General features: G+C 65.5%; 100 protein-coding genes and 1 riboswitch (1 of these 101 running past the window's edge). Of the genes, 46 read left to right on the forward strand and 54 right to left on the reverse strand.

The features are described from left to right. A protein-coding gene (locus tag Q0319_RS17355) for a 3-hydroxybenzoate 6-monooxygenase (protein ID WP_299454772.1) crosses the window boundary here: on the reverse strand, positions 1–714 show its 5' portion. 498 nt of this gene lie to the left of the window's left edge; the window shows 714 of its 1,212 coding nt (coding positions 1–714); its start codon is at positions 712–714; its stop codon lies beyond the left edge, outside the window. A 117-nt stretch (positions 715–831) separates the two neighbouring features. On the opposite strand from Q0319_RS17355, the gene Q0319_RS17360 reads away from it, so the two are divergent. Next, complete coding sequence (locus tag Q0319_RS17360; protein ID WP_296468771.1) at positions 832–1,749, forward strand: LysR family transcriptional regulator; 918 nt, start codon at positions 832–834, stop codon at positions 1,747–1,749. On the opposite strand, the gene Q0319_RS17365 is transcribed toward Q0319_RS17360, so the two are convergent. The 4 genes from Q0319_RS17365 to Q0319_RS17380 form a co-directional block, all read right to left on the reverse strand. Then, complete coding sequence (locus Q0319_RS17365) at positions 1,746–2,087, reverse strand: 2Fe-2S iron-sulfur cluster binding domain-containing protein (protein ID WP_299454776.1); 342 nt, start codon at positions 2,085–2,087, stop codon at positions 1,746–1,748. The genes Q0319_RS17360 and Q0319_RS17365 overlap by 4 nt on opposite strands. A gap of 84 nt (positions 2,088–2,171) precedes the next feature. Then, complete coding sequence (locus Q0319_RS17370) at positions 2,172–3,404, reverse strand: cystathionine gamma-synthase family protein (RefSeq protein WP_299454779.1); 1,233 nt, start codon at positions 3,402–3,404, stop codon at positions 2,172–2,174. 77 nt (positions 3,405–3,481) lie between these two features. Then, positions 3,482–4,795 (reverse strand): cyclopropane-fatty-acyl-phospholipid synthase family protein, encoded by a 1,314-nt coding sequence (locus Q0319_RS17375; protein ID WP_299454783.1) that lies wholly within the window; start codon positions 4,793–4,795, stop codon positions 3,482–3,484. A 24-nt stretch (positions 4,796–4,819) separates the two neighbouring features. Further along, complete coding sequence (locus tag Q0319_RS17380; protein WP_299454785.1) at positions 4,820–5,242, reverse strand: RidA family protein; 423 nt, start codon at positions 5,240–5,242, stop codon at positions 4,820–4,822. 170 nt (positions 5,243–5,412) lie between these two features. On the opposite strand from Q0319_RS17380, the gene betT reads away from it, so the two are divergent. After that, positions 5,413–7,374, forward strand: a complete 1,962-nt coding sequence (betT, locus tag Q0319_RS17385) for a choline BCCT transporter BetT (protein ID WP_299454787.1) — start codon at positions 5,413–5,415, stop codon at positions 7,372–7,374. Between the two features lie 10 nt (positions 7,375–7,384). Here the strand turns inward: betT and Q0319_RS17390 are convergent, their stop codons facing one another. The 4 genes from Q0319_RS17390 to Q0319_RS17405 all read right to left on the reverse strand — a co-directional run bounded on the left by Q0319_RS17390 (position 7,385) and on the right by Q0319_RS17405 (position 12,279). Next, entirely contained in the window at positions 7,385–8,026 is a 642-nt protein-coding gene (locus Q0319_RS17390) for a glutathione S-transferase family protein (protein WP_296470096.1), read from the reverse strand. A 12-nt stretch (positions 8,027–8,038) separates the two neighbouring features. Continuing rightward, the gene (locus Q0319_RS17395) at positions 8,039–10,033 is read right to left on the reverse strand and encodes a PAS domain S-box protein (protein WP_299454790.1); all 1,995 of its coding nucleotides are present in this window, start codon (positions 10,031–10,033) and stop codon (positions 8,039–8,041) included. Positions 10,034–10,125: 92 nt separating this feature from the next. Beyond that, positions 10,126–11,331 (reverse strand): MFS transporter, encoded by a 1,206-nt coding sequence (locus Q0319_RS17400; RefSeq protein ID WP_299454793.1) that lies wholly within the window; start codon positions 11,329–11,331, stop codon positions 10,126–10,128. Between the two features lie 108 nt (positions 11,332–11,439). Further along, complete coding sequence (locus tag Q0319_RS17405) at positions 11,440–12,279, reverse strand: hypothetical protein (protein WP_299454796.1); 840 nt, start codon at positions 12,277–12,279, stop codon at positions 11,440–11,442. Positions 12,280–12,833: 554 nt separating this feature from the next. Between Q0319_RS17405 and Q0319_RS17410 the strand changes: the two genes are divergently transcribed. After that, positions 12,834–15,062, forward strand: coding sequence for an NADP-dependent isocitrate dehydrogenase (locus Q0319_RS17410; protein ID WP_296464515.1), 2,229 nt, complete (start codon positions 12,834–12,836; stop codon positions 15,060–15,062). 198 nt (positions 15,063–15,260) lie between these two features. Beyond that, the gene (locus tag Q0319_RS17415; RefSeq protein WP_296464512.1) at positions 15,261–17,027 is read left to right on the forward strand and encodes a PAS domain S-box protein; all 1,767 of its coding nucleotides are present in this window, start codon (positions 15,261–15,263) and stop codon (positions 17,025–17,027) included. Between the two features lie 15 nt (positions 17,028–17,042). Here Q0319_RS17415 and Q0319_RS17420 read toward each other — a convergent pair whose 3' ends face one another. Beyond that, positions 17,043–17,795, reverse strand: a complete 753-nt coding sequence (locus Q0319_RS17420; protein WP_296464507.1) for an IclR family transcriptional regulator — start codon at positions 17,793–17,795, stop codon at positions 17,043–17,045. Positions 17,796–18,007: 212 nt separating this feature from the next. Here Q0319_RS17420 and Q0319_RS17425 point away from each other — a divergent pair, with 212 nt between their 5' ends. Both Q0319_RS17425 and Q0319_RS17430 read left to right on the forward strand, forming a co-directional pair. Next, positions 18,008–18,985 (forward strand): tripartite tricarboxylate transporter substrate binding protein, encoded by a 978-nt coding sequence (locus Q0319_RS17425; RefSeq protein ID WP_296464504.1) that lies wholly within the window; start codon positions 18,008–18,010, stop codon positions 18,983–18,985. Positions 18,986–19,033: 48 nt separating this feature from the next. Then, positions 19,034–19,684 carry a flavin reductase family protein gene (locus Q0319_RS17430; RefSeq protein WP_296464501.1) on the forward strand — a complete coding sequence of 217 codons (651 nt, stop codon included), beginning with the start codon at positions 19,034–19,036 and terminating at the stop codon, positions 19,682–19,684. 76 nt (positions 19,685–19,760) lie between these two features. On the opposite strand, the gene Q0319_RS17435 is transcribed toward Q0319_RS17430, so the two are convergent. Together Q0319_RS17435 and Q0319_RS17440 are read right to left on the reverse strand one after the other, a co-directional pair. After that, the gene (locus Q0319_RS17435; protein ID WP_296464498.1) at positions 19,761–20,390 is read right to left on the reverse strand and encodes a fumarate hydratase C-terminal domain-containing protein; all 630 of its coding nucleotides are present in this window, start codon (positions 20,388–20,390) and stop codon (positions 19,761–19,763) included. Positions 20,391–20,418: 28 nt separating this feature from the next. Next, positions 20,419–21,288: a fumarate hydratase gene (locus Q0319_RS17440; protein ID WP_296464496.1), complete on the reverse strand. Its 870-nt coding sequence runs from the start codon at positions 21,286–21,288 to the stop codon at positions 20,419–20,421. A gap of 174 nt (positions 21,289–21,462) precedes the next feature. Here Q0319_RS17440 and Q0319_RS17445 point away from each other — a divergent pair, with 174 nt between their 5' ends. Beyond that, the gene (locus tag Q0319_RS17445) at positions 21,463–22,098 is read left to right on the forward strand and encodes a glutathione S-transferase N-terminal domain-containing protein (RefSeq protein ID WP_296464493.1); all 636 of its coding nucleotides are present in this window, start codon (positions 21,463–21,465) and stop codon (positions 22,096–22,098) included. Here the strand turns inward: Q0319_RS17445 and Q0319_RS17450 are convergent. From Q0319_RS17450 to Q0319_RS17465, 4 genes are all read right to left on the reverse strand, one after another. Then, positions 22,095–22,640, reverse strand: a complete 546-nt coding sequence (locus Q0319_RS17450) for a hypothetical protein (RefSeq protein WP_296464489.1) — start codon at positions 22,638–22,640, stop codon at positions 22,095–22,097. The genes Q0319_RS17445 and Q0319_RS17450 overlap by 4 nt on opposite strands. A gap of 9 nt (positions 22,641–22,649) precedes the next feature. Then, positions 22,650–23,936: an aconitase family protein gene (locus tag Q0319_RS17455; RefSeq protein ID WP_296464486.1), complete on the reverse strand. Its 1,287-nt coding sequence runs from the start codon at positions 23,934–23,936 to the stop codon at positions 22,650–22,652. Between the two features lie 20 nt (positions 23,937–23,956). Continuing rightward, positions 23,957–24,937, reverse strand: a complete 981-nt coding sequence (locus Q0319_RS17460; RefSeq protein WP_296464483.1) for a tripartite tricarboxylate transporter substrate binding protein — start codon at positions 24,935–24,937, stop codon at positions 23,957–23,959. Positions 24,938–25,057: 120 nt separating this feature from the next. Continuing rightward, complete coding sequence (locus tag Q0319_RS17465) at positions 25,058–26,089, reverse strand: 2-dehydropantoate 2-reductase (RefSeq protein WP_296464479.1); 1,032 nt, start codon at positions 26,087–26,089, stop codon at positions 25,058–25,060. Between the two features lie 280 nt (positions 26,090–26,369). On the opposite strand from Q0319_RS17465, the gene Q0319_RS17470 reads away from it, so the two are divergent. Further along, complete coding sequence (locus tag Q0319_RS17470) at positions 26,370–27,599, forward strand: CaiB/BaiF CoA-transferase family protein (protein WP_299454806.1); 1,230 nt, start codon at positions 26,370–26,372, stop codon at positions 27,597–27,599. Positions 27,600–27,615: 16 nt separating this feature from the next. Then, complete coding sequence (locus Q0319_RS17475; protein ID WP_296464475.1) at positions 27,616–28,230, forward strand: glutathione S-transferase; 615 nt, start codon at positions 27,616–27,618, stop codon at positions 28,228–28,230. A gap of 7 nt (positions 28,231–28,237) precedes the next feature. On the opposite strand, the gene Q0319_RS17480 is transcribed toward Q0319_RS17475, so the two are convergent. Together Q0319_RS17480 and Q0319_RS17485 are read right to left on the reverse strand one after the other, a co-directional pair. Then, entirely contained in the window at positions 28,238–29,071 is an 834-nt protein-coding gene (locus Q0319_RS17480; RefSeq protein ID WP_296464472.1) for an amidohydrolase family protein, read from the reverse strand. A 4-nt stretch (positions 29,072–29,075) separates the two neighbouring features. After that, positions 29,076–29,663: a carboxymuconolactone decarboxylase family protein gene (locus Q0319_RS17485; protein WP_296464468.1), complete on the reverse strand. Its 588-nt coding sequence runs from the start codon at positions 29,661–29,663 to the stop codon at positions 29,076–29,078. A 158-nt stretch (positions 29,664–29,821) separates the two neighbouring features. Here Q0319_RS17485 and Q0319_RS17490 point away from each other — a divergent pair, with 158 nt between their 5' ends. The 3 genes from Q0319_RS17490 (at position 29,822) to Q0319_RS17500 (ending at position 32,454) form a co-directional block, all read left to right on the forward strand. Then, entirely contained in the window at positions 29,822–30,598 is a 777-nt protein-coding gene (locus Q0319_RS17490) for an enoyl-CoA hydratase/isomerase family protein (protein ID WP_296464465.1), read from the forward strand. Positions 30,599–30,677: 79 nt separating this feature from the next. Then, the gene (locus Q0319_RS17495) at positions 30,678–31,640 is read left to right on the forward strand and encodes a LysR substrate-binding domain-containing protein (protein ID WP_296464462.1); all 963 of its coding nucleotides are present in this window, start codon (positions 30,678–30,680) and stop codon (positions 31,638–31,640) included. Positions 31,641–31,683: 43 nt separating this feature from the next. Further along, positions 31,684–32,454 (forward strand): SAM-dependent methyltransferase, encoded by a 771-nt coding sequence (locus Q0319_RS17500; protein WP_299454809.1) that lies wholly within the window; start codon positions 31,684–31,686, stop codon positions 32,452–32,454. A 47-nt stretch (positions 32,455–32,501) separates the two neighbouring features. Here Q0319_RS17500 and Q0319_RS17505 read toward each other — a convergent pair whose 3' ends face one another. From Q0319_RS17505 to Q0319_RS17515, 3 genes are all read right to left on the reverse strand, one after another. Next, positions 32,502–33,686: a Gfo/Idh/MocA family oxidoreductase gene (locus tag Q0319_RS17505; protein WP_296464455.1), complete on the reverse strand. Its 1,185-nt coding sequence runs from the start codon at positions 33,684–33,686 to the stop codon at positions 32,502–32,504. 93 nt (positions 33,687–33,779) lie between these two features. Continuing rightward, positions 33,780–35,093 (reverse strand): Rieske 2Fe-2S domain-containing protein, encoded by a 1,314-nt coding sequence (locus tag Q0319_RS17510; protein ID WP_296464452.1) that lies wholly within the window; start codon positions 35,091–35,093, stop codon positions 33,780–33,782. Between the two features lie 13 nt (positions 35,094–35,106). Beyond that, positions 35,107–36,114 (reverse strand): tripartite tricarboxylate transporter substrate binding protein, encoded by a 1,008-nt coding sequence (locus Q0319_RS17515; protein ID WP_296464449.1) that lies wholly within the window; start codon positions 36,112–36,114, stop codon positions 35,107–35,109. 194 nt (positions 36,115–36,308) lie between these two features. On the opposite strand from Q0319_RS17515, the gene Q0319_RS17520 reads away from it, so the two are divergent. Together Q0319_RS17520 and Q0319_RS17525 are read left to right on the forward strand one after the other, a co-directional pair. Further along, a complete protein-coding gene (locus Q0319_RS17520) occupies positions 36,309–36,947 on the forward strand; it encodes a MarR family transcriptional regulator (protein WP_299454810.1) in 639 nt (212 codons plus the stop codon). 389 nt (positions 36,948–37,336) lie between these two features. Then, positions 37,337–38,713, forward strand: a complete 1,377-nt coding sequence (locus Q0319_RS17525; protein WP_299454813.1) for a GGDEF domain-containing protein — start codon at positions 37,337–37,339, stop codon at positions 38,711–38,713. 108 nt (positions 38,714–38,821) lie between these two features. Here the strand turns inward: Q0319_RS17525 and glmS are convergent, their stop codons facing one another. Continuing rightward, positions 38,822–40,654 (reverse strand): glutamine--fructose-6-phosphate transaminase (isomerizing), encoded by a 1,833-nt coding sequence (glmS, locus tag Q0319_RS17530; protein WP_299454816.1) that lies wholly within the window; start codon positions 40,652–40,654, stop codon positions 38,822–38,824. Between the two features lie 165 nt (positions 40,655–40,819). On the opposite strand from glmS, the gene Q0319_RS17535 reads away from it, so the two are divergent. Next, complete coding sequence (locus tag Q0319_RS17535; RefSeq protein ID WP_299454819.1) at positions 40,820–41,290, forward strand: Lrp/AsnC family transcriptional regulator; 471 nt, start codon at positions 40,820–40,822, stop codon at positions 41,288–41,290. A 47-nt stretch (positions 41,291–41,337) separates the two neighbouring features. Here the strand turns inward: Q0319_RS17535 and glmU are convergent, their stop codons facing one another. Next, on the reverse strand, positions 41,338–42,720 hold the full coding sequence (glmU, locus tag Q0319_RS17540) for a bifunctional UDP-N-acetylglucosamine diphosphorylase/glucosamine-1-phosphate N-acetyltransferase GlmU (protein ID WP_296471135.1): 1,383 nt from the start codon (positions 42,718–42,720) through the stop codon (positions 41,338–41,340). A gap of 69 nt (positions 42,721–42,789) precedes the next feature. On the opposite strand from glmU, the gene Q0319_RS17545 reads away from it, so the two are divergent. Further along, positions 42,790–43,656, forward strand: coding sequence for a DUF6279 family lipoprotein (locus Q0319_RS17545; protein ID WP_299454823.1), 867 nt, complete (start codon positions 42,790–42,792; stop codon positions 43,654–43,656). A 29-nt stretch (positions 43,657–43,685) separates the two neighbouring features. Here the strand turns inward: Q0319_RS17545 and Q0319_RS17550 are convergent, their stop codons facing one another. The 4 genes from Q0319_RS17550 to Q0319_RS17565 are packed head-to-tail and all read right to left on the reverse strand — an operon-like array spanning position 43,686 to position 47,212. Continuing rightward, the gene (locus Q0319_RS17550) at positions 43,686–44,306 is read right to left on the reverse strand and encodes a glutathione peroxidase (RefSeq protein WP_296468728.1); all 621 of its coding nucleotides are present in this window, start codon (positions 44,304–44,306) and stop codon (positions 43,686–43,688) included. Between the two features lie 28 nt (positions 44,307–44,334). Beyond that, entirely contained in the window at positions 44,335–45,525 is a 1,191-nt protein-coding gene (locus tag Q0319_RS17555) for an FIST N-terminal domain-containing protein (protein WP_299454825.1), read from the reverse strand. Between the two features lie 7 nt (positions 45,526–45,532). Then, positions 45,533–46,204 carry a PhaM family polyhydroxyalkanoate granule multifunctional regulatory protein gene (locus Q0319_RS17560; RefSeq protein WP_299454827.1) on the reverse strand — a complete coding sequence of 224 codons (672 nt, stop codon included), beginning with the start codon at positions 46,202–46,204 and terminating at the stop codon, positions 45,533–45,535. Positions 46,205–46,228: 24 nt separating this feature from the next. Next, on the reverse strand, positions 46,229–47,212 hold the full coding sequence (locus Q0319_RS17565) for a fumarylacetoacetate hydrolase family protein (RefSeq protein ID WP_296468735.1): 984 nt from the start codon (positions 47,210–47,212) through the stop codon (positions 46,229–46,231). A gap of 143 nt (positions 47,213–47,355) precedes the next feature. On the opposite strand from Q0319_RS17565, the gene Q0319_RS17570 reads away from it, so the two are divergent. Further along, positions 47,356–48,090: a DUF3108 domain-containing protein gene (locus Q0319_RS17570; protein WP_296468737.1), complete on the forward strand. Its 735-nt coding sequence runs from the start codon at positions 47,356–47,358 to the stop codon at positions 48,088–48,090. Between the two features lie 89 nt (positions 48,091–48,179). Here Q0319_RS17570 and Q0319_RS17575 read toward each other — a convergent pair whose 3' ends face one another. The 6 genes from Q0319_RS17575 to Q0319_RS17600 form a co-directional block, all read right to left on the reverse strand. After that, positions 48,180–49,169, reverse strand: coding sequence for an ABC transporter substrate-binding protein (locus Q0319_RS17575; RefSeq protein ID WP_299454830.1), 990 nt, complete (start codon positions 49,167–49,169; stop codon positions 48,180–48,182). Between the two features lie 114 nt (positions 49,170–49,283). After that, a complete protein-coding gene (locus tag Q0319_RS17580) occupies positions 49,284–50,051 on the reverse strand; it encodes an ABC transporter permease (protein WP_296468741.1) in 768 nt (255 codons plus the stop codon). Between the two features lie 40 nt (positions 50,052–50,091). Continuing rightward, positions 50,092–50,847 carry an ABC transporter ATP-binding protein gene (locus Q0319_RS17585; RefSeq protein WP_296468745.1) on the reverse strand — a complete coding sequence of 252 codons (756 nt, stop codon included), beginning with the start codon at positions 50,845–50,847 and terminating at the stop codon, positions 50,092–50,094. Continuing rightward, positions 50,844–51,815: a tRNA 2-thiocytidine(32) synthetase TtcA gene (gene ttcA / locus Q0319_RS17590; protein ID WP_296468747.1), complete on the reverse strand. Its 972-nt coding sequence runs from the start codon at positions 51,813–51,815 to the stop codon at positions 50,844–50,846. The genes Q0319_RS17585 and ttcA overlap by 4 nt, the downstream gene beginning before the upstream one ends. A gap of 12 nt (positions 51,816–51,827) precedes the next feature. Continuing rightward, positions 51,828–52,193, reverse strand: coding sequence for a dihydroneopterin aldolase (gene folB, locus Q0319_RS17595; RefSeq protein WP_296468749.1), 366 nt, complete (start codon positions 52,191–52,193; stop codon positions 51,828–51,830). 25 nt (positions 52,194–52,218) lie between these two features. Then, on the reverse strand, positions 52,219–53,019 hold the full coding sequence (locus Q0319_RS17600; protein WP_296468751.1) for an SDR family oxidoreductase: 801 nt from the start codon (positions 53,017–53,019) through the stop codon (positions 52,219–52,221). A gap of 105 nt (positions 53,020–53,124) precedes the next feature. Here Q0319_RS17600 and Q0319_RS17605 point away from each other — a divergent pair, with 105 nt between their 5' ends. Beyond that, a complete protein-coding gene (locus tag Q0319_RS17605; protein WP_296469586.1) occupies positions 53,125–54,282 on the forward strand; it encodes an SAM-dependent methyltransferase in 1,158 nt (385 codons plus the stop codon). Between the two features lie 19 nt (positions 54,283–54,301). On the opposite strand, the gene Q0319_RS17610 is transcribed toward Q0319_RS17605, so the two are convergent. The 3 genes from Q0319_RS17610 to Q0319_RS17620 are packed head-to-tail and all read right to left on the reverse strand — an operon-like array spanning position 54,302 to position 58,405. Beyond that, the gene (locus Q0319_RS17610) at positions 54,302–55,459 is read right to left on the reverse strand and encodes a CCA tRNA nucleotidyltransferase (RefSeq protein ID WP_296469588.1); all 1,158 of its coding nucleotides are present in this window, start codon (positions 55,457–55,459) and stop codon (positions 54,302–54,304) included. Continuing rightward, positions 55,446–56,417: a complex I NDUFA9 subunit family protein gene (locus tag Q0319_RS17615; RefSeq protein ID WP_296469597.1), complete on the reverse strand. Its 972-nt coding sequence runs from the start codon at positions 56,415–56,417 to the stop codon at positions 55,446–55,448. The genes Q0319_RS17610 and Q0319_RS17615 overlap by 14 nt, the downstream gene beginning before the upstream one ends. A 20-nt stretch (positions 56,418–56,437) precedes the next feature. Then, positions 56,438–58,405 (reverse strand): lytic transglycosylase domain-containing protein, encoded by a 1,968-nt coding sequence (locus Q0319_RS17620; protein ID WP_299454836.1) that lies wholly within the window; start codon positions 58,403–58,405, stop codon positions 56,438–56,440. On the opposite strand from Q0319_RS17620, the gene Q0319_RS17625 reads away from it, so the two are divergent. Beyond that, positions 58,404–59,069 (forward strand): 5-formyltetrahydrofolate cyclo-ligase, encoded by a 666-nt coding sequence (locus Q0319_RS17625; protein WP_296469593.1) that lies wholly within the window; start codon positions 58,404–58,406, stop codon positions 59,067–59,069. The genes Q0319_RS17620 and Q0319_RS17625 overlap by 2 nt on opposite strands. Before the next feature lie 82 nt (positions 59,070–59,151). Here Q0319_RS17625 and Q0319_RS17630 read toward each other — a convergent pair whose 3' ends face one another. The 8 genes from Q0319_RS17630 to Q0319_RS17665 all read right to left on the reverse strand — a co-directional run bounded on the left by Q0319_RS17630 (position 59,152) and on the right by Q0319_RS17665 (position 66,631). Then, positions 59,152–60,354, reverse strand: a complete 1,203-nt coding sequence (locus tag Q0319_RS17630) for a multidrug effflux MFS transporter (protein ID WP_299454837.1) — start codon at positions 60,352–60,354, stop codon at positions 59,152–59,154. A 133-nt stretch (positions 60,355–60,487) separates the two neighbouring features. Further along, complete coding sequence (gene metF, locus Q0319_RS17635) at positions 60,488–61,351, reverse strand: methylenetetrahydrofolate reductase [NAD(P)H] (protein ID WP_296463396.1); 864 nt, start codon at positions 61,349–61,351, stop codon at positions 60,488–60,490. A gap of 25 nt (positions 61,352–61,376) precedes the next feature. Next, positions 61,377–61,715, reverse strand: coding sequence for a phage holin family protein (locus Q0319_RS17640; RefSeq protein ID WP_296463394.1), 339 nt, complete (start codon positions 61,713–61,715; stop codon positions 61,377–61,379). A 72-nt stretch (positions 61,716–61,787) separates the two neighbouring features. After that, the gene (ahcY, locus tag Q0319_RS17645; RefSeq protein WP_296463391.1) at positions 61,788–63,206 is read right to left on the reverse strand and encodes an adenosylhomocysteinase; all 1,419 of its coding nucleotides are present in this window, start codon (positions 63,204–63,206) and stop codon (positions 61,788–61,790) included. 78 nt (positions 63,207–63,284) lie between these two features. Next, positions 63,285–63,392, reverse strand: a riboswitch (S-adenosyl-L-homocysteine riboswitch). A 116-nt stretch (positions 63,393–63,508) separates the two neighbouring features. Next, positions 63,509–63,727, reverse strand: coding sequence for a DUF1289 domain-containing protein (locus Q0319_RS17650; protein ID WP_296463389.1), 219 nt, complete (start codon positions 63,725–63,727; stop codon positions 63,509–63,511). A 54-nt stretch (positions 63,728–63,781) separates the two neighbouring features. Then, positions 63,782–64,594 (reverse strand): amidohydrolase family protein, encoded by an 813-nt coding sequence (locus Q0319_RS17655; RefSeq protein WP_296463387.1) that lies wholly within the window; start codon positions 64,592–64,594, stop codon positions 63,782–63,784. Positions 64,595–64,606: 12 nt separating this feature from the next. Beyond that, entirely contained in the window at positions 64,607–65,605 is a 999-nt protein-coding gene (locus Q0319_RS17660) for a tripartite tricarboxylate transporter substrate-binding protein (RefSeq protein WP_299454838.1), read from the reverse strand. Positions 65,606–65,716: 111 nt separating this feature from the next. Then, complete coding sequence (locus Q0319_RS17665; protein ID WP_296463384.1) at positions 65,717–66,631, reverse strand: LysR family transcriptional regulator; 915 nt, start codon at positions 66,629–66,631, stop codon at positions 65,717–65,719. 151 nt (positions 66,632–66,782) lie between these two features. Here Q0319_RS17665 and Q0319_RS17670 point away from each other — a divergent pair, with 151 nt between their 5' ends. Then, complete coding sequence (locus tag Q0319_RS17670) at positions 66,783–67,775, forward strand: tripartite tricarboxylate transporter substrate binding protein (protein WP_299454839.1); 993 nt, start codon at positions 66,783–66,785, stop codon at positions 67,773–67,775. 8 nt (positions 67,776–67,783) lie between these two features. Continuing rightward, entirely contained in the window at positions 67,784–68,689 is a 906-nt protein-coding gene (locus Q0319_RS17675) for an amidohydrolase family protein (protein ID WP_296463380.1), read from the forward strand. Positions 68,690–68,800: 111 nt separating this feature from the next. Here Q0319_RS17675 and metK read toward each other — a convergent pair whose 3' ends face one another. After that, on the reverse strand, positions 68,801–69,961 hold the full coding sequence (gene metK / locus Q0319_RS17680) for a methionine adenosyltransferase (RefSeq protein ID WP_296463378.1): 1,161 nt from the start codon (positions 69,959–69,961) through the stop codon (positions 68,801–68,803). 238 nt (positions 69,962–70,199) lie between these two features. On the opposite strand from metK, the gene Q0319_RS17685 reads away from it, so the two are divergent. The 4 genes from Q0319_RS17685 to Q0319_RS17700 all read left to right on the forward strand — a co-directional run bounded on the left by Q0319_RS17685 (position 70,200) and on the right by Q0319_RS17700 (position 73,203). Further along, entirely contained in the window at positions 70,200–71,045 is an 846-nt protein-coding gene (locus Q0319_RS17685) for a lysophospholipid acyltransferase family protein (protein WP_296463375.1), read from the forward strand. Positions 71,046–71,213: 168 nt separating this feature from the next. Further along, positions 71,214–72,416 (forward strand): CoA transferase, encoded by a 1,203-nt coding sequence (locus Q0319_RS17690; RefSeq protein ID WP_296463373.1) that lies wholly within the window; start codon positions 71,214–71,216, stop codon positions 72,414–72,416. Continuing rightward, positions 72,413–72,862 carry a hypothetical protein gene (locus Q0319_RS17695; protein WP_296463371.1) on the forward strand — a complete coding sequence of 150 codons (450 nt, stop codon included), beginning with the start codon at positions 72,413–72,415 and terminating at the stop codon, positions 72,860–72,862. Before Q0319_RS17690 ends, Q0319_RS17695 begins: the two co-directional genes overlap by 4 nt. A gap of 8 nt (positions 72,863–72,870) precedes the next feature. Continuing rightward, positions 72,871–73,203 carry a MaoC family dehydratase gene (locus Q0319_RS17700; RefSeq protein WP_296463368.1) on the forward strand — a complete coding sequence of 111 codons (333 nt, stop codon included), beginning with the start codon at positions 72,871–72,873 and terminating at the stop codon, positions 73,201–73,203. A 39-nt stretch (positions 73,204–73,242) separates the two neighbouring features. On the opposite strand, the gene gcvA is transcribed toward Q0319_RS17700, so the two are convergent. Continuing rightward, positions 73,243–74,187, reverse strand: coding sequence for a transcriptional regulator GcvA (gcvA, locus tag Q0319_RS17705; protein ID WP_299454840.1), 945 nt, complete (start codon positions 74,185–74,187; stop codon positions 73,243–73,245). A gap of 189 nt (positions 74,188–74,376) precedes the next feature. On the opposite strand from gcvA, the gene Q0319_RS17710 reads away from it, so the two are divergent. Continuing rightward, positions 74,377–75,363 carry a tripartite tricarboxylate transporter substrate binding protein gene (locus Q0319_RS17710; RefSeq protein WP_296463365.1) on the forward strand — a complete coding sequence of 329 codons (987 nt, stop codon included), beginning with the start codon at positions 74,377–74,379 and terminating at the stop codon, positions 75,361–75,363. Positions 75,364–75,373: 10 nt separating this feature from the next. On the opposite strand, the gene Q0319_RS17715 is transcribed toward Q0319_RS17710, so the two are convergent. Beyond that, positions 75,374–77,020: an ATP-binding domain-containing protein gene (locus Q0319_RS17715; RefSeq protein WP_296463363.1), complete on the reverse strand. Its 1,647-nt coding sequence runs from the start codon at positions 77,018–77,020 to the stop codon at positions 75,374–75,376. 285 nt (positions 77,021–77,305) lie between these two features. On the opposite strand from Q0319_RS17715, the gene dapF reads away from it, so the two are divergent. The 9 genes from dapF to hslU all read left to right on the forward strand — a co-directional run bounded on the left by dapF (position 77,306) and on the right by hslU (position 85,908). Further along, complete coding sequence (dapF, locus tag Q0319_RS17720; protein WP_299454841.1) at positions 77,306–78,181, forward strand: diaminopimelate epimerase; 876 nt, start codon at positions 77,306–77,308, stop codon at positions 78,179–78,181. 57 nt (positions 78,182–78,238) lie between these two features. Then, on the forward strand, positions 78,239–78,907 hold the full coding sequence (locus Q0319_RS17725) for a DUF484 family protein (protein WP_296463359.1): 669 nt from the start codon (positions 78,239–78,241) through the stop codon (positions 78,905–78,907). A gap of 10 nt (positions 78,908–78,917) precedes the next feature. Continuing rightward, positions 78,918–79,934, forward strand: coding sequence for a tyrosine recombinase XerC (gene xerC / locus Q0319_RS17730; protein ID WP_299454842.1), 1,017 nt, complete (start codon positions 78,918–78,920; stop codon positions 79,932–79,934). A gap of 233 nt (positions 79,935–80,167) precedes the next feature. Further along, positions 80,168–81,361, forward strand: coding sequence for a class I SAM-dependent rRNA methyltransferase (locus Q0319_RS17735; RefSeq protein ID WP_299454843.1), 1,194 nt, complete (start codon positions 80,168–80,170; stop codon positions 81,359–81,361). A gap of 218 nt (positions 81,362–81,579) precedes the next feature. Next, a complete protein-coding gene (locus Q0319_RS17740; protein WP_299454844.1) occupies positions 81,580–82,068 on the forward strand; it encodes a transcriptional repressor in 489 nt (162 codons plus the stop codon). A gap of 37 nt (positions 82,069–82,105) precedes the next feature. Beyond that, positions 82,106–83,242, forward strand: coding sequence for a GTP-binding protein (locus Q0319_RS17745; RefSeq protein ID WP_296463350.1), 1,137 nt, complete (start codon positions 82,106–82,108; stop codon positions 83,240–83,242). A 249-nt stretch (positions 83,243–83,491) separates the two neighbouring features. After that, positions 83,492–83,869: an RNA polymerase-binding protein DksA gene (gene dksA / locus Q0319_RS17750; RefSeq protein WP_296463401.1), complete on the forward strand. Its 378-nt coding sequence runs from the start codon at positions 83,492–83,494 to the stop codon at positions 83,867–83,869. Positions 83,870–84,049: 180 nt separating this feature from the next. Beyond that, the gene (hslV, locus tag Q0319_RS17755; protein ID WP_296463348.1) at positions 84,050–84,586 is read left to right on the forward strand and encodes an ATP-dependent protease subunit HslV; all 537 of its coding nucleotides are present in this window, start codon (positions 84,050–84,052) and stop codon (positions 84,584–84,586) included. A 5-nt stretch (positions 84,587–84,591) separates the two neighbouring features. Next, positions 84,592–85,908, forward strand: a complete 1,317-nt coding sequence (gene hslU / locus Q0319_RS17760; protein ID WP_296463399.1) for an ATP-dependent protease ATPase subunit HslU — start codon at positions 84,592–84,594, stop codon at positions 85,906–85,908. Between the two features lie 49 nt (positions 85,909–85,957). Here the strand turns inward: hslU and Q0319_RS17765 are convergent, their stop codons facing one another. Both Q0319_RS17765 and cueR read right to left on the reverse strand, forming a co-directional pair. Beyond that, positions 85,958–86,251: a copper-binding protein gene (locus Q0319_RS17765; protein ID WP_296463346.1), complete on the reverse strand. Its 294-nt coding sequence runs from the start codon at positions 86,249–86,251 to the stop codon at positions 85,958–85,960. Positions 86,252–86,349: 98 nt separating this feature from the next. Then, positions 86,350–86,790, reverse strand: coding sequence for a Cu(I)-responsive transcriptional regulator (gene cueR, locus Q0319_RS17770; protein ID WP_296463398.1), 441 nt, complete (start codon positions 86,788–86,790; stop codon positions 86,350–86,352). A gap of 429 nt (positions 86,791–87,219) precedes the next feature. Here cueR and argB point away from each other — a divergent pair, with 429 nt between their 5' ends. From argB to Q0319_RS17795, 5 genes are all read left to right on the forward strand, one after another. Then, positions 87,220–88,149 carry an acetylglutamate kinase gene (argB, locus tag Q0319_RS17775; RefSeq protein ID WP_296463343.1) on the forward strand — a complete coding sequence of 310 codons (930 nt, stop codon included), beginning with the start codon at positions 87,220–87,222 and terminating at the stop codon, positions 88,147–88,149. Then, positions 88,149–88,988, forward strand: a complete 840-nt coding sequence (locus Q0319_RS17780) for a pyrimidine 5'-nucleotidase (RefSeq protein ID WP_296463340.1) — start codon at positions 88,149–88,151, stop codon at positions 88,986–88,988. The genes argB and Q0319_RS17780 overlap by 1 nt, the downstream gene beginning before the upstream one ends. Positions 88,989–89,063: 75 nt before the next feature. Continuing rightward, positions 89,064–89,642: a nucleoid occlusion factor SlmA gene (slmA, locus tag Q0319_RS17785; protein ID WP_296463339.1), complete on the forward strand. Its 579-nt coding sequence runs from the start codon at positions 89,064–89,066 to the stop codon at positions 89,640–89,642. 99 nt (positions 89,643–89,741) lie between these two features. After that, the gene (locus Q0319_RS17790) at positions 89,742–90,143 is read left to right on the forward strand and encodes a lysozyme inhibitor LprI family protein (RefSeq protein WP_296463337.1); all 402 of its coding nucleotides are present in this window, start codon (positions 89,742–89,744) and stop codon (positions 90,141–90,143) included. 18 nt (positions 90,144–90,161) lie between these two features. Beyond that, the gene (locus Q0319_RS17795) at positions 90,162–91,139 is read left to right on the forward strand and encodes a DUF4105 domain-containing protein (RefSeq protein WP_296463335.1); all 978 of its coding nucleotides are present in this window, start codon (positions 90,162–90,164) and stop codon (positions 91,137–91,139) included. Between the two features lie 7 nt (positions 91,140–91,146). On the opposite strand, the gene moeB is transcribed toward Q0319_RS17795, so the two are convergent. The 4 genes from moeB to gpmA form a co-directional block, all read right to left on the reverse strand. Continuing rightward, entirely contained in the window at positions 91,147–91,905 is a 759-nt protein-coding gene (gene moeB, locus Q0319_RS17800; protein ID WP_296463333.1) for a molybdopterin-synthase adenylyltransferase MoeB, read from the reverse strand. Further along, positions 91,902–93,404 carry a S41 family peptidase gene (locus Q0319_RS17805; RefSeq protein WP_299454846.1) on the reverse strand — a complete coding sequence of 501 codons (1,503 nt, stop codon included), beginning with the start codon at positions 93,402–93,404 and terminating at the stop codon, positions 91,902–91,904. Before Q0319_RS17805 ends, moeB begins: the two co-directional genes overlap by 4 nt. Positions 93,405–93,533: 129 nt before the next feature. Further along, on the reverse strand, positions 93,534–94,847 hold the full coding sequence (locus tag Q0319_RS17810) for a peptidoglycan DD-metalloendopeptidase family protein (protein WP_299454848.1): 1,314 nt from the start codon (positions 94,845–94,847) through the stop codon (positions 93,534–93,536). After that, positions 94,844–95,596 (reverse strand): 2,3-diphosphoglycerate-dependent phosphoglycerate mutase, encoded by a 753-nt coding sequence (gene gpmA / locus Q0319_RS17815; RefSeq protein WP_299454850.1) that lies wholly within the window; start codon positions 95,594–95,596, stop codon positions 94,844–94,846. Before gpmA ends, Q0319_RS17810 begins: the two co-directional genes overlap by 4 nt. A 262-nt stretch (positions 95,597–95,858) precedes the next feature. Between gpmA and Q0319_RS17820 the strand changes: the two genes are divergently transcribed. The 6 genes from Q0319_RS17820 to Q0319_RS17845 all read left to right on the forward strand — a co-directional run bounded on the left by Q0319_RS17820 (position 95,859) and on the right by Q0319_RS17845 (position 99,946). Beyond that, positions 95,859–96,263, forward strand: a complete 405-nt coding sequence (locus tag Q0319_RS17820; protein WP_299454852.1) for a rhodanese-like domain-containing protein — start codon at positions 95,859–95,861, stop codon at positions 96,261–96,263. A gap of 4 nt (positions 96,264–96,267) precedes the next feature. Then, a complete protein-coding gene (gene grxC, locus Q0319_RS17825) occupies positions 96,268–96,546 on the forward strand; it encodes a glutaredoxin 3 (RefSeq protein WP_296467906.1) in 279 nt (92 codons plus the stop codon). A 118-nt stretch (positions 96,547–96,664) separates the two neighbouring features. Beyond that, positions 96,665–97,177, forward strand: a complete 513-nt coding sequence (gene secB / locus Q0319_RS17830) for a protein-export chaperone SecB (protein WP_296467909.1) — start codon at positions 96,665–96,667, stop codon at positions 97,175–97,177. Between the two features lie 11 nt (positions 97,178–97,188). Then, entirely contained in the window at positions 97,189–98,280 is a 1,092-nt protein-coding gene (locus Q0319_RS17835) for an NAD(P)H-dependent glycerol-3-phosphate dehydrogenase (protein WP_299454854.1), read from the forward strand. 26 nt (positions 98,281–98,306) lie between these two features. Next, positions 98,307–98,891, forward strand: coding sequence for a TIGR00730 family Rossman fold protein (locus tag Q0319_RS17840; RefSeq protein ID WP_296467930.1), 585 nt, complete (start codon positions 98,307–98,309; stop codon positions 98,889–98,891). Positions 98,892–98,935: 44 nt separating this feature from the next. Beyond that, positions 98,936–99,946, forward strand: a complete 1,011-nt coding sequence (locus Q0319_RS17845; protein ID WP_296467913.1) for a tripartite tricarboxylate transporter substrate binding protein — start codon at positions 98,936–98,938, stop codon at positions 99,944–99,946. Between the two features lie 107 nt (positions 99,947–100,053). Here the strand turns inward: Q0319_RS17845 and Q0319_RS17850 are convergent, their stop codons facing one another. Next, a complete protein-coding gene (locus Q0319_RS17850; RefSeq protein WP_296467915.1) occupies positions 100,054–101,184 on the reverse strand; it encodes a cobalamin-independent methionine synthase II family protein in 1,131 nt (376 codons plus the stop codon). Between the last annotated feature and the right edge of the window lie 181 nt (positions 101,185–101,365).

The following is a 101,365-nucleotide window of genomic DNA, read 5'->3' on the forward strand; positions in this document are numbered from 1 at the left end:
TTCCGGCTCGCGACTGTGGAAGGTGACGACGAGGTTGTACTGCGCGCCCGCGCGCAGCGGGTAATGCACCAGGTGGCAGTTCGGGCCTGCCCAGAGGACGGGCGCATTGATCTTGAGGTCTGCAGGCATGTCCGCTTCGTCCACCACCGCGCGGTAGACGACGTGGCCGGTGACCTTGGCCTCATCGCCGATCAGGATTTCGCGGATGACCGATTTGACGCCGTCCGCGCCCACGACCGCGTCGGCCGTATGGCGTTCCCCGCGCTGGTCAATGACGGTGGCCTGGCCGTCGCCGAGTTCCAGTGCCTGCACCCGGGTCGAGGTCTTGAACCGGATGAGCGGATGGACTTGCACGGCTTCCAGGATAGAGAGGTGGATGTCGGCCCGGTGGATGACGGCGTAAGGATTGCCGAAGCGCTTGCGGAACGCGTCGCCGACTTCGAAGCTGCCGACTTCCGTGGCGTCTACGGCGTCCATCATGATCAACCGTTCGGTGAAGACTGCGCGCCGGCGGGCCGCTTCGCCGACGCCGAGCGCGTCCAGCGCTGCGAATGCGTTGGGGCCGAGTTGGATGCCGGCCCCGATTTCACCGATGGTCGGGGCCTGCTCCAGCAGCTCCACCGCGACGCCTTCCTTGGCAAGCGCCAATGCCGCGGCCAGGCCGCCGATGCCCCCGCCCACCACGATGGCGGTAGCTTTGGGTTGAGTCGTCATTCTCTGTCTCCCTCGTGCCTCATGAATGGCGGCCATCTTAGTGAGCGTGCTCGCTTGACTCCATGGAAGCCTATCGATAGTCTCCATCGAAAAAATCGATTTGAATGGTGGTCATAGTTGGAGAATATCGATATCAAGCTGCTCCGGGTGTTCGATGAAATCCGGCGCACGGGAAGCGTTTCGCGGGCGGCCGAACGCATGGGCATGAGCCAGTCCACCATGAGTTTTTTCCTGGCCAGGCTGCGGGAGCTGTTCGATGATCCGCTTTTCGTGCGCACGCCTGGGGGCATGGAACCCACGCCGCGCGCCCTCGAACTGGAGGACCGCATCAGCGCCGCGCTGGCCGCCATGCAGGCCTTGCTGGAGCCGCCTGTCTTCCGGCCCGAGGCCTCGGAGCGCGTTTTCCGGCTTAGCATGACCGACATCAGCCACATCGTGCTGCTGCCGCGCATCGTCACTCACCTGCGCAAGGTGGCCCCGGCCGTGCGCATCGAGGTCCAGCGCATCAATGCCGAGACGCCGGCGCGAATGACGAGGGGCGAGGCGGATCTTTCGATCGGATTCATGCCGCAGTTGGATGCCGGTTTCTATCGCCAACGACTGTTCGAACAGGATTTCGTCTGCGTCGCCAGTCCGCGGCACCCGCGTGTCGGCAAGCGCCTTGCGCGTGCCGACTTCGCGCGCGAGGACCACGTCGACGTTTCCCCATCCACCACCAGTCAATTGATCGTCGAGCAGGCGATACGGCGCGCCGGGCTGTCCCGCCGGGTGGTGCTGCATTTGCCGAGTTATCTCGGCTTGGCAGCGGTGATCTCCCAGACTGACCTGATCGCCACCGTGCCGCGGCTGCTGGGAGAGATCGTCGCGCGCCAGGAAGGGCTGCGCATGTATCCGCCGCCGCTACCGATCGAACGTTATGGGGTCAACCAGTACTGGCACGCCCGGTACCACCGTGATCCCGGGCATGTTTGGCTGCGGCAAACGCTGGCCGATCTATTCCTGGAGAGCGGCGCGTTGCGCGCCAGGCGCGCTTAGCGTGGCGCTTGCTCGATCTTCTCGGCGTAAGGGTTCAGCATGACCACGGGCGACGTCGCCACTGCCACGCAGGGCAGGATGAATCCTTCTCGTTTTTCGTCGGCGCTCAGCCCGGGCCATTCGACGAGATAGCGCACGCTGCCGCTTTCCATTCGGGAGAAGCACGTGCGGCAGGTGCCATTGCGGCATAGCGTGGGTAGCCGAATCCCGGCGCGGCGCGCGGCCTGGAACAAGGATTCGTCATGCCTGGCGGTGAACGTCCAATGCTGCGGAACCAGCGTGACCAGGTAGCACGGCGGTTCGAAGTCGGGCGAAGCGGGACGGGGTGTGACGGACACGGTCTGGACGGGGAAGGGCGCCTGGGGGAGGTCGATGCGAGGGCGTTGCGATGACGCCGCCCCGGCGGGCGGCGCCGAGCGGCGTTAAACGGCGTCGCAGGCCTGGGCGAAGTCGCCCAGCAGGTCTTCCGGATCTTCGATGCCCACCGATACGCGGATGAGCGAATCGGCGATGTCCATTTCACGGCGCCGCTCCGGACCCATCTCCCAATAAATCGTATGCGCGACCGGAATGGCCAGCGTGCGGTTGTCACCCAGGTGCGTAGCGGAAATGACGACGCGCAGTTGGTTCTGGAAGTGCACCGGGTCCAGGCCGTCTTGCAGTTCGAAGCTGAGCAGCGCTCCTGCCCGCTTGAACAGCGCCCGCGCACGCTCGTGCTGGGGATGATCCGGGAGGCTGGGGTGGTAGACGCGCTTGACTTTCGGGTGCGCCGCCAATTGCGCGGCCAGGGCGGCCGCCGTCGAGCAGGCGCGCTCCATGCGCAGGCTGAGCGTCTCGGCGCCCGCGGCGATGCGGTGGGCCGCCTCGGAACCGAGCGTCGCGCCCATGTCGCGCAATCCCTTCTTTTTGATCTGTTGCAAGCCCTGCATGGCAGGCTTGACGCTGCGGTACGCGGGGTTGATGTTGGGATAGGCCGTCCAGTCGAACAGCCCCGTATCGGTCACTGCGCCACCGAGCGCGTTGCCGTGGCCACAGATGTATTTGGTCAGCGAGTTGATGCTCAAGTGCGCCTGGACCGACTTGGGGCGGAACAGGTAGGGCGACGTCATGGTGTTGTCCACCACGTAGAGGATGCCCTTGGCCTGGCATAGCGCGCCGATCTCGGCCAGGGCCGCGACCTGGGTGCGCGGGTTGGCGATGGTTTCCACGAAGACGAGCCGCGTGTTGGGCCGCAGCGCGCGTTCGACATTGGCGACCTCCGTCGCATCGACGAAGTCCACGTCGACGCCCAGCCCTTTCATGGTGGCGAATAGGCTGTTGGTGTTGCCGAACAGAAAGCCGCTGGAAACGACGTGATCGCCTTCGCGCAGGAGGGTAGTCAGCACCGCGGTGATGGCGGCCATCCCGGTAGAGAAGGTGACGGTGCCGATGCCGTCTTCCATGTCCGTGATCTTGGCTTCGAGCGCGGCGGTGGTGGGGTTGCCCTGCCGGCCGTACGAATATCCGGGGTTGCGCCCCTGGAATACGTCCACCAATGTCTGCGCGTCTTCGTAGCCGAAGGCGGAAGCAGTGTGCATGGGCTTGTGCAGTGCGCCGTGTTCGACGGAGCCGCGACGATCGCTGTGCAGGATACGGGTAGTGAAGCCTTCGGACATGGTAGGGGAGGAGCTATCGAGAAAGTGTGGATCCCATTTTAATCCTCGCCCGTGCGGCAGTGGCCTGGTTGCCTCGCTCATGCGCCGTTTGGGAGACAGGTTGGCGGCGATGCCGGGATGCCCGCCTCGTCGAGGCTAGGAAGCTGCGCGCCCGCTTCGGCGCGCCGCAGCCGGGCCTTGCGTTCGGCGATGTAATCCCGCGTCAGGGGTACGCTCTCCTGGCGTCGGGCGAGTTGTACCTGGAAGACGGCAATGTCTTGATAGCGGAACGCGGTCTCGGCCATCGAGAGGTAATACTCCCACATGCGCGCAAAACGCTCGTCGTACAGCGCCACGGCCTCGCTGCGCCTGGCGAGGAAGCGTTCCCGCCATAGCCGCAGCGTGCGCGCGTAGTGCAGGCGCAGCACCTCGATGTCCGTGATGACCAGCCCGGAGCGTTCGATGGCCGGGGTGAACTCCGACATGGACGGAATATGGCCGCCGGGGAAGATGTACTTCTCTATCCACGGATTGTTGAAATCCGGCACGTCCGAATTGCCGATGAAGTGCAGCAGCATGACGCCGTCGTCGGCCAGCAGTTCGCGGCACTTGCGGAAGAAGGTGTCGTGGAAACCCACGCCGACGTGCTCGAACATGCCGACCGACACGATACGGTCGAACTTACCCGTGGTCGCGCGGTAGTCTTCGAGGCGATATGCGTAGGCGTCGGGGTGGGCGGTGCGAGCCGCCAGTGCCTGGGCACCTTTCAGTTGTTCTTCGGAAAGGGTGATCCCGGTGGCGTGGCCGGCGCCGGCCACCTCGACCAGGTAGCGGGTCAGGCCGCCCCAGCCGCAACCGATGTCGAGCACGCGCTGACCGGGTTCGACCAGCAGTTTGGCCGCGATGTGGCGCTGCTTGGCCAGCTGCGCCATGTCCAGGTCTTGTTCCGGGTGCTCGAAGTAGGCGCAGGAATACTGGCGTTGACGGTCCAGGAACAGCGCGTACAGCCTGTCGTCCAGGTCGTAGTGGTGGGCGACATTGGCGCGGGCGCGGCCGGGGCGATTGTTCTGCAGGAAGCGCCGCATCGACATGCGCACTGCGTCCAGGAACCGGACGGCGGCATTGGGCGGCGCGGCGTCTGCGTCGCGCAGCAGGAGCTCGAGCACGTCGTAGATCGTGCCTTCTTCGACCACCAACCGTTCGTCCATGAACAGCTCGCCCAGGCGAAGGTCTGGGTCCAGCAACAGCGCCAGCACGGCCCGTGCATCGGTAAAGCGGATGGACGCACGCGGGGCGGTTCCGTCTCCGAAGTTCAGCCGGCGGCCGCCCGGCAGGGCCACGTCCAGCGTGCCGCGCCGCACCAAATCTTTCAGGGTCGTTGCAAGTAGGCGTTCCGAGTACGCTTGAAGCATCGTGGTTGACGCGATGATCTGACTTTACTCATACGAAGGCTGGGGAGGAACCAGCGCCAGGCATTCGATCTCCACCAACAGCTCGGGTTGGGCGAGGGCGGCCACGCCCACCAGCGTGCTGGCCGGCGGGAAGTCTGCGTTGAGATACCGTGACCGCACCTGCCGGATGGTGGCAGAGGCATCCTCGGTCAGATCGCGGACGAAATAGGTGAGCTTGACGGCGTGCGCGAGGGAAGATCCAGCCGCTTCGAGCGCGATCGAGAGATTCTCGAACACCTGGCGCGTCTGGGCAGCCAGGTCGCCTTTGCCGACGATGCGGCCGTCAGGCGCGCGGGCCACCTGGCCCGAGACGAGGATCAACCGGTCGGCCGGGGCGACGGCGACGTGGGTGTAACCGTCGGGGCGCGCCAGGCCTTGGGGGTTGATGAAGGACACGTAGGGGTGCATGAGGTCCGCTCCATGGGGTCCGGGCGAGTCCGATGATACGGCGAGATGGCCCGCAATGGGTGCCGCCGGCGCCCGGACTCGAACGGAATATTTGCCTCGAGGCTGCAGCGGATGAAAAAATGCAGGCTGGCGATGCCCGCCCGCGCGCTTCCGGCGCGCATGCATCTTCAATGGGAGTGACAATGAAAACAACGATCGATCGCCCAGTGTTCTTTACGTCTGCCGTGTTCATCCTGGCGCTCGTGACATGCGCGGCAGCGGCGCCGCAAGCGGTCGGCCAGGTTTTCGACGCGGTGCAGGGCTGGATACTGGCCAACGTCAGCTGGTTCTATATCCTGACGGTGGCCATCATCCTGCTGTCCGTCGTGTTCGCCGCAGTCAGCCGCTACGGGAACATCAAGCTGGGGCCGGACCACAGCGAACCCGATTACCGCAATTTCACCTGGTTCGCGATGTTGTTTTCTGCCGGCATGGGCATCGGGCTGATGTTCTTCGGCGTGGCCGAACCCGTCATGCACCTGATCGCGCCCCCCATGGGCGAGGCGGGCACGGTCGCGGCCGCCCGCGAGGCGATGAAGATTACCTTTTTCCACTGGGGGCTGCATGCCTGGGCGATTTATGCCGTGGTAGCGATGATGCTCGCTTACTTCAGCTATCGCCACGGCCTGCCGCTTACCTTGCGTTCGGCGTTGTATCCGTTCATCGGCGAGCGCATCCACGGCCCGTTGGGCCACGCGGTAGACGTCTTTGCCATCATCAGCACGGTGTTCGGCGTGGCGACTTCACTCGGCCTGGGCGTGGTGCAGATCAACAGCGGACTCAATCACCTGTTCGGTACGCCGGTCAGTACGTTTACCCAGATCATCCTGATCGCCGTCGCGTGCGGCCTAGCGACGCTGTCGGTGGCGAGCGGATTGGATCGCGGCATACGCATCCTGTCCGAGACCAATCTTTACTTGGCAGTGATCCTGCTGGTCTTCGTCCTGGCCGTCGGCCCGACCATTTTCCTGCTGCAGAGCTTCTTGCAGAACATCGGTGCTTATTTGTCGGACATCGTCGCCAAGACCTTCAATCTCTATGCCTATCAGCCCACCGACTGGATAGGCGGCTGGACCTTATTCTATTGGGGGTGGTGGATCGCGTGGTCTCCTTTCGTGGGCTTGTTCATCGCCCGCATTTCGCGCGGGCGGACCATCCGTGAGTTCGTCCTCGGGGTCTTGCTCGTGCCGACGGGGTTCACTTTCTTGTGGATGACGGTTTTCGGCGGCTCCGCCATTCATCTCGTGTTGTTCGAGCACCTCGGTACCCTCGCGGATACGGTCAAGGCTGACAGCTCGCTGGCGCTGTTCGCTTTCCTCGAGCATTACCCGTGGGGTCATGCGCTCTCCATGGTGGCCATCGCCATGGTCGTGGTGTTTTTCGTCACCTCCGCCGACTCGGGCGCGCTGGTCGTGGACCTGCTCGCTTCGGGAGGCGCGGAGCGGACGCCGGTATGGCAGCGTATTTTCTGGTCCGTGCTCATGGGTGTCGTGGCAGTGGCGCTTTTGCTCGCCGACGGGCTCCAGGCGCTGCAGACGGCCACGATTGCCAGCGCGCTGCCCTTCTCCATCGTGCTGCTCATTGCCTTGTGGGGATTGTTCAAGGCCCTCAAGCTCGACGCCACCAAACGCCGCATCCATTATCAATCGCTGGCGCTGTCTCGGGGCGCGGGCGGCGACGAATCCTGGGAGTCGAGGCTACGGAACATGGTGATGATGCCCAGGCGCGCCCATGTGATGCGGTACATCGCCGACGTCGTGCGCCCCTCCATGGAAGCGGTCGTGGAAGAACTGCAGAAGCTGGGTTATGAGGCGCGCGTCACCGAGGGCGAAGAGGGTGAGGTCACCTTGGAAGTCGTCCACTTGGGCGCGCTGGATTTTTTCTATTCCGTGCGACCCCGGGCTTTCGTACGGCCCAGCCTGACCGCGGCGGAGGCCGAGAACGAGGAGCAGCGCAAATATTTCCGGGCCGAAGTCCACCTGCGCGAAGGCGGGCAGGACTATGACATCATGGGATGGAAGCGCGACGCCGTGATCGGGGACATCCTCGACCAATACGAGCGGCATCGCCACTTCCTGCACGTGGCGGGATAGCGGGCAGCCGTCAGCCGCCTTCGTGCTTTTGGAGTGCCGCCGCCAATTCGTCGTCGATCTGCGCCGCGCGGGCCGCGGCCGGACGGCGAGTGACGCGCTCGACGTAGCGCTCGAAGGCCGGTCTTTTCTCGATCGTGCCGAACATCATGCCCCATGCCAGGTGGGAGCCGACGTAGATGTCGGCTGCGGTAAAACGGTCTCCCGCCACATAGGCATCGCCGGCTACTGCCGTTTCCAGCGCGTCCAGGGCGGTGGCCAGCGTGCCGTAGCCCACCATGCGTTGCTTGTCGTCTGGAACGGTCACGCCTAGCGCCCGGTTCGTCACCGCTGCCTCCACCGGCCCGGCGCAGAAGAACATCCAACGGTAGTACGGGCCGCGCAGCGGGCTCGTGGGGGGCGGCGCAAGCCCTGCCTGCGGGAAGGCGTCGGCCAGGTAGGCGCAGATCGCCGCCGCCTCGGTGACGACGGTGTCCCCGTGGCGGATGGCGGGAACCTTGCCCATGGGGTTGATCGCCAGGTACTCCGGGCTTTTCATTGAAGTCCCGTACTCCAGCACCTCGGTGCGGTACGGTTGGCCGATTTCTTCCAGCAGCCATCGGACGATGCGGCCGCGTGACATGGGATGGGTGTAGAAGATGATTTCGGCGTGCATGATGCCTCCCTGTTAATGGCCTGTGGTGCGCTCCTTGGATGGGAAGGATATGTTCGGGGTTGAATCGACGATATAGCCCAACTGGGTAATGTCTACCGGCTTGACCAAGTGCAGGTCAAACCCCGCCTCGGCAGTGCGCTGCCGGTCTTGCTCTTGCCCATAGCCCGTCATCGCAATGAAGGTCGTTTCAGCTGCCAGCTGCGGCAGGGCCTTGAGCGCTGCCAGCGCTTCGAAGCCGTCCATCCCGGGCATGGAAAGATCCATGAATACCACGTGTGGCTGAAAACTCGGTGCGAGCCGCAACGCGGCTTCTGCAGAGTAGAGGGCCTTGGCCTGGTGGCCCTTGAGCTCGAGCAGCATGGCTAGGCTGTCGGCCGAGTCCCGATTGTCGTCGAGGACGAGAATGCGCTTGCTGTCGGCAGCGCGCAAGGTCGAGCCGGAGGCCGGCCGGCGCCGGGGAGCGGGCTCGGCCAGGGGCAGCTGGACCGTGAACGTGCTGCCTTGGTGAAGGCCGCCGCTCGCCGCCGAGATGGCGCCGCCGTGCAGTTGCACCAGTGAGCGGCACAGCGTCAGGCCGATGCCGAGGCCGCTCTCGGTGGGGTTGGTGGTCCGGCCTTCCTGGACAAACAGTTGAAAGATGGCGTCGAGCGCGTGCTCGGGAATGCCTTGGCCGGGGTCGCACACCATGATCGTGGCTGATTTGGCGTCTTTGGTTGCGGCGACTTCTATGGTGCAGCCTGGGGGAGAAAACTTGGATGCGTTGTGCAGCAGGTTGTGCACGACCTGTACCAGGCGGGTCATGTCGCCCTTGACGACCAGTGGCTCGGCGGGCAGTTCGCAGGCGATGCGCTGCCGGCGCGCATCGAAGTGAAAGCGCGACGATTCGATACTGCGTTCGATGACGGTGCGCAGGTCGATCTCGGCCAGCCGCAGATCAATCTTGCCGGACGTGATGCGGCCAATGTCCAGCAAGTCGTCGACCAGGCGCGACAAATGGGAAATCTGGCGATCGATCATGTCGCGACACCGGGCCACGGTCGGACTGATGTCTTCGTCCATCTGCAGAATCCCGATCGCATTGCGCACGGGGGCGAGGGGATTGCGCAATTCATGTCCCAGCGTTGCCAGGAACTCGCTCATGCGCCGGTTGGCGAGCTCCAGCTCTTCCAGCCGCTTGCGCTCGCTCATGTCGCGCGTGATCGAGACATAACCCCGGAGTTTGCCGTCGTCGGCATAGACTGCCGTGACGGTCACGTGGGCCCAGAATAGGGTGCCATCCCGCCGTTGGCTCCAGCCTTCCTCTTCGGACCGTCCGCCCTGCCGCGCGCGCTGCAAGATATGGTCTGCGTTACTGCGCGCTAGGTCGCTGGCCGGGTAGAGCAGCGAGACGTGGGAGCCGACCGCCTCGTCGCGGCGGTAGCCGGTGATCTGGGAAGCACCGGTGTTCCAGCCCGTGATGACGCCATTGGCGTCGAGCATGCAGATGGCGTAACCCTCGACACCCTCGAGCAGGAGGCGGAAACGTTCTTCGCTTTGCCTGAGCGCTTCGGATTGTCGCCTGCGCTCGGACAAGTCCCGCGTGATCTTTGCATAACCCTTGAGCTGGCCGGAGGCGTCGCGCAGGGCAGTGATGACCACATTGGCCCAGAAGACGCTGCCGTCCTGGCGCACGCGCCAGCCGTCGTCCTCGAAACGGCCATGCGCGGCGGCTTCTTCGAGCTCGTAGGCGGGCCAGCCGCGCGCGACGGCCTCGTCCGTATAAAAGACCGAAAAGTGGGAGCCGACGATCTCATGCGCGGCATAGCCCTTGATCTTCGCTGCCCCGGTATTCCAGGTCACCACGTGACCGTTCGGGTCGAGCATGAAAATGGCGTAGTTGTCGATGCCGTCGACCAGCATCCGGAAGTTGGCGTCGGCAGCCTGCGGCGCGAGCTCCTCCGGGGGGCGGACTCCGGCTGAGTCGGCCTCGGGCCGGAGCCGGGGAGGGTCCGTGGTAGAGGAGGTCAAGGGGTTCACCTTGGTAGTACTTAGACGTCGAGTCTATACCGCCGCCGTTGGGCGCTTGTAACAAGGTGAATCGAGGCCGTCCGGGCTGGGAATCAATGGGAGGCCGTAGGCTTTCTGGGTACCCATTTCCAGAAGACGGCAGCCGCGCCCAGCCCGAGCGTGCCGATTGCCGATACGCCGACCGCAAGTGAGGCGATGGCCGTAATCCCCGCCAAGATGACCGGACCGACGCTGTTGCCGATGTCGGCGATGAGCCGCCAGATGCCGAGGAATTCGGTGCGGCCTTGGGCCGGCGCGGCATCTGCGCCCAGGGTCATGACGATGCCCGAGCTAATGCCGTTGCCGAAGCCCAGGATGAGCGAAAACAGCAGAAAGGTCGTCACGCCCGTGCTGAGCGGCGTGAGCATGAGCGACAGCCCCATGAGCAGCGCGGACGGGAGTGCGACCCATATGCGCCCGAAACGGTCCATGACCGTGCCGGCCGGGTAGAACACGGACATATCGACCGCCGCGACGAGGCCGTAAATGACCGAGGCCGCCGTTGCGCCTAGGCCGAGATGGTCGGCCCAGAGCGGGACCACCACCTGTCGCGACGAGCGCAAGGCGCTGACGAGCAGGATGCCCAGTCCAAGCGTGAGGAAGGTCTTGGCGTGGTCACGGGCGATATCTTGGACCCTGGGCTTGGCGTGGCGGTCGCTGCGGCGTTGGGGTGGCGCCATTTCGGGCGCCAGGAGGGCGATCAAGCCCGCGCCGGCCATTGCCGCCAGGCCGATCCAGTACCCACCTTGCAATCCGAGGAAATGGATGAGCGCCGCCCCGGCGAACGGGCCGACGAACACGCCTATGCGGTTGGTGCCTCCGAGCGTGGAGAGCGCCCGTGCCCGCATGTATGCCGGCACGGCGTCCATCAGATAGGTCTGGCGCGCGAGCAGGAACACCGACGCCGCCACGCCCACCAGGAATACGCCGGTGGCCAGCATCCACACGTGGACCGCGAAGATGCAGAGCACTAGCGACACGACGCTGAGGGCGGCGGCGCCCACCATGGAGCGCTTTTCGCCGTAGCGCGAGGTGATCAATGCGGCCGGAATGTTACTGACCAGGGAACCGATGCCGATGAGGGAGACGATGAGTCCGGACAGCGCCACCGAAGCGTCGAGTTCGCGCGCGCTCAGGGCGATGACGGGCAGAATGGCGCCGTTTCCGATGCCATAGAGGATCGAGGGGCCGAAGGCCGGGACGGCAATTTTTCGGAGGCTAAAGGGGGTGGGGCTGCGTTCGCTGCTCGGCGTGGTCATTGCTGGGGAAAGGCGGGCGGCGCCGGCCGGCGCCGCGGTAGACAATTTTTCTATTGTCGCGCAAAACGCATGGGCCGGCAGCGGCCCCCCGGCCGCGCGGTCTGGCGGCTAGGCGATCGCGTCCCGGCTCCGGCCCCCTATGGTCGCCATCCAACTCGCGACGAACGCGCCGATCAGCATCGAGGCAAAAGCCCACAACGCGAACGCTGCGGCGGCTTTGCGCGCCGCGTCGGCCGCTTCGCGGGCACGTTGCTCGGCTTGCTGGGCAGCCTCGCGCGCCCGGTTGACGACATCTTCGACCCGCCTTTCCGCCGTGGGGGGATCGATGCCCGTTTGTGCCGCGATGACGCGTGCCGCGTATGTTCGGTCGTCGACGCTCACCTCGCCCTTGGCCAGGCTGGCCGCGATGATGCGTCCGAGTTCGGCCCGCGCGGCCTGCGGCTCGCCCGCCGGATTGGGCTGTTCCGAGCGCAGGAGCAGGTCGGCGAGGTACTCAGTCGCCATGCCCGCCCGGTTTCCTTCGCCCGAGGCGGCCTGGCCCGCCGCGGCGGCCGCGGCCGTCCCCGCGCCGGCGACGAGCGAAGCCCCGGCGCGCGCGGTGCCGGCGGCTGCCGACACGAGCGCCGAGCCGATCAACAGGCCGCTGATCGCCGCGCTCAGTGCCCAGACCAGGAAACCGTGGGCGGTGTCGCGGAAGTAAGTCTCGTCGGTATGGACGCCCACCCATTTGGTGCGCAGCCGGCCGGCGACGTAGCCGCCGACTCCGAACGAGATGATGTGGGTCACGATCATCCAGATGACGGCGCCGGTGCCCAGCGCCATCGCGGATGCGCCTTCCCCGGACCAGGGGGAGCTCGCTACGAATCCGAGCCCGGCTCCGCCGGATAGCAGCATGAAGGAGAGGGCGGAGGCGATGACGGCGCCGGCGATGACGGCGGCCCATGACACGGCGGACCCTAAAGATTCCTGGGTCCGCGCTGCGGCTGGGGTCGATACGTAAGAATTACCAACGGGCGTGGCGTTTTCCATGGCGTGGCCTTTTTTCGGATGGAAGGGCGGAGTGGCTAGTGCCAGAAGAGGGCGAGCAAGATGATGATGGGAATGGGAACGCCCAGAAGCCAGAGCAGGATGGCGCGCATAGAGGTCTCCTCGAGTCAGGAGGGCGTGGCCGCCCTCATCGGTGCGGTCGAGTGCGCAAGCCGCGTGCCCGGCCGAGCCGAAGACGTCGGGCCGCTCTCCACGGCCCGGGACGGCGCGGACGGCGCGCGACCGCGCGGTGCCGGGGCCGCGGGAGGTTTTCGCGGGGACAGGGGGTGCTAAAATCCCAACCCACATTGTGAAAGCCAAGGGCCGGGCCGTCTTGCGCGGCTACGTCACCCGGCATTCGCGAGGACGCGATCTTCCAGCGCAGCCATGCCCGTCATCCCGGGCCGCCGGCCCGAGGGCCGGGGTGCGCCGGAAAATCTCCGCTACTTCCGTAATCGAGTGGGATTCAATAAAGAATGTCTACATCGTCGAAGATCATCTACACCCTCACTGACGAAGCGCCAGCATTGGCGACGTACTCGCTGCTGCCCATCGTCCAGGCTTTCACCCGTCCCGCCGGCGTCGAAGTCGAGACGCGGGACATTTCGCTTTCCGGCCGCATCATCGCGGTGTTCCCCGAGTACCTGACCGAGGAACAGCGGATTTCGGACGACCTGGCCTACCTGGGCCAACTGGCGACCAAGCCCGAGGCCAACATCATCAAGCTGCCCAACATCAGCGCGTCGATCCCGCAGCTCAAGGCCGCGATCAAGGAACTGCAGCAAAAGGGCTACAAGCTCCCCGACTATCCGGACGAGGTCAAGAACGACACCGACAAGGAAGTCAAAGCCCGCTATGACAAGGTCAAGGGCAGTGCGGTGAACCCGGTCCTGCGCGAAGGCAACTCCGATCGCCGCGCGCCGCTGTCGGTGAAGAACTACGCCCGCAAGCATCCGCACCGCATGGGTCCGTGGAGCGCCGATTCGAAGTCGCACGTGGCCCACATGGAAAGCGGCGATTTCTACGGCAGCGAGAAATCCACCGTGATCGAGAACGCCGGCAACGTGCGCATCGAGCTGGTCGGCAAGGATGGCTCGGTCAAGGTGCTGAAAGAGAAGACGGCGGTCAAGGCGGGCGAGATCATCGACGCCGCCGTCATGAGCAAGAAAGCGCTGCGCAGCTTCCTGGAAGCGCAGGTGGAAGACGCCAAGAAACAGGACGTCCTGTTCTCGGTGCACCTGAAGGCCACCATGATGAAGGTCTCCGACCCCATCCTGTTCGGCCAGGTCGTCTCGGTCTTCTTCAAAGACGCGCTGGCCAAGCATGCCGACGTCCTCAAGCAGGTCGGATTCGATCCGAACAACGGCCTGGGCGACCTGTATGCCAAGATCAAGGAGCTGCCGGCCGAGAAGCAGGCCGAGATCGAAGCCGATATCCAAGCTGAATACGCCAAGCGCCCGCGCCTGGCCATGGTGAACTCCGACAAGGGCATCACCAACCTGCACGTGCCGAGCGACGTCATCATCGACGCCTCCATGCCGGCCATGATCCGCGAGTCGGGCAAGATGTGGGGCCCGGACGGCCAGCTGTACGATACCAAGGCCGTGATCCCCGACCGCAGCTATGCCGGCGTCTACCAGACCGTCATCGAAGACTGCAAGAAGAACGGCCCGTTCGACCCGGTCACCATGGGTTCCGTGCCCAACGTCGGGCTGATGGCCCAAGCTGCCGAGGAATACGGCTCGCACGACAAGACCTTCCAATTGCCCGAAGATGGCACGGTGCGGGTGGTCGACGAGGCCGGCAAGGTCCTGCTGGAGCAGCCGGTCGAAGCCGGCGACATCTTCCGCATGTGCCAGACCAAGGACGCCCCGATCCAGGACTGGGTCAAGCTGGCCGTGACGCGGGCCCGTGCCACCGGGGCTCCGGCCGTCTTTTGGCTGGACAAGAACCGCGCCCACGATGCGCAGCTGATCGCCAAGGTCGAGAAGTACCTGAAGGACCACGACACCAGCGGCCTGGACATCCGGATCCTCTCGCCCATCGAGGCCACCAAGCTGTCGGTCGAGCGCATCCGCAAGGGGCTGGACACCATTTCGGTCACCGGCAACGTGCTGCGCGACTACCTCACCGACCTCTTCCCCATCATGGAGCTGGGTACCAGCGCCAAGATGCTGTCCATCGTTCCGCTGATGGCGGGCGGCGGTTTGTTCGAAACCGGCGCGGGCGGTTCGGCGCCCAAGCACGTCCAGCAGTTCCTGGAGGAAGGCTTCCTGCGCTGGGATTCGCTCGGCGAGTTCCTGGCCCTGGCCGCTTCGCTGGAGCACCTGGCCGACGCGTACAAGAATCCCAAGGCCAAGGTGCTGGCCACCACGCTCGACCAAGCGACCGGCAAGTTCCTCGACGAAGACAAGTCGCCCGCCCGCAAGGTCGGCGGCCTGGACAACCGCGGCAGCCACTTCTACCTGGCCATGTACTGGGCCCAGGCGCTGGCCGCCCAGACCGAGGACAAGGAACTGCAGGCTGTGTTCGCCCCGATCGCCAAGGAGCTGACCGAAAACGAAGCCAAGATCGTGGCCGAACTGAGCGCGGTGCAGGGCAAGCCGAGCGACATCGGCGGCTACTATCGCCCCAGCCCCGAGTTGGTCAGCAAGGCCATGCGTCCCAGCGCGACGTTCAACGCCATCCTGGCCAAGCTCGCCTAAAGCCCCTTCGTGTCGCGGCGTAGGCCCGTCCTACGTCGTCGCCCGGCCTTGAGACGCCCGCCTCGCGCGGGCGTTTTCATTTCTGCGGCGCACTGCGGGAAACGCGAACTGGCACGTAATTTGGCGTCTTATTCCGGCGTATCCCGCCACCGGATTCTTGACAATGAACGCTCCGATACTGCAAACGAAGGAAACGACATGTTGAAGTCGGGGCGTGGATGGAGACGCTGGTCGGGATGGCGTTCGGATCGTTCGACGCGCGTGCTCGAACAGGCGGTGGACGCAGTCATTACCCTTGATGGGCGCGGCCAGGTCGTTTTTTTTAACGCGGCGGCGGAGCGGCTGTGGGGATACGACCGCGCGGAGGTGCTCGGCCGTGATGCCGGGATGCTGTGGCCTGCGCAGGAGGGGCGCGTGGATCCGGTCCGGGATGCGGCCTCCGGCAAACATCGCAAGCTGCAAATCGTTCGCAAAGACGGTGGCAAGGTCTGGATCCTCCTTGCGTGGACCTCGTTGCAAGAGAAGGACGGGGCATGTCACACAGCTTTCGTGCGCGACGTCACGCAGCGCCACGAGGAGCAAGAGATCCTCAATCAGACGCTCGAACAGGCGCAGGATGCCGTGGTCTGCATCGACGAACGCAACTGCATCACGTTCTTCAATGCAGCGGCGGAGCGTCTGTGGGGATACGATCGGCAGGAGGTGCTCGGGCGCAATGTGAACGTGCTCGTGCCGGATGAAATCCGCGCCGAACACGACGGGTACGTGGAGGCCAACCGCCGGACGGGCCAGGACAAGATCGTCGGCACGACGCGCGAGGTCCATACCGTGCGCAAGGATGGCTCGCCGGTCTGGGGCGCGTTGTCGCTTTCCAAGATACGGGTCGGGGATCGCATCCTCTATACCGCGTTCGTTCGCGACGTCACGCATGAGCGCGACGTCAGGGAAGTCATCAACCAGACGCTGGAGCAGGCCCTGGACGCGGTGGTGACCATCGACGGCGAAAATCGCGTGACCTTCTTCAATGCCGCTGCCGAACGCCTCTGGGGGTGCCGCCGCGAGGAGGTGCTCGGCCGCAACGTGCACATGCTGGTGCCCAGTGCCATCCGGGCGCAGCACGATGCCTACGTGAACGCCAACCGTCATACTGGGGTGGACAAGATCGTCGGGACGAGCCGGGACGTGCTGATCGAGCGCAAGGACGGTTCCACGGTCTGGGGGAACCTCTCCCTGTCGCGCATCCGGGTGGGCGACACGGTCACCTATACCGCTTTCGTCAAGGACATCACCCGCGAGCGTGAGGCGAGGGAAATGATGAACCAGACGCTGGAACAGGCGCTCGATGCGGTGGTGATCATCGACGAGAACAACAACGTGACCTTTTTCAACGCTGCGGCCGAGCGGCTGTGGGGCTATGCCCGGGGCGAAGTCCTCGGCCGCAACGTCAAGATGCTCGTGCCGGAGGCGATCCGGAACGACCACGACCGCTTCATCCATGCCAACCGCACCGCAGGCGTGGACAAGATCGTGGGCACGAGCAGGGAGGTCGCCATCGAGCGCAAGGACGGCACCTGCATCTGGGGGCTGCTTTCGCTCTCCAAAGTCCGCCTTGACGGGAAGATCGCGTATACCGCCTTCGTCAAGAACGTGCAGGACGAGCATGAAGCCCGCCATACCACGCGCCGCGCGATGAGCTCGGTCCTGGGCTCGAGCGAGCAGATCGGCAAGATCGTCGCCGTCATCAACGAGATCGCCGATCAGACCAATCTGTTGTCGCTCAACGCCGCCATCGAAGCCGCGCGCGCGGGCGAGGCCGGCAGGGGGTTCGCCGTCGTCGCCGACGAAGTGCGCAAGCTGGCGGTGCGATCTTCCAAGTCGGCGGGCGAGATCGACGAACTGGTCGAAGAAACCAAGGCCCGGATCAACGAGCTGGCCGACTCGCTGCAGCTGCGCGAGCAGGCCTGATCGACGCCCTGGGACTCAAGGCTGGGCGGCGTTTTCTCCGCCGCCCAATTCGCGCGCAGCCTCGCGCAGCAATTTGCCGATCTCCTCCACCTGCGGCTTGGCCCTTTCCAGCGGGGCGCCTACCGCCAGCGCATAGGGAGTGTCGAACAGTACGACCGGGACGGCCACCGATAGAGTGTCGGGCTGGTGTTCGCCGAAGTTGACGTGATAGCCGCGCGCGATGCCGTCCTGCAGCGCCTTGCGCAATTGTTCGCGCGTGGCGGGCGTCCGTTCGGTGTAGCGCACCAGGCGCAGGCGCTCGATCAGGGCTTCGCGCTCCGCCGGCGCCATGGCGTGCAGCAGGGCGCGCCCCGAAGCGGCGGCGTGCAGGGGCTTGCGCTCGCCCGGCCGGGCGGTGAACCGCACGATGCGCTCGGGCTCCGCGACCTGCAGGTAAACCACTTGGTCACCCGAACGTTGAGCCAAGATCAGCGTTTCCCTAAGGTTTTCCCGTAGGGTGTCGAGGACGGGGCGGACCCGCTCGGTCAATTGGTCGTGTTCGGCAATGGCGCTGGCTTCGTCGAACCATCGCCGCGTCAGGTAGTAACGGCCGCCGGACTGATGGGCGTAGCCCTCTTCTTCGAGGGCGTCGAACAGCGCCATGCAGTCGGACTTGGGGATGTCCAGCGCCGTCGAAACCTGCGACAGCGAGGCGGGGGTCCGCGTCTGCGCGAAATACTGCAGGATGGTCAACAAGCGCCTGGCGCTCCGCACATCGTTCGTATTCATGGCCTAGAGTCTATATGCACCGATGGGGTGGCGCCAGGCCTTGGAGCGCCGCGGGCACGACGCGACGGGCGACGCTCGCCGATTGCGCTGCCATACATATCAGCTTTGCTTTTCCAAGAACTGGGAAGCCTAGGTTCGTCTCACTATAGTGGCTCCAGCGCTGCGGCCGAATCGGCCGGCCGGCCGAGAACCATAAATCGACGGAGACGACCTTGAAACGCCCCATTGCCGCTTTGATGGGCTGCTTGACGGCCACGCTGATGCTCTTGCCCGCCGTCCACGCGCAGTCGGATTACCCCAACCGCCCGATCACCCTCGTCAATCCGTATGCCCCCGGCGGACCTGCCGATACCCTGGCACGGGAGTTGGCTTCCAAACTGAAAGAACGACTCGGCCAGCCGGTGGTCGTGGAGAACAAGCCAGGCAGCGGTGCGGTGGTCGGCACCGGTTACGTCGCCCGCGCCAAGCCTGACGGCTATACGCTGCTCATGGGGACTTCGCCGGGCATGATCGTCGGCCCCCTGATCGAGCGGACCACCTACGACGGCCTGAAGGATTTCGACCTGATCGGGCTGATCGCGAACCAGCCCGTGGTGCTGGTGGCCAACGCGAAACTGGGCATCGACTCCTTGCAGGATTTGATCGAGCGCGCGCGCAAGAACCCCGGCCAGTTCAACTTCGCTTCGGCGGGCACCGGCGGGCCCACGCATTTGGCCGGCGAAATGTTGCGCCGCCGCGCGAATATCCAGATCGTCCACGTGCCGTACAAGGGCGCCGCGCCCGCCTTGCAGGACCTGATCGGCGGCCAGGTGCAGCTTGGCATGTTGAGCGCTTCACCCGTGCTGCCCTTTGTCAAGGACGGGCGATTGAAGGCCCTGGCCTATACCGGCTCCAGGCGTTCCTCGCTCCTGCCCGATGTGCCTACCATGGCGGAAGCGGGGGTGCAGAACTGGAGCGAGGTCTCGACCTGGTACGCCCTGGCCGCGCCGCGCGGCACGCCGCAGGCTATCATCACGAAACTGAGCGAGGCGTTGACGGCGATCAACGCCGATCCCCAACACCGCAAGTTCCTTTCCGAGCAGGACGGCCTCATCGACAACATGACGCCGGCCGAGGTCACTAGCTTCGCCGAAAAAGACCTGGCGGCGATGAAGGAGCTGCTCGGCGCGTTGGACATGCTAGCGAAATGAACAATTCCGGCGCGGCGCCCGTCTCGCGCCGCACTGGAAGCAGGACACATGAAAGAATTCATTCGAGTCGACGGCCAAGGCCTCGATCCAGCAGATGCCTATCGCCTGGTCGTCGGATGTGTGGTGCCGCGCCCCATTGCGTGGATCACGACGCAAAGCCGCGAGGGCCGCGTCAATGCCGCCCCGTTCAGCTCCTACAACTATGTCGCCACCCGGCCGCCCATGTTGGCGGTGAATATTTCCACCCTGGATGGCGAACTCAAGGATACGGCCCGCAACATCCTGGACACCCGCGAATTCGTGGTCAATGTCTCGACCGAGGCGGACCTCGAGGTCATGCATGCGAGCGCGGCCGAGTATCCGCCCGAAGTGAGCGAACCCGAGGAGTTGGGCATCGAGCTCTTGCCCAGCCATCACGTGCGGGCACCCCGGATCGCCTCTACTCCCGTGCAAATGGAGTGCCGCCTGGACCAGGTCGTCAAGCTGGGCGAAGGCTACAACACGCTCTACATCGGCGAAGTCGTCGCCTTTCATCTTTCGCCGGACATTTACGACGGACGCCGCGTCAACAGCGCGGCGATGCGGCCCATCGCCCGCCTTGGCGGGCCGTTCTACGCCGCGCTGGGGGAAATCTTTCACCGGCCCATGCTGCAGCGCCAGCCCGGCGCCGAACCGCCTGAGCCGCCCGGCCGGTCGTAACGGGGCAGGTACCGCACTGGGCATTCCCGTGCGGCGATGTGGCACCCCATTTCAGTTCACCGTATCGGCGGCCGGATCATTCCTGCCCGGCCGATGTGCGCCGCTCCGCCATCTTGGCGAGGATGTCGGGCAGGCGGCTACGCGCCGTTTCCGCGAGGTCGCCATATAGGCTGTTGCCGTGCGCGTCGATGCCCACGGTGGCGGGCCCCAGCCCTTCTACCTTGAGCTTGACCAGGCGGTAGTGGTGCACCAGGTCATTCCAGTGGACGTCGACCACTTCCCGTATCGCTTCGGACAGCAGCGTGCAGCCGCCACCGAGGAAAGACAGATAGACGCATCCCGCCTCGCGCATGGCCTGGACGCTCGCCGCGTCGAGGCCACCCTTGCCACCGGTGATCCGCAGCCCGAGCTCGCGGATCAGCCGCGGCATGAAGGCATTGAAGCGCGTGCTGGTGGTAGGGTTCAGATAGAGCACTTCGAAGCGTCCATCGTTTTCCTGGCTGTAGCTGCCCAAATGGAGCAGTGCCCCGCCGTGCAGGTTCGTCGGCATGGCTTGGCCACGGTCGAGCAGCGCCGCCAGGCGCTCGTGGGTGGTCATGCCCGCGCACAGGACGACTTCGCCGTAAAGCCGGACCTGGTCGCCCACGCGCAGGCTCCGGGCCTGTGCTTCCGTCAAGGGGAGCTCGAGATGATGCAAGGTGGTCACGGTCGCTATTCCTCGGCCAGGCCGGCCTTCATTCGATGATCTCGACCCGCCCGGAGTCGTAGAGGCGGGCGCGGGTGCGGCGGTTGATCCAGCAGTTGAAGCACACCGCCACGGGCGTGAAGCCGTGCCCCGACGCGTAGTCCACGTGCACGGCCATGGCCGTGCTGTCGCCGCCCGTGCCCATGGGCCCGAAACCCGTCGCATTGGCCGCTTCTTTCAAGCGGCTTTCCATCGCGGCCAGCACGGGTTCCGGGTTGACCGAGCCGATGGGGCGCAGGGTGGCCTGCTTGGCGAGCTTGGCGGCGTAATCGAAGGTCCCGCCTATGCCTACGCCTATTACCACAGGCGGGCAATGTTGCGAACCCGCCTTCAGGATGACCTCCAGGACGTAGCGTTCGATGGTCTCCAGCGTAGGGAAGGTGAAAATCTCCAGCGCGGCCCAGCGCCCGGAGCCGAGCGCCTTGGGCGAACAGGTAATCTCGACGTAGTCTGCCCCGTCGATCAGGTCGAAGGTGACGATGGGCATGTCCTTGCCCTTGTAGCCGCGCTCGTTGGTGAGCGGATTGGTCACGTGGGCGAGCAGGGGCGGCTGGATGCTTGCCACCAGGTCGTCGAAGCCGTCGGAGAACGCGCGCTTGATGTCGCCCTCCAGGCGGGCGCGCGTGCCCAGGCCGACGAAGTAGACGGGCACCCCGGAATCGGAGCACACGAAATGCGCGCGCGCCTCCGCCGCGTCTGCGCTTTGGAGCATGATGCGCAGCGTGCCCCGCGCGACCTCGTTGCGCTCCGTTTGCTCGGCCGCCCGCAGCGCTGCCTTGGTGTCTTCGGGAATTTTCTTCAGCGCGCGTTCATAGAGCTGGGCGCTGACCGACCGTACGAGGTCGTAGGTGATGGCCATCTCTCCCCCTGTGGCGCGTCACTCGCGCGTGGTGCATGGGCTCGTATTCCGACTATAGCGACCAGCCGGGGCGGCCGCTATCACCGGCGCGACACACCTGCTTTGCCGCCGGCACGCGGGGTATCGTGCTGGCTATACTGGCCGCCACGCAACGTGTTTCGACGGGAATTTCGCATGAAGCTGCATTGGTCCACTCGATCCCCATACGTACGCAAGGTAATGGCCGCCGCCATCGAGACCGGCCTGGACGGCGAGATCCAGCCCCAGCTGTCCATCGTCTCGCTGTCTACCGTCAATCGCGACGTGGAGCGCGACAATCCGCTGGGCAAGATTCCCACCCTGGTGACTGACGACGGCAGGGCGTTGTACGACTCGCTGGTCATTTGCGAATACCTGGACCACCATAGCCGCAAGAACCGGCTCTTTCCCCGCGACTTCGAACAACGCCTGGAAGCGCTGCGCTGGCATGCGCTGGGCAACGGGCTGACGGACATCCTCATTCTCTGGAACAACGAGCGGGGGCGCGATCCGTCGCTGCAATCCCAGGCGCACCTGGCCGCCTTCCGCGCCAAGGCGCAGGCCACGCTGGATGCGCTGGAAGCGACCATCGACCAGCTCGACCGCCGGGAATTCGACATCGGCCATCTGGGCGTTGCCGTCGGGCTGGGGCATGCGGACTTCCGTTTTGCCGACTTGCAGTGGCGCGCGACGCGCCCGCGCCTTGCCGCCTGGGCAGACCGCATGGGCGAGCGCGAATCGCTGCGCCGAACGGTGCAATACGATCCGCGGCAGCAGCAGCCCCAGGCTTAACTTCGTGAGGCGGCGAATTCGGCCGCGAGCGCGTTGACCAGTCCTCCGGCTTCCCAGATTTGCACCATCTGGGGCGAGAACGGCGGCGAATCGATGACGCGGCCGTCGGCCAGCTCGATCTTCCCGGTGGCCGGCGTGACGCTGATCACGTCGCCGTCTTCCACGACGCGGGTGATGCCGGGCACCAGCAGTACTGGCAGCCCCTGGCTCATGGCGCGCCGGATGAACCCCGACTCGCAGGATTCCACCAGCACGGCCGAAATGCCCGAGGCCTTGAGGGCCACGCTGACTTCCACATGGTTGTGGTGCGCGAAGTTCGCGCCTCCCACCACAATGTCCCCGGGCCTGACTTCAGACGGAAACTCGGGCCGTAGCTTGCGGAAACACATCTGCCGCAGCGATTCGACGTCGAAGGGCTTGCCGAAGCCGTCCCGCACTGCGGCGAATTCGATGATGCCGTCGTCGCCGCAGACCTGGTCACCGAATTTCCAGACCCGGCCCCGGAGGGTGCGGGCGGCGGATGAGGTGGATGCCTGGTTCATTGGTGTTCCTCAGATCCTGCCCGCCAGCAGCGGACGGGGATCGGTGATTTCTCCTGCGACGGCCGAGGCGGCGACGGTATAGGGAGATGCCAAGTGGACGGCGGCCTCGGTGCTGCCGTTGCGGCCTTGGTAATTGAATTGGTGGGTGGTGATGGAGACATCGTCGCCGCTCAGCACCCCCAGGTAGCCCCAGCAGGTATTGCAGCCCGGCGACAGTACCGTGGCTCCCGCCTCGGCGAAGACCTCGAGCAGGCCCTCGCGGGCCGCCGCCGCATAGACGTTCTGGCTGCCCGGCGAGATGTACATCGTCACGTGGGGGGCAATCCGGCGCCCGCGCAAGATGGCGGCCGCGGCGCGTAGGTCTTCCAGCCGGTTGTTGGCACAAGAGCCGATGGCTGCGTGATCGATGCGGCGGCCGGCCACTTGCGCGACGTCGACGGCGCCACTTTGCGTGGGAGGCACCGTCACCATGGGGGTGAGTTGCGACAGGTCGTAAGTCAGCACGGCCGCATAGTCGGCGTCGGGATCGCTGCGCACCACCTCGTAAGGGCGGCCGTTCGCCCGTTCCTCGACATATTCGAGCGCACGCTGGTCGACGTCCATGATGGCGGTGTCCGAGCCCGTGTGGAAGGTCGAGGCCAGGATTGCCTGCCTGTCGTCCAGGCTCAGGCCGGCCAGCGCGGGGCCGCCATATTCGACGCAGCACTGTAGGAAGGTGCCGGCTTGTTCGTGGTCCCGGATGATGGCCTGGACCAGGTCTCGCCCGGTCACGCCGAAGGGCAGGCTGCCGACCAGTTCGATGCGCACGGTCTTGGGGACGCAGACCCAGTGCTGGTCTTTGAGCAGCGGCGCCAGCACGTCGGTGGACATGGGTATGTTCAGCGCGCCCACGGCGCCTATCGACGCGATATTGCCTTCATCGGAAAAAATCAGCGACCCGGGCCGAGCAAAGCCGCGTTCGACCAGGACCAAGTGGCGCAACCCGGTGTTGGGGCCGTAGAAGTTCTCCACGCCGAACTCCCGCGTCAACTTGCGCAGCATGTGGTGCGTTGCAGCATGCGGGGAACCGGTCGCCGCCGCCGGCGTATGGTCGATGACGATGATGGCTTTTTCGGGGCGCGCGAACTTGGTCGCCCCGATTTTCTCAAGGTTGCGCTTGTGCACGGGCCAGACCATCTCCTGCGTGACCACGTGGTCCGGCACGCAGTTGACGTACTCGCCTGGCGCCACCGTGTCGCGTCCCGCCGCGCGCGCCAGGATTTTCTGTGCGATGGTTTGACCGGAAGAAGCTGCCATGGTTGGGTCCCGTTGAGCGCTCACTTGAGCGAAATACCCGTTTCCTTGATGAATTGCCCCCAGAACTCGTAGCTGTTGAGGACATTCTTGCGGTACTGCTCCGGCGTGCTGGAAACGGCCACCGCGCCCACTTTTTCATAGGTGCTGCGCACGTCGGGGCGTGCCATGACCTTTGCGATCTCGCGCTGCAGGCGCTCGACGATGGGCGCGGGCGTGCCGGCCGGCATGATGACGCCGTATTCGGTTGCCTGCACGACCGAGGGGTAGCCGAGCTCGACCATCGTGGGCGTGTCGGGCAGCATGCTCGTTCTTTTCTCGGTCGTCACGACAAGCACGCGCACGTTGCCGGATTGGACGTGCGGCAGGATGGGGGTGAGGTCTGCGACCACGGACTCGACTTGGTTGCCGAGCAGGTCGGTGATCGCCGGCGCGGCACCCGCATAGGGGACGTGCACGATGTCCATGCCGGTGGCGCGCTTGATGCGCTCGCCGGCCAGGTGCACCATGGTGCCGTTGCCGGCACTGCCATAGTTCAGCTTGCCGGGATTGCGCTTGGCGCGCTCCATGAAATCGGCCATGCTCGTGATGCCGGACTTGACGTTCACGGCAAGGACGGCCGGCACCTGTGCCAGGCTCGAGACGAAGACGAAGTCGTCCTTGACGGAATAGGGGACGCTCATCAGGTGGGGAATCACCATGAGCGAACCGCCTGAGCCGAAGCCCATCGTGTAACCGTCGGGCGCTGCCTTGGCGACGGCTGCCGTGCCTATGGTGCCGCCGGCACCGCCGCGGTTTTCGACGACGACGCTCTGGTTTAGTGCTTCGCCCAGCGGCCCGGCGATGGCCCGGGCATAGGTGTCAGTGGGGCCACCCGGAGGGAAGGGCACGATGAACCGGATGGGACGGTTCGGCCAATCGCCGCTCTGCGCCACGGCGGCCGTCGAGAATGTTCCCAGGGCGCAGCTTGCCATCAGGCATGTCGCAAGCAGTCTCGCAAACATGGCAGTCTCCTCTCAGGCGGTCGGGCCGCCGTCTGGTTGTTGGAAATATGTGCGGGCATGGTATCGGTCAGGGGGCGAGGCCGGTAGGCATCGTCGCGCAAAGCTGCTATGGCGTGCGCGTTATCGGCTCGAGCGGGCGTAGAGGCCCAGCTTCTCGGCACGTATCCGCGCGAGCGCGTAAACGGTTTCCAGCAGCGGCGCGGGCTTGCCGAGCTCCTCGGCGATCTCGACCGCGGCGCCGAGAATGCTGTCCAGCTCGACCGCGCGGCCGGCTTCCACGTCTTGCAGCATGGAGGTCTTGACGTTCCCCAGCTTGCGGGTGATGGCCAGGCGCTCGGGAGGAGAAATGGACAAGGGCAGGCCGATTGCCTCGCCCATTGCGAGGAGTTCGCGCATCATGGCCTGGAACATACGGTTGACGCGCGCATCGTCGATCAGGATGTCGGTGGCCGACCCCGTCAGCAGGCTGACGGGATTGAAGCAGGCATTGCCAAGCAATTTTTCCCAGACGACACTGCGTATGTTCGCATGGGCGGAGGCGTCGAACCCGGCTTGCGCGAGCGCGCGGGCAGCGATTTGTGCGCGCGGGCTGTCGCCGCCTCCCGGTTCGCCCACCACGAGGCGCGATCCCGAGGCATGCACCACGACGCCCGGCTCCGGGCAAGAGCATGAGGGGAAAACGACGAACCCCAAGAGCTTTTCTGCCGGAATGGCGCGCTCGAGTTTTCCGTCTGGGTCGACCGTACGCAGCCGGTGGCCGGCCAGTGGGCCGCTACCGGCTTGGAAGAACCACCACGGCACGCCGTTGAGCGCCGGCAGCACGACCGTGCCGGGCCCCATCATCGGGCCGAGTCGGTCGGAGAGCTCCGGCAGGGAGGGAGACTTCACCGCGAGGATGAGGATGTCTTGCGGCCCGAGTTGCGAGGGATCGTCGCTGGCCCGCACTTTGGCGCAGGACTGCTTGCCCCCGCTGTGCAAGACAATGCCTCGCTCGTTGATCGCCCGCAAGGTAGCGCCACGGGCCAGCACGCTGACCTCGTTGCCTGCCAGGGCCAGCCGGGCAGCCAGAAGCCCGCCGATCGCCCCCGCGCCGGCGACGCCTATCTTGAGCGGGCGAGTGGCGGGAGCGCCTTGTTCCAGGCTGTTTTCCATCCCCATACGTCTCCTTTGTGGCGACGGTGTCTTGGACCGTCATGGATATCCGATTCATTATTCCGGCTAGGCCTCGCCGCGTGATGCGCCCGCAGGCATTTCTGCTTGTGCCGGGCAGATATAGCCTCCACGCCTCCAGCGGTATGCGTATGGGCGCATTCCAGTCTTGCCGGCCCAGGTAGTAGGCAAGCGCGCGCCCTGCCCCTAGAGTCCGCACTGCGGCGACGGGCGCGGGCGGATCGGACGCCTCCGCGCGGTCGACGCACACGTGGAGGAATGTATGCATCGAAGGACGGGCCCGCTGTCGCACGTCAAAGTCCTGGACCTGAGCCGCATCTTGGCGGCGCCTTGGGCCAGCCAGATCCTGGCCGATCTCGGCGCCGACGTCATCAAGGTGGAGCGGCCGGGCAGCGGCGACGATACCCGCACCTGGGGGCCGCCCTTCCTGAAGGACGCCGAAGGCCGGGATACCAAGGAAGCGGGGTATTACCTTGCAGTGAATCGTGGCAAGCGCTCGATCACGATCGCGCTCGACAAGCCCGAAGGGCAGCGCATCGTCAGGGAGCTGGCCATGTGCGCCGACATCGTGCTGGAAAACTACAAGGTCGGCACGCTCGCCCGCTATGGCTTGGACCAGGCTTCGCTGCGGGCGCTGAATCCGCGGCTCATTTATTGTTCCGTCACCGGCTTCGGGCAAACCGGTCCGCGTCGCGATCAGCCTGCCTACGATTTCCTGATCCAGGCCATGGGCGGCTTGATGAGCGTGACCGGCGAGCGCGACGACAGGCCAGGCGGCGGCCCGCAGAAGGTGGGCGTGCCCATCGTGGATTTGATGACAGGCATGTACGCCGCGGTGGCAGTGCTCGCCGCGCTGGCCCGCCGCAACGAGACGGGCCGGGGAGAGTACATCGACATCGGCATGTTCGACGTGCAGGTCGCGACCCTGGCGAACCAGGCGATGAATTATCTGGTGTCCGGGAAGTTGCCCAAGCGCAACGGGAACGCCCATCCCAACATCCAGCCGCAGGATGTTTATCGGTGCGCCGACGGCGACATCATTCTCGTGGTCGGCAACGACGGCCAGTTCCGCAAGCTGTGCGAAGCACTGGGCCATCCGGAGTGGGCGAATGACGAGCGCTTCGCCACGAACGCGCAGCGCGTGCGCAACGTCGAGACGTTGTCGGCCATGCTGCGCGAGGACTTCGCGCGCCGCGACCGCGCGACGCTGCTGGAGCAGTTGGACCGCGCAGGCGTGCCGTGCGGGCCCATCAACAACGTGGCAGAGGTGTTCGAAGAGCCGCAGACCCTTGCGCGCGACATGCTGCGCTATGTCGATCATCCCTGCGGGGCGCGCGTGCCGCAGGTGGCGAGCCCCATGCGATTTACCGAGGGCGAGCTGCCGGAGATGGTGGCGCCGCCGCTGTTGGGGCAGCACAGCGACGAGATCCTGGAGGAGCTGGGCTATGACTCCGCCGCCGTCCAGGCCTTGCGCGCGGCGGGCGTGATCTGAAAGCGGGGGCCGACGCATGAAACTCCATTGGTCCCCCAAGTCGCCCTACGTGCGCAAGGTCATGGTGTGCCTCCATGAGCTCGGCATGGACGAGCGCGTGGAGCGCGTGCGCTCGGTAGCGGCCATGCTCAAGCCCAATCCGCAGATCATGCGTGACAACCCGCTGAGCAAGATTCCGACGTTGGTCTTGGACGACGGGACGGCGCTTTTCGATTCGGCAGTCATATGCGAATACCTCGATGCGCAGGCCCGGGGCGGGCTTTTCCCGGCCGAGGGCGACCAGAGGTGGCATGCCCTGCGGTGGCACGCGTTCGGCGACGGCCTGCTGGACGTGCTGATCCTGTGGCGCAATGAGACTGAGCGCCCCGCGGCCCAGCAGTCGGATGCGCTCATCGAAGCCTTCCGGGTCAAGACCGACGCATCGCTGCGCCAGCTGGAAAGCGAAGTGCCCGCACTGTCGGCCGCGCCTTTCGGCATCGGGCACATTGCGATCGGGTGTGCGCTCGGCTACATCGACTTCCGCTTTGCGGCGCTGCCGTGGCGAGAGCAGGCCCCGCGGCTGGCGGAGTGGTACGCCCGGATCGCGGATCGCCCGTCGTTCCGCCGGACTGAGCCGGTGCTCGAAGGGTGAGCCCAGCCTAGGCGTAGAGGCGGGTGGCGTTGTCGACCAGTATCCGGCGTGCCAGGGATGCGTCGTCCGTCCAGGCGAGGAAAGTATCGAACAGCTTGCGCGTGTCCGGCCATGGGTCGATGCGGATGTGGGGCCAGTCGCTGCCCCAGACGAGCTGCTCGGGGTTCGCCGCGAGCAAGGCACGATGGAAGGGGCGCCCCGCCTCCATGTCCGTCTTTAGCAAGCTGCGGTAAGCCGAGAGCTTGACCCAGGCCTTGCCCTCGCCGAGCAGGCGCACGAGCTGTTGAAAGCCCGGGTCGTTGGGGCCCGCGGCCACGTCGAAGCTGCCCATGTGGTCGATCACCACGGGACAAGGAAGGCTGCGCAGCAGCGGCGCGATGCCCGGCAGGGCCTGGCAGTCTGTCCAGAGTTCGACGTGCAGGCCGGCATCGGCCACGGCACGCGCCATCTGGGAGAGATCGTCGATGGAGGCGCTGCCGGCGAAGTTTCCGCCTGCGCCGCTGCGATGGCTGTAACGCAGCGCCCGTACGCCGCGTTCGCGCAAGGTCGTGAGATCGAGCGTGGTTCCCGGCCGGGCGACGATCACGCCGCGCAGGTGCGCGTAGCTCGCGAGCGCATCGAACAGCAGGGAGTAGTTTTCCCCGTAGGCGCTCGGATGCACCAGCACCGCATGGGATAGCCCCTGGCGGGCCAACATGGCCGAGTGGTCTTCGACCAGCGCCTCGGGTGGCGTGTAACTGCGTTCGGCCGCCAGCGGATAGCGGTCGTATGGGCCGAGCAGATGGGTGTGGCAGTCCCACCCCTTGATGGCGGTGGAATCACGTTGCGCCTGCGTGCTCATGCCGTCACCCCTTCTTTCCCCAGACCGCCGGGTCGTCCTGGGGCAGCGGGAAGGCCGCGACGACGCCTGGCTCCAGCGGTATTTCGTGCGCGTTCAGGGTCATCGCGACCAAGGTGTAGTAACCGACCAGCGCGGTCAGTTCGACCACCGTACGCGGGCCGAATCGCGCCAGCGCGGCGGCGTAAGTGGCGTCGGACACGGACCTGTGGGCGTTCAATTCGCTGGCGAAGCGTACCACCAGCGCGTCGTCCGGCGGCAATTCGTCGGGAATGCGCTGTTCGCGCAGCGCTTCGATGATCCATTCTTCGACGCCGGCTTTTTCGGCCTCCGTCCGGTGCGCGGCCCATTCGAAGGGAGAGCTGCAGGCCCTGGCCGTGACCAGGATGGCCAGCTCCGACAGGCGAGGAGGAAGCGAAGTGTCGTAGCGCAGCAGCTCGCCGAGCGCCGACCAGCGGTCGGCTAGCTCGGGGTTGTACAGGGCCGCGCGCAGGGGGCCCCTCAACCGGCCGCGCTTGCCGGCAATGACTTTGTCGTGCACCCGGCGCTGTTCCGGGGTCATGGTTTCGGGCGTGGGCAAATCGATTCTAGGCATGGTCTCCTCGCTTTTGGCCGCATTATCCGACGCCGGGATGAGAGGCGCTATGGCGCGAGGCGCATAGCAGCCTTGACCTCGTCTGCCTTTGCGCACGGCTTGGGGGCGCCTAGACTCGCTCCAGTCATATTGCCTCTCGCATTTCGCTTATTTCCCACATGAACGAATTCAAGCAGCTGCAGCTCCGCCTGGACGGCCACGTCGCGGTGGTGACTTTGGATAACCCGCCGGTCAATGCGCTGACCCGCGTGTTGAACGACGAATTGATCGCGGCGATGGACTGGATATCCGAGACGCCGGAGGTTCGCGTGGTGGTGCTCACGGGCGCGGGCAAGGTTTTCTGCGCGGGGGCCGACCTCAAAGGCCGTGCGGACGTCATCAAGGGGCCGGGCGACCTGCCTGCCCACCTGCGGCGAACCCGCGAGTGTTTCCACGCCATTCGCGAGTGCGCCAAGCCGGTGGTGGCGGCGATCAATGGCCCGGCGCTGGGATCCGGGCTCGCCATGGTGGCCTCGGCCGACGTGCTCCTGGCGTCCGAACGCGCGACGCTTGGCCTGCCGGAGGTGGACGTCGGGTTGATGGGGGGATGTAGGCATGCGATGCGCCTCTTCCCTCATTCCCTGTTGCGCCGCATGATGCTGACCGGCCACCGGGTGCCGGCTTCCGAGCTTTATCGGCTGGGCATCGTCGAGGCCTGCACCGCACCCGAGGAGCTGATGCCCGCTGCCATGGAGGTGGCAGGAATCATTGCTTCCAAGAGCCCGGTGTCTACCCGTCTTGGCAAGCATACGCTCAACACCATCGAGGACATGAGCCTGCGCGACGGATACCGCTACGAGCAGGACATGACCGCCTTCCTCTCTACTACCGAGGATGCCGCCGAAGCCCAGGCCGCGTTCCGCGAAAAACGCGCGCCAGTATTCAAGGGACGCTAGCGCTCGCCCGGCTCGCGCCCCCGGCAGGGGGCGTGTGGGTATAAACTCGTCTTCTTCTCCTGGACGAGCGCTGTTTGCAATGCAGCATCCGAAAGCCACCAGCATCCAGCTGGATGTGACCGCCAGCTTGCACAAATGGCGGGCGTTTCTCGCGATCGGCGAATTGGGTAGCCTGACCCGGGCTGCCCTGTTCCTCAACAGCAACCAATCCTTATTGAGTCGCCAGCTCAATGCGCTCGAACGCGAATGCGGGACGAGGTTGTTCGTGCGCACCGGGCGGGGCGTGGAGCTCTCTGACGTAGGGCAGCGCATTTTTCCGCAAGTGCGAGCCTTGCTCGCCGAGGCTGAGCAGCTCGAAAGAGAGATCCGTGAACAAGCGCGGGATGCGAGCGGGCGCGTCACGCTCGGCACGCTACCCTCCATTGGCCATCACCTGGTGGGGCAGCTGTTCACCGCCGTGCGCGCACGCTATCCCGGAGTCAGCCTCAAAGTGCTCGAGGGGTCGAGCGGGCAAGTCGAGGAATGGCTTGCCGATGCGCGCGTCGACATCGGCATTTTGTATCGGTATGGCGGCTCCTTGCCGGAGCACGAGCAATGCCTGGCGACCGTCGACAGTTACCTGATTGGCCCCGTCGGCGATCGCCTCACCGCGCAGGAGGAGGTGCCTTTCCGCAGCCTGCATGAGTTGCCCTTCATCCTGCCGAGCGCGCCCAACGGCCTGCGAACTGCGCTCGACTCCATGGCGCGCCAGGAACGCATTACGCTCGCACCAGTGATCGAAGCAGACTCCTTGCCGTTGCAGGCCTCCCTGGTTGCGCGCGAAGGCCTTTATACCGTGCTGCCTTTGCACGCCGTCTGGACCGAGGTGGCAAACGGCCAGGTACAGGCGGCCCGCATCGTGGACCCTCCATTCCAGCGGACGGTCGCCTTGACCTTCGCCAAGAACAAGGGCCCCGGCAAGGCGGTGTCCGCAATCGCGGCGCTGATCGGCGAGATCGTCGAAAAAATGGCGCGCGACGGCATGTGGTGGTCCAGCCGCTGAGCCAGGCGTCCGTAATTTTTCATCGATCATGCAGGAGGCGCCTGTGCCGATACAGGACGGAAAGTTTTATCTCGTGAGCCTGGGGACGGGGGATCCCGATCACCTGACGCTACGGGCAGACCGCATCATCCGCGCTGCCGACCTGGTGCTCGGGCCGGCCGATGCGCCGGTGCGCTATGCGGAGCTGCTTGCCGGCAAACCGTTCATGGAGGCCGGGCACGGCCTGTTTACGCCCATGGCCCGTCGCCGGGCTCCGGCCGAGACGGTGGAGGCCGAAGAGGCCGCCCGCCGCAATGCCATCCTGGACTGTGTTTCCGCGGGCGGCACGGCGGTCGTGCTGACATATGGCGATCCTACCCTGTACGGGCCGCAAGTTGGATACCTACAGGCCTTTCGCGACTTGAACCCGCAGGTCGTGCCAGGGATATCCAGCTTCGCCGCGGCCAATGCGGCGCTGGCCTGCGCCGTGACGGGAGGGCGCACCAGCCAGTCCGTCATCCTGAGCCTGGGAAAAAACGCCAATGAAGGCTATGCGGGAAGTGACCGGCTTTCCGTGCTCGCCCAGAGTCGCAGCGCGTTGGTGCTGTTCACCATGAAGACGGACCTATCACGGGTGGTCGAAGAATTGCGCAGCGCCTATCCCGGCGACACGCCGGTCGCCGTCGTGTGCCATGCCGGCCGGGCGGAAAAACAAGAAATCTTGCGCGCCACGCTCGATACCCTAGTGGATGTAGCCGGCCGCCGCGAATTGCCTTTCGAGCACTTGATCTACGTCGGCGATTTCCTGGACCAGCCGGCGGGGGATTATCCATGACGCCCGCGGAAAGGCGATGCGACGGGGGCAGGCACGTTCCGCTCCCGTCAGGCGACCTGGTGCTTGAGGGCAATGTCGCGTTGCGACGCCGATGACTCCAGAATTGCCAGGCAGATCTCCAGCGTAGCCTTGGCCCAACGGCCGTCGTGGCGAGGGGGGACGTTTTGCTGGACGGCTGCCGTCAATTCATCGATCACTTCATGGCGGGGCACGGCCGGTTTGTCGAGCGGGATCCAACGCTTGGCGTCGTCGCCATAAATGGCGATGCCATCGGGCATCGGCCTCAGGTCTGCCTGCTCGCAGGAAACGATGATGGGCCCGAAATGTTGGTAGGCGTGCTCTTCTGGCGCTTTGCCCGGTGGCCGGTAAGCTGTGCCCCCGTATGTGGCGTCGGCCTTGGCCTTGGCTTCGTCCTCGGGCGAGGCGATGGCGGCCAGCTTCCTGCGCGCGGTGCCGTAGTCGTCGGGCGACTTGCGGTTGCCCATTTCTCCTATCCAGTTCGTCCACTCGTCCGAATCGAAGTGGGCATAGCCGTTGTAAGACATGGATGCATAGGCGCCGGATTCGAACCAGAGCATGGCGGAGTAGGCGCCCTCGGTGGGGCGGCGCGGATCCCAGTTTCCCACCGCTGCGCGCAGGTGCGTGGGACGGGCGCCGGCGAGCAGCCGGACGATGTCCACCTGGTGCGCGGCTTGGCTGAAAACCGCCCCGCCGCCTTCGGCCGTGACCAGCTCTTCGGGGCGGCGGGGACGGTACAGGTAATCGGTGTAGTTCAGCGCATGGATCATGCGCACCGCGCCAAACTCGCCGCTGGCGATCAGTTCACGCGTCTTGAGGTAGGGCATGTCGAAACTATGGCAATGCCCCACGATGAGATGCACGCCTGCGCGCGCGCAGGCGTCGATCATGCGGTCGCATTCATCCATCGCCAGCGCCATCGGCTTTTCCACCAGCACGTGCTTGCCGCGGGCGGCGGCGATCTCGGCATGGCGTGCGTGGAACTGGTGCGGGCTGGCGATGTAGATGGCGTCTAGCGATGCATCGTCCGCTAGTGCTTCGATGTCATCGTATACCCGCGCGTTGAAGTCTCGGGCGAACTGCTCCCGTGCCGCGGCGCGTGGATCGCAAGCCGCCGCCAGGACGATGCGCGGGTCGCGCAGGAAGGTAGGCAGCATCAGGGAGAACGCCCGGCCAAGGCCGGCGACGCCCAGCCGCAGCGGAGACAACGACATCGGAACTCCTTGGGTTAGTCTGGTCTGGCAGCGCGAACCGGCGAGGCCGGCGCGCGCGTGCGCCTGGCGGGAATCTCAGCCCGCCGCGCTCGTTTACACCTGATAGTTGGACTCGAGCTGTTTGTTCGCCGGGACGTCGTCCCATACATAGCTGGCCTTGAATTGACGCCAGTCTATGGACTTGGGCACGATGGCCTGGAAGGAACAGACGTCCTTGGGAATGGCGTTCGAGCCGAGCCCCACGGGTTCCGCACCGGCGGCGAACTCGTCCAGCGCGGACAACATCCGGCGCCGGAATTCGACGATGGCGAGGTCGCTGGTGCCCAGGCGCTCTTCCGAGCGATCCGCGAGGGGGCCCATGGTGACCCACATGGCGATGTCCTGGTTCGGGAAGCCGGTGATACCCGTGAAGTTGCCCGCCTTCATGGCCTGGCGATCCTGCCAGAAGCGGTTCTCGTGGTTGCGGTAGGGACGGTAGCGTTCATCGAGGTCCGGCCCGATCTGCGCACGCAGGAACTTGCGCCAGGTTTCCGTATCCGGAGTCTTGTTGGGGTGGCCCCAGGCCAGGAAATAGAACGCCGTGTTCGTGTCGTCCATGGGGACATTGACGTTGGCGACGTTGTACAGGTTGTTGGGCGGGACCAGGACGGTGAACGGGGCGACGAACACGGTGGACCGGATGTAGTCGTGCGTTTCCGCATCGAAGATGGGCGTGCGGATGGCGGCGTAGCGGAAGCCGTAGGGCGTGCGCTCGACCTGCATGCGTGGCGATTTGTCGGTGGACGGGCGCAGCCAGTTCTTGTCGGTGGCCTCCGCCCCCTTGACCTTCGCGGGCACGAAGTCGGACGAGTGCAGGCTGGAGCTGTGCGCTGAGTCGATCGCGCCTTCCAGGATTTGCGCCCAGTTGCAGGGCAGCAGAATCTTGGCGATGGAGACTTTCGCTTCCTTGACGGGCGCCCAGGGCGGTGGAACGAATTCGGGCGCATCCTCTTCCTTGCCCAGGAACACCCAGACCATGCCGCCCCATTCGCGGGTGGGATAGGCCCTGGTCCGGATCTTCGAGGCGATGGGGCTGGTTTGCGGCTCCGAGGCCATGTCCACTACCTGCCCGGTGACGTCGATCTTCCAGCCATGGTAGAGGCAGCGCAGCCCGCCTTCCTCATTGCGGCCGTAGACCAGCGATACGCGGCGGTGCGGGCATTTTTCGTCCAATGCGCCAATGCGGCCTTCGCTGTCCCGGAACACGACCAGGTCTTGGCCCAGCACGCGCGCGTGGACGGGCGGCCCGTCCGGCTCGGATACCTCCTCGATCAGGCACAAGGGCACCCAGAAGCGGCGCATCAGCGCACCCATGGGCGCATCACCCTCGACCCGGCATAGCCGCTCGTTTTTTTCACGCGTCAACATCCTACTTTCTCCTTCAATTTTCGGGCTTGATCCCCGCGGCCTTGATGGGGCCGGCATAACGCGCGGCCTCGTCATCGATGGCCTTTGCGTATTCCTCGGGGGAACCGCCCACGGGTTCTATGCCCAGGCCTTGCATTTGCTTGATGACCTCGGGCTGCTTGACGACCTTGGCGATTTCGGCGCTGAGCTTCTTCATGAACTCAGGCGGCGTTCCCGCGGGGGCGAGCAGCCCCACCGTCACGGCGAAGTTGAAGCCGGGAACGATTTCCGAAACGGCCGGGATGTCCGGCGCCAGCGACGAACGCTTGAGCGAGTTCGTCGCGAGAATCTTGGCCTGCCCCTTCTGGGCGAAGCCCGCCAGCGACGGCAACGCTGCGACCACGATATCGACCTGCTTGCCCACGAGCGCGGGAACGGCCTGGCCCGATCCACGGAAGGGGACGTGGTCCAGCTTGAGGTTCAGTGCGCTTTTCAAGGCTTCCATGGTGAGGTGGTGGCTGCTTCCGATGCCCGAGGAGCCATAGGTGATGCCTTTCGGGCTGGTCTTGGCGAGTTCCACGAAATCTTTCAGGGTGTCGGCAGGAAAGTCCGGCCTGGCCGCAATGAAAAGCGGCGACGTGGCGATCAGCGACACCGGCATGAAATCGCGCTTCGGCTCATAGGCAAGGTCTTTGTAGAGCGACGGGTTGATGGACATCATCGAGCCGTCGGTAAGCAGCAGGGTATAGCCGTCTCGTGGGCTACCCATCAGCGTTTGCGCGGCCACGACGCCGTTGGCACCCGGCTTGTTCTCGACCACGAAGGACTTGCCCAGGTTTTCGGTCAGGCGTTGGCCGACGATGCGCGCGACGGTATCGGGCAGGCCGCCGGTGGCGTACGGCACGATGAAGCGCACGGGGCGCGACGGATATTCGGAGACGTCTTCCGCGTAGGACAGCATCGGCGCACAGGTCAGGAGGGCGGCCAGTCCGATCCGGGCTAGGCGTTTGGGCAAGCTGCGCAGGGGTTGGCGAGTATTCATGGAGTCTCCTTTATGGCTTTGCAGGTCGCGCTGTTCTTCCGAGCGCTTCTTCAATGCCGTGCCGGGCCATCCCGGACATGCGGCTTTTTATTAGATCTCTAAGGTAATAATATTAAAGGGCTAAGTATTTTTCAACCCCCGGGTTCGTAGGCGGGGCGGCGAGTATCATTGGCAAACCATAGGTCCACCAGAAAATGAGTTCCGCAGAAGACACTCGAAAAATCCTCGAGCACTGGCGCAGCGCCGTTCCCAACGATCGCCTGGCGCACCTGGTCAAGGACGCCACCCGCGCCTTCATCCGGGCGCTGCAGATGCGCCTGAACCAGCATCACGTTTCCTTCGGGCATTGGGCCTTCCTGCGCATACTGTGGCAGCAGGATGGGTTGACCCAGCGTGAGCTCAGCGCCGAGGCCGGAGTCATGGAGCCGACCACATTCAGCGCGCTGAAGGCGATGGAGGCGCTGGGCTACGTCGAACGCCGGCGTCTGCCCGGCAACAAGAAAAACGTGCACGTGTACCTGACTGAGAAAGGACGCGAGCTCGAAAGCGTCCTCATCCCCCTGGCCGAGGAGGTGAACCGGATAGGCATCCAAGGCCTGACGGAGGAGGAGGTGGGCGTCGCCCGCAAGGTGTTGCTGGGCATCATTTCCAACTTGGCCGAGGACGAGGCCCGCGCCGAGGAGCGCAGCCTGCGCATTCCCTCTACGCGCGAGCTGTCGCGGCGCGTTTCCGAGCGGGCCGCGCGCCAGTCCGGCAAGGCTGCCAGGCGGGCCGAACCGCAGCCGGCAAGCACGCAGGTGCGCCGTCTCCCGGGAAGAAAGGTCGCCGGCTAGGATGACTGACGGTCCCGGACGAGGTAGAAGTGCCGGCCAAGCCCATACACATACAATATGGCCACTAACTCCTTCGACCGCCTGATTGCTCCGGCATCGTGACGACACCCTAAGGAATGCTTGAACGCCTATGGCTGCCAGTCGGGCAGCACCGAACACGTCCAGGCGGTCCAAGACCGGACACCAGTTCCGCCCTCCACTGCTTGCGTCCAGCCTTCGCAGCGACATGGGTCGCGGTCTCCACGCTGTGCGGTGCTTGCGCACACGGCGCCCAGTCGCCGACTTATGGGGGTGCGACCTGCGAAGGTAGTCAGAATGTCCGGCTCAAGCGGCCCGTGAACATTCGAGATTCGCTCCGCGCCAAACTGCGGGCTTCGGCTCCCCTGCGAGTGGCGGCGGTGGACGCTCCACCCCTGGTTAGGTATGACGCCAAGCGCGGAACCTACGAGGGGATCGCGATTGACGTCCTCTGCCTGATCGCCGCGGAGCTGGGCATCTCTTTCGAGATCGCGCCCGGCCGGGATCAAACCGTATACGACAAACTGCGACAGGTGCAGACTGGGCAGGCGGACCTTTTCATTCCGCTGAGTCATTCAGCAGAACGGGCAGAAGCCGGACTTTTCACGAACACGTTCTACAACAGCTATTACGCCGTCATCGCCCGGCAGGGCTCCGGAGTGGTATTGCGCGGTATCAACGACCTGTCGAATTATCGGGTCGGTTATCTGCCAGGTGCTGCGCTCGAGCCCTTGCTCAAGGCCACCGTCCCGCCTGATCGACTCTTCACGTTCAACGAAAGAAGCAGCAATGGGCTGTTCGATGTGGTGCGCAAGGGCACGGTGGATGTCGCCGTGTTCAACAAAGATGTGTTTCAGGAGAAGCGCTACCACAACGAGTACTTCGATCTTGAGGTGATTTACACCGTATACGAGTCCCCTCGCGCCTACCGCTTCTATTTCAGCAAGGCCCCGGACCATGCCTTGCTCGTGGACGCATTCAACCGCTATCTCGCAGCCGTCGATATTTCCGCCTCGGTTGATGCGCACCAGGACGGTGAGCGAGTCCTGTTGGAACGCTACGTCAAGCAACGCAATCAACGCAGCTTGTTGCTATACGCCTGCATCACAGGCGTGGCCTTGCTCGCGGTCGTGTCTGTCGCCCTGCAGCGACATCGCCGCCTGACGCGGCTGTTGAATGAAAAGAATCGATATATCGAGCGACAGCGAAGCGCGCTGCACGAAGCCAACCAGAAACTGGAGCGGCTTACGCGGACGGACTCCTTGACCGAGCTTCCGAATCGCCGGTCTTTCGACGAAGGGCTCGCCGCGGCCTATGCCCGCTATCGGGCGACAGGCACGCCATTGAGCTTACTTGCCATCGATGTCGATAGGTTCAAGCGCATCAATGACGAGTACGGGCATCTCACTGGCGATTCCTATCTTCGGTCCGTCGCCAGGTCGCTTGAACGCAGTGTCGACCGGCAGGGAGCCCACCTGGCTCGCTATGGCGGAGAAGAGTTCGTATGCCTGTTGCCTGCCACCCCCGCGCAGAGCGCCTGCCAGTTGGCGGAGCAGATTCGTCGCGACATCGAGCAGCTCCGCCTGCCGAACGCCGCCGCTACTCCTCCGTGGGTGACGGTAAGCGTCGGGGTCGCGACGGTGGAGGCGGGCGACCCCGGCGCGGAGACACTGGTCGAGGTCGCCGATGCGCAACTCTATCTCGCCAAGGAACGTGGCCGCAATCAGGTGCGTGCCGCGATCGTGTAAGGGGCGGCGATCGCCGCGGTCGCGGATCCAACGGCATCGCGACGCACTAGCCCGGAGTGGCCTCCGGGCTAGTGCCCAGGTTCGCTGGCGTCTAGCGTCGAATCTACGTCACTCCACCGTCACGCTCTTGGCCAGGTTGCGCGGCTTGTCGACGTCGGTGCCGCGCGCGCAAGCCGTGTGATAGGCCAGCAGCTGCATGGGCACGACGTGCAGGATGGGCGAGAGCCACCCGTAGTGCTCGGGCATGCGGATCACGTGGACGCCCGGTTCGGTGCGGATGTTGCTGCCGGCGTCTGCGAATACGTACAGGTGGCCGCCGCGTGCGCGGACTTCCTGCATGTTGGATTGCAGCTTCTTGAGCAGGGCGTCCTGCGGGGCGACCGTGATGACGGGCATCTGGTCGGTCACGAGCGCGAGCGGGCCGTGCTTGAGCTCGCCTGCTGGATAGGCCTCGGCATGGATGTAACTGATTTCCTTGAGCTTGAGCGCGCCTTCGAGCGCGATCGGATAGTGCATGCCGCGCCCGAGGAACAAGGCGTTTTCCTTGCGCACGAACTCTTCCGCCCAGGAGATGATCTGGGGCTCGAGCGCCAGCACGGCCTGGATGGCAACGGGCAAGTGGCGCAGCGTGCGGATGTGGTCTGCCTCCTGTTCGTCGGTCAGGCGGCCCTTGATCTTGGCCAGGGTGAGCGTCAGCAGGAACAGGCCGACGAGCTGCGTCGTGAAAGCCTTGGTCGACGCGACGCCGATTTCCACGCCGGCGCGGGTGAGGAAGTTGAGCTTGCACTCGCGCACCATGGCGCTGGTGGCGACGTTGCAGATCGTGAGCGTATTGGCCATGCCCTGCTGCTGCGCGTGCTTCAGGGCGGCCAGCGTGTCGGCAGTCTCGCCTGATTGCGAGATGGTCACGACCAAGGCCCGCGGGTTGGGCACGCTCGTGCGATAGCGGTATTCACTGGCGATTTCGACGGCGACCGGCACCTGCGCGATGGCTTCGATCCAGTACTTGGCAGTCAGGCCGGCGTAGTAGCTCGTGCCGCAAGCCAGGATGAGCACCGAATCGACTTCGCGGAAGATTTCGTCCGCAGATTCGCCGAACAGTTCGGGGGTAACGGTTTCGATGTCTTGGAGAGTGTCTCCGATGGCGCGCGGCTGCTCGAAGATTTCCTTCTGCATGTAGTGCCGGTAGGGGCCCAGGTCTGCCGCCGCCGTATGGGCGACGACCGTGCGCACCGGGCGCTCCACTTGGTTGCCGTCGGCGTCCACGATCCAGACGCGTCCCAACTGGAGGTCGACCACATCGCCGTCTTCCAGATAGATGATGTCGTTGGAGGTGCCGGTCAGCGCCAGCGCATCGGAAGCGAGGAAGTTTTCGCCCTCACCGACGCCTACCACGAGTGGGGAACCGTGGCGGGCGCCCACGACGCGATGGGGTTCATCGCGGCAGAATGCCGCGATGGCGTAGGCACCCTGCAGGCGCTTGACGGTTTGTTGCACCGCAGAGAAGAGATCGCCGTCGTACAGGTGATTGAGCAGGTGGGCGATGACTTCCGTGTCTGTCTGGCTTTCGAATTCGTAGCCATAGCCCTGCAGTTCGGACCGCAGGTCTTCGTAGTTCTCGATGATGCCGTTATGCACCAGCGCCACGCGATTGCGGCCGTTGCGGTCGGCCGAGAAATGGGGGTGGGCGTTATTGGTGGCCGGCGCGCCATGGGTGGCCCAGCGCGTGTGGGCGATGCCTGTGAATCCGGTCAGCTGTTCTTCGCCGACCAGGGATTCCAATTGCGCCACCCGCGAGGTGCTGCGGGTGCGGCGCAATTCTCCGTCTAGGTGGACGGCAACGCCGCAGGAGTCATAGCCGCGGTATTCGAGCCGCTTCAGCCCTTCGATCAGGACGGGAACGATGTCGCGTTGGGCGACGGCGCCGACGATGCCACACATGGTGCTTTTCCTTGGGATACGGTGCAGTGCGGCAAATTCTGGTACTTTTGGGATGAAATGTAATTGCTAAATTTGCTTGAATTCTTATAAAAATTTCACATTCACCTGATGATGAAATATTCTTTCATAAAGACGCCGACAATGTATTTTTGCTTCTAGCGTTCCATGACCGCACCGTTTCCGCTTGACGACCTGGACCGTCGGATCTTGTCCATCCTCCAGAACGACGCCACCCTGACCAACCAGGACCTTGCCGCGCGCGTCCATGTCTCGGCGCCGACTTGCCTGCGGCGCGTGCGGCGGCTGGTGGATGCGGGCGTCATTGAAAAACACGTAGCCATCGTGTCGCCGGAAAAGGTCGGCGCCGGATTGACCGGCATCGTGGAGATCACCCTGGATACGCAGGCGGCCGAGCGATTGGCCGAGTTCGAGGCGGCCATGGCGGCCGAGGCGGCAGTGACGCAGTGCTACCGGGTTTCCACCGGCCCCGATTTCGTGCTGGTGGTCCAGGTGCCTGACATGGCGGCATATCACGCCCTGGTGCACCGGGCATTTACGGCGCGGAACAATGTGCGCAACGTTCGCACTTTTTTTTCCGTCCACCGGAGCAAGTTCGATACGCGCGTGGCGCTGTGAGCGCCCGCCGCGGGCAGGCGCGCCCGCGGGGCCGGGGGGCAAGCGCTTTATGGCTTTTTGGTGGGCCGCTGCCAGCCGGGGATGGTGGTTTGCCGGACCCGGGAGATCGTGAGCTGGCCGGCCGGCGCATCGTGGGTCAAGGTGGTGCCGGCGCCCAGTGTCGCCCCCTTGCCTACCGTCACCGGCGCGACGAGCTGGGTGTCAGAGCCGATGAACGCGTCGTCCTCGATCACTGTCCGCAGTTTGTTGGCGCCGTCGTAATTGCAAGTGATGGTGCCTGCGCCGATGTTCACTCGCGCGCCTACGGTGGCATCGCCCACGTAGCTGAGATGGTTGGCCTTGGAGCCGGTATCGAAGCTGCTGTTCTTGACCTCGACGAAGTTGCCGATGTGGGTCTGGTCGCCGAGCGCAGTGCCGGGTCGCAGCCGGGCGTAGGGGCCGATCCGGGCGTTGGCGCCGATGCTTGCGCCGTCGAGGTGGCTGAAAGCCTCCACGCGCGTGCCCGGGCCGATGCGCACGTCACGCAGCACGCAGTGCGGGCCCACCTGCACGCCGTCGGCCAGTTCCACGGCGCCCTCGAACACGCAGCCTACGTCGATGAAGACGTCCCGGCCGCAAGCCAGGGTTCCGCGCAGGTCGAAGCGCGCCGGGTCGGCCAGCGTGACGCCCGCCTCCAACTGGCGTTCGGCCTGGATGCGCTGGTAAATGCGCTCCAGCTCGGCCTGCTGGACGCGGCTGTTCACGCCCAAGGTCTCCCACTCGTGGTCTGGCGCCGACGCCAGCACTGGCACCCCTTCGGAGACGGCCATGGCGATGATGTCCGTCAGGTAGTACTCGCCTTGGGCGTTGTCGTTCTTGAGCGCGCCCAGCCAACGCTTGAGCGCGCCGGTCGGAACGGCGACGATGCCGGTATTGACCTCGCGGATGGCGAGTTCTTCGCGGGAGGCATCTTTGTGCTCCACGATGCGGGCGATGGCGCCGTCGGCGCCGCGCACGATGCGCCCGTACCCGGTCGCGTCGGCCAATTCAACGGTCAGCACGGCGACCGAGCGCGGCCGCGAGGCCTGGGTGTCGAGCAGGCGCTTCAAGGTCGCGCTGCCGACCAGGGGGACGTCGCCGTAGAGGACCAGCGTGACGTCCTCGTCCGCCTCGCCTCCGGCCAGTTCGGGAACGGCTTGCTGGACGGCGTGCCCGGTGCCGAGCTGAGGTTGCTGTAATACGAAGCGAAGGTCCGCATCGCGCTCATAATGGCGCCTGACCGTTTCGGCGCCGTGCCCGACCACCAGCACGATGCGGGCAGGGTTCAACGCGCGCGCAGCGCTCAGGACGTGGGTCAGCATGGGGCGGCCCGCCAATCCGTGGAGGACTTTGGGCAAATCGGATTTCATGCGTTTGCCCATGCCGGCGGCCAGGATCACGATGTTGAGCATTTTTGCGGCACTACTCCGAGTGGCGATTAGTCAAAGCGTGGCAGTTTAAGACAGCTTCGAGACAAACTGATGATTCGAAGTGTATTGATCGTTGTCATCCTCGCGCTGCTTGCAGGCTGCAGTGCCGTCAAGCTGGGCTACAACAGCGCGGAGAAGCTGCTGGCGTATCGGCTGGATGATTGGTTCGACCTGCCGGACGCCATGCGGGAGCCGGCGCGGGAGCGCCTGCATCGCGTGCTCGCATGGCACCGCAGGGAAGAGCTGCCGCGTTATGCGCAACTTCTCCGGGAAGCAGAGCGGCGGCTGGAAGAACCCCGGCCGCTGCAGGCGTCGGAACTGCTCTCCCTGCAAGAGCGGGTGATGGCCCATCTGCTCGAACTCGGCAAGCGTGCGGCCGACGAGTTCGCGGACGTGCTGGTGCAGTTTGGACCGGCGCAAAGACGGCGTCTATTGGCCCGGTTGGATGAGCTGGACGAGGAGTTCCGCGAAGAGTATGTCGAGGCGCCCGCCGCCGAGGTGCGCCGGCGGCGCATCGAGCTCATGATCGATCGCTATGAGTTTTGGCTGGGCCGGTTGTCGCGGGGCCAGCGCGCCCTCGTCGAGCAATGGGTGGACGCGCATCCGTCGGATGCCGCTTGGCGATTGCAACTGCGGCAAGCCCGGCAGCGTGCCTTCCTCGGAATCCTAGAGGACGCAGCGCAGCGGCAGTCCCCGGAGCAGTTGGCGGCCCGGCTGCGGGCGTTTCTTGCGGACGTGCACACGCCGGGGGAGGCGCAGGCGCGCGCCCGCCAGGAAAAGTGGGAGCACGCGCGGGCGCAATTGACGGCCGAGCTATTCAATGCTGCCACGCTCGCCCAGCGCGAGCGGGCGAGGGAGCGCTTGCGCAGGCTGGCCGAAGACTTCCTGGACTTGTCCCGGCAGCGGGGTGCGCGCTGACGGGTAGCTGCACAAGGCGACGGCGGGTTTCAGCCGGCCAGCAGTTTCTCGATTTCCCGGATCACGCGCGCGTCGGTCGGCTCGACGGCACTCGGGAAGGACGCGACCGGCTTGCCATCGCGGGCGACCAGATACTTGTGGAAGTTCCACTTGGGCGGCTGCCCCGTGGCTTGGGCAAGCGCCGCGAATAGCGGATTGGCGCCCTCTCCCTTGACCACCGATTTGGAGAAGATGGGAAACTTCACCCCATAGGTGTTGAAGCACAGGTCGGCGATCTGTTCTTTGGTGCCGGGCTCCTGTTGCCCGAAGTCGTTGGAAGGAAAAGCAAGCACCACCAGCCCGCGCTCGCGATACCTGGCGTAGAGCCGCTCCAGGCCCTCGTACTGGCGCGTGTAGCCGCAATAGCTCGCCGTGTTGACCACCAGCAGGACCTTGCCCCGGTACTGGCAAAGATGCTGCGGTGCTTCGTCCTGCAGGCGCGGAAAACTCACGTCGAGCAGGGCGGGGCAGGCAGAAGGACCGGCGGCATCGGCCGAGCGGGCGGTGGGTGGGGCCAAGGAAAGTACCGCGGCGGCGAGCAGAAGCGCACTCAGCCAGGCCAGGCGCCGGCGGTCGGGACGGGCGGCGCTTACGGAGTGGAACGGTTTCATGTACGGCTCCTCCGGCAGGCGCGCACCGTCAAAGGAAAACGGCGAGCACGCCTGCGTACCAATATAGCCGGTCTTTGAAGATTTCGCCGTTGGCGTAGAGGCCGATCAGGGGCAAATCGCCCAGCTGCTCGTGGACCAGCTGCATTTCTGCAGAAGGGCCGCCAAAGAGCGTGCCGGTGCGGCCAAGGCAGGAGATGTAGAGCGCACCGCGCACCCGGTGCATGCCGCCGTATTCGGATTCGATCTGCGCACGCAGCGCGGTACACGCGCGGACCAAGTCGGCCTGCGCTGCGCCCCGGTCCCGGCGGCAGAAGACCACGTGGTCGGCCGCCTCCAATTCCGTGCCGATGGCCAGTGCGCCTTCGTGCGGGTCGACGCCGATCAACGGCCGCACCTGGTAGTCGCCATGCATGAAGGCGTCGCCCGTGCCCATGCCGACGAAAGTACCCTGCAGCATTTGCACCGCCGTCGGGATTTGGCCGCCTGGCGCGTAGGCGCCGCGGTGGGGGCCGGCCTTGAGGGGCAGGCCCATGTCGCGCATGAGCACCTCGAGCGCCGGTGCGCCATCTAGCCGGCTGAGCCGGTGCCCGGTTGATTCGGTGATGCGGTGCACGGGGCCGATGGGTTGGCAGCTTTGGCTGACCCGGCTGACCACGGTGACGTTCTCGGATAGCACGACGCCAGACAGTCCGCCTGACAGGACGCGGTTGGCGATGGTGGTCTGGGGGTGGCGGCTGCTGGAGACTCCGCCGAAGACGGCGGCACCGGCCAGCTTGCCCAGCATGTCCTGGATCAGGTCCGGCAGGTCAGGGGTCGCGGCATCGGCGTGGACGAGGGCCGTCCATGCGGCGCGGCGGCCGTCCGGCGTCCGGGCTTCCCGCCCGGGCGGCCGCGCGGCCCCGGAGAAAATGCGAAAGTCGTCGGGAGCGAAATCGGCCAGCATCAGCGCCATAGCCGGTTCGTCGATGTATTCGGCCATGCCGGCGGCGATGCCCACGCCAATGGCGCCTGTCCAGTGCGTCACACCGGTGCGTTCGCGCAGGAAAGCGAGAATCTCGGCCGCTTCGGCGGCGTGGTGGTCCGTCAAGTACAGAAAGCCCAACGTAGCGCCTGCACCTGCGCCGGACCGGCTGGCCCGCTCGATCTGGGCAAGGCACAGCGAGGCCGACATGCGCCAGTCGGGGTGCGTGGCATGGGCCCAGGGGAACTGCCCGCTCATGGCTCGACTAGGCCTTCGGAGGCCGCGCGCGGCGTGGCGCGGGGCCGCCGGGCTTGGCAGCCGGCTTGCGCGCGCCAGACGGCTTGGCGACGCTGGTTTTCGACTTGGACGCGGGGGCGGGCGACGGCGTGCCAGGCCCAGCCGTGGCGACGGCAGCGATGCGGTCGAACTGTTCCTTCAGCATGTTCCACCAGGCGCCCGCTCCCGGCGCTTCGGCGGCAGCGTTGGGCTGGGAAGCCGATGAGGCGTTGCCGGCGGCACCGGGCTGCGGTTCGGCCGGCTTGCGCAGTCCGAGCGCGACTTCCAGCGGCGAGGGGGGCGCCTCTTGGCTGCCGCAGGCCTGGGCCGCACCGGCTGCCTGGGCGAAGGAGCGCAGCGTCGAGATGGTGGCGCGCTGCACTTCCAGGCCTTGGATGGTTCCGCGCAGCATGGTGAGGTTCAGGTTCAGCCAGTTTTCCACGGCCCGCAAATCTGCGAGGCGCCGGTCGAGTTCGTCCAGCCCCGTCGTGGGCGAAACCGGCGCCTGCGACAGGGCGCCGAGCGAGGCCCAGACTTGCCGCATCATCTCCAAGCTTTGCAGCACCGGGTTGGCGACGTTGGAATCGCCTCCCGGCAACTGCAGGCCCGGGATGCCGAACGGATGGGCAGTGCCGGAAGCGTCGGAGGATGGAGGTGCCATGGCAATTCCCTTGGTCGCAGGGCGCTACTCGGGCGCCGCGACAACCTGATCGATGGCGCCGAACAGGCTGGCGCCGTTTTCGTCGAACATTTCGATGCGGATAGTGTCGCCGAATTTCATGAACTCGGTGGTGGCGACCCCATCGGCGATGATTTCCCGGCACCGCTTCTCGGCGATGCAGGCATAGCCCACCTGGGGATCCTTATTGGAAATAGTACCCGAGCCGACGATGCTGCCCGCTCGGCAGTTGCGGGTCTTGCAGATGTGCGCGATCAGCCGCGGGAAATTGAAGACCATGTCCGTTCCCGCATGCGGCCGGCCGACCACCTTGCCATTCCACGTGACGACCAGCGGCAGGTGCACCATGCCGTCGCGCCAGGCATCGCCGAGCTCGTCGGGCGTGATGGCGACTGGCGAGAACGCCGTGGCGGGCTTGCTCTGGAAGAATCCGAAGCCTTTGGCCAATTCGTTCGGGATCAGGTTGCGCAGCGAAACGTCATTGGCCAGCATGATGAGACGGATGGCGTCGGCTGCTTCGGCTGGCGTGGCGCCCATGGCGACGTCCCCGGTGATGACCGCTACTTCTCCCTCGAAGTCGATGCCGAAGGCCTCCGAGGGGCAGACAATGTCGTCGGTGGGGCCGAGGAAATCGTCGCTCCCGCCCTGGTACATGAGCGGATCGGTCCAGAAGGTTTCGGGCATCTCGGCGTTGCGGGCCTTGCGGACCAGTTCCACGTGGTTGACGTAGGCTGAACCGTCCGCCCACTGGTAGGCGCGCGGCAGGGGCGCGGCGCATTTTTCCGGCTCGAATTCGAACGCACGCGGGGCCCGCCCCGCGTTGAGGGCGTCGTAGAGGTCCTGCAACTGCGGCGCCATGAAATTCCAGTCGTCCAGCGCCCGTTGCAGCGTGGGCGCGATCTCAGTGGCGAAATGGGCAGTTCGCAGGTCGCGCGAGACGACCATCAATTGGCCGTCGCGCGAACCGTCGCGGTAAGAAGCGAGTTTCATGGCTGCGTGATAGCGATGGAGAACGAGAAGCGAACAGTAACATGACACGGAAAGGCGTTCCGTAGCAGTCGCTAACAGCCTGCGGACGAGCGTCCGGTACGATAGAGGCGTTTCCCCCAGGCCGTGATCGACATCCGCCCGCCATGCATTCCATCTTCCGCTCTTCCCGTCGAGATCTCTTGCGCGCTGGTGCGGCGTTCGCCCTGGCTGCCGTCGCCCCACGCGGCATTGGCGCCGAACGCCGCTTGCCTCCGCCGTCTGCCGTATTGACTTACCAGCTCAGCGCGTCGGCCAAGGGCTTCAAGATCAACGCCGACAGCACCCTCGAATGGCGTCTTGGCGGCAGCGAGTATCGGATCGTCAACCGCGGCAGTTTCCTCTTCTTCAGCTTCGAATGGGAGAGCACGGGCAACATCGGCGAGGCCGGCCTCGCGCCGAGCCGCTATCGCGAAATGCGCAACAAGCGGGTCAAGATCACGGAGTTCGACTCGGCCTCGGGTCGGCTGAAGCTGCCCAGCGGAAACGAAGAGGCGCTGCAGCCCGGCACGCAGGACCGCCTGTCCGTGCTGCTGCAGCTTGCCGCCATCGGCCGCGCGGAAGGCGGGGCCTTCGCGAACGGCAAGGTCGTGTCTTTCCGCGTCGCCGGTTCCAGTCGTTCGGACAACTGGCACTTCCGGGCCGCGTCGCGCGACCAACTCTCCACGCCCATGGGCGACGTCGAGGCCGTGCACCTGATTCGCGAGCGCGACCACGACGACGGCCAGAAAATCGAGGTGTGGCTGGCCCCGGCGCACGACTGGTTGCCTGTGCGTGTGCTGTCGAACGAAGCGGACGGGGATTTTCTCGACCAGGTCGTGCGCAGGATAGAGCGGCCGTAGCGCGCGGCCGCTCTGTGGGGCCCACGGCCGCGCGCCGACCAGCGGCCCGCGAACCGATGGGCATGGCGGGCTGCCGCGGCCGCCGCCGCTCAGGGCAGTACGCGGACCTGGTCCACGATCTCGGTCGTGAACGCCGAGCGGTAGTCGACTTTCGGGCTCAGCAGTTTCTCTTGCACCATGAAGTCGTAGGTTTTCTTCCAGCGTTCGTCGGTCATGGTCAGGAGCCCGCGGGCGCGGGCGTCCCCGCCGTCGACCAGGCCGGATTGGCGCAGGGCATTGACGCCATAGTCGAGCAGCGCCTGCGTCATCTGCGGGTTGTCTTTCAGGATGAGGGCGTTGCCGGGCGCTGGGTTGCGCAGGTAACTCTTCCAGCCTTCGGCGCTCGCCTCGACGAAGCGCCGGATGGCGTCCTTCTTGGCCGCCAGGCCGGACCGGGTGGCGACGATGGTCTGCGCGTAGGGCGGGTAGCCATAGTCGCCCAGGAGGAAGACGGTAGGCTTGAAGCCGCCTTGGGTCTCTATCGTGAACGGTTCGGAGGCAAGGTAGCCCTGGACGGCGGAGTTCTTGTCTACCAGGAAGGGCTGTACCGAGAAGGTATACGGCTTCTTCTGGGCGTCGGTGAAGCCGTACTTGGTCTTGAGCCAGGGCCAGTAGGTGGTTTCGCTGGCTTGGCCGATGTAGAGCGTCTTGTCCTTGAGGTCGGCCAAGGTCTTGGGGCCGGGATGCGAAACCAGCACCGTGGGCGATTGCTGGAAGGTGGTCGCCACCGTCACCAGGGGCAGGCCTTGCTCGACGCCCTTGTAGGTTTGCAGGTCGTCTCCCATGGCAACGTCGTATTGGCCTGCCAGCAGCAGTTGCAGGACGTTGACCTGGGGGCCGCCCATCTTGATGGTGACGTCTAGGCCGTGTTTCTTGTAAATGCCTTCGGCAACGGCTTGGTAGAAGCCGCCGTGTTCGGCCTGGGCGTACCAGTTGGATCCGAATATGAGCTTGACGGGAGCCTCGGCGTGGGCGAGGTTCGCTAAAGCCAGCGCCGCGGCGGCGCACACTGTGCGGACGATCGGGAAGGCTATGCGCATCGTGCGTGTTCCGTAAGAAATAATCCTAGGGCGTGCAGCATAGTACCGATGTAGGCGGCATCTTGCCATCCGGCGTGCCGAGATGGCCGGCAGGGGTCGTCCGTTCCGCGGTGCTCAGTTCGTTTCGTGCCAGCGCGCGAGCGCGACGCGGGAAAGCAGCGTCATGGCAGCAAAGAGCGCAACCCCTGCAAGAGTGATCAACAAGAGCGCGGCGAACAGGCGAGGGATGTTGATCTGGTATCCGGCCTGCAGGATTTGGTAGGCCAGGCCGGTCTGCGAGCCGCCCGTGCCGGCCACGAATTCGGCCACCACCGCGCCGATCAGGGCCAGTCCGCAGGCGATCCGGAGGCCTCCGAAGAACGCAGGCAGCGCCGAGGGGATGCGCAGGCGCCACAGGATTTGCCAACGGCTGGCACGCTTGAGGCGGAAGAAATCCATGAGCCCCGGGTCGACGCTGCGCAGGCCCAGCACGGTATTGCTGATGATGGGGAAGATGGCGACGATGGTGGCGCAGAGCGTCAGGGCCGCGAGCGTATTCTTGACCCAGATGATGATGAGCGGTGCGATGGCGACGATGGGCGTGACCTGCAGCAGCACAGCATAGGGGAACAGGCTGGCCTCGATGACCCGGCTCTGCACGAACAGGAACGCCAGCAACACACCCAGCACCGTGGCCGCGAGCAGGGCAAGGCCGGTGATTTCCAACGTGATCCAGAGCGACCTGCTGAGCAGCTCCCAGTCCTGGATCAGGGCATGGACCACGTCCACCGGCGAGGGCACCAGATAAACCGGGACGTCGAAGGCGCGGACGGCGCCGTGCCAGAGCGCGATCACGATGAGTGCGACCAGTACCGGCGCACCCAGCCTCAGGCCGGTGTTCATGCCCATCCTCCAGCGAGCGCGGGGCGCCGAAGCCGCGTGGTCATTGCTGCCCCTCGAGCAGGGCGGCTTGCAGGCGCGCCGCTTGCATGGCAAAGCCCGGCGAGACGCGGAACGCCGCATCTCGGCTAGGCGCGTCGATCGCAATGTCGGCAATGATGCGTCCCGGACGCCGCGACATCACGATGACGCGGTCCGACAGGTAAACGGCTTCGAAAATGCTGTGGGTCACGAAGACCACGGTCAATCCCTGGTTGGCCGCCAGCCCCAGCAATTCGTCGTCGAGGTGCTGCCGGGTGATGTCGTCGAGCGCGCCGAACGGTTCGTCCATCAGTAGCAGCTTGGGTTCGGTCACGAGGGCGCGCGCGATGGACACGCGCATGCGCATGCCCCCTGAAAGTTCGCGGGGCAGGGCATCGGCGAAATCAGCCAGGCCGACCCGCTCGAGTGCATGGCGCACCCGCTCATCCCGCGCCTGCTTGCCCGCCCGGCGCCCACCGCGCTCGAGGTCCAGGGGCAGCCGCACGTTCTTGGCAACCGAGGCCCAGGGCATCAGCGTCGGGTCTTGGAAAACGTAGGAGAGCTGGCTTCCGTCCGCCCGCCGGAGCAGGGAGCCGGACGTGGGCGCGTCCAACCCGGCAAAGATGCGCAGCAACGTGGTCTTGCCGCAGCCCGACGGGCCCAGCAGGGTGACGAACTCCCCCGCCCGCACGGTCAAATCCAGGGGCGCCAGGGCTTCCACGCCGTTGGCGAAGCGGCGTGCGACCCCCCGCGCTTCGAGGACGGGGGGCGCGTTCAACCCGCTTGGCCGGTGCGGAAGAATCGCACCGTTCGTTCCGTGAGGCCGGCTGCCTCGTCATCGCCGCAGCCCGGGGGCGCAGGCTGCGGATCCACCTGGTCGAAGGCCACGTCCCCGTTCGGGTCGGGCACGCCGGTAGGCCGGAGATTGACGAAGTCGAACAGATTGCGATCGAGCAGGTGCGAGGGCGTGACGCGAGAGAGGGCATTGAAAATGTTTTCCACGCGTCCGGGGAAGGCGCGCTCCCATTCGTCGATCAGCCGTCCGGCTTCTTTGCGTTTGAGATTCTCCTGCGATCCGCACAGGTTGCAGGGGATGATGGGGAAGGCCTTCCATTGCGCATAGGCGATGAGGTCGTCTTCCTTGATGTAGGCGAGCGGCCGGATGACGGTATGCCGGCCGTCGTCGGAGACCAGCTTGGGCGGCATGCTCTTGAGCTGTCCGCCGTAGAACATGTTCAGGAAGAACGTCGCCAGGATGTCGTCGCGATGATGGCCGAGCGCGATCTTGGTTGCCTTGAGCTCATCGGCGACCCGGTACAAGATCCCCCGCCGCAGCCGCGAACAGAGCGAGCACATCGTCTTGCCTTCCGGAATGAGGCGCGTGACGATCGAGTAGGTGTCCTGCGTCTCGATGTGGAATGGCACGCCTTTTTCGGTCAGGTAGCGCGGCAGGACGTCGGCCGGAAAGCCCGGCTGCTTTTGATCGAGGTTGACCGCGACGATGTCGAAGTCGATGGGCGCGCGTTCGCGCAGCTTGAGCAGGATCTCCAGCATGCCGTAGGAGTCCTTGCCGCCGGACAGGCAGACCATCACGCGGTCGCCGGCCTCGATCATGTTGAAGTCGGTGATTGCCCGGCCAGCCTCGCGCAACAGGCGCTTTTCGAGCTTGATGCGTTCGCGCTCGAGCTTGAGCCGCGCCCGGCCGGCGTCCGGGGCGTTGGCGACGGCGGAGTCGATGGCGTTCATCTCATGCTTCCATCAGTTGTCGCGGTTCGCCGTGACTTCGATGCCTACGGCGGCGCAGTCGGCGAAGGCCTGGGGCTTGGAGACGCGCAGGCGCACTTCGCGGATTTCGGAGAACTGCGCCAGCAGCCGGGAGGCCAGCCGGTCGCAGAGGGTTTCGAGCAGGTTGACGTGGGTGCGGGTGCATTCGTCGACGATGCATTCGCGCAGCCGCCGATAGTCGAGCACCTCCTGGATGCCGTCGTGACGCGGCTTGTCCACCCCTTCCAGGTCGATTTCCGCGTCGACATGCAGGGGCTGCGTGGCGCCGCGCTCGTGATCCAATATGCCGATCTGCGCGTCCACGGCGAGGCGGTTGAAGAAAATGCGGCGTGTGCCCATGGTTGTACTCAAGGATGGCCGAGGGTCAAGTGTCCGCCGGCGGGTTCATCATGCTGAAATCGCGCTGGAAGCCCACCAGGTGCTGGCCGCCGTCGACCAGCAGCGTGGTGCCGGTGATCGAGCGGTTTTGCACTGCGAACAGGACCGCATGCGCAACGTCTTCCGGATGGCTGGCATGACCTAGCGGCGCCATGGCGTGGGTCTGGGCGAACTGCTGGGGCGTTTGCAGGTGGCTGATCATGGTCAGGCCGGGCGCCACGCCTACCACTCGCACGGCCGGCGCCAACGCTTGGGCCAGCATGGTCGTCGCCGCCTCGAGCGCGGCCTTGCTCAGCGTGTAGGAGAAGAAGTCGGGATTGTAGTTCCAGAGCTTCTGGTCCAGGAGATTGACCACCACGCCGCGCGCATCCGCCCCCCTGTCTGCCAGGGCTGCGGCGAGGTCGCGCGCCAGCGCCACGGGCGCGACGAGGTTGGGCAGCATGTGGGCCTGCAGCATGTCGAGGCTGAACGAATGTACGTCGTCGTACTCGAATGTCGAGGCGTTGTTCACCACCGCGTCGATGCGCCCGAAGCAAGCCTTTACCGACGGGACCAGGGAAGCCAGCGCGGCCTGGTCGGCGAGGTCGCAGGCGAAGCCCTCGGCCTCGACCCCTAGCGCGCGCAGCATGGCGCATGTTTGTTGCGCGTCGTCGTGCGAGGTGGCGTAGTGCACGGCGACATTCCAGCCGGCGCGTCCCAGGGTGAGCGCGATCTCGCGGCCGATGCGCCGGGCGGAACCGGTGACCAGCACAACGGGACGGGAGGAGACGGGGCTCGTTTCGCTCATGGCGGCACGGAATCCGGGACGGGGGCGGCAAAGGCCCCAAGTTTAGCAAGGCGCGGCCCCGCGCATGCGCGGGGCGGTTGCCTGGAACGTGGGACAATCCGGTGCATGAAAAAACTTCCCGACCTGGATCCCGTATCGGCCGCACATTCCCGGCGCGCGGCCCGTTTCATCGCCGACGAAATCCGCAAGGCGGGCGGCTGGCTGCCGTTCGATCGCTGGATGGCGCTAGCCTTGTACGCGCCGGGATTGGGCTATTACGCGGCCGGCAGCCAGAAACTCGCCACGGGCGGAGGTGTGCCTGCCGGCGACTTCGTCACCGCCCCCGAGCTCACCCCCTTGTTCGCGCGTACCTTGGCCAGGCAGGTTGCGCAGGTGCTGGAGGCTTGCGGCGGGGGCGAAATCCTCGAGTTCGGCGCGGGGACGGGCGCGCTGGCCGATGGGCTGCTGGCAGCGCTCGACGAAGCGGGCGTGCGGGCCTCCTATCGCATCCTCGAGGTATCGGCGGACCTGCGCGAGCGCCAGCGCGAGCGCCTCGCCGCTTATGGCGAGCGGGTGCGCTGGCTCGATGCCTTGCCGGAGTCGTTCACCGGTTGCGTGGTCGCCAACGAAGTGCTCGACGCAATGCCCGTGCGACTGTTCCGCTGGAGTGACGCGGGCCTGTTGGAACGTGGCGTCGCGCTCCACGGCGAAGACGGCTTTGCCTGGGAGGACCGGCCCGCGCCACCCGACTTGGCCGAAGCCGTGTCGGCCCGGATGCCGGCCCTGCCCGGTTACGTTTCGGAAATCAATCTCCAGGCCGAAGCCTTCGTGCGCGGCATGGGGCAATGGTTGCAGCGCGGCGCGGCCCTGCTCATCGACTACGGCTTCGCGCAACGCGAGTACTACCATCCGCAGCGCCTGGAGGGCACGCTGATGTGCCATTTCCGGCACGTTGCCCATGCTGACCCGCTGGTTGCCGTGGGGGTGCAGGACATTACCGCCCACGTCGATTTCACGGCCATGGCCGAAGCGGCGGTCGACGGTGGCCTCGAGCTGCTGGGGTATATCTCCCAGGCCGGATTCTTGATGAATGCCGGCCTGATGGACCTGCTCGGCGCGCTTGATCCGGCCGACGCCCAAGCCTACGCCCGGGCCGTCGCGCCGGTGCAGAAACTGCTCTCGCCGGCGGAAATGGGCGAGCTCTTCAAGGTGCTGGCCGTGGGGCGGGGCGTGGCGGCGCCGCTGATCGGCTTCGGCCGCGGCGACCGCAGCCATGCGCTGTAGCGACGATCGCCGGCCCTGTTCAATCTGCTTCTTCCATGCGCGCCTGTAGGGCCGCGATCCGCGCTGCGCGCACGGCATCGCGGATGCCGGCGGGCTGGGAGGCATGGCGGGCGGCGATGGCCCCGGCATCGACCGCCGCGACGGTGTTGCGCCAGGCCATCCAGCGTTCCGTGTCCAGCGGTGTCAGCAAGTTCGCCGTGCGCAGGAGCGCCTCGAAGCGCTCGGGCTTGCGCAGGGCATCGCTGCGTTCGAGCAGCGTCAACGCGCGATCCGCATCGCGGTCGACGCGAGGCAAGTCCTGGAGCGCCAACTGCAGCAGGCGCGCCATGTCATTGCAGTCGTTCGAGGCGCGCAGCCGCCGCCCCAGCGCCTGCACGTCGGGGCTGCGAACGCACAGCAGCGCGTAGCGCGACGCCAGCGGCAGGCCGCGGCGTGCCGCCTCATCCAGCGTGCCCGGTAGTCCATCGTCCATCACCAATTCGGGGGCGATGCGCGGCAGTGCGCCCGTGTCGGCCAGCACTTGCAGCATGCGCGAAGGCTTTTCTTGCATGAGCCCGCGCGACAACTCGCGCCAGACCCGTTCCGGTACGAGGGCGTCCACTTCGCCTTCGTCTGCCATTCGGCGACACAGCGCCAGCGTCTCGGGCGAAACCGTGAAGTCGGCGAACCGGGCGGCGAAGCGCGCCAGCCGCAGGATGCGCACCGGATCTTCGGCAAAGGCTGGCCCGATGTGGCGAAAGCGCCGTGCACGCAGGTCAGCCTCGCCTCCGTACGGGTCGATCAACCGTCCGTCGGGTGCCTGCGCGATGGCATTGATGGTCAGGTCGCGGCGCCCGAGGTCGTCTTCGAGCGTCACGTCCGGGCCGGTGTAGAAGGTGAACCCTTTGTACCCTCGCCCGGATTTGCGTTCGGTCCGGGCCAGGGCGTATTCCTCGCGGGTGACCGGATGCAGGAACACAGGAAAGTCGCCTCCCACGGGCACGAAGCCGCGGGCCGACATTTGCTCGGGCGTGGCGCCGACCACCACCCAGTCCCGATCGCCCGCGGGCAATCCGAGCAGTGCATCGCGTACCGCACCTCCTACGACGAATACGGACAGGCCGTCGGTGGCCGGATCGCTTCCGGTCGTGCGCTCCCGGTTGCCGGCGAGCCCGGCCGGGCGGTCAGTGCCGGCCATGGCGGGCGCGGAAAAGGTCGAAGCGGGTGATTTCCTTGCGCCCCAGGTAGCTGGGCGCCAGTGCTTCGAGCGATGCGGGATGGATGTTGAGTTCAGGGGCGATGGGCGCCTCCAGTACGTTGTCCCGTTGCAGCGAGTCGAGGTTGTCGCGCGACAGGAGAGGCCTGCCCGGCATCCATTCCATGCAGGCGGCCTGTAGCTTGCCCAGGGCCATGGGAAGCGGCAGCACTCGGCGCGGGTGGCCGCTCCAGGCGGCGGCCTTCTCGATCAGCTCCTTGAGCGTATAGGCCTGGGGTCCGGCCAGCGGATAGGTCTTGCCGTAGGTGCGATGGTCGTCGAGCGCGTTGATGATGGCCTGGGTGACATCGCCGACATAGATGGGTTGCAGGCGCGCCGAACAGCCCGCCACCGGGAGCACCGGGAAAAAGCGCGCGAGCGAGGCGAACGTGTTGAGGAAGCGATCGTTCGGGCCGAACACCACCGACGGCCGGAAAATCGTCAATGCGCCGTCCGGCCAGGCGTCGAACACCCGCCGCACTGCCGCTTCGCCGTCGCCCTTGGAGCGTTGGTACATGCTGGGGCCCTGCGAGTCGGCTCCGAGCGCGCTGACATGGATGAAACGCTTCACGCCCTGGGCGACGCAGGCCCGCGCCACGCGCTCGGGCAGTTCCACGTGCAGCCTGCGGAACGCTTTTCCGTAGGGTGTTCCGCGATCCCCGTGCAATATGCCGACGAGGTTGATGACGGCGTCCTGGCCTTCCACCAAGCGGGCGAGCTCGGCGTCGTCCAGCAAGTTGGCCTCGACGACGTCCACAGTCGGCAGCGGCAGCAGATGGCGGGCATTCATGTAGCGGCGGGTGGGGACCTGTAGCCTGCGGCCCTGGGCGGCGAGGCGCGTCACCAGGAGGCTGCCTATGAAACCCGAACCGCCCAGCACGAGTATGCGAGGGTAGATCATAGTCATCGCGTGGTACTTCCTCAGGGAATGGCGGTTGTCTCCACCGCCTGCGGCTCGACCGTTCCCAACCAAGCCTTGAGCGACTGGGGCTGCCCGGTAAACAACGCCGCGTAATAGGTGGCGTTGGACAGCACCTTCTTGACGTAGTCGCGGGTCTCGGTGAAAGGAATGGTCTCGGCAAAAATGGCGCCTTCCACCGGGCCGGGCAGGGTCGAGCGCCAGGCGTGCGGACGGCGCGGGCCGGCGTTGTAGCCGGCCGAAGCCAACAGCGGCGAACCGTCCAAGTCATCCAGGACGATGCGCAGATAGCTCGTTCCGAGCGTGAGGTTGGTGTCCATGTCGTTGACGCGGTGCGGCGCGAAATCCGACATGCCGATGCGGCGCGCCACCCATTTGGCCGTGGCCGGCATCAACTGCATGAGCCCGGAGGCCCCGGCGGTGGAACGTGCATCCATCACGAACCGCGACTCCTGGCGGATGAGCCCGTAGACCCAGGTTGGATCGACGCCGATCTCGCGCGCCTTGTCCACCAGTTGGTTGCGAAATGGCGTGATGAAGCGGAGGTTGAAATCGTGCTGCTCGCGTGTGAGCTCGGCCGTGTTGACGACCCGGTCGTACAGGTTTTCGCGGTGGGCGAGCCGGGCGGCGGCCAGCAGTTGCCTGTCGTTCATGCCGCGCAGCGCGTAGTTCCATTCCCGGACCGCCTCGGTGCGCCAGCCCAGGCGGAACAGGGCGATGGCCCGCTGCAGGCCTGGGTTGTACTGCGCTTGGGCTAGTTCTTCGGCCGTGACGGGTGCAGCCGAGGTTGGGATGGTGGTGGCAATGCCGAGCTCTTCAGCAGCCAGTTGCCCGTAGAAATGGAATTGGCCCGCGATGCGGCGGAATCCCGCCTGGCCTTCTTCCACCGCGCCCAGCGCGACGAGCCCGCGCGAGTGCCAGTACACCCACGTGGGGTCTTCGCGCAGGGAGGCGGGCATGTGTTCGATGTAGCGGATCAGCGTCCGCCAGTCCACGGGCTGTTGGCGCAGCACCATGCGCGCGCGCCAGGCCTGGTTGTACTCCGTGAGCTTGCCGCCTTCGCCCGCCCGGTACCACTCCACCGCGACGGGGTCGAGCTTGAAGGCGGCCTGCAGGGCGAACTGATTGCGCACCCAGTTTGCGTCGGCGGCGGGAAGCCGCCGCGCCCAATTGCGCTCGAAGTAGTCATAGCCGACCCGCATGTCCTGGCGGGCGAGCCGGCCCAGGGCGATGACGATCAATTCCCGCAGGGGGCGGTCTTGCGCGGCCGCGTTTTGCCGCACCAGCCACTTCATGGGTTGATCGAGCACGGCGTTGAAGGTCTTGAGCTGGGTGGCGTCGAAGACGTAGCGCGCCATGCGCCGGGCGTTGGCCAATGCGTTGACCTCCAGCAGGTCGCGCAGCTGGGTGGAAAAGTGTTCCCAGTGCATGACGCCGTCGGCCTGCAGCCGGTCATAGAGCATCCAGCAGCCATCGCCCGCCTGGAACTTGCTCATGGCTTGCTGGGCCGTGACCCGCTCGCCGCGCGCATGCCTGGCGAGCAGCACGGCACAATCGGTTTGCGGCGTATTGACGGTGGTGTCCGCCAGGGAGAGCACGGTTGCGTAATCCCCCTGCTTGGCCGCCGCCAAGAGCCACTCGCCGCGCAGCCGCTCGGCAAGGTATGTGCCGCGGTGCACGCTGACGAACTCCTGCAACTCGGCTTCTGGAAGCGGCTTGCGCGGGTCGTTCAGCTGCTGGCGCAGCCACCAGTACTGGGGATAGGCGCCCAGCATGTGGCCTTGTAGGCGCGGGATGAGCGAGCGAAGTATGTCCCAATTGCCCGTTTGTACCGCAGTCCGCGCGGCCAGCAGCGCGTCATCCAGCCCGGATGAGCCGGTTTGCGCACAGGCGCCGCCCGCGACCGCGCTTGCCACGACGATGGCAAGTGCTGTAATGCGGATTCTGTTCAGGAAAGCGGTATAGGCCATGGCAGCAAGGATAGCATCGGGAAAACCCAGGGAAGACCATCAGCCCGACCGGGCCGGCGGCGCGCCGACTGCAGCGGCACTGCGCCCCCGGCTGCGCGCGCTGCGGGCGGCCATGACAGCGGCGGATCGTGCCGCGGCGGACGCCCGCATCATCGCTTTCCTGCAAGGCAGGATACACGACTACCTGTCCGCTAGCCGTTGGGGGAACCGGCCCGTCGTGCTCTCCGCCTTTTGGCCCATCGGCGACGAACCAGACCTGCGGCCGGCGCTCCATGCGTGGGCGGGCGACTCGCGGCTCGAGCTGGCGCTGCCGGTAATCCAGACTCGTGCCGCTCCCCTGGAGTTCCGGGCTTGGACGCCCGGGGCCGCGATGGCGCCCGGCGCCTATCGGATACCGGAGCCCCAAGGCACCCACGCCTGCGTGCCGGACATCGTCCTGGTGCCGACCCTCGGGTATACGGCGGACGGCGACCGAATCGGCTATGGCGGCGGCTATTACGACCGCACGCTCGCAGCGCTCCGGTCGCGCGGCGAACCCTTTGTGGCCATCGGTGTCGCTTATGCCTGCGGACTGCTTCCGCCGGACGTCCATTTGCCCGAGCCGCATGACATGCGTTTGGACGAGATCGTGACGGAGGAAGCGGTCCTGGCCGTGCCGCGATAGCGGCGCTGCGCGCCGCGCAGGCGGTTCTTCGGGCTGGACTGACGGTGCCGGCAAGAGCCGCCGCGCGAGCGTCCGCGGCGGGTCAGCGGTTTCCGTGACGGGACCCGAGGAACCACAGGATATTCGCGGCGAGCGCCGCCGTCACGATGGCGATGGCCATCGGGTAGGGCGTGCCATTGGGCGCCGCGGCGATCAGGCCGCTGACGGCGAAGGCGCAGCCGAACTGCAGGACGCCGATCATTGCCGAGCCGGTGCCGGCGTACGGGCCCGTCTTGGACATGGCGATGGCCGCCGCGTTGCTGCCTATGAAACCCAGCGAAGCGATGATCAGCCACAGGGGCGGGATCAGCACGAAGACGTGGGTCGTCCCCGCGCATGCCAGCAACACGATGCCGGCGCCGAGCTGGAACCAGAGCGCGGCCCGGAGTAGCGTGCGGACGCTGAAACGGCGCAAGGCCGCGCGGTTGAGCTGGGCGCCTACGGCGATGCCCAGGGCCGTCAGCCCAAAGACGAGCCCATACTGTTGCTCGCTCAGGCCGAAATACTCCATGAACACAAAGGGCGAGCCGGTGATGAAGGCGAAGATGGACACTTGGGCCAGCCCGCCGACCAGCGCCGGGACGAGGAACCCCGGCTGGCGGACTAAGGTGCGGTAGGCGCGCAGCAGCGAAGAGACGTTCAGCGGCTGGCGCCGGTCGCGAGGCAGGGTTTCCGGAATGTAGCGCCAGGTCAAGGCGCCGCACAGCGCAGCGAACGCGAGCAGGAGGATGAAGATGGCCTGCCATCCGGCCGTGACCAATATCCACCCGCCCAGCAGCGGCGCAAAAACGGGCGCCACGATCATCAGCGTAATGATGAGCGACAGGGCGCGCGCGCTTTCCGCCGGCTCGTAGAGATCATTGAGGATGGCCCGGCCCACGATCATGCCGGCGCAGCCACCCATGGCTTGCATGAATCGCAGCCCGGTGAAGACGTCGATGTCGCGGGTCAGCAAGCAGCCCAGGGTGGCCAGGGCGAATAAGGCGATACCGACCAGCAGCGGGGCCTTGCGCCCGAAACGATCGATGATGGGGCCGTAGATCGCCTGTCCCAGCGCGAGGCCAAGGAAAAACGTGGATAACGTCGCTTCGATGCGGCCGGGGTCGGTGTTGTAGGCCGCCGCCATCTGGGCGAAGCCGGGCAGGTACATGTCCGTCGCAAGGGGCGCGAAGGCGGCCAGCATGGCCAGGACCAGGATCAGCCGGCCCGGGTTTTCGGCTGGGAGGGAGGAGGGATGGTTTTTCATACTGCTTCGGACGCCCGGTTCGGGAGCGGACGTCCGTCCTTCTGCGTGAGGCAAAGGGAGTTTTCTGGCAGCCGTCGACCGCGTGGTCGGTCGGCTGCCGCAGGGGAGTGCACCGCATCGGGTGCGGGCGCATCTAGCGCTCGAGCGCGTTCCAGATGGCCTGCGTGGCGTCGGCCTGGTTCATCGTGTAGAAATGCAGGCCAGGCGCGCCTCCGTCGAGCAGCGTCTGGCACAGCTGGGTCACCACGTCGTGCCCGAAGGCCCGGATCGAGGCCTTGTCGTCGCCGTAGGAAGCCAGGCGCAGGCGGATCCAGCGCGGGATTTCCGCTCCGCACATGTCTGAAAAGCGGGCGAGCTGCGTGTAATTCGTGATCGGCATGATGCCCGGCACGATGGGCGCCAGGACGCCCTTGGCCGTTGCGCGGTCCACGAAATCGAAATAGGCGTCTGCGTTGAAGAAGTACTGCGTGATGGCGCTATCGGCGCCTGCGCGCATCTTCTCGACGAAATGGTCCAGATCGGATTCCGGGTCGGGCGCCTGGGGATGCATCTCGGGGTAGGCTGCCACTTCGATGTGGAACCAGTCACCGGTTTCCTCGCGGATGAAGCGCACCAAGTCCCGCGCATATCGCAATTCGCCCATGTCGCCCATGCCCGAAGGCAGGTCTCCGCGCAGGGCGACCAGCCGCTTGATGCCAGCCGCGCGGTAGGCGTCCAGGATTTCGCGCAGGCTTTCCCTGGTCGAACCGATGCACGAAAGATGCGGCGCGACTTCATAGCCGAGCTTTTGCAGCATGGAAACGGCCCGCATCGTGCCGTCGCGCGTCGAGCCGCCGGCGCCGAACGTCACGCTGGCGAAATGGGGGTTGAGGCCTTGCAGCTGCTTGGCCGTACGGATCAACCTTTCCTGCGCGGCGATGTCGCGCGGCGGGAAAAACTCAAGGCTGAAAACCGGCGCGGCGTCCGGCGCCGCACCGGGAGAAATGGACGAACTCACTTGGGAGCAACCTGTAAGTGGCGGGTCAGTTCGGCACGATGGACGAAAGCAGACCCGAAATCAGACTGTAGAGCAGCGCCCCGATGACGGCCCACCAGAAACCGCTGACCTGGAATCCTTTGAGGATGGACCCGGCGAACCAGAACAGCAGCGCGTTCAGCACGAGCAAGAACAGCCCCAGCGTGACGATGGTGATGGGTAGCGTCAGGATGACCAGGACGGGTTTGACCAGCGAGTTGAGCAGGCCCAGTACCAATGCCGCGATCAATGCCGACCCAAAGCTCGCCACCGTGATGCCGGGCAACAGGTAGGCGACGACGAGAAGCGCTACGGCGTTGAGCAGCCAGACGAGTAACAAGGTCATCGCGAACTCCTTGCAAAGTTGGAGTCAGGGGAAGGCCGGGGCGCAAGGCCCCGGGGGACGCTGCAAGAACGATCAATAGCGGTAGTGGTCAGGCTTGTACGGACCTTCCACCGGCACGTTGATGTAGGCGGCCTGGTCCGGGCGAAGCTGCGTGAGCTGCGCACCGAGCTTCTTCAGGTGCAGGCGCGCCACTTTTTCGTCGAGGTGCTTGGGCAGTACGTAGACACGACCCTTTTCGTATTTTTCGTTCTGCGTCCAGAGCTCGATCTGCGCGATGGTTTGGTTGGTGAACGAGGACGACATCACGAACGAGGGGTGGCCGGTGGCGCAGCCCAGGTTCACCAGCCGGCCCTGGGCCAGCAGGATGATGCGGTTGCCAGAGGGCAGGATGACGTGGTCGACCTGGGGCTTGATCTCTTCCCACTGGTATTGGCGCAGCGAAGCGACGTCGATCTCGTTGTCGAAGTGGCCGATGTTGCAGACGATGGCCTGGTCCTTCATGGCGAGCAGGTGCTCGTGGGTGATCACGTGATAGTTGCCGGTCGCCGTCACGAAAATGTCGGCCTTGTCGGCGGCATAGTCCATCGTCACCACCTTATAGCCTTCCATGGCGGCCTGCAGTGCGCAGATGGGGTCGATCTCGGTGACCCAGACCTGTGCGCGCAGCGAGGCGAGCGCCTGGGCGCAACCTTTCCCGACGTCGCCATAGCCGCAGACCACGGCGATCTTGCCGGCGAGCATCACGTCGGTGGCACGCTTGATGCCGTCCACCAGCGATTCGCGGCAGCCGTACAGGTTGTCGAACTTGGACTTGGTGACCGAGTCGTTGACGTTGATGGCGGCGAAAGCGAGTTCGCCCTTCTTGGACATCTGGTACAGGCGGTGCACGCCAGTGGTGGTTTCCTCGGTCACGCCCTTGATTTGGGCAATGCGGGTGGAATACCACTTCGGATCGCGCTTGAGCGTTGCGCGGATGGACTCGAAAAGCGCCACTTCTTCTTCGCTCGTCGGGTTTTCGATGACGCTCGGGTCCTGCTCGGCTTTGGTGCCCAGGTGCAGCAGCAGCGTGGCGTCGCCGCCGTCGTCGAGAATCATGTTGGCGTAGGTGCCGGCCGGCCAGTCGAAGATGCGATGGGTGTATTCCCAGTAGTCGGCCAGCGACTCGCCCTTGATCGCGAACACGGGCGTGCCCGAGGCCGCGATGGCCGCGGCAGCGTGGTCCTGGGTCGAGAAAATGTTGCACGAAGCCCAGCGCACTTCGGCGCCGAGCGCCTTGAGCGTCTCGATCAGGACCGCGGTCTGGATGGTCATGTGCAGGCTGCCGGCGATGCGGGCGCCCTTCAAGGGTTGGGCGGCGGCAAATTCTTCGCGAATCGCCATCAAGCCCGGCATCTCGGTTTCGGCAATGCGGATTTCGCGGCGGCCCCAGTCGGCCAAGGAGAGGTCGGCGATGCGGTAATCGGGGGTGTTGGCGTTGAGTACAGCGTTCATGGGGACTCCAAATTGCTTGCCCTTGACGCCGCGGCTGAAACCGGGATGGCTCGCCGCACGGCCTGCAAAGGGCAGGATAGGGGGCGAGCGCCGTTGCCGGGGACCGGCGCCGCCGTGGCGGCTGCGGCCAGTCCGTAACCTGAGCCTGGCGACCGGCATCCGGTCGTCGCAACGCTCCTCAGGTGGCGACATTGTAGCGGGTTCCCGCCGCCGGCTGCGGGGAAAACCCCAGTGGTGACGGGTTTATGTAACAAACGAACAGAAATGAATAGGCGGAGCGTCCCCTCGGGGGAGCCTCGGGCTCAGCCCTTGCGCCGCGGATAGCCGGCGGCGAGGATGCGCTTCCAAATCGCCTGCTTCTCCTCGTCGCTGAGCATGACCCAGTTGGCCACTTCCATGGCCGTGCGGCCGCAGCCGCGGCAGATTTCGTCGAACAGGGTCGAACACACCGCTACGCAGGGCGAGTCGGCGTTGGCGGGCGGGCAGGCGGGAAACTCGGAGGCGGGACGCTTGGCAGTCATATGGGGGGAGTTTAGCGCCATCCGCGGACGAGTCCCCGCCCGGCAGCGAGGGCGTCAGGAGAAGTAAAAGCGCAACGCGTTCGCGCCGAAGATCCTACGGCGATCGGCCGGGTCGGCAATGGTTTCTTCCAACCAAGTGATGGCGGCCTCGTACGTCATGCTCGACTCCGCGCCGACGAAGGGACAGTCGCTGGCCCACATCAGCCGGTCCACGTCCACTTCTCGGTAGAGCGCCTGGGCGCAGTCGCGGGCATTCGCGCCAAGCCGGTAGGCGCCCGACATCTTGACCCAGGTGCGGCCTTTGCGCACGGATTGCAGCATGGCTTGGAAACCTTCGCAGCGGGTGCCGGCGACCGGGTCCGGGCGTCCGATGTGGTCGATCACGATTTTCACGCCTGATCGCTCCAGCGCGGGCAATACGGCAGGCAGGCGGGGCCCTTCGATGTGGACGTGCACGTGCCAATCCAAATCGACCAGCCGGCGCAGGAACTTGCGATAATCCCAGGAATCGAGGTCGGGCAGGTCTTTCATGCCGATGAAGGGCAGCCGTACGCCGCGGATGCCGGCCGCATGCATGTGGTCCAGCACCACCCGCTCCACCGAGGGGGCCGTGATGACGGTGCCGCGCAGCCGCGGCGACTTGCCCAGGGATTCGATGACGTAGTCGTTGTAGTCGCCCCATGGGCTGGCCGCGGCGATGACGGCGTAGTGCACGCCGTGCCGGTCCATGGTGTCTAGCAATTGTTCGACCGTGAAACTGTAGTCGGGGCTGTGCCGCGGATTGGGCACGAGCGGCATGTCGCGCTTGAATACGTGGACGTGGGCGTCGACCAGAACGGCGTCGGTCGCGTGAGTGGCGAAAGTCACGGAGGGCTCCTGCTAGTTTTGTTGAGTCGGGATGCCAGCCTTGCGGATGACGTCGGCCCATTTGGCGATGTCGCGCTTGAAGATGGCGGCCAGTTCGTCGCGCGTGCTGCCCTTGGCTTCGGTGCCGAGCTCTTCCAGCCGCTTGCGGATCGCGGGCTCGCCCAATACCTCGTTGATGGCCGCGTTGAGGCGGTCCAGGCGGCTCGGCGGAGTGCCCGCCGCCGCAAACAAGGCGTTCCAGCCGGCGACTTCATAGCCGGGCACGCCGCTTTCGGCCACCGTGGGCGCGTCAGGGAGCCAGGCCGAGCGGCTCGTGCCCGTGGCCGCCAGCACCCGGGCCTGTCCAGAAGTGATGGCGCCCTTGAGTGCGGCATAGGATTCGAACATGACGTCGATGTCGCCGCGCAGCAGCGCGGTCAGCACTTCGGGTGTGCTCTTGAACGGCACGACCATGGCGTTGAGCCCGGCCATGGATTTGAACAGCTCGGCCGAGAGGTTCTGCGTGCTGCCGGGGTTGATGGTGCCGAGCACTACTTGGCGCTTCTTGCCTTCTGCCAGCAGGTCGGACAGCGATCGCAGCGGGCCCTTGGCATTGGCCAGCAGCACCAGGTCGAAGTAGGCCACGGTCGAGATCGGCTCGAAATCCGTGACCGGGTCGTACGGCAGCTTGAACAAGGTCTTGCTGATGGCGGTGCCGTTGGCAAACACCGCCAGCGTATAACCGTCGCGGGGCGCGGCCAGTACGGCGTTTGCCGCGACCACGCCGCCGGCGCCGGGCTTGTTTTCGACGACGATCTGCTGCCCGAGCCGTTCCGAGAGCTTCTGGGTGACGAGCCGGAGCGAGATGTCGGCCAATCCTCCGACGCCGAACGGCACGATGACTTTGATGGGTTGGTCGGGATATTTGTCTTCCTGGGCCTGAAGCGGGGCCATGGCGAAAGACAGCATGGCGGCGAACGCCGCGCGCCGCCACCGCCGGGCGGTCCGCGGCCTGCTGACGCAGTCGAGCATAGGGGTCTCCTCTTGTTGTGGCCCGCTGCGCCGGTCGCAGCGCGCAGGGCCGTCGCTGCGCAGCAGTCTATGCAGGCGGCGGACTACCGACAAATGAATTGTTTGACGGATTTATTCATGCCGTTCATCGATGGCGGCGAGTCTTTGCCGGATCTCGTCGACCAGGAGCTCGCGCATGGCCTGTGCCGGCGGGGGCAGTATGGCGCCATGGCGAGTAATGACTGCCAAATGGCGCGTCACCCGGGGGCCGGTGAGACGGCGCACCACCACGCCCGGCGCCTTGATGGCCGACAAGGCGGGCACGACCGTAACTCCCAGGCCGCTTGCCACCAGGTCCAGCGCGATTGCAGTGTGTTGCGCCTCGTACACCCAGCGGAATTGAAGGCGGCGGTCGCCGAGCGCATCGTCGATGGTCGCGGCATTGCCCGCGGGCAAGCTGATGCGGATCAGCGGTTCGCCGCGCAGTTTCTCCCAGTCCAGGGACTGGGCGCGCGCCAGCCGGTGCCGGGGCGGGCAAACGAGGGCGAACGGTTCCTCGGCAAAGACTTCCATGTCGAGTCCGAACCGGTTCGAACTGGCGAGCGAGACGCCGAAGGTCGCGGTCCCGTTGTGGACGTGTTCGGCGATTTCGCCGATGGAGTCATCCAGCACGCGCACGGCGACGTCCGGGTATTGCGCGGTAAAGCGTTGCAGCGCGGGGGCGAGCTGGGTCGCGGCGAGGGTGGGTAGGCAGCCGAACACCAGCCAGCGCGGCGCGGACCGGGCGTGCTGCCGCACCGTGTCGTACGACAGTTCCAGTTCCCGCATGGCCTTGCGTACCCGGGGCAAGAGGGCGCGGCCGGCGTCGGTCAGCGTGATGGCGCGCGTGGTGCGGGTCAGCAGTTTCATGCCCAGGCTGTCTTCCAACTTGCGCAATCGGTGGCTGATTGCAGTTTGCGAAAGATTCAGGTGGGCGGCGGCCGGAAGAAAGCCGCCTTGCTCGACGATGCAGAGAAAAGCCTGCATACCGAGGAAGTCGATTTGCATGGGAATGCCTCGTCTGGATGCCGGACAGCCGTCCACATTATCGCCGCGCCCGACTATGCACGAAATTCATGAAGTGGTGCAAAACAATCATTTGAGCCTCGCGCAGCCCTTATCTAAGCTCTGCGTCCCGCAAGCGTGGAGGATGGATACGATGCTGTTGCGTGTTGCTGGCGGGGCGCTGCAAAGCTGCGCCGCGTTCATGGTCGCTGCCGGAATGGCTTGGGCCGCTCCGGTCGGTGCGGCCGATTATCCGGCCAATAAGCCCATCACGATGGTATTGCCGTTCCCGGCGGGCGGGTCCGTGGATGCCGTCGCACGGATGCTGGCGGCGCAGATGGGCAAGCGGCTGCAGACGCAGGTCGTGGTCGAGAATGTGCCCGGTGCCGGCGGCGTGATCTCCACCCAACGCGTCGTCCGCGCCGCACCGGACGGGCATACGCTCTTGTTCACCACGCCGAACCACACCATCAACCCGGCCGTGATACGGAACCTGGCTTTCGACACGGAAAAAGACCTTGCGCCCGTGGGGCTCGTGGCGCAAATCCCGGAGTTGCTGGTGGCGAGCGGCAAGCAGCCCTTCGATGACTTCAAAGGCTTCGTGGATTACGCCCGAAAGAATCCGGGCAAGCTGACCTACGGTTCGGCCGGCAACGGGACGCTGCCCCACGTGACGATGGAGCTCTTGCTGCTCAAGCTCGGCCTGAGCGTGGTTCACGTGCCCTACAAGGGGGCGGCACCGGCGCTCAATGATTTGTTGGGCGGCCAGATTGCCCTCAAGATGGATACCGTCACCACGTCCCAGCCGCATTTCGCGAGTGGAAGGATCAAGCCGCTCGCCATCGCCAGCGCGTCGCGTTCCAAGTTGCTTCCCGACGTGCCGACCATCGCAGAGTCGGGCGTGCCGGGTTACGAGGGCATATTGTGGCTGGGCGTGCTCGCGCCGTCCGCCACGCCGCGTGCGGTGATCGATGTGCTGCACCGGACCATGGCCGAGATCGGGCGCGACCCGTCATGGGCCGCCCAGTTGGAAGCGGCGGGCGTGGAGCCGCGTACCACGACGCCCAAGGAATTTGCGAAGATGATTTCCGCAGAGATTGCGCAATGGAAAGACGTGGTGCGGCGTTCCCGCATCACGATTAATTGATCGCCGAGATGACCGAAGCTACGCTACCGCCCCTGACCCCTCCGCCCGATCCGCATCCGCGCAAGCCCCAGTTGGTGGCGCCGGCAGGCGCCATCGACTGCCACGTCCACTTGTTCGGCCCGGCCAGCCGCTATCCCTTTCATCCCGACAGCAAATACCGGTCGGCCGACGCGTTGCCCGAAACGAATATTGCCCTGCAAGACACCTTGGGGTTGAGCGGGGCCGTGGTCGTCAGCGGCGCGGGATACGGTCCGAACACCGCCCATCTCGAAGAGGTGTTGACGCGGTTTCCGCATCGCTTCCGCGGCGTCGCGCTGTTGCCGGACGACGTGGACCGGGCGACGGTCGCGCGGCTGGACGCGCTGGGCGTGCGCGGTGCCAGGTTCGTCAGCCCAGGGCATCGCGGCGCGCTGCCGCGCTTGTCCTCCCCGCGCATCCCTGAGCTGGTGGCCGAGTTCGGCTGGCACGTCCAGTTTTACCCCCACGGCACCGACCTCCTCGAGCATGCCGATACCCTGCTGGGCCTGCCCAATCGCATCGTGCTGGATCACTTCGCCTGCATTCCGGCGGCCGGCGGCGTGGACCAGCCCGCGTTCCGGCGGCTGCTGGACATGCTCGATACCGGCAAAGTGTGGGTGAAGATCTCGGGTCCCATGCGGTGCACGACGCAAGACTACCCTTATTCGGAGGTCACGCCCCTGGCGCGGGCGCTGGTGCGGCACGCACCGGAACGCCTGCTATGGGGCAGCGATTGGCCGCACACCAACATGCACGGCCGGAGCATGCCGAACGACGGCGACTTGTTCGACTTGCTGGCGGCATGGGTGGACGATGCTGCGGTGCTCGAACGGATCCTCGTGCACAACCCCCGCGAGGTGTACGGGCCCTTCGGCAAGGAAACGGCACAGGGCTAGCGCCCCCCTCGGGCGCCGGCGGCCCTGTCTTTCATCAAGAGAAAAAGGCGAAGCGGCATGCACTGCTTCGCCTCATCTTTCGGCCCGCATGGGCCACGCCAAACGGCAGCTTCAGCGCGCTGCCCGCAGCGCCGCGGCCTTGTCGGTCGCTTCCCAGGTGAACTCGGGCTCCGAGCGTCCGAAATGCCCGTAGGCTGCCGATTTTTGGTAGATCGGGCGCAGCAGGTCCAACATGTTGATGATGCCCTTCGGACGCAGGTCGAAGTGCTCGCGCACGAGCTTGGCGATCTGGTCATCGGGCAGCACACCGGTGCCGAACGTATGCACGGTGATGTTGATCGGTTCGGCCACGCCAATGGCGTAGCTGACCTGGATCTGCGCACGCGTGGCCAGGCCGGCGGCGACGATGTTCTTGGCCACGTACCGGGCCGCATAGGCGGCTGACCGGTCCACCTTGGACGGATCTTTGCCCGAGAAGGCGCCACCGCCGTGCGGGCAGGCGCCGCCATAGGTGTCGACGATGATCTTGCGGCCGGTCAGGCCGCAATCGCCTTGCGGACCACCGATGACGAAGCGGCCCGTGGGATTGACCAAGTAACGGGTCTTGTCGGTCAGCAGGCCTTCGGGGAAGGTCTTCTTGATGATCTCTTCGATGACCGCTTCGCGAATCGTTTCCTGCGAGACGTCGGGAGCGTGCTGGGTGGAAAGCACGACGGTGTCCACCTCGACCGGCTTGCCGTCCACGTAGCGGAAGGTGACCTGCGATTTGGCGTCGGGCCGCAGCCAGGGCAGGCGGCCGTCTTTGCGCAGCTCGCTTTGGCGCTGGACGAGGCGGTGCGAATACCAGATCGGCGCGGGCATGAGGTCGGGCGTTTCGTCGCAGGCATAGCCGAACATCAGGCCTTGGTCGCCCGCGCCTTGGTTCAGGTAGTCGTCCGAGGCGCGGTCCACGCCCTGGGCGATGTCGGGTGATTGTTTGTCGTAGGCGACCAGTACCGCGCAGCCTTTGTAGTCGATGCCGTAGTCGGTGTTGTCGTAACCGATGCGCTTGATGGTTTCGCGGGCGATCTGGATGTAATCGACGTTGGCGCGCGTGGTGATTTCCCCCGCCAGGACGACCAGCCCGGTGTTGCACAGCGTCTCCGCGGCGACGCGGGACGTCGGGTCTTGCGCGAGGAGGGCGTCCAGGATGGCGTCGGAAATTTGATCGGCGACTTTATCGGGGTGTCCTTCGGAGACGGATTCCGAAGTGAAAAGGTAGGAATTGGCCACTCGATAGTCCTTTAAAAGCTGACCGGCGTGCGAAGGGCGAGCCGGCTATCGGTTCCGCGGCGTGTTGCACGTCGGTCTGGGACCGGTTTCGAGCAGCGACGCTTTAGCGGCATTTATGCGCGCGCCGGGAGCCGGCGCCGCGATCGCCCCGCAAGTTGTCTGTTAACTCGGCGATCTCCGTTATTTTAGGGGAAAATCCCTGGGTGGCCCATCCCTGTCGTTTTCGAATCCCCGATCGATGTTTCTGACTCTTTATCGTTTACTCGCCCGGCTGCCCCTGCGGTGGTTGCATCGCCTTGGACGCTGGCTGGGGCTCTTGGTCTACCGGAGTTCCTCCGACTACGCCGCGCGCCTTCGCGCCAACGCCGCCCTTGCCGGCTATGCAGGCGAGGCTTTCGTCCGCCGGTCGGCTGCGGCTGCCGGGGAAGGGGCGCTGGAGATCCCGCGTGTCTGGTTCCGGCCCGACCAGGCCTTGGCCGAGTGCCATACCGATGACTGGGACGTCGTGCAGGCTGCGCTTGACGAGGGCAAGGGCATCGTCTTCCTGACGCCGCACCTGGGGTGCTTCGAGGTTGCCGCCCGCTATTACGCCCATCGGGGCGGTCCGATCACGGTGCTGTACCGGCCGCCGCGCAAGGCCTGGGTAGCGCAGCTGGTCGAAGGCGGGCGGCGCGGCCCCAACCTCGATACGGCGCCGGCCAATCTGCAGGGCGTGCGCCAGCTGGTGCGCGCCTTGCGCAAGGGCGAGGCGGTCGGCATCTTGCCGGACCAGGTGCCGGGCAACGGCGAGGGCGTTTGGGCGCCGTTTTTCGGCCGGCCCGCGTTCTCCATGGTGTTGCCGGGACGGCTGGCTTCCCAGACCGGGGCAGCGGTGGTGCTCGCAGCGGGCGAGCGCCTGCCCGGCGCCCAGGGATGGAAGATTCATTTCGTGCGGTGGCCCGGGCCGGTGCCCGAGACGCCCGAGGCCCAGGCTGCGTGGGTCAATGCCGGCATGGAGTCGATGATACGGCGTTGCCCTGAGCAATATCTCTGGGGCTACAACCGGTACAAGGCGCCTCGCGGCGAAGCCCCGCCGGCGGCGTAGCTGCCGCGCCCGCATGCCCGTCGCGCCGCCCCCGCGGCGCCGATGTGAGTTTCGCTCACGACCCTCCCTCACTATTTCGATTGAGCGCACCCTGCGCGCTACGCATGATTCGTCTGGCCGGCGCCGGCATCGGGCCGGCCGTGAGAATCACGCAAGCGCGAGGAGACCATGCTTTCATCGTTCACCGTCCTGGATCTCACCTGGGTGCTGGGGGGGCCTTTCGCGGGCCAGTTGTTGGCGCAACTGGGCGCGGAGGTCGTCAAAGTCGAGCCGCTGGAAGGCGACTTGGCGCGGCAGGTGTCCCGGCACGCCATGGAGTTCGAGGGCGACCCGGGATTTTTCCTGTCAGTCAATCGCGGCAAGAAAAGCATTGCGCTGGATCTCAAGCACCCCCGCGGACGCGAAGTCCTGTACGACCTCGTCCGGCGCAGCCATGCCATGCTCTACGGCTTCGCGCCGGACGTTCCCCAGCGCCTCGGCTTGGACAAAGACTCCCTGCTGGCGGTGAACCCCCGGCTGTGCATCGCCCAGCTAATCGGCCTGCACGACCAGCCCCCGTTTTCCAACGCCCCCGCGTTTGACTTGATCGTGCAAGCGTTGGGAGGCGTGATGAGCATCACGGGAGAGCGCGATGGCAAGCCAGTAAGAGTGGGCTACCAGATCGCCGACTTGGCCGGAGGCCTGTATCTCGCGCTGGCCTGCGTCGGCGGCATGCTGAAGGCCCTGCGCGAAGGCCGTGGGGAGCTGGTGCAGGTATCACTGCTCGACTGCCAATTGGCGCTGTTGACTTGGCAAGCGCAGAACTATTTTCTTTCTGGCGAGGTACCTGCCGCGAACGGTGCGCGCCACCCCGTCATCGCGCCCAGCGACATCTATCGCTGCCTGGACGGGCGCTACATCGCCATTTCGCCCACGGGGCAGCAGTTCTGGCGGACGTTCTGCGCGGCGATCGGGCGCGAGGACCTCGCCAGCGATCCCCGGTTCAAGGAAGCCAAGGACCGCATCGAGAACGTGGATGCGCTCACGGAGATCCTGAACGAGGTGTTCGCCGCCAAGAGTTCGGCGCAATGGGGCGAGGAGCTGTTCGCCAAGCGCGTGCCGGCCGCACCGGTCAATGACGTCGCGCAGGCCGTCGCCCAGCCGCTGGCCAAGATGCGCGCCATGGTGGAGGAGCTGCCCCATCCCCGGTCCGGCCGACCCATGCGCTTCCTCGGCAACCCGTTCAAGTACGAAGGGGGCCAGCCTCTTTCCTATCCGCCCGCCTTGGGCGGGGACACCCGCGATCTATTGCGGCGACTGTGCGGTTACGACGATGCCGCGATCGACACCTTGGTTCAACAACGAGTGATTTCCGAAGGAGGAAGAGCATGACGCGACCTAGCGAAATCAAGCCCCGGGAAGGCGACTTGCCTGCAGCGCTGTACAAGGATTGGCAAGTGGGCGCGGAGTTTCCCGAGTTGCGCTTCACGATCACGCCGGACGTCATCGACGAGTACATGTCTGTCGTGAACGCGACGCCCGAGGCCTATGTGATCGATGGGCGCCGCGCTGCGCCGCCCAATGTCGTGGCCGTCTACCTGATGGCCGTGATGTATCGCAAATATCCGCCCCAGCAGGGCGGCATCATGATCGGCAACACCTTCACCTTCTACCATCCCATCTGGGCCGATGAAGACACGGTCGTGGTCGGCACGGGCAAGGTCGAGGACAAGTACGAGAAGAAAGGCCGGAAATACATATGCTACTCGGTCGACTTCACGCGGGACGACGGCCAGAAGCTGACCCGCATCCTGCACACCTCCGCTTTTCCGGAATGAGGACAACCATGGAACGGATCATTCCCCAGACCCAGGACATGTTCGACGCCTATGGACGGCTCAACGGCGACAACGACATCCTGCACTACGACCCGGAATACGCCCGCAAGCGCGGCTTTCGCGGAACCCTGGGCCACGGCCTGATGTACCTGGCATACGTTGCCGATTTGGCGGCCCGCAAGTACGGCAAGGACTGGCACTACCGCGGTGAGATTTCGGTCAAGTTCATCGCACCGGTGTGTCCCGGCGATGAGTTGAAAGTGTCGCTCGACGACGAGGGCCAGGCGCAGTGTGAGTCCCAGTTCGGCAAGACCCTGGTCGGGTATGCGCGCTTGATCTGAGCCCGGCGTTTCTATAGCGGAGCGGCTGCGGCGGGCACGTCACGCCGTGCTTGCAGCGCCGCTTCGCACCGCGCCCAGCACTTCCTCGCAAAGTTTGTCCGACTCGATCCCTTGTTCCTGCAGCCACGCGAGGAAGTCGTCCAGCAGGTCGCGATGGCGGGCATGCGGCGACACAATGAGGAAATAACTCGGGTCGTAGACCTTGGGCGCGCCCAGCGGCGCCGCGAGACGGCCGGCGGCAAGGTCGTCGATGGCCAGCGGTTCGGGCACCAAGGCGATGCCGAGTCCGTCCACGGCGGCTTGGTGCGCAAAGTACATCTCTTCGAACATCAAGGTGCCACCCGGGGCGACTGTTTCCAGGCCGGCGGCGGCGAACCATTGCTCCCAGGCGTGCGGGTGCGTCGATGCGTACAGCAGCGTGTGGTGCCGTAAGTCCCGCGCTTCCCTTATTGGCGCCGTTTCCAGGATTTCCGGCGCGCAAACGGCCACGAGGTTGGTGCGCAGGAATTCGTGGCAGGAGAACCGGGGCAGGGGGCCGCTTAGTCGGCGAATGACCGCATCAAGTTCGGGCAGCGCCATCGTTTCGACCGCGGCGATGCCCGTCGTCAGGCGTAATTCGACTTCAGGATGCTTCCGCTGAAAGCCCGACAGCCGCGGGATGAGCCATTTCATCGTAAAGGTGGGCGGCGCGTTCACGGCCAGCACGACGCGCCCCGCCTTGCGTGTCAACGCATACGTAGAGAGCGCGATGCGATCCAGCGCCGGGCCGACCTCCGAGAGCAGGGCGCGGCCTTCTTCGGTGAGTTGTATTTGGTGGTTGGACCGGTGGAAGAGCGCGAGGCCGAGATGGCTTTCCAGCGCGGCCACCTGGCGGCTCACCGCGCCGTGCGTGACGCAGAGTTCGTTGGCGGCCTTGGTAAAGCTCAGGTGGCGCGCAGCTGCTTCGAAGGCGCGGATGGCGTTCAGAGGGGGAAGCCGTCGCATCGTATGAAGAAAACTCACAACCTCATGAGATTAAATGGATTGTGCGCGAGCTGCTTCTTTTACACAGTAAGCCCTGCCGTCTAGGCGTTGCGCCGTTTGTCGACGGCAGCGCGGGGCGGCGACTGGCTGAACTGTCCCGGCCTCGTGCCGGACGGTCCGACTATAACAGCAACGACCGGAGACATGATCATGAAGGGCCGCAATTCTCGCGTATTGCATTTTCTCCCGTGGTCGATCTGTCTGGCTCTCGCGGGACTGGGCGCCGCCAGGGCGGAGTATCCGGACAAGCCGGTACGCATCGTCTGCGCCCATGCGCCGGGGGGTGCGGCCGACCAGTTGTCGCGCATTGTCGCCGACAAGCTCGCCCATGAATTGAACCAGGCCGTCATCGTCGAGAACCGTCCGGGCGCCAGCACGATGCTCGCTGCCGAGCAGGTCGCCCGCGCGCCGGGCGACGGGTATACCCTCTTGATGGCGACCGTCACCACGCTGTCGATCAATCCTGCCCTCTACGGGCAATTGCGCTATGACCCGGTGAATGACTTCACGCCGATTACGGTCGTGGCCTCCACGCCGTTTTTCCTTGCCGTCAACGCCTCGGTGCCGGCCCGAACCGTCCAGGAGCTGATCGCCCTGGCCAAGGAGCGGCCGCGGGCGCTGAACGTCGGTTCATCCGGCACCGGTACGTCGTCGCACTTGGCGGCGGAATTATTCAACGACATGGCGGGCGTGCAGACGGTGCACGTTCCCTACAAGGCCACCGCCACGCGCAACAATGAGCTGGCGGCGGGCGTGATACAGATGATTTTCGGCAATGACGTGATGCCCATCGCCAACAGCGGCAAGGCGCGCGTGCTGGGCGTGACGTCTTTGACGCGTCTCTCCGGTTATCCCTCGATCCCGACGGTGGCCGAAAGCGGCGTGCCGGGCTTCGAAGCCAGTGTCTGGTACGGACTGGTCGCTCCTCGAGGGACCCCCGACGAGGCCGTGCGCATCTTGCACGCCGCGCTCGTCCGCATCCTTGGCCAGCCGGAAGTGAAAAAACAGATCATGACCGCCGTCGGTGGCGAGGTCGTGGCCAATGCCCCCCGGGACTTCGGCGCCCTCATCGTGAGCGACGCCGCGAAATGGGGCAAGGTGATCCAGCGCGCCGGCGTGAAGGTCTCGGCCGAGTAACTAGGGCCGGTTACCGGACGTCGGCCAATATGGGCTGGAGCCCGTGCTCCATGGCATGGCGCGATACCACCAGTTCCAGCCGGAGCAAGGCACGGGTTGCGCCGACGAACAGCTTGCGCGCAGCCCTTTCGTCAAGCTGGTCGAAGTCGATTTCCGTAAAAACCACAGCGGGCGCGGCCTGGCCTTTGAAACGGTAAACCGACTCCATCAACACTTCGCCCGCCGAAAACTCCGGTTTGCCGAACAGATCGTACCGGCCGGTGAAGGTTCGCATGGAGTGGGGGCCGAGCTGGGATTGGCCCAGCAAGGCGGAACTGTCTCGACCGCGGAAACAGACCACGGCGATGTCGGCACGCTTGAAGCCTGCCGCCAAGCATTGCGAGATCGCCTTCTTGGTGTGGGCCAGCAGTTCCGCTTCGTTTTCGTAGACTTGCACGTGGAGGCCGCCGACGGCGATGGGGCCGCGGGGCTCGATGTACAGGCCGTCGGGCAGCAAGCGGTCGAGCATCTTGACGATGCTGCGCGGGCTCCGGTAGTTGCTCTGCGCCCGCATCGTCACCCAGCCGGGCAGCTGCACGGCGGGTTTGCCATACAGGTTCTGCATCGGGTCTTCGAGCCAGACCATGCGCGCGTCCTCCCGCGCGTGGCGCAGGACCTGATCCCGCCATTCGTTCGAAAAGTCCTGGCCTTCGTCGACGATGATGGTGTCAAAGCGCAGGTGGTCCGGCACGGCCTCGCGCGCCGCCCGTTCGACCAGGTCGTCGAAGGCATGGGGGCCGGAGAAGTCGACCGGTTGGCCCGCAGCATGAAGCACCTTGTCGCACAGGGTGTGGAAGGTGCATGCCAAGCCGCCTTCGGGTGCAATGCTGTTGAAATGGTCTGCCAGTGGCCGGTTGAAGCAAACGTAAAGGGGGCGCCGGCCCGCCTCGAGCGCGGCGCGGTACTCGGCGTGGGCGAGCTGGGTCTTGCCCGAGCCAGCCGTGCCGATGACCCGCAGCCGGAACGGTTCGAATTCCAGCCGCCGCGCCCAGTGTGCCAGGCCACCCGAGATACGGGTGACGAGCGCCCGGGCCTGGCCCACCAGCGCGTTCGCGTCGGGCTCGAGCTGGATCACGTCTTCCAGGAAGCGCCGTACCGCCGCCGCGGCCGGGGAGGACGGTGCCTGGGGCAGCGCCAGCTGGATGACCGAGCACAGGCGGTCCCGTTCTGTCGCGTCGACGATGCGCTCGGACGAAATGCCGGCCGTCTCCGGATGGCGCACGGTGTAATCCGGGCAGTAGAGCAAATACTCGATGCGGACGGCATCCAAGTGCGGCCGTCGCGCCATCCGGGAGCGCAGCACGGCGAGCTGGCGGGCGATTTGCACGGACACGTTGGTGCTATGCCCGGGGTACTTCTTGCACAGCCCGTCGGGCGTTTCTTCCAGAAAGCCGCTCAATTGCTCGATGAGCAGGAGGTCTCCCGCGGCATTGACGATCGCGAAGTCGATGTCGCCGTACACGGAAAAGCCTTGTTCCACGTTCGTCCAATGCACGGCGTGGTAGACCGTGTAGGAATCAGGCAGGCCTTTCTCTAGCGTGGCCAAGGTCTCGAGCTGGCGGCGGGCGGCGCCCATGGCGCTGATTTCCCGCCATCCGTCTGGGACGATGCGTGCCATCCTCCGCTCCTATGCGTGCGGCACGCCCGGGACGGGGCGCCTGCGGGCCCGGCGCGCACTGCACCCGGGGTGCGTGGCTGCGCCCGGTGCATGAAGGCTCCGGGCGGGCGGGAATGCGGGAGCCGCCGCGGTGCGCAGGCGGCTCGCGCGGGCATGGGTCATTTCTTCGACGGCCAAGGCGATGGGCGATCTCGTGAGCATGACCGTTAGGATACAGGCAAGCCTGCGCGCCCCGGCCCGGCGCCGCGCGGCCGCGGGTGGTGGGCCCGCCTATATAATCCCTTGATGACCTGGCACTTCACCAAAATGCATGGCGCAGGCAACGATTTCGTCGTCCTGGACGGCGTGCGCCAAGAGATCCGCCTGACCCCCGAGCGGGCCCGCAAACTCGCCCATCGCCAGTTCGGCGTGGGGGCCGACCAGATTTTGCTGGTCGAGCGGCCGACCCGGGCCGATGCCGATTTCCGCTATCGCATATTCAACGCCGACGGCGGGGAAGTCGAACATTGCGGCAACGGCGCCCGCTGTTTCGTTCGCTTCGTGCGCGAGAAGGGCCTCACGGATCGCAATCCCGTGCGCGCCGAAATCTGCACCGGCATCATCGTCCTCTCCGAACAGGACGACGGTGAGGTCAGCGTCGACATGGGCCGCACCAGCTTCGATCCCGCCGCCGTGCCTTTCGATGCGGCTGGCCTCACGCCGAAGCAGCAGGGCGAGGATTTGCTGTGGCCGCTCGACATCTCGGCGCCCGGTGAGCCCGAGCGCATCGTCTGGGTGTCCGCGGTGGGCATTTCCAATCCGCACGCGGTGCAGGTCGTCGACGACGTCGATACGGCGCCCGTCGCAAGCTACGGCCCGCGCATCGAAAGCCATCCGCGCTTCCCGCACCGGGTCAATGCCGGGTTCATGCAGGTCGTCGATCGCCATAACGTCCGGTTGCGTGTTTACGAGCGCGGCGCGGGCGAAACCTTGGCTTGCGGCACGGGGGCATGCGCTGCCGTCGCGACCGGGATACGCCGCGGCCTGCTGGATTCGCCGGTGCGGGTCCAGACGCGTGGGGGCGTCCTCACCATCGCGTGGGACGGCGAGCAGTTGCTGATGACCGGTCCGGCCGTCACTGTGTTCGAAGGCACCGTGGACGTCGACCGGCTGCTGGGCTGAGGCGGCAAGCGCGCGAAGCGCAAGCCCCTTCTATCAATGAGTCAAACCGGGAAACACATGGACGCCAACGAAGTCGCGCAATTCCTGAAGGACAACCCCGATTTTTTCGAGCGGCACGCTGAGCTGTTCGTTTCCATGAAGGTGCCGCATCCGCACGAGGGCAAGGCCGTCTCGTTGGCCGAGCGCCAGGTGCTGACCTTGCGCGAGCGGGTGCGGAGCATGGAGCTCAGGGTCGCGGAGCTGGTGCGTGCGGCGTCCGAGAACGAGCACATATCCGACCGGCTGCTGCTTTGGAGCCGCAGCCTCCTCAAAGAGCGCGACCCGCTGGCCCTGCCAGAAGTGGTGACGCGCGGCCTGGCCGAAATTTTCAGCGTGCCCCAGGTGGCATTGCGCATTTGGACCGATACCGTCGAGGGCAAGGCCGAGGGTGCCTGGCGCAGCGAGGTCTCGGCCGATGCCCGCGCCTTCGCCAATGGCTTGATGTCTCCCTATTGCGGTCCCAATTCGGGTTTCGAGGCCGCCAACTGGCTCGAGGGCGAGGCCCGCTCACTGGCCCTGATTCCGTTGCGCGTGGGCATTGCCCCGGAAGCCTTTGGCCTGCTCGTGCTGGCTTCTCCCGACGCCGAGCGTTTCACCCCCACCATGGGGACGGCCTTCCTGACGCGCATCGGGGAGCTGGCCAGCGCTTCGCTGTCGCGGTTGCTGGCCGAGGGGCCGGCCGCCTGACGGGCCGGACATGGCCGCCGCCACACCCGGGGCCGACCATGCCGAGGCTGCGCTCGGCCAGCCCATGCGCGAATGGCTCGAGCACCTGAACTCAGGCCGTCGCTATTCTTTACATACGTTGGCGGCATACCGCCGCGACCTCGCCCGCCTCGTCGAACTGGCTGGTGGGCTGCCGCTGGAACGAATCTCCCAAGGCCACATCCGGCGCTATCTGGGGCAGCTGCATGCGCAGGGCATGAGCCCGCACAGCCTCGCGCGGTTATTGGCCAGCTGGCGCGGGTTTTACCAATGGTGGGCGCCCCGCGCTGGCATGCCCGGGAATCCCGCCGCCGGAGTGAGGGGGCCGAAAGCGCCGCGCGGTTTGCCCAAGGCCCTGTCGGTGGACCAGGCGCAGGCCCTGCTCGATCATGCGGCCGCGTCGGCGCAGACCGCCGGTGGCGACGACGCGCGGCAGCAGGCCGTCGCCCTGCGCGACCTTGCCATGTTCGAGCTGTTCTATTCCAGCGGCTTGCGCCTTTCTGAATTGGTGGACTTGGACGTGGCCTATGTGCGCGAGCCGGGCTACGAGTCGTCGAGCTGGCTGGAGCTGGCCGAGGCGCAGGTCAGCGTGCTCGGCAAGGGTAGCAAGCGGCGTGTCGTGCCGGTAGGCAGCAAAGCGTGCGAGGCATTGCGCGCCTGGCTCGAGGTGCGGCCCCTGCTCGCCGTGGGCGCCCGGGGCGGCGATGCGCATGCATTGTTCGTGGGCCTGCGCGGCAAGCGCATTTCGGCGCGCGTGGTGCAGGCGCAGCTCGCCAAGCGCGGTCAGGCCGCCGGCGTGCCGACCCACGTGCATCCCCACGTGCTGCGCCATAGTTTCGCCAGCCACGTCTTGCAGTCGGCCGAGGACTTGCGCGCCGTGCAGGAAATGCTCGGCCACGCCAGCATTTCCACCACCCAGATTTATACCCGCTTGGATTTCCAGCACCTGGCCAAGGTGTACGACAAGGCCCATCCCCGGGCGGGGCGGGCGCGCAAGGGCGACGAATAGCCGCAAGGCGTCGTCGCGCCGCGGTGCCGTGCACGTTGTGCGCGGGCCGGGCCGGGGCCGCCCTGCGGCATACCGTCATTTGCACCCCCTGTTTTTTCTTTCTAGACTGACGGGTTCGCAGAAATGCCCGGATACCGGAAGCGCGCCACCGGCGCGGGTTCCGACTGCGGCATCGGCTCATGGCATTCCGCTCTTGCGCCGGTTGATCGTCGCGCGCCCGGGCCGAGGAAGTCATGAATGATGTAGTGCTCAAGCCCGGCAAGGAAAAATCCCTGCTGCGGCGTCATCCCTGGGTTTACGCCACGGCCGTGGCGCAGGTCGTTGGCAGGCCCCAGCCGGGCGACACCGTCCGCGTCGTCGACTGCCGCGGCGATTTTCTCGCCTGGGGCGCCTATAGCCCGGAATCCCAGATCCGAGTGCGTTGCTGGAGCTTCCGCGAGGAAGAGGGCATCGACGCAGCCTGGATGGCGGCGCGCGTGACCGAGGCGGTGGCCCGGCGCGCGAGCCTGGCAGGCCGGACCGACGCCGTCCGCCTGGTGTTCGGGGAGGGCGACTCCCTGCCCGGCTTCGTGGCCGACCGCTACGCCGATCAACTGGTGGTGCAATTCCTCGCCGCCGGGGTCGAGCGCTGGCGCGAGCCCTTGGTAGACGCCCTAGTCGCGGCCACGGGCTGCTTGAATGTCTATGAACGGTCCGATGCCGCGGCGCGCGAGCGCGACGGGCTGGCGGCGCGCACGGGCGTGCTGCGGGGCCGGCAGCCTCCGGCCGAGGTGGAAATCGTCGAGGACGGGGTGCGCTATGGCGTGGATGTGGTCAACGGCCACAAGACAGGCTTCTACCTGGACCAGCGCGAAAGCCGCCGGCTCGTGGCCGAGCTCGCGGCGCGGGTGGGGCCGTCGGCCACGGTGCTGAACTGTTTTTCCTATACCGGCGGGTTTTCGCTGGCCGCCTTGCGCGCTGGCGCAGCCCACGCCATTTCGGTGGACTCGTCGGCGGACGCCCTGGCCATGGCCGCACGCAATGCCGCCCGCAACGGGCTGCCTGAAGCGGCGTTCGAGTGCCGGGTCTCCAAGGTGGCCGATGCACAAAAGGCCCTGGCGGCCGAGGGACGGCAGTTCGACATCGTGGTGCTCGACCCGCCCAAGTTCGCGCCGTCGGTCCATCACGTGGACAAGGCCGCCCGTGCCTACAAGGACGTGAACCTGAAAGGCATGAAGCTCGTCAAGCCGGGCGGCTATCTCCTGACGTTTTCGTGCTCGGGGGCGGTCAGCGTAGACCTGTTCCAGAAAATCGTCGCGGGCGCCGTCATCGACTCCCGGGAGGACTTCGTCCTCCTGGAGCGGCTGGCAGCGGGCATGGACCACCCCATGCGCATGACGCACCCGGAGGGTGAGTACTTGAAAGGGCTGCTGCTGCAGCGGGTCTAAACAGCCATGGTCGCAATCGGTTACCAAAGGCGGGGGCCGAGCTTGAAATCCCCCACATCGGCCCCATTTCTTCGGCTTGCCGAAGGCATTTCGTGTTACACCGTCCGGTGTTTTGCCGATTTTGCGGCAACCGGGGGTTTGTCCGGGTTTGCCCGAGGCAAATGGCTTGTGCTGTAATCCGGCCCCGCTCGTTGGCCGGACGCAACAAGGAGTGATGCGTGGAGAATTTGGCCCGCGAGGCGATACGTGCCCAAGGGGCGCGAGTCACCGCGACCCGGGTGCACGTCTTGGCGACCCTGATGGAGGCGGCCAGCGCCCTGTCGCATCAGGAGCTGTTCGACCGCATTGGATCATCGGTTTCCGTCGACCGGGTCACGGTGTACCGGGTGCTGGAATGGCTGGTGCAGACCGGCCTGGCGCATCGCATTGCCGGAGAAGACCGTGTCTGGCGATTCAGCGTTGCGCGGCCGGGCGACGAAACGGGGCCGGACCATGCGCACCATCACCACGGCGAGCCGCATGGGCATTTCCAGTGCGACGTTTGCCGCCGCATGTATTGCATCGATGCGCCCGTGGGCATCCAGCAGAATCTCGACCGTTTGCCCGAGGGGTTCGAAGGCCGCGATGTGGAAATAGTAGTGCGCGGGCGGTGCCCGGCTTGTGTGCGCGCCGGCCGCAAGGCGGGCAACGGGCGCAACGCGCATTGAGGCGTCCATGGGGACGCATGTGCAAGGAGTTGTATAGATGAAGGCTGCGGACACTACACCGAAGCAGATTCCGGTAACTGTCCTGACGGGATTCCTGGGAGCAGGCAAGACGACGCTGCTCAATCGCATTCTCACCGAGCAGCACGGCCGCCGGATCGCGGTGATCGAGAACGAGTTCGGGCCTGAAGGCATCGACAATGATTTGTTGATCCAGGAGCGCGGCGAGCAGATCGTCGAGATGAACAACGGCTGCGTGTGCTGCACGGTGCGCGGCGACCTCGTGCGCATCCTGATCGACCTGAAGGACAAGCGCCGCCTCGGCGCGATCGACTTCGAACGGGTCATCATCGAGACCACCGGCATGGCCAATCCGGGGCCTGTTTGCCAGACCTTCTTCATGGAAGACGAGGTGGCCAGCCACTTCAGGCTGGACGCCGTGATCACGGTGGTGGATGCCAAGCACGGCATGCAGACCCTGGACGAGCAGCCCGAGGCGCTCAATCAGGTGGGGTTCGCCGATCGCCTGCTGGTTTCCAAGGTGGACCTGGTGAGCGATGCCGAGTACCAGGCGCTGCGCTCGCGCCTGGTGCGCATCAATCCGCGTGCGCCGATCACGCCGGTCAACTTCGGGCAGGTCGATCTCAAGGAAATCCTGGACATCAATGGCTTCAACCTGAACGCCATCCTGGACATCGATCCTGAGTTCTTGTCCGAAGAACATCCGGACGCCGCCGAGCATGGCCACGATCACGATCATGACCATGATCACGACCACGGTCATGGCCACGGTCATGGGCATGGCGAGCACTGCGCGGTGGAGGGTTGCAATGATCCCAGTCACCACCATGGCCATCATCACCATCACCACCACGACGACGCCATCGGGGCCTTCGTCTTCAAGTCGGACAAGCCGTTCGACCCGATGCTGCTGGAGGAATTCCTGGGCGGCGTGGTGCAGGTGTACGGAACGGATTTATTGCGGTACAAGGGTATCTTGTACATGAAGGGCGTGAACCGCCGCATGTTGTTCCAGGGCGTGCATATGCTCATGGGCGCCGACGCCGGGCGGCCGTGGGCGCCGGGCGAGAAACGCGGCAGCAAGATGGTGTTCATTGGCCGCAACCTGCCCCGCGACATATTCATGCACGGCCTGGAGCAATGCTTGGTGAATTAGCCCCCTCTAGGCGCTGACGCGCGCCCCCCAAGGGGGCGATGCGGACGGGGCCGGCGAAGCCGGATCCGCTGCATCCTGGACGGGGTGGGTGACTGTGCTGTGGGAATTGGACGGCTTTATCGATAGCGGAGCATTTTCATGGCAACAAAAGCGTCAAGCAAAACTTTGAGCGTTACTCAGGAGGACGCGTTGGAAAACGTGGTGACCAAGCCGGCTGGAGCCGTGCTCTCTGAAAAAGAGTTGTTGGCCATGCCCGAAGCCGACTACATGAACGAAGCCCAGCTCGCCTTCTTCAAGCACAGGCTGCAGGAAATCGAACGCGAACTGCTGCAGAACGCGGGCGAAACCACCGAGCACCTGCGGGAAACACCTTTCGTTCCCGATCCCGCGGACCGAGCCACGATCGAGGAAGAGCATGCGCTGGAGCTGCGCACCCGCGATCGTGAGCGCAAGCTGCTCAAGAAAGTGCAGCAGGCCCTGGCCCGCATCGAGTCGGGCGAATATGGTTGGTGCGAGGAAACCGGCGAGCCCATCGGCATTGCCCGCCTGCTGGCGCGGCCGACGGCCACCCTCTCGCTGGAGGCGCAGCAGCGCCGCGAGTTGCGGCAAAAGCTGTACGGCGACTGATCCGGGCGAGATGCAAGCCGGCGGCGCCCCTCGGGGGCGCCGTTTTTTTTGGGCCCTTGAAGAATCGCAGGTCCGGCCTCACTATCGTTAGAATCGCACGCGCCCCGCCGCGGGGCGCCGGCAATCGGCCCGGCGGGCCGCTCGTGCCGCCTTCTCCGGGCGGCTCACCAGGAACAGCATATGGAACAATTCCACGGCACGACCATCGTCAGCGTGCGTCGGGGCAACCGGGTTGCCCTCGGGGGAGACGGGCAAGTCACCCTGGGAAATATCGTCATGAAGGGCAGCGCCCGAAAAGTCCGGCGCCTGTACAAGGATTCGGTGCTGGCGGGCTTTGCCGGCGCCACGGCCGACGCGTTCACGTTGATTGAGCGCTTCGAAGGCAAGCTCGAGAAGCACCAGGGCCACCTGCTGCGGGCGGCGGTAGACCTGACGCGTGATTGGCGCACCGATCGGGTATTGCGCAGATTGGAGGCCATGCTGATCGTGGCCGACCGCGAGACGACGCTCGTGCTGACCGGAAACGGCGACGTGCTCGAGCCCGAGCACGGGCTGGCCGCGATCGGCTCGGGCGGTGCGTACGCCCAGGCGGCGGGGCTCGCCCTGTTGCAGAACACCGAGCTTGCGCCCGAGGAAATCGTCAGGAAGTCGCTGGCCATCGCAGGCGATCTTTGCATCTACACCAATCAGCATCACACCGTCGAGGTGTTGGAATGAACATGATGACGCCCGCTGAAATCGTCTCGGAACTGGACAAATACATCGTCGGCCAGGACCGCGCGAAGCGTTCGGTGGCGATCGCGTTGCGCAACCGGTGGCGGCGCCAGCAGGTGCCCGAACCGCTGCGGCATGAGATCCACCCCAAGAACATCTTGATGATCGGGCCCACGGGCGTGGGCAAGACCGAGATCGCGCGCAGGCTGGCCAAGCTGGCCGATGCGCCCTTCGTCAAGATCGAAGCCACCAAGTTCACGGAAGTGGGCTATGTCGGGCGCGATGTGGATACCATCATCCGCGACTTGGTCGAGGTCGCGGTCAAGCAGGTGCGGGAGGCTGAAATGCGGCGGGTGCGCACCCAGGCAGAGGATGCCGCCGAAGACCGCATTCTCGACGTGCTGGTGCCGCCTGCGCGCGACGCCTACGGCAACCCCCAGCGCGAGGAGAACTCCGCGCGACAGGTTTTCCGCAAGCGGTTGCGCGAGGGGCAGCTCGACGACAAGGAAATCGAAATCGAGGTTGCCCAGCCGGTGCCCCAGATGGAGATCATGTCTCCCCCGGGCATGGAAGAGATGACGGAACAAATCCGCAATATGTTCGCGGGGCTGGCGCAGGGCAAGAAGAAGGTGCGCAAGCTGCGCGTGAAGGAAGCCTTCAAGATGCTGGTCGAAGAGGAGGCCGGCCGGCGCGTGAACGAGGAAGACTTGCGCGCGAAGGCATTGGCCGCCGTGGAGCAGAACGGCATCGTGTTCCTCGACGAGATCGACAAGATCGCGACGCGTCAGGACGTGGCGGGTTCGGACGTCTCGCGCCAGGGCGTGCAGCGGGACCTGCTGCCGCTGGTGGAAGGTACCACCGTCAACACCAAGTACGGCATGGTTCGCACCGACCACATCCTGTTCATCGCGTCCGGCGCCTTCCATTTGTCGCGTCCGTCCGATTTGATCCCGGAGCTGCAGGGCCGCTTCCCGATACGGGTCGAGCTCGAGTCGCTCACGGCCAAGGATTTCGTCCGCATCCTGTCAGAAACGGATGCCTCGCTGGTCAAGCAATACACGGCGCTGCTGGCCACCGAAGGGGTGAAGCTCGAGTTCACCGAGGACGGCATCGAGCGGCTGGCCGAGCTGGCCTATGCCGTGAACGAGAAGACGGAAAACATCGGCGCACGCCGCCTCTACACGGTCATGGAAAAGCTGCTGGAGGATTTGTCGTTCGACGCGACCCGCCGCAGCGGCGAGGTGGTGCGTATCGACGCCGAATACGTGAACAAGCAGCTGGAAGAAACGGCCGCGCACCAGGACTTGGCGCGCTACGTGCTGTAGACAGTCCTGCACGCGGCCGGTGGGACGGCGCGCTGCTGCGCGCCGTTTTTTATTTCGGCTGGATGGCCGTGATGGTGTACTGGCCCTGGATCTTTTCCGCCGCGAACCGCACGGAGTCGCCGGGCTTGACCCGATTCAGCATGGCGGGGTCGGCGACTTTGAACACCAGGGTCATGGCGGGCAGCTGCAGGTTCGGGATGGGCCCGTGTTTGAGGGTGATCTTGCCTTGCGCGGCGTCAATGCGGCGTACCTCGCCTTCTGCGTTGAGCGCTTGCGCGAGCGCCGCGCCCGCGGCTAGCGCGAGTGCGCCGACCGTGGCAATGCGGGCGAGTAAACGTTTCACGGCATTCTCCTTTCTGCGATGAGCGGGACAAACGCTCGCTGATACGGCCAATGCTAACAGGGTTCCACCGCGGTGCCGGGCGTAGGCGGGCACGGGTTTCATGATCCGTGACAAACATCGACGCCTTCGGCCACGCGGCGACTGCCTATTCCGGGCGTGGCCAGCCCCTCCAGGATGGGGCAGTCCGGCCGGTCGTCGCCGTGGCAGTGCGAGGCCAGCTGTTCGAGCGTGGCTTTCATGGCCTGCAGGCCCTGGATTTTTTCTTCCAGTTCGGCGATGTGGTCGCAGGCCAAGCGCTTGACTTCCGCGCTTGGGCGCTCGCGGTCGTTCCACAAGGCAAGCAGCTTGGCGATCTGCGGGATGGAAAAGCCCAGATCGCGCGCGTTGCGTATGAACTGCAGCGTGTGCACGTCGCTCTGCCGGTAGAGGCGGTATCCGGCCTCGGTGCGGCGCGCCGGCGGGATCAGGCCGATGGCTTCGTAGTGACGGATCATTTTGGCCGATACGCCGGAGGCCGCAGCGGCCTGCCCGATATTCAGCATTTGCATGGACAGTCCTCCGTGTCGCTGGTTCGCCCGCGCGAAGCCCGTTCGTCGCCGGGCGGCGAATAGGCCAGGCCTCGCGCGAGGGACTCCCTGTCATCCTAAACCTTAACATCGTGGCAAGGTAAACGGCTGCCTTGCACCTGTCCTGCTCGGGCAAGGGATGTGGGAAAGCCTGTTGAAACCCTGTGGAAATGCAGGGGATATCCATGTGGAAAAGTTGTGGAGAAGGGTGTGGATGGGCTGTGGGCAAGCTGTGCGTTACCTGGGGAAAAGCGGTGGGTAAGCCGCGCGCACTTGTGGAGAAGCTGTGTAGAACGCTGTGGGCAAGCCTGGGGATAGCGACGGGATATCCTGTGGACGGATGCCCGGCCGTGCAGTGGCTACAATTGAAGATGTTTGTCCATTTTTCCCGGGCGCGCTGCCATGACCGACACCAACCAAGCCGATTCCACGTCTTCAGAACAGGGGCCGCTGGCCACGCTTACGCCGCAGGTCAAGGCCAGTGTGCTGGCCGAGGCCCTGCCCTACATCCGCCGCTTCCACGGCAAGACCATCGTCATCAAGTACGGCGGCAACGCCATGACGGAAGAGCGTCTCCAGCGCAGCTTCGCGCACGACGTGGTCCTGCTCAAGTTGGTGGGGCTGAATCCCATCGTGGTGCACGGCGGCGGCCCGCAGATCGACGATGCACTGCGGCGCGTGGGCAAGCAAGGCACCTTCGTGCAAGGCATGCGGGTGACCGACGCCGAGACCATGGAGGTGGTGGAGTGGGTACTGGGCGGACAGGTCCAGCAGGACATCGTGATGATGATCAATGAGTACGGCGGCAAGGCAGTCGGCCTGACCGGCAAGGACGGCGGCCTGATCCGCGCCCGCAAGATGCTCATGCCGGATAAAAACAACCCGGGCGCCCAGCTCGACCTGGGCTTCGTGGGCGAGATTGCGTCGATCGACCCATCCGTGGTCAAAGCCTTGCAGGACGACCAATTCATTCCCGTCATCTCGCCCATCGCCTACGGCGAAGACGGCATGGCGTACAACATCAACGCCGACCTGGTGGCCGGCAAGATCGCTGAAGTCATGCAGGCGGAAAAGCTGATCATGATGACCAACACGCCGGGCGTGCTGGACAAGAACGGCAATCTGCTGACCGGCCTGACGGCAGCCCAGATCGACGAGCTGTTCGCAGACGGCACGATTTCCGGCGGCATGCTGCCCAAGATCTCGTCGGCGCTCGAGGCGGCCAAGAGCGGCGTTCATTCGGTGCACATCGTCGATGGACGCGTCGAACACTGCCTGCTGCTGGAAATCCTGACCGCGCAAGGCGTGGGCACGATGATCCGCTCGCATTGATGGGCGGCCCTCACGCGCCTGCGCGCGCGAAGACGCTTTACGTCAGCGAGGTAGCCGCTGCGGTGACTGGCGTGCCGTCGGTCGCCTCGCCGCAGCGCAGGCAGGTTCGCAAGCCGCTCGGGCGGGTGCGGCTGGCGCGTCGCCCGGCCCGTTCGGAAAAGAACGGGCTGGTGTGGTTCTTCGACCTGGATAACACCCTGCACGATGCGTCCCACGCGATCTTCTCGCACATCGACCTCTCCATGACCGAGGCGGTCATGGAAACTTTGGATGTTTCGCGCGAGGAGGCCGATGCGCTGCGCAGGCGGTACTGGCAGCGGTATGGCGCGACACTGATCGGCATGGTCAAGCATCACGGCGTGTCGGCGGCGGAGTTTCTGCACCGCAGCCACAACTTTGACGTACGTCCGCTGGTGCGCACGGACAAAGACCTGCGTAACCGTTTGTCACGCCTACCGGGCCGCAAGGTGCTGCTGACCAATGCGCCGCACAACTACGCCCGCACGATCCTCAGCCATCTCGGCATCTTGCATTGCTTCGATGCGCTGTGGGCAGTCGAGGACATGTACTTCCATGGCGAGTTTCGGGTCAAACCGTCCACCGCCATGCTGCGCCACGTCATGGCCATGACCGGAGTAAGTCCTCACAATGCAGTCTTGGTGGAAGATACTTCCGCCAACCTGCGGGCGGCCCGGAAAGTCGGGATGCGGACCGTGCTCGTGCGCCATCCCGGCACGCCTTTTGCCAAGTCGCACCGAGGGCGTCCGCTTTTCATCGACCTTCAAGTAAACTCGGTCAGTCACTTGTTGTTACAGCGTCGCGCCCTGCGGCGCAGTTGACCGCGCCGGCCACGGTTGCGGACCTGCAAAGCGGGCGAACTCGTTTCTCTCCTTTGCACGGAAACCTATCGCGACATGGCCTCTAGCAAGTCAGGCGAGCGCAAGGCCCAGATCCTCCAGATGCTGGCCGAGATGCTCGAACATCCCAAAGGCGAACGAATCACCACCGCAGCCCTGGCAGCACGCTTGCAGGTTTCCGAGGCGGCCTTGTACCGGCATTTCGCGAGCAAAGCCCAGATGTTCGAGGGGCTCATCGAGTTCATCGAGAACTCGGTGTTCGGCCTGTTCAACGCCATTTCCGGTTCCGAGACCAGTGGCCTCATCCAGGCACGCAAGGCCATCCTGATGCTGCTCACCTTTGCCGAGCGCAACAAGGGCATGACCCGCGTGCTGATCGGCGATGCCTTGGTATCCGAGGACGAGCGGCTCCAAGAGCGCATGAACCAGTTCCTCGACCGCGTCGAGGCGTCGCTGCGGCAATGCCTGCGCAATGCGCTCGCCTTGAACGAGCTGCCGCCTACCGACGATATCCACGCACGTGCCAGCCTGATTCTGCACTTCATCCTGGGGCGGTGGCAACGGTACGCCAAGAGCGGCTGGAAAAAATCCCCCACCGAATTCATCGACGTGCAGATCCAGGTCATGTTGAGCTGAGCATCGCCGACGCCGCCTGTGCGTCTGCACGGGCGGACGCGGTACCATGCGCGTGCAGCGACGCGATGTCGAACTCAGGCCATGTAAAGGAAGGTATCGATGCGGAGATGGACTTTATTCGCGCTGTCGATGGCGCTCGCCGCGCCGGCTGGCGCGCAATCTGATTGCAGCAACCAGGCCAGCCAGGCCGGAATGAATGCTTGCGCCGAGCAGGCGCTCAAGCAGTCCGACGCTGAATTGAACAAGACCTACCGGGCCATCCTGGCCCGGCTGAAGGACGATAAGCCGCTCGCGCAGCGGCTCGTCTCCGCGCAGCGGGCATGGATTGCCTATCGCGATGCCGAGTGCCAGTTCTCGAGTTCGCTGGCCGAGGGCGGTTCGTCCTATTCCATGGTCCGGGCCATGTGCCTTGCGCAGCAAACCCGGGCCCGCACCGAGGCGTTGCAGGCGTACCTGAACTGCCAGGAGGGTGACCTGAGTTGTCCCGTGCCGGCTCCGTGACGCGTCGGTGACGGTTCCATGATGGTGTTGCTGGCCGCGGTCGTCGTGCTATTCGGCGCCTGGGGCGGGCTGGCCCTGGCTTACTGCACGGCGCTCGCGGGGCGGGTCCGTGCCGTCTCGCTCACAGCGTGGCTTCTCGTGTGGGCGGCTGCCCTGGCCGGCCTCGCGACGGGGTGGCACGCCGGGCTGGCACTCTTTGGCGTGGCGGCGATCGTCCTGCTGGCATGGTGGATGAGCCTGCGCCCCTCGAATGAGCGCGCCTGGATACCGGAGGTCGCCCGGCAGACGCACGGCGAGGTAGAGGGAGATCGCGTCACGCTGTACAACGTGCGCAACTTCACATGGCGCAGCCCCTCGGATTTCGATGAGCGCTGGGAGACGCGCACCTACGAGCTTTCGCGCATGCGTTCGCTCGACCTCGCCCTCTCGTATTGGGGGAGGCCTGCCATCGCCCATGCGATGTTGTCGTTTGGCTTCGACGACGGCCGGTACATCGTTTTCTCGGTCGAGATCCGCCGCAAGCAGGGCGACCAATTCTCTGAAATTGGCGGCTTCTTCCGGAACTATGAGCTGAGCGTGATTGCGGCGGACGAAGAAGACTGCCTGCGCGTGCGCACGAACGTGCGCGGGGAGGATGGGCACCTTTTCCGCATACACATGCCCCGCGAAGCCATGCGGTCTTTGTTCCTCGCCTATGTCGAGACTGCCAACGACCTCGTGCGCCGGCCCCGCTTCTACAACACGCTGACGGCCAATTGCACCACGCTGGTATTTCAGATGGCGCAGCGCATCGTGCCCGGTCTGCCGCTGGATTACCGGCTGATTTTCTCAGGTTACTTGCCGGAATACCTGTTCGAGCTCGGCGCCTTGCGCGGTGCGGATGACGTGACCGCCTACCGCAGCGCCGGCCGCTATACGGATCGGGCACGCCGGACAGCGGAAGGGGAGTCCTTCTCCCGCAACATCCGGCTCGGGGTGCCAGGCGTGGAGCCGTAACGGAGGGCTATCCGGCCGCGTGATGTCCGCACACGGGGCAGCCGGGGTCCCGGCTCACGCGCACCTCATGCCACTTCATGGCCAGCGCGTCCAGCATGAGCAGCCGCCCCGAAAGACTGGTTCCGGTACCGGTCACGATCTTGATGGCTTCGGCGGCCTGGGTCGAGCCGACGATGCCTACCAGCGGCGCAAAGACGCCCATCGTGGCGCAGTTGACTTCTTCCACGTCTTCGCCGTCGGGAAACAGGCAGTGATAACAGGGCGCGTCCTCGCGCCTGAGGTCGAATACGCTCACCTGGCCATCGAAACGGATCGCCGCACCCGAGACCAGTGGCTTGCGGTGGCGGACACAGGCCCGGTTGATGGCGTGGCGCGTGGCGAAGTTGTCGGTGCAGTCGAGCACCACGTCCGCCGCGGCCACCTGGGCGCCCAGGCTTTCGTCCACCAAGCGTTGCGTCAACGCGTGCACGGAGACGTCCGGATTGATGGCATTGAGCGTCTGTTTGCCTGACTCCGCCTTATACCTGCCTACCCGGTCAGTCGTGTGGAGGATTTGGCGCTGCAGGTTGGTGAGGTCGACCGTATCGTGGTCGGCCAGCACTAGGCTGCCCAGGCCCGCCGTGGCCAGGTAGAACGCCGCGGGAGAGCCCAGCCCTCCCGCGCCCACGATCAGCGCGCGCGCCTCGAGGAGGCGCTGCTGCCCTTCGATACCGATCTCGTCGAGCAGCACATGGCGCGAATAGCGCAGTAACTGCTCGTCGTTCACTTGGCCGGCGTCGGGGTGGGTTGCTCGGGAGCCGCGGGTTTCTTCGCGTCCTGGGTCGCTTCACGGGCCCGCTCGGACGGCGTCTTGTTGCGTTCTGCGAGCTCCGCGGCGTCCTTGGCGACTTCCTCGGCCTTGGCCAGCTGCACCGGCTTGCCGGCGAGCAGGTTCAAGGCCTGGGCGAGCTGGAAGTCCTCGGGACCACCGAACTCGATGGGCTTGACCGGCTTGCGCTGCGCCGCCTTGGCCGGGTCCTGCGGGGCGGACTTGGTTTCGCCGTCGGGATCCTTGTCGTTGAGCAGGTGCTTGGCGAGGTCCGCCTCGCGCGGGCGGTCGTAGAGATCGCCTTCGGGCGTGTCGGTGACCGGATAATCCGGCACGATGCCCTTGGCCTGAATGGACCGGCCGCTCGGGGTGTAGTAGCGCGAAGTCGTCAGCTTGATGGCCGACTCCCGGGAAATCGGCAGGATGACCTGCACCGAGCCCTTGCCGAAGGTCTGGGCCCCCAGCACCTTGGCCCGTTTCTGGTCTTGCAGGGCGCCGGCCACGATTTCCGAGGCCGAGGCCGAGCCGGCGTTGACCAGCACCACCATGGGCACGGTCTTGGTCCAGGCGGGCAGGCGCTTGATGTAATCCTCGCTGCCGCGCAGGTAGTCCGAGGGGACGGTCTTGTACTGGCGCTTGGCGTCGGGCGTGCGCCCGTCGGTGGAGACCACCAGGGTGTTCTGCGGGAGGAAGGCTGCCGACACCGCGATCGCACTATGCAGCAGGCCGCCCGGGTCGTTGCGCAAGTCCAGGATCAGGGCCTTCGGCGGGCCGTTCTTGCCCAGGCGCTCCAGGTGCGCCGCGAGGTCGGCGCCGGTCTGCTCCTGGAATTGGGCGATCCGGACGTAAGCCGTGTGGTCCTCCAGCATCTTGCTGCGCACGCTCTGGACCTTGATGATGTCGCGCTCGATGGTGACCACGATCGGCTGCGGTTCGTTCTTGCGTACCAGCGTGAGCGTGATCGAGGTCTTGGGCTTGCCGCGCATCAGCTTGACGGCGTCGTTGAGCAGCAGGCCCTTGGTGGACTTGTCGTCGATCTTGACGATGAGGTCGCCGGCCTTGACCCCGGCGCGCGCGGCCGGCGTGTCTTCGATGGGCGCAATCACTTTGACGAAGCCGTCTTCAGTGCCCACCTCGATGCCGAGGCCGCCAAACTCCCCCTGGGTGGCAGTCTGCATTTCCCGGTAGGCCTCGGCGTCCAAATAGGCCGAGTGGGGGTCGAGGTCGGACAGCATGCCGGCGATGGCACCGTCGATCAGCTTCTTGTCTTCGACGGGCTCGACGTAGTTGTTCTTGATCGTGGCGAAGACGGTCGAGAACTGCCGAAGCTCTTCGAGCGGCAAGGGGCCGCGGGTCTCTTTCTGCGCGACCGCCGTAATTCCCAGGCTGATCAGTACGCCGGCAACGATGCCCACGCTGACCAAGCCGAAACTGCGAACTTTACTCTTGCTGCCCATGTATTCCTCCGGGCCCGGGGCTGGATGTCGGTGTGTGAGTATGACACCCAGTGGGTCTCTCGGGTTCTCGTCGATTGTCGAAATGTGGTGTGCGTGCGCGCGGCGATCAGGATATCCGGGTCGGACGGCTCAGCGCAACGAGACCCACTTGAGCGGGTCGAACGGCGCGCCTCGGTGCCGCAATTCAAAGTATAGGCCTGATTCGGCCTGGCCTCCCGTGGCCCCCACCTGGGCGACGACGTCGCCGCTCTTGACGTCATCGCCGACGTGGCGCAGGACCGCCTGGTTATTGCCGTAAATCGACAAATACTGGCTGCCGTGGTCGATGATCAGCAGGTTGCCGAACCCCCGCAGCCAATCGGCGAACACCACTTTGCCGGCCGCCACCGCCCGGACCTCGGTGCCCTCGGGCGCCCGGATGAACACCCCCTTCCAGGTGCCGCCTTCGCCACGCGATGCGCCGAAACGGCCCACTACGTCGCCGGCGACGGGCAGGCGCAGGCGGCCACGCAGTTTCTCGAACTGGCCGGTGAGCGAGGGGTCGGGCACCAGGGTGTTGCGCGCGACGGCCTGCTCGGGCGGCGGCTCGGTGCGGGGAGGGGGCGGCTGGCCGGCTTCCCGCGCCGCCTGCTCGGCCGCCCGGCGGGCCTGCTCCGCGCGCCGCGCCTGTTCGGCCTTGCGCCGAGCCTCCTCGGCCTGCCGGGCCAGCATGCGCGTGAGATTGTCGATGACGCGGGACAGGCGCTTTTCGTCCCGCTCGAGGTTCGCCGCCTGGCGGCGTTGCGCCTGCAGCTTTGCGGCGATCTCGGCCAGCACCTTGCGTCGCTCTTCGGTCTGTTTGAGCAATTCCCGGCGCTGGTTGTTTTCTTCGGCGGCCAATTGTTCGAGCTCCGCCCGCTTGGCATCGGCCTGCGTGCGCATTTGGGCGAGCTGCTCGAGCTCGGCCTGAAGCTCGGTGACCGTCTTGGCGCGGGCCTGCGCGATGTAGCCCAGGTAGGCGAGATTGCGGTTCAGGTGTTGGGGGTCGTCACCTGAAAGCAGCGCCCCCCAGGGGGTGAGTCCGCCCGCTGCGTACTGGCGGCGCAGCAGGTCGGCCAGGTGGGCCTGTCGTTCCGACAGGTGCTTTTCCTTTTCGGCGATTGCCTGCTTCTGCCGCTCGAGCTCGGCATTGACCCGGCGCCGGGCGTTGTTGAGCTCGACCAGCCGCCGGTTGACCTTGGAGATGGCCTGTTCGGATTCTTTCAGCGCATCGGCCGCGTCGGCATGCTCTTCTTCCCCTTCGGCGATGTCCTTCTTGAGCGCCTCCAGGCGTTTGAGCACGGCCTCGCGCTCACGGGCAACCGCGGCCGGGTCGGCCGCCTTGGTTGCTGCCGCAGCCGCGGCGGGTTGCCAATGTGCCGCCGCGGGCAGGGCGATCATCAGGACCGCCGTGAGTCGCTTCACTGCTTCTGAGCCTTTCCTTGCGCGGCGACGGCGGCCATGGCGGCGGCGATTTCCTCGGCGTTGCCCAGGTAGTAATGGCGGATGGGCTTCAGGTCGTCATCCAGTTCGTAGACGAGCGGCTGTGCCGTCGGAATGTTCAGGCCCACGATGTCGTCGTCCGAAATGTTGTCCAGGTGCTTGATCAGCGCGCGCAGGCTGTTGCCATGGGCGGCGATCAGCACGCGCTTGCCGGCTTTGAGTGCAGGAACGATGTTTTCGTTCCAATACGGCACCACGCGGGCAACGGTGTCTTTCAGGCATTCGGTGGCGGGCAGCAGGGCCGGGTCGAGGTCGCGGTAGCGGGCATCGAAACGGGGATGGCGTTCATCGTCCGGCGACAGCGGGTCCGGCGCGATGGCGTACGCGCGGCGCCAGATCAGCACTTGCTCGTCGCCGAACTTGGCCGCGGTTTCCGCCTTGTTCAGCCCTTGCAGCGCGCCGTAGTGGCGCTCATTCAGGCGCCAGCTGTGTTCGACGGGGATGTACATGCGGTCGAGGGCGTCCAGCGTGATCCACAGCGTGCGGATGGCGCGGCGCAGCACCGACGTGAAGGCCAGGTCGAAGTCGTACCCTTGCTCCTTGAGCAGTTCGCCGGCTTTGCGGGCTTCTTCGCGGCCCTTGTCCGTCAGGTCCACATCGGTCCAGCCGGTGAAGCGGTTTTCTAGATTCCATTGGCTTTCGCCATGACGCATCAGTACGAGTTTGACCATGTTTGGAGGGCGCAGGCGCACTGCGCGTAAAGGTTGAATACAATCCGGCTGCCCGTGCCGTGAAACACGCGGGCTGGACAGCGCTCTCGGCTTGAAAAACGCCAGCCTGGCCCGACATTTTATAATCCTGCGGCATCGTCTTGGCCGCACGCCCGGGTTTCGCGTTCGCCCGGAAGCGAAAGGCCGGCGGCTATACAGCTTTTCCCGCCGCTTGCGAGTTCGTAAGCGTGCGTAACGCCCGCCCTCTTTTCAGGATCCGTCCGTGAAGTTCATCGTCGACAACATTCTTCTCATTGCACTGGCGCTCGTTTCTGGTGGCATGTTGCTGTGGCAGTCCCTGCGGAGCGGCAAAAGCAGCGGCTCCATCGGCCCGGCCGAAGCCACCGCCGCGGTCAATCAGCGCCACGCGATCTTCGTCGACGTGCGCTCGCCGGCCGAGTTCGCCGCGGGGCACATCGCCCAGTCCCGCAACGTCCCGGTTGCCGAGCTGGCGCAGAAGGCGGGCAGCCTTCCCAAGAATAAGCCGCTCATCCTGGTGGGCGCGACCGGCCGTGACGCCGCCAAGGCCCTGGCCCAGTTCAAGGCGCAGGGATTCGCCGAAGTAACCTGCCTGGCGGGCGGGATTGCGGGCTGGGTGCAGGCCGGCATGCCCATCAAGAAAGGATAGCGTGATGCAAAAGGTGCTGATGTATTCCACGGGGTATTGCCCCTACTGCATGCGCGCCGAAATGCTGCTCAAGCAGCGCGGCGTGGAGCAGATCGAGAAGGTGCGCATCGACGTCGAGCCCGAGCGGCGCAGCGAAATGATCGAACGCACCGGGCGGCGCACGGTGCCCCAGATATACATCGGCGACACGCACGTGGGCGGTTTCGACGACCTCGCCGCACTCGACCGTGCAGGAGGCCTGGTGCCGCTGCTCAACGGCGAGGCTGCGACGGGAGCCAATTGACCGATGATGTAGTAGCCGGGAGGTGCCCGGCGTGTTTTCATAGATGTACACGTATCGGCTCTGCGCGTACCGGGGGCCGGGTCCAGCCAGCAGGCTTTTCGTTTTCTGAATTTTTCCCATGTCCGACAACCAACAGCAACAAGCCCCCGTCTTCAACATCCAGCGCGTTTACCTGAAAGATCTCTCGCTCGAGCTGCCCAACGCACCCCAGATCTTTCTCGAAACCGAGCAGCCCGGCGTGGAGGTCGCCATCGACGTCGGCGCCCAGGCGCTGGCCGAGACCGTGTTCGAAGTGACCGTCACCGCGACCGTCACCACCAAGATCGGCGAAAAAGTGCTGTACCTGGTCGAAGGCAAGCAAGCGGGGATTTTCGAGCTGGCCAACATCCCGCTGGAGCAGCTCGATCCGATCCTGGGCATCGCCTGCCCGGGCATCATCTATCCCTACCTGCGCAGCAACATTGCCGATGCGATCACGCGCGCCTCGATGGCGCCCCTGCACCTGGCCGAGGTGAACTTCCAGGCCATCTATGAACAGCGCCTGGCCCAGGCGGCCGCCGAGCAGAAGGTGGCCCAGGCCGGCAACAGCAGCGGGCTGATCCTGCCGACCGGCCTCGGCGAGAAGCACTGACCGGCCGAGCCATGGCGGAAACGACGGCCCCGGAAGTGCAGGTCGCCGTCCTAGGGGCGGGCAGCTGGGGGACGGCCTTGGCCGCCGCGTGCGCCCGCAGCCATCCCACCTTGTTGTGGGCGCGCCGCCCGGAGCTGGCGCGCCGCATCGCCGACACCCGCGAGAATGCTGATTACCTGCCGGGCATCGCATTGCCTGCGTCGCTGCGTACCACGGCCGACATGGGCGAGGTCTTCGACCATTTGCGGGAGGGAGCCCGGCCGCTGCTGATCCTCGGCGTGCCGGTGGCAGGCATGGAGCAGGCCTGCCGCGACGTGGCGGCAGGCGCAGCCCGTTGCGGGATGCGGGACCTCGCCGTCGTGTGGACGTGCAAGGGGCTGGATGCGCAAACGGGGCGGTTGCCGCATGCCATCGCCGAGGCGGTATTCGCCGGCTCGCAGGGGATCTCGACCGGCGTGTTGTCCGGACCGTCTTTCGCGCGCGAGGTGGCCCAGGGGTTGCCCGTGGCGCTTACCGTCGCGAGCACTAGCATCGAACTGCGGGATCGCGTCACCGACGCCTTGCACGGTGGCGCCATACGCGTCTATGCCAGCGAGGACGTGGTCGGCGTGGAAGTGGGCGGGGCAGTCAAGAACATCATGGCCATCGCGTGCGGCATCGGCGACGGCCTTGGCATGGGCGCCAACGCCCGTGCCGCGCTCATCACCCGGGGCCTTGCCGAGATCACCCGCTTAGGCGTGGCTCTCGGCGCGCAGGCCGACACTTTCTCCGGATTGACCGGCCTGGGCGACTTGATCCTTACCGCCACCGGCGATTTATCCCGCAATCGCCGCGTCGGCCTGGAAATCGGCAAGGGCCGCGCCCTGGACGAGATTCTTGGCGACATGACCCAGGTGGCCGAGGGAGTGCGCTGCGCGACGGCCGTACGCGAGCTGGCGCATCGCCACGGCATCGAGATGCCGATCACCGAGGCCGTATGCGCAGTGTTGTTCGAGCAGGTGGCGCCGGCCGAGGCCGTTTCGCGCTTGCTTGCCCGCGATCCCAAGTCGGAAGCCGATTCCGCGCGTGCCGATGGAGCGCGGGATGTAGGCGCCCAGACATGAAGCAGGTCCATCTGATGAGCAATGAAATGAAGGCGGTGTGCGTATACTGTGGCGCGAGCACGGGGAATGACCCGATCTACGCCGAAGTGGCGCAGCAATTCGGCCGGACGCTGGCCCGGAGGGGGCTTCGCCTGGTGTATGGTGGCGGCAGCGTCGGCCTGATGGGGCATGTCGCGAATGCCGCGCTCGAAGCCAAGGGGGCGGTCACAGGCGTCATACCCGAGCGCCTGTGGGAGCGGGAAGTCGGCCACAAGGGCTTGTCGGAGATGTTCGTCGTGCCTACCATGCACGCTCGGAAGGCGCGCATGGTCGAACTCTCGGATGCCTTTGTCGCCTTGCCGGGTGGGTTCGGAACCCTCGACGAGCTCTTCGAAGTCCTGACCTGGCAGCAGCTCGGTTATCACACCAAGCCGGTGGGGTTGCTGAACGCCAACGGCTACTACGATGCATTACTCGCATTTGCGCGGCACGCCCATGAGCAGGGCTTCGTGCGCGCGGTGCACCTCGACGCATTGATCGTCGATACCGATATCGACCGCTTGCTGGACCGACTGGCCGCTGCGCAGCCGGTACAAGTGGACCGGTGGGCCAAGAACAGCGAGGCGGTTTGAAGCAGCACCCCCTTTGCATCACGATTACTAATACGGAGATATCCATGCTCTTTCCCGCTTTCCCTGCGTCGGCCATGCGCCGCCGCCTCTTGGGCGCCGCCGCGGCCGCGGTCGCCGGCATCGTCGCCAATCCCGTGGTAGCCGCCCAGCAAGGCGATTGGCCGAGCCGGCCCATCAAGCTGGTCGTGCCTTTCCCCGCCGGTTCCTCGCCCGACATCATCGCGCGCGTGATCGCCCAGCCCTTGAGCAAGCAGCTGGGCCAGGCCATCGTCATCGACAACAAGCCGGGTGCAGGGGGCAACATCGGCACCGGCACGGTGGCGCACTCGGCTCCCGACGGCTACACGATGCTCTTCACCATCAATGGGCCGCTCGCAACGGCTCCGGCGCTGTACTCCAAGCTCAACTACGACCCGCTCAAAGACCTGGCCCCGGTTACCTTGGTGGCTACCAGCCCCAACGTGCTCGTCGTGCCGCCGTCGCTGAACGTCAATTCCGTGCGCGACTTCATCAACTTGGCCAAGAAGGAGCCGGGCAAGTTGAATTACGGGTCGGTCGGCGCGGGCAGCTCCGCACACCTGGCCATGGAACTGCTCAAGGGCAAAGAAGGGTTGGACCTCCTGCACGTGCCGTACGCCGGCTTCCCGCAAGTGGTGACGGCGATGCTGGGCGGTCAAGTGCAGGCCGGGTTCATGGTGCCCGCCATCGCCATGCCCCAGGTGCGCGACGGCAAGATCAAGGCCTTGGCAGTGACCAGTACCAAGCGTAGCCCGGCGTTGCCCGACCTACCCACCATGGCCGAGCAGGGCGTGCCCGACTTCGAAGTCATTTCCTGGCAAGCCATCCTGATGCCGGCCGGCACCCCGCAGCCCATCATCGACCGGCTGAACAAGGAGTTGGTGCAGATCATCAAGGACGAAGAAGTACAAAAGCAATTGACCGCCCAGTACTTCACGGCTGCACCGACTACGCCGGAAGGGTTGACTGCGCTGATCAAGAAGGAACAGCAGGTGCTGGGCGCGGTCATCAAGCGCTTGAACCTGACGCTGGATTAATCGAAAAAGCAGGCCCGCGCCTTCCCTGAAGTACGCGGGCAGGTGCCCGCTGCCTCGGCCCAGCCATTTGCCGCGGCGCGGGAACCTACGCGGGGCTCCGTAGAGCCCTACGCATGCAGGCGGGCAGCCGCGCGATCCGCGCCTTCCCGCAGTGCCGCCAGCTTCATCCAGGTCACGGCCGGATCGATCTTGCCGTAGTTGGCAAAGGTGCCGAAGCCGCAGTCAGTGCTCGCGATGACGCGCTCTTCGCCCATGAAGCGCACGTAGCGCTCTATTCGCTGGCGTATGAGCTCCGGGTGTTCGACGTAGTTGGAGCAACTGTCGATGAGGCCGGGCGCCAGGATCTTGTCCTTCGGCTTGGCGTCACGCCAAATCTCCCATTCGTGTTCATGACGAGGGTTGGCCGCCTCGAATAGCAGCGTCATGGGCCGGGCGGCCAAGACGATGTCGATGACTTTTTCCAATGGGATGTCGCAGTGATGCGGCCCCTCATAATTGCCCCAGCAGATATGCATGCGGAGCTTCTCCGGGGGGATGCCGCGGGTAGCTGCATTAAGCGCTTCGACGTTTTGCCTGGCGCGTTCGAGGAATTCTTTTTCGCTCAGGGCTTGGTAGCCCGTATGCGCCGCCATGGCGAGATCCGGACAATCTAGCTGCAGGTCGAAGCCGGCCGCGACGATGGCTTCGTATTCCGGCCGCATCGCATCGACGAGATCGGCCAGATAGGCTTCGTGGGTGGGGTAATACTTATTGGGCTGGAATGCGGTCACCAGGCCGGGCGATGCGGCGTTCATGAAAGCCCGGCGGCCTTGGCCGTGGCGCTCGAGCGCCGACTTGAAGCGGCGGATGTCCGCATGGCAGGGCTCCAGGGTGCGCAGCTTGACCGGGCCGATACATGCGGCCCGCACGAATTCCTGTGACCCCATGATGGCCGTGAGCTTTTTCCTCAGGTCGGGAAGGTCGGCGAGGTCCTTCGCCGGCATGCGGTCGATGTGGCCGCCGAAGCCTTCCAGGCGCTGGGTAATGTAAGTGGCGTAGCCGACCTTGCCGAGTTCTCCGTCGCTCATGATGTCGACGCCGGCTTCGACCTGCTTGCGTACGGCATCGTCGATCGCGGCCTGGACGGTGCGCTCGAAATGTTCGGTATCGACTTCTTCCCCGTGGTCGAGCGCAAGCAGCAGACGCGCGAGTTCGTCGCCGCGGGGAAGACTGCCGACGTGGGTGGTCAGAATCGCCATATATCCTCCTTTTTCTGGTCAGGCGGCAGAGCCGCCCCTGCGAGGTGCGATCCGAGCGCACCCGTCTCCTCATCTAGGCACGTATATGTTAGCGGCCCCGCGCCGGCGCGCTATACCCCACCGGCGTAGCCCGCCTGCCGCCAGGCTTCGAAGACGACGACGGCCACGGAATTGGACAAAT

This window comes from uncultured Pigmentiphaga sp. (assembly GCF_937950555.1).
Taxonomy (GTDB): Bacteria; Pseudomonadota; Gammaproteobacteria; order Burkholderiales; family Burkholderiaceae_B; genus Pigmentiphaga.

What these genes read in the sequence shown, in the direction of transcription:
- Q0319_RS17745 (WP_296463350.1), top strand. Translation starts at nt 82,106, where the DNA reads ATGAAGGCTGCGGACACTACACCGAAGCAGATTCCGGTAACTGTCCTG.
- Q0319_RS17780 (WP_296463340.1), top strand. Translation starts at nt 88,149, where the DNA reads ATGGGCGGCCCTCACGCGCCTGCGCGCGCGAAGACGCTTTACGTCAGC.
- Q0319_RS17375 (WP_299454783.1), bottom strand. Translation starts at nt 4,795, where the DNA reads ATGCTTCAAGCGTACTCGGAACGCCTACTTGCAACGACCCTGAAAGAT.
- Q0319_RS17535 (WP_299454819.1), top strand. Translation starts at nt 40,820, where the DNA reads ATGACCGCACCGTTTCCGCTTGACGACCTGGACCGTCGGATCTTGTCC.
- Q0319_RS17835 (WP_299454854.1), top strand. Translation starts at nt 97,189, where the DNA reads ATGGCGGAAACGACGGCCCCGGAAGTGCAGGTCGCCGTCCTAGGGGCG.
- glmS (WP_299454816.1), bottom strand. Translation starts at nt 40,654, where the DNA reads ATGTGTGGCATCGTCGGCGCCGTCGCCCAACGCGACATCGTTCCCGTC.
- Q0319_RS17390 (WP_296470096.1), bottom strand. Translation starts at nt 8,026, where the DNA reads ATGCACGCCGAAATCATCTTCTACACCCATCCCATGTCACGCGGCCGC.
- Q0319_RS17725 (WP_296463359.1), top strand. Translation starts at nt 78,239, where the DNA reads ATGGACGCCAACGAAGTCGCGCAATTCCTGAAGGACAACCCCGATTTT.
- Q0319_RS17575 (WP_299454830.1), bottom strand. Translation starts at nt 49,169, where the DNA reads ATGCGCATAGCCTTCCCGATCGTCCGCACAGTGTGCGCCGCCGCGGCG.
- Q0319_RS17615 (WP_296469597.1), bottom strand. Translation starts at nt 56,417, where the DNA reads ATGATCTACCCTCGCATACTCGTGCTGGGCGGTTCGGGTTTCATAGGC.
- grxC (WP_296467906.1), top strand. Translation starts at nt 96,268, where the DNA reads ATGCAAAAGGTGCTGATGTATTCCACGGGGTATTGCCCCTACTGCATG.
- Q0319_RS17685 (WP_296463375.1), top strand. Translation starts at nt 70,200, where the DNA reads ATGTTTCTGACTCTTTATCGTTTACTCGCCCGGCTGCCCCTGCGGTGG.
- Q0319_RS17400 (WP_299454793.1), bottom strand. Translation starts at nt 11,331, where the DNA reads ATGACCACGCCGAGCAGCGAACGCAGCCCCACCCCCTTTAGCCTCCGA.
- Q0319_RS17690 (WP_296463373.1), top strand. Translation starts at nt 71,214, where the DNA reads ATGCTTTCATCGTTCACCGTCCTGGATCTCACCTGGGTGCTGGGGGGG.
- slmA (WP_296463339.1), top strand. Translation starts at nt 89,064, where the DNA reads ATGGCCTCTAGCAAGTCAGGCGAGCGCAAGGCCCAGATCCTCCAGATG.
- dapF (WP_299454841.1), top strand. Translation starts at nt 77,306, where the DNA reads ATGACCTGGCACTTCACCAAAATGCATGGCGCAGGCAACGATTTCGTC.
- Q0319_RS17450 (WP_296464489.1), bottom strand. Translation starts at nt 22,640, where the DNA reads ATGAACCAGGCATCCACCTCATCCGCCGCCCGCACCCTCCGGGGCCGG.
- xerC (WP_299454842.1), top strand. Translation starts at nt 78,918, where the DNA reads ATGGCCGCCGCCACACCCGGGGCCGACCATGCCGAGGCTGCGCTCGGC.
- Q0319_RS17420 (WP_296464507.1), bottom strand. Translation starts at nt 17,795, where the DNA reads ATGAATACGAACGATGTGCGGAGCGCCAGGCGCTTGTTGACCATCCTG.
- secB (WP_296467909.1), top strand. Translation starts at nt 96,665, where the DNA reads ATGTCCGACAACCAACAGCAACAAGCCCCCGTCTTCAACATCCAGCGC.
- Q0319_RS17660 (WP_299454838.1), bottom strand. Translation starts at nt 65,605, where the DNA reads ATGCTCGACTGCGTCAGCAGGCCGCGGACCGCCCGGCGGTGGCGGCGC.
- Q0319_RS17715 (WP_296463363.1), bottom strand. Translation starts at nt 77,020, where the DNA reads ATGGCACGCATCGTCCCAGACGGATGGCGGGAAATCAGCGCCATGGGC.
- Q0319_RS17485 (WP_296464468.1), bottom strand. Translation starts at nt 29,663, where the DNA reads ATGCCTAGAATCGATTTGCCCACGCCCGAAACCATGACCCCGGAACAG.
- hslV (WP_296463348.1), top strand. Translation starts at nt 84,050, where the DNA reads ATGGAACAATTCCACGGCACGACCATCGTCAGCGTGCGTCGGGGCAAC.
- Q0319_RS17470 (WP_299454806.1), top strand. Translation starts at nt 26,370, where the DNA reads ATGCATCGAAGGACGGGCCCGCTGTCGCACGTCAAAGTCCTGGACCTG.
- Q0319_RS17850 (WP_296467915.1), bottom strand. Translation starts at nt 101,184, where the DNA reads ATGGCGATTCTGACCACCCACGTCGGCAGTCTTCCCCGCGGCGACGAA.
- Q0319_RS17465 (WP_296464479.1), bottom strand. Translation starts at nt 26,089, where the DNA reads ATGGAAAACAGCCTGGAACAAGGCGCTCCCGCCACTCGCCCGCTCAAG.
- Q0319_RS17845 (WP_296467913.1), top strand. Translation starts at nt 98,936, where the DNA reads ATGCTCTTTCCCGCTTTCCCTGCGTCGGCCATGCGCCGCCGCCTCTTG.
- Q0319_RS17495 (WP_296464462.1), top strand. Translation starts at nt 30,678, where the DNA reads ATGCAGCATCCGAAAGCCACCAGCATCCAGCTGGATGTGACCGCCAGC.
- Q0319_RS17370 (WP_299454779.1), bottom strand. Translation starts at nt 3,404, where the DNA reads ATGTCCGAAGGCTTCACTACCCGTATCCTGCACAGCGATCGTCGCGGC.
- gpmA (WP_299454850.1), bottom strand. Translation starts at nt 95,596, where the DNA reads ATGGTCAAACTCGTACTGATGCGTCATGGCGAAAGCCAATGGAATCTA.
- Q0319_RS17440 (WP_296464496.1), bottom strand. Translation starts at nt 21,288, where the DNA reads ATGGCCATCACCTACGACCTCGTACGGTCGGTCAGCGCCCAGCTCTAT.
- Q0319_RS17570 (WP_296468737.1), top strand. Translation starts at nt 47,356, where the DNA reads ATGCATTCCATCTTCCGCTCTTCCCGTCGAGATCTCTTGCGCGCTGGT.
- Q0319_RS17445 (WP_296464493.1), top strand. Translation starts at nt 21,463, where the DNA reads ATGAAGCTGCATTGGTCCACTCGATCCCCATACGTACGCAAGGTAATG.
- Q0319_RS17620 (WP_299454836.1), bottom strand. Translation starts at nt 58,405, where the DNA reads ATGGCCTATACCGCTTTCCTGAACAGAATCCGCATTACAGCACTTGCC.
- Q0319_RS17555 (WP_299454825.1), bottom strand. Translation starts at nt 45,525, where the DNA reads ATGAGCGGGCAGTTCCCCTGGGCCCATGCCACGCACCCCGACTGGCGC.
- Q0319_RS17460 (WP_296464483.1), bottom strand. Translation starts at nt 24,937, where the DNA reads ATGTTTGCGAGACTGCTTGCGACATGCCTGATGGCAAGCTGCGCCCTG.
- Q0319_RS17415 (WP_296464512.1), top strand. Translation starts at nt 15,261, where the DNA reads ATGTTGAAGTCGGGGCGTGGATGGAGACGCTGGTCGGGATGGCGTTCG.
- Q0319_RS17630 (WP_299454837.1), bottom strand. Translation starts at nt 60,354, where the DNA reads ATGAAAAACCATCCCTCCTCCCTCCCAGCCGAAAACCCGGGCCGGCTG.
- Q0319_RS17565 (WP_296468735.1), bottom strand. Translation starts at nt 47,212, where the DNA reads ATGAAACTCGCTTCTTACCGCGACGGTTCGCGCGACGGCCAATTGATG.
- folB (WP_296468749.1), bottom strand. Translation starts at nt 52,193, where the DNA reads ATGGGCACACGCCGCATTTTCTTCAACCGCCTCGCCGTGGACGCGCAG.
- Q0319_RS17560 (WP_299454827.1), bottom strand. Translation starts at nt 46,204, where the DNA reads ATGGCACCTCCATCCTCCGACGCTTCCGGCACTGCCCATCCGTTCGGC.
- Q0319_RS17510 (WP_296464452.1), bottom strand. Translation starts at nt 35,093, where the DNA reads ATGTTGACGCGTGAAAAAAACGAGCGGCTATGCCGGGTCGAGGGTGAT.
- betT (WP_299454787.1), top strand. Translation starts at nt 5,413, where the DNA reads ATGGGAGTGACAATGAAAACAACGATCGATCGCCCAGTGTTCTTTACG.
- Q0319_RS17600 (WP_296468751.1), bottom strand. Translation starts at nt 53,019, where the DNA reads ATGAGCGAAACGAGCCCCGTCTCCTCCCGTCCCGTTGTGCTGGTCACC.
- Q0319_RS17665 (WP_296463384.1), bottom strand. Translation starts at nt 66,631, where the DNA reads ATGCAAATCGACTTCCTCGGTATGCAGGCTTTTCTCTGCATCGTCGAG.
- argB (WP_296463343.1), top strand. Translation starts at nt 87,220, where the DNA reads ATGACCGACACCAACCAAGCCGATTCCACGTCTTCAGAACAGGGGCCG.
- Q0319_RS17520 (WP_299454810.1), top strand. Translation starts at nt 36,309, where the DNA reads ATGAGTTCCGCAGAAGACACTCGAAAAATCCTCGAGCACTGGCGCAGC.
- Q0319_RS17625 (WP_296469593.1), top strand. Translation starts at nt 58,404, where the DNA reads ATGGCAGCAAGGATAGCATCGGGAAAACCCAGGGAAGACCATCAGCCC.
- Q0319_RS17650 (WP_296463389.1), bottom strand. Translation starts at nt 63,727, where the DNA reads ATGACTGCCAAGCGTCCCGCCTCCGAGTTTCCCGCCTGCCCGCCCGCC.
- Q0319_RS17490 (WP_296464465.1), top strand. Translation starts at nt 29,822, where the DNA reads ATGAACGAATTCAAGCAGCTGCAGCTCCGCCTGGACGGCCACGTCGCG.
- Q0319_RS17455 (WP_296464486.1), bottom strand. Translation starts at nt 23,936, where the DNA reads ATGGCAGCTTCTTCCGGTCAAACCATCGCACAGAAAATCCTGGCGCGC.
- Q0319_RS17545 (WP_299454823.1), top strand. Translation starts at nt 42,790, where the DNA reads ATGATTCGAAGTGTATTGATCGTTGTCATCCTCGCGCTGCTTGCAGGC.
- Q0319_RS17515 (WP_296464449.1), bottom strand. Translation starts at nt 36,114, where the DNA reads ATGAATACTCGCCAACCCCTGCGCAGCTTGCCCAAACGCCTAGCCCGG.
- hslU (WP_296463399.1), top strand. Translation starts at nt 84,592, where the DNA reads ATGACGCCCGCTGAAATCGTCTCGGAACTGGACAAATACATCGTCGGC.
- Q0319_RS17475 (WP_296464475.1), top strand. Translation starts at nt 27,616, where the DNA reads ATGAAACTCCATTGGTCCCCCAAGTCGCCCTACGTGCGCAAGGTCATG.
- Q0319_RS17550 (WP_296468728.1), bottom strand. Translation starts at nt 44,306, where the DNA reads ATGAAACCGTTCCACTCCGTAAGCGCCGCCCGTCCCGACCGCCGGCGC.
- Q0319_RS17675 (WP_296463380.1), top strand. Translation starts at nt 67,784, where the DNA reads ATGACCGAAGCTACGCTACCGCCCCTGACCCCTCCGCCCGATCCGCAT.
- Q0319_RS17380 (WP_299454785.1), bottom strand. Translation starts at nt 5,242, where the DNA reads ATGCACCCCTACGTGTCCTTCATCAACCCCCAAGGCCTGGCGCGCCCC.
- glmU (WP_296471135.1), bottom strand. Translation starts at nt 42,720, where the DNA reads ATGCTCAACATCGTGATCCTGGCCGCCGGCATGGGCAAACGCATGAAA.
- gcvA (WP_299454840.1), bottom strand. Translation starts at nt 74,187, where the DNA reads ATGCGACGGCTTCCCCCTCTGAACGCCATCCGCGCCTTCGAAGCAGCT.
- Q0319_RS17700 (WP_296463368.1), top strand. Translation starts at nt 72,871, where the DNA reads ATGGAACGGATCATTCCCCAGACCCAGGACATGTTCGACGCCTATGGA.
- Q0319_RS17795 (WP_296463335.1), top strand. Translation starts at nt 90,162, where the DNA reads ATGATGGTGTTGCTGGCCGCGGTCGTCGTGCTATTCGGCGCCTGGGGC.
- Q0319_RS17430 (WP_296464501.1), top strand. Translation starts at nt 19,034, where the DNA reads ATGAAAGAATTCATTCGAGTCGACGGCCAAGGCCTCGATCCAGCAGAT.
- Q0319_RS17640 (WP_296463394.1), bottom strand. Translation starts at nt 61,715, where the DNA reads ATGACCTTGTTACTCGTCTGGCTGCTCAACGCCGTAGCGCTTCTCGTC.
- Q0319_RS17695 (WP_296463371.1), top strand. Translation starts at nt 72,413, where the DNA reads ATGACGCGACCTAGCGAAATCAAGCCCCGGGAAGGCGACTTGCCTGCA.
- Q0319_RS17605 (WP_296469586.1), top strand. Translation starts at nt 53,125, where the DNA reads ATGAAAAAACTTCCCGACCTGGATCCCGTATCGGCCGCACATTCCCGG.
- Q0319_RS17840 (WP_296467930.1), top strand. Translation starts at nt 98,307, where the DNA reads ATGAAGGCGGTGTGCGTATACTGTGGCGCGAGCACGGGGAATGACCCG.
- Q0319_RS17480 (WP_296464472.1), bottom strand. Translation starts at nt 29,071, where the DNA reads ATGAGCACGCAGGCGCAACGTGATTCCACCGCCATCAAGGGGTGGGAC.
- Q0319_RS17790 (WP_296463337.1), top strand. Translation starts at nt 89,742, where the DNA reads ATGCGGAGATGGACTTTATTCGCGCTGTCGATGGCGCTCGCCGCGCCG.
- Q0319_RS17805 (WP_299454846.1), bottom strand. Translation starts at nt 93,404, where the DNA reads ATGGGCAGCAAGAGTAAAGTTCGCAGTTTCGGCTTGGTCAGCGTGGGC.
- Q0319_RS17580 (WP_296468741.1), bottom strand. Translation starts at nt 50,051, where the DNA reads ATGAACACCGGCCTGAGGCTGGGTGCGCCGGTACTGGTCGCACTCATC.
- ahcY (WP_296463391.1), bottom strand. Translation starts at nt 63,206, where the DNA reads ATGAACGCTGTACTCAACGCCAACACCCCCGATTACCGCATCGCCGAC.
- dksA (WP_296463401.1), top strand. Translation starts at nt 83,492, where the DNA reads ATGCCCGAAGCCGACTACATGAACGAAGCCCAGCTCGCCTTCTTCAAG.
- Q0319_RS17670 (WP_299454839.1), top strand. Translation starts at nt 66,783, where the DNA reads ATGCTGTTGCGTGTTGCTGGCGGGGCGCTGCAAAGCTGCGCCGCGTTC.
- Q0319_RS17505 (WP_296464455.1), bottom strand. Translation starts at nt 33,686, where the DNA reads ATGTCGTTGTCTCCGCTGCGGCTGGGCGTCGCCGGCCTTGGCCGGGCG.
- ttcA (WP_296468747.1), bottom strand. Translation starts at nt 51,815, where the DNA reads ATGAACGCCATCGACTCCGCCGTCGCCAACGCCCCGGACGCCGGCCGG.
- Q0319_RS17735 (WP_299454843.1), top strand. Translation starts at nt 80,168, where the DNA reads ATGAATGATGTAGTGCTCAAGCCCGGCAAGGAAAAATCCCTGCTGCGG.
- Q0319_RS17610 (WP_296469588.1), bottom strand. Translation starts at nt 55,459, where the DNA reads ATGGCCGGCACTGACCGCCCGGCCGGGCTCGCCGGCAACCGGGAGCGC.
- Q0319_RS17410 (WP_296464515.1), top strand. Translation starts at nt 12,834, where the DNA reads ATGTCTACATCGTCGAAGATCATCTACACCCTCACTGACGAAGCGCCA.
- Q0319_RS17710 (WP_296463365.1), top strand. Translation starts at nt 74,377, where the DNA reads ATGAAGGGCCGCAATTCTCGCGTATTGCATTTTCTCCCGTGGTCGATC.